Origin of the sequence: Acetivibrio cellulolyticus CD2, assembly GCF_000179595.2 — a bacterium.
GTDB classification, from domain to species: domain Bacteria; phylum Bacillota; class Clostridia; order Acetivibrionales; family Acetivibrionaceae; genus Acetivibrio; species Acetivibrio cellulolyticus.
In genome coordinates this window covers 348861-464203 of record NZ_JH556658.1, presented here as the reverse complement: position 1 = coordinate 464203, position 115343 = coordinate 348861, and the positions used below count along the sequence as shown (strand labels likewise).

General features: G+C 35.0%; 106 protein-coding genes, 2 pseudogenes, 3 riboswitches and 1 other annotated feature (1 of these 112 only partly in view). Of the genes and pseudogenes, 20 read left to right on the top strand and 88 right to left on the bottom strand.

Annotated elements, in window-relative coordinates; all coding sequences use genetic code 11:
* Together ACECE_RS0217910 and ACECE_RS0217905 are read right to left on the bottom strand one after the other, a co-directional pair.
* Positions 1-49, bottom strand: partial view of an LURP-one-related/scramblase family protein gene (locus ACECE_RS0217910; RefSeq protein ID WP_117385876.1) — the 5' portion only. It extends 530 nt beyond the left edge of the window; 49 of the gene's 579 nt are visible here — the first part of the coding sequence; it begins with the start codon at positions 47-49; its stop codon lies off the left edge, out of view.
* A 197-nt stretch (positions 50-246) separates the two neighbouring features.
* Complete coding sequence (locus tag ACECE_RS0217905) at positions 247-1308, bottom strand: peptidylprolyl isomerase (protein ID WP_010249736.1); 1062 nt, start codon at positions 1306-1308, stop codon at positions 247-249.
* A gap of 357 nt (positions 1309-1665) precedes the next feature.
* Here ACECE_RS0217905 and ACECE_RS0217900 point away from each other — a divergent pair, with 357 nt between their 5' ends.
* On the top strand, positions 1666-2541 hold the full coding sequence (locus ACECE_RS0217900; RefSeq protein WP_010249735.1) for a ComEC/Rec2 family competence protein: 876 nt from the start codon (positions 1666-1668) through the stop codon (positions 2539-2541).
* Between the two features lie 81 nt (positions 2542-2622).
* Here ACECE_RS0217900 and ACECE_RS0217895 read toward each other — a convergent pair whose 3' ends face one another.
* From ACECE_RS0217895 to ACECE_RS0217840, 11 genes are all read right to left on the bottom strand, one after another.
* Positions 2623-3288 (bottom strand): DUF4956 domain-containing protein, encoded by a 666-nt coding sequence (locus tag ACECE_RS0217895; RefSeq protein WP_010249734.1) that lies wholly within the window; start codon positions 3286-3288, stop codon positions 2623-2625.
* 23 nt (positions 3289-3311) lie between these two features.
* Positions 3312-3986, bottom strand: a complete 675-nt coding sequence (locus ACECE_RS0217890; protein ID WP_010249733.1) for a polyphosphate polymerase domain-containing protein — start codon at positions 3984-3986, stop codon at positions 3312-3314.
* Entirely contained in the window at positions 3976-5964 is a 1989-nt protein-coding gene (locus ACECE_RS0217885) for a CotH kinase family protein (RefSeq protein ID WP_010249731.1), read from the bottom strand. The genes ACECE_RS0217890 and ACECE_RS0217885 overlap by 11 nt, the downstream gene beginning before the upstream one ends.
* 133 nt (positions 5965-6097) lie before the next feature.
* Positions 6098-8788 carry a translation factor GTPase family protein gene (locus ACECE_RS0217880; protein WP_010249729.1) on the bottom strand — a complete coding sequence of 897 codons (2691 nt, stop codon included), beginning with the start codon at positions 8786-8788 and terminating at the stop codon, positions 6098-6100.
* 397 nt (positions 8789-9185) lie between these two features.
* Positions 9186-9734, bottom strand: a complete 549-nt coding sequence (locus ACECE_RS0217870; protein WP_010249727.1) for an NADH peroxidase — start codon at positions 9732-9734, stop codon at positions 9186-9188.
* 147 nt (positions 9735-9881) lie between these two features.
* A complete protein-coding gene (locus tag ACECE_RS0217865; RefSeq protein ID WP_010249725.1) occupies positions 9882-11852 on the bottom strand; it encodes a T9SS type A sorting domain-containing protein in 1971 nt (656 codons plus the stop codon).
* 59 nt (positions 11853-11911) lie between these two features.
* Complete coding sequence (locus ACECE_RS29575; protein WP_010249724.1) at positions 11912-12574, bottom strand: copper amine oxidase N-terminal domain-containing protein; 663 nt, start codon at positions 12572-12574, stop codon at positions 11912-11914.
* 20 nt (positions 12575-12594) lie between these two features.
* Positions 12595-13389, bottom strand: a complete 795-nt coding sequence (locus ACECE_RS0217855) for a hypothetical protein (protein ID WP_010249723.1) — start codon at positions 13387-13389, stop codon at positions 12595-12597.
* Between the two features lie 165 nt (positions 13390-13554).
* Positions 13555-14217, bottom strand: coding sequence for a YfjL-like protein (locus ACECE_RS0217850; protein ID WP_010249722.1), 663 nt, complete (start codon positions 14215-14217; stop codon positions 13555-13557).
* A gap of 61 nt (positions 14218-14278) precedes the next feature.
* A complete protein-coding gene (locus tag ACECE_RS0217845) occupies positions 14279-14635 on the bottom strand; it encodes a hypothetical protein (protein ID WP_162862577.1) in 357 nt (118 codons plus the stop codon).
* Positions 14636-14769: 134 nt separating this feature from the next.
* Entirely contained in the window at positions 14770-15249 is a 480-nt protein-coding gene (locus ACECE_RS0217840; RefSeq protein ID WP_010249720.1) for a hypothetical protein, read from the bottom strand.
* Between the two features lie 500 nt (positions 15250-15749).
* Here ACECE_RS0217840 and ACECE_RS0217830 point away from each other — a divergent pair.
* A protein-coding gene (locus tag ACECE_RS0217830) for an IS3 family transposase (protein ID WP_085946261.1) occupies positions 15750-16918 on the top strand; the annotation gives its coding sequence in 2 pieces (ribosomal slippage) (positions 15750-16005 and positions 16005-16918; 1170 coding nt in all).
* A 55-nt stretch (positions 16919-16973) separates the two neighbouring features.
* Positions 16974-17153: a hypothetical protein gene (locus ACECE_RS32655; protein WP_162862576.1), complete on the top strand. Its 180-nt coding sequence runs from the start codon at positions 16974-16976 to the stop codon at positions 17151-17153.
* A gap of 75 nt (positions 17154-17228) precedes the next feature.
* On the opposite strand, the gene ACECE_RS0217825 is transcribed toward ACECE_RS32655, so the two are convergent.
* The 35 genes from ACECE_RS0217825 to ACECE_RS0217655 all read right to left on the bottom strand — a co-directional run bounded on the left by ACECE_RS0217825 (position 17229) and on the right by ACECE_RS0217655 (position 54749).
* Positions 17229-17633 carry a hypothetical protein gene (locus ACECE_RS0217825; RefSeq protein ID WP_010249719.1) on the bottom strand — a complete coding sequence of 135 codons (405 nt, stop codon included), beginning with the start codon at positions 17631-17633 and terminating at the stop codon, positions 17229-17231.
* A gap of 301 nt (positions 17634-17934) precedes the next feature.
* Positions 17935-18087 (bottom strand): hypothetical protein, encoded by a 153-nt coding sequence (locus tag ACECE_RS31240; RefSeq protein WP_162862575.1) that lies wholly within the window; start codon positions 18085-18087, stop codon positions 17935-17937.
* 233 nt (positions 18088-18320) lie between these two features.
* The gene (locus tag ACECE_RS0217815; protein ID WP_040428688.1) at positions 18321-19373 is read right to left on the bottom strand and encodes a WG repeat-containing protein; all 1053 of its coding nucleotides are present in this window, start codon (positions 19371-19373) and stop codon (positions 18321-18323) included.
* Between the two features lie 304 nt (positions 19374-19677).
* Positions 19678-20070: a hypothetical protein gene (locus ACECE_RS0217810; RefSeq protein WP_010249717.1), complete on the bottom strand. Its 393-nt coding sequence runs from the start codon at positions 20068-20070 to the stop codon at positions 19678-19680.
* 207 nt (positions 20071-20277) lie between these two features.
* Positions 20278-20721 (bottom strand): hypothetical protein, encoded by a 444-nt coding sequence (locus tag ACECE_RS0217805; protein WP_010249716.1) that lies wholly within the window; start codon positions 20719-20721, stop codon positions 20278-20280.
* Positions 20722-20814: 93 nt separating this feature from the next.
* Positions 20815-20982, bottom strand: a complete 168-nt coding sequence (locus ACECE_RS31235) for a hypothetical protein (protein WP_162862574.1) — start codon at positions 20980-20982, stop codon at positions 20815-20817.
* Between the two features lie 129 nt (positions 20983-21111).
* Positions 21112-22698 carry a DUF7305 domain-containing protein gene (locus tag ACECE_RS0217795; protein ID WP_162862573.1) on the bottom strand — a complete coding sequence of 529 codons (1587 nt, stop codon included), beginning with the start codon at positions 22696-22698 and terminating at the stop codon, positions 21112-21114.
* The gene (locus ACECE_RS0217790) at positions 22598-23314 is read right to left on the bottom strand and encodes a hypothetical protein (RefSeq protein WP_010249712.1); all 717 of its coding nucleotides are present in this window, start codon (positions 23312-23314) and stop codon (positions 22598-22600) included. Before ACECE_RS0217790 ends, ACECE_RS0217795 begins: the two co-directional genes overlap by 101 nt.
* A gap of 17 nt (positions 23315-23331) precedes the next feature.
* Entirely contained in the window at positions 23332-24162 is an 831-nt protein-coding gene (locus ACECE_RS29570; protein WP_010249710.1) for a copper amine oxidase N-terminal domain-containing protein, read from the bottom strand.
* 144 nt (positions 24163-24306) lie between these two features.
* Entirely contained in the window at positions 24307-24573 is a 267-nt protein-coding gene (locus ACECE_RS0217780; protein WP_010249703.1) for a stage V sporulation protein S, read from the bottom strand.
* A 140-nt stretch (positions 24574-24713) separates the two neighbouring features.
* Positions 24714-25493: a TIGR00282 family metallophosphoesterase gene (locus ACECE_RS0217775; RefSeq protein ID WP_010249701.1), complete on the bottom strand. Its 780-nt coding sequence runs from the start codon at positions 25491-25493 to the stop codon at positions 24714-24716.
* Between the two features lie 122 nt (positions 25494-25615).
* Complete coding sequence (gene rny / locus ACECE_RS0217770) at positions 25616-27202, bottom strand: ribonuclease Y (protein WP_010249700.1); 1587 nt, start codon at positions 27200-27202, stop codon at positions 25616-25618.
* Between the two features lie 149 nt (positions 27203-27351).
* On the bottom strand, positions 27352-28032 hold the full coding sequence (locus tag ACECE_RS0217765) for an ATPase (protein ID WP_010249698.1): 681 nt from the start codon (positions 28030-28032) through the stop codon (positions 27352-27354).
* Positions 28033-28035: 3 nt separating this feature from the next.
* A complete protein-coding gene (folD, locus tag ACECE_RS0217760; protein WP_010249696.1) occupies positions 28036-28896 on the bottom strand; it encodes a bifunctional methylenetetrahydrofolate dehydrogenase/methenyltetrahydrofolate cyclohydrolase FolD in 861 nt (286 codons plus the stop codon).
* Between the two features lie 41 nt (positions 28897-28937).
* Positions 28938-31286 carry a YgiQ family radical SAM protein gene (locus tag ACECE_RS28005; protein ID WP_010249694.1) on the bottom strand — a complete coding sequence of 783 codons (2349 nt, stop codon included), beginning with the start codon at positions 31284-31286 and terminating at the stop codon, positions 28938-28940.
* A 561-nt stretch (positions 31287-31847) separates the two neighbouring features.
* Positions 31848-34208 (bottom strand): DNA translocase FtsK, encoded by a 2361-nt coding sequence (locus tag ACECE_RS0217750; RefSeq protein WP_010249692.1) that lies wholly within the window; start codon positions 34206-34208, stop codon positions 31848-31850.
* A gap of 151 nt (positions 34209-34359) precedes the next feature.
* Positions 34360-34578, bottom strand: coding sequence for a YlzJ-like family protein (locus ACECE_RS0217745; protein ID WP_010249690.1), 219 nt, complete (start codon positions 34576-34578; stop codon positions 34360-34362).
* The gene (locus tag ACECE_RS0217740) at positions 34575-35342 is read right to left on the bottom strand and encodes a ClpP family protease (protein WP_010249688.1); all 768 of its coding nucleotides are present in this window, start codon (positions 35340-35342) and stop codon (positions 34575-34577) included. The genes ACECE_RS0217745 and ACECE_RS0217740 overlap by 4 nt, the downstream gene beginning before the upstream one ends.
* Positions 35343-35561: 219 nt before the next feature.
* A complete protein-coding gene (locus ACECE_RS28000) occupies positions 35562-36767 on the bottom strand; it encodes a hypothetical protein (RefSeq protein ID WP_040428683.1) in 1206 nt (401 codons plus the stop codon).
* Positions 36768-36783: 16 nt separating this feature from the next.
* The gene (locus tag ACECE_RS0217730) at positions 36784-39363 is read right to left on the bottom strand and encodes a hypothetical protein (RefSeq protein WP_010249684.1); all 2580 of its coding nucleotides are present in this window, start codon (positions 39361-39363) and stop codon (positions 36784-36786) included.
* Between the two features lie 44 nt (positions 39364-39407).
* Positions 39408-39926 carry a type II secretion system protein gene (locus ACECE_RS0217725; RefSeq protein ID WP_010249682.1) on the bottom strand — a complete coding sequence of 173 codons (519 nt, stop codon included), beginning with the start codon at positions 39924-39926 and terminating at the stop codon, positions 39408-39410.
* 8 nt (positions 39927-39934) lie between these two features.
* Positions 39935-41167, bottom strand: coding sequence for a hypothetical protein (locus ACECE_RS0217720; RefSeq protein ID WP_010249680.1), 1233 nt, complete (start codon positions 41165-41167; stop codon positions 39935-39937).
* Positions 41168-41169: 2 nt separating this feature from the next.
* Entirely contained in the window at positions 41170-41739 is a 570-nt protein-coding gene (locus ACECE_RS0217715) for a PilN domain-containing protein (RefSeq protein ID WP_010249678.1), read from the bottom strand.
* 35 nt (positions 41740-41774) lie between these two features.
* Positions 41775-42332, bottom strand: coding sequence for a PilW family protein (locus ACECE_RS0217710; RefSeq protein WP_010249676.1), 558 nt, complete (start codon positions 42330-42332; stop codon positions 41775-41777).
* Positions 42333-42394: 62 nt separating this feature from the next.
* A complete protein-coding gene (locus ACECE_RS0217705) occupies positions 42395-42874 on the bottom strand; it encodes a type II secretion system protein (RefSeq protein ID WP_010249675.1) in 480 nt (159 codons plus the stop codon).
* A 132-nt stretch (positions 42875-43006) separates the two neighbouring features.
* Entirely contained in the window at positions 43007-44221 is a 1215-nt protein-coding gene (locus ACECE_RS0217700) for a type II secretion system F family protein (RefSeq protein ID WP_010249674.1), read from the bottom strand.
* A gap of 425 nt (positions 44222-44646) precedes the next feature.
* The gene (locus ACECE_RS32650; RefSeq protein ID WP_456049029.1) at positions 44647-44826 is read right to left on the bottom strand and encodes a hypothetical protein; all 180 of its coding nucleotides are present in this window, start codon (positions 44824-44826) and stop codon (positions 44647-44649) included.
* 5 nt (positions 44827-44831) lie between these two features.
* On the bottom strand, positions 44832-45191 hold the full coding sequence (locus ACECE_RS0217690; RefSeq protein WP_010249672.1) for a twitching motility protein: 360 nt from the start codon (positions 45189-45191) through the stop codon (positions 44832-44834).
* Positions 45192-45208: 17 nt separating this feature from the next.
* The gene (locus tag ACECE_RS0217685; protein WP_010249670.1) at positions 45209-47605 is read right to left on the bottom strand and encodes an ATPase, T2SS/T4P/T4SS family; all 2397 of its coding nucleotides are present in this window, start codon (positions 47603-47605) and stop codon (positions 45209-45211) included.
* A gap of 442 nt (positions 47606-48047) precedes the next feature.
* On the bottom strand, positions 48048-48632 hold the full coding sequence (locus tag ACECE_RS0217680) for a dipicolinate synthase subunit B (RefSeq protein ID WP_010249668.1): 585 nt from the start codon (positions 48630-48632) through the stop codon (positions 48048-48050).
* Between the two features lie 3 nt (positions 48633-48635).
* Positions 48636-49508 (bottom strand): dipicolinate synthase subunit DpsA, encoded by an 873-nt coding sequence (gene dpsA / locus ACECE_RS0217675; protein ID WP_010249666.1) that lies wholly within the window; start codon positions 49506-49508, stop codon positions 48636-48638.
* 286 nt (positions 49509-49794) lie between these two features.
* A complete protein-coding gene (locus ACECE_RS0217670; RefSeq protein WP_010249664.1) occupies positions 49795-51048 on the bottom strand; it encodes a M16 family metallopeptidase in 1254 nt (417 codons plus the stop codon).
* Between the two features lie 33 nt (positions 51049-51081).
* Entirely contained in the window at positions 51082-53193 is a 2112-nt protein-coding gene (locus ACECE_RS0217665; protein WP_010249662.1) for a polyribonucleotide nucleotidyltransferase, read from the bottom strand.
* A 293-nt stretch (positions 53194-53486) separates the two neighbouring features.
* Positions 53487-53750 carry a 30S ribosomal protein S15 gene (gene rpsO, locus ACECE_RS0217660; RefSeq protein WP_010249661.1) on the bottom strand — a complete coding sequence of 88 codons (264 nt, stop codon included), beginning with the start codon at positions 53748-53750 and terminating at the stop codon, positions 53487-53489.
* Positions 53751-53918: 168 nt separating this feature from the next.
* Entirely contained in the window at positions 53919-54749 is an 831-nt protein-coding gene (locus tag ACECE_RS0217655; protein WP_010249659.1) for a carbon-nitrogen hydrolase family protein, read from the bottom strand.
* Positions 54750-54923: 174 nt separating this feature from the next.
* Between ACECE_RS0217655 and ACECE_RS27995 the strand changes: the two genes are divergently transcribed.
* From ACECE_RS27995 to ACECE_RS0217640, 3 genes and pseudogenes are all read left to right on the top strand, one after another.
* Positions 54924-55151, top strand: a complete 228-nt coding sequence (locus tag ACECE_RS27995; protein ID WP_010249656.1) for a spore coat associated protein CotJA — start codon at positions 54924-54926, stop codon at positions 55149-55151.
* Between the two features lie 11 nt (positions 55152-55162).
* Positions 55163-55411, top strand: a complete 249-nt coding sequence (locus ACECE_RS0217645; RefSeq protein ID WP_010249654.1) for a spore coat protein CotJB — start codon at positions 55163-55165, stop codon at positions 55409-55411.
* A 44-nt stretch (positions 55412-55455) separates the two neighbouring features.
* Positions 55456-55641, top strand: a pseudogene (locus ACECE_RS0217640) (manganese catalase family protein); the annotation flags it as partial.
* Between the two features lie 28 nt (positions 55642-55669).
* On the opposite strand, the gene ACECE_RS0217635 reads toward ACECE_RS0217640, so the two are convergent.
* The 3 genes from ACECE_RS0217635 to ACECE_RS0217625 all read right to left on the bottom strand — a co-directional run bounded on the left by ACECE_RS0217635 (position 55670) and on the right by ACECE_RS0217625 (position 59904).
* Positions 55670-57271 (bottom strand): recombinase family protein, encoded by a 1602-nt coding sequence (locus ACECE_RS0217635; RefSeq protein WP_010249650.1) that lies wholly within the window; start codon positions 57269-57271, stop codon positions 55670-55672.
* A gap of 75 nt (positions 57272-57346) precedes the next feature.
* Complete coding sequence (locus tag ACECE_RS31230; protein ID WP_010249648.1) at positions 57347-57499, bottom strand: hypothetical protein; 153 nt, start codon at positions 57497-57499, stop codon at positions 57347-57349.
* Positions 57500-57597: 98 nt separating this feature from the next.
* Positions 57598-59904, bottom strand: a complete 2307-nt coding sequence (locus tag ACECE_RS0217625; protein ID WP_010249646.1) for an ATP-dependent DNA helicase — start codon at positions 59902-59904, stop codon at positions 57598-57600.
* A 1004-nt stretch (positions 59905-60908) separates the two neighbouring features.
* On the opposite strand from ACECE_RS0217625, the gene ACECE_RS0217615 reads away from it, so the two are divergent.
* The 3 genes from ACECE_RS0217615 to ACECE_RS0217605 all read left to right on the top strand — a co-directional run bounded on the left by ACECE_RS0217615 (position 60909) and on the right by ACECE_RS0217605 (position 63692).
* A complete protein-coding gene (locus ACECE_RS0217615) occupies positions 60909-62291 on the top strand; it encodes a [Fe-Fe] hydrogenase large subunit C-terminal domain-containing protein (protein WP_010249645.1) in 1383 nt (460 codons plus the stop codon).
* 2 nt (positions 62292-62293) lie between these two features.
* Positions 62294-62659 (top strand): Crp/Fnr family transcriptional regulator, encoded by a 366-nt coding sequence (locus ACECE_RS29565; protein WP_010249644.1) that lies wholly within the window; start codon positions 62294-62296, stop codon positions 62657-62659.
* A gap of 274 nt (positions 62660-62933) precedes the next feature.
* The gene (locus tag ACECE_RS0217605; protein WP_010249643.1) at positions 62934-63692 is read left to right on the top strand and encodes an SDR family NAD(P)-dependent oxidoreductase; all 759 of its coding nucleotides are present in this window, start codon (positions 62934-62936) and stop codon (positions 63690-63692) included.
* Positions 63693-63743: 51 nt separating this feature from the next.
* Here ACECE_RS0217605 and ACECE_RS32185 read toward each other — a convergent pair whose 3' ends face one another.
* Complete coding sequence (locus ACECE_RS32185; RefSeq protein ID WP_010249642.1) at positions 63744-64007, bottom strand: MmcQ/YjbR family DNA-binding protein; 264 nt, start codon at positions 64005-64007, stop codon at positions 63744-63746.
* A 46-nt stretch (positions 64008-64053) separates the two neighbouring features.
* On the opposite strand from ACECE_RS32185, the gene ACECE_RS27985 reads away from it, so the two are divergent.
* Both ACECE_RS27985 and ACECE_RS27980 read left to right on the top strand, forming a co-directional pair.
* Entirely contained in the window at positions 64054-64314 is a 261-nt protein-coding gene (locus tag ACECE_RS27985; protein WP_010249641.1) for a metal-dependent transcriptional regulator, read from the top strand.
* A pseudogene (locus ACECE_RS27980) lies at positions 64311-64529 on the top strand (transposase); the annotation flags it as partial. The gene ACECE_RS27985 and the pseudogene ACECE_RS27980, both read left to right, overlap by 4 nt.
* 200 nt (positions 64530-64729) lie before the next feature.
* Here ACECE_RS27980 and ACECE_RS0217585 read toward each other — a convergent pair.
* From ACECE_RS0217585 to ACECE_RS0217440, 30 genes are all read right to left on the bottom strand, one after another.
* Positions 64730-65359 (bottom strand): precorrin-8X methylmutase, encoded by a 630-nt coding sequence (locus ACECE_RS0217585; RefSeq protein WP_205410201.1) that lies wholly within the window; start codon positions 65357-65359, stop codon positions 64730-64732.
* Positions 65359-65883, bottom strand: a complete 525-nt coding sequence (locus ACECE_RS0217580) for a cob(I)yrinic acid a,c-diamide adenosyltransferase (protein ID WP_010249633.1) — start codon at positions 65881-65883, stop codon at positions 65359-65361. The genes ACECE_RS0217585 and ACECE_RS0217580 overlap by 1 nt, the downstream gene beginning before the upstream one ends.
* Positions 65880-67382: a cobyric acid synthase gene (locus ACECE_RS0217575; RefSeq protein ID WP_010249632.1), complete on the bottom strand. Its 1503-nt coding sequence runs from the start codon at positions 67380-67382 to the stop codon at positions 65880-65882. The genes ACECE_RS0217580 and ACECE_RS0217575 overlap by 4 nt, the downstream gene beginning before the upstream one ends.
* 151 nt (positions 67383-67533) lie before the next feature.
* On the bottom strand, positions 67534-68904 hold the full coding sequence (locus tag ACECE_RS0217570; protein WP_010249631.1) for a cobyrinate a,c-diamide synthase: 1371 nt from the start codon (positions 68902-68904) through the stop codon (positions 67534-67536).
* Positions 68894-70093, bottom strand: a complete 1200-nt coding sequence (locus ACECE_RS0217565; RefSeq protein WP_010249629.1) for a bifunctional cobalt-precorrin-7 (C(5))-methyltransferase/cobalt-precorrin-6B (C(15))-methyltransferase — start codon at positions 70091-70093, stop codon at positions 68894-68896. The genes ACECE_RS0217570 and ACECE_RS0217565 overlap by 11 nt, the downstream gene beginning before the upstream one ends.
* The gene (locus ACECE_RS0217560; protein ID WP_010249627.1) at positions 70090-70452 is read right to left on the bottom strand and encodes a sirohydrochlorin chelatase; all 363 of its coding nucleotides are present in this window, start codon (positions 70450-70452) and stop codon (positions 70090-70092) included. The genes ACECE_RS0217565 and ACECE_RS0217560 overlap by 4 nt, the downstream gene beginning before the upstream one ends.
* Complete coding sequence (gene hemL / locus ACECE_RS0217555; RefSeq protein ID WP_026073897.1) at positions 70453-71748, bottom strand: glutamate-1-semialdehyde 2,1-aminomutase; 1296 nt, start codon at positions 71746-71748, stop codon at positions 70453-70455.
* Positions 71745-72725 carry a porphobilinogen synthase gene (gene hemB, locus ACECE_RS0217550; protein ID WP_010249615.1) on the bottom strand — a complete coding sequence of 327 codons (981 nt, stop codon included), beginning with the start codon at positions 72723-72725 and terminating at the stop codon, positions 71745-71747. Before hemB ends, hemL begins: the two co-directional genes overlap by 4 nt.
* Entirely contained in the window at positions 72691-74220 is a 1530-nt protein-coding gene (gene cobA / locus ACECE_RS0217545; protein WP_010249613.1) for a uroporphyrinogen-III C-methyltransferase, read from the bottom strand. Before cobA ends, hemB begins: the two co-directional genes overlap by 35 nt.
* A complete protein-coding gene (gene hemC, locus ACECE_RS0217540) occupies positions 74217-75098 on the bottom strand; it encodes a hydroxymethylbilane synthase (RefSeq protein ID WP_010249606.1) in 882 nt (293 codons plus the stop codon). The genes cobA and hemC overlap by 4 nt, the downstream gene beginning before the upstream one ends.
* 5 nt (positions 75099-75103) lie before the next feature.
* The gene (gene cobK, locus ACECE_RS0217535; protein ID WP_010249604.1) at positions 75104-76321 is read right to left on the bottom strand and encodes a precorrin-6A reductase; all 1218 of its coding nucleotides are present in this window, start codon (positions 76319-76321) and stop codon (positions 75104-75106) included.
* A 6-nt stretch (positions 76322-76327) separates the two neighbouring features.
* Positions 76328-77062 (bottom strand): precorrin-3B C(17)-methyltransferase, encoded by a 735-nt coding sequence (cobJ, locus tag ACECE_RS0217530; protein ID WP_010249602.1) that lies wholly within the window; start codon positions 77060-77062, stop codon positions 76328-76330.
* Between the two features lie 39 nt (positions 77063-77101).
* Complete coding sequence (gene hemA, locus ACECE_RS0217525; protein WP_010249601.1) at positions 77102-78121, bottom strand: glutamyl-tRNA reductase; 1020 nt, start codon at positions 78119-78121, stop codon at positions 77102-77104.
* A complete protein-coding gene (locus ACECE_RS0217520) occupies positions 78118-79155 on the bottom strand; it encodes a cobalt-precorrin 5A hydrolase (RefSeq protein ID WP_010249600.1) in 1038 nt (345 codons plus the stop codon). Before ACECE_RS0217520 ends, hemA begins: the two co-directional genes overlap by 4 nt.
* Positions 79152-79910 (bottom strand): precorrin-4 C(11)-methyltransferase, encoded by a 759-nt coding sequence (gene cobM, locus ACECE_RS0217515; protein WP_010249599.1) that lies wholly within the window; start codon positions 79908-79910, stop codon positions 79152-79154. Before cobM ends, ACECE_RS0217520 begins: the two co-directional genes overlap by 4 nt.
* A gap of 2 nt (positions 79911-79912) precedes the next feature.
* Positions 79913-80593, bottom strand: a complete 681-nt coding sequence (gene cobI / locus ACECE_RS0217510; protein ID WP_010249598.1) for a precorrin-2 C(20)-methyltransferase — start codon at positions 80591-80593, stop codon at positions 79913-79915.
* Positions 80590-81774, bottom strand: coding sequence for a cobalt-precorrin-5B (C(1))-methyltransferase CbiD (cbiD, locus tag ACECE_RS0217505; protein WP_010249597.1), 1185 nt, complete (start codon positions 81772-81774; stop codon positions 80590-80592). The genes cobI and cbiD overlap by 4 nt, the downstream gene beginning before the upstream one ends.
* A 30-nt stretch (positions 81775-81804) precedes the next feature.
* Positions 81805-82125, bottom strand: coding sequence for an energy-coupling factor ABC transporter substrate-binding protein (locus ACECE_RS0217500; protein WP_010249596.1), 321 nt, complete (start codon positions 82123-82125; stop codon positions 81805-81807).
* Positions 82126-82129: 4 nt separating this feature from the next.
* Positions 82130-82876: an energy-coupling factor ABC transporter permease gene (locus ACECE_RS0217495; RefSeq protein WP_010249595.1), complete on the bottom strand. Its 747-nt coding sequence runs from the start codon at positions 82874-82876 to the stop codon at positions 82130-82132.
* A gap of 22 nt (positions 82877-82898) precedes the next feature.
* Positions 82899-83753: an energy-coupling factor ABC transporter ATP-binding protein gene (locus ACECE_RS0217490; RefSeq protein WP_010249594.1), complete on the bottom strand. Its 855-nt coding sequence runs from the start codon at positions 83751-83753 to the stop codon at positions 82899-82901.
* Between the two features lie 13 nt (positions 83754-83766).
* The gene (gene cbiQ, locus ACECE_RS0217485; protein ID WP_010249584.1) at positions 83767-84669 is read right to left on the bottom strand and encodes a cobalt ECF transporter T component CbiQ; all 903 of its coding nucleotides are present in this window, start codon (positions 84667-84669) and stop codon (positions 83767-83769) included.
* A gap of 113 nt (positions 84670-84782) precedes the next feature.
* Positions 84783-85003: riboswitch (cobalamin riboswitch) on the bottom strand.
* A gap of 169 nt (positions 85004-85172) precedes the next feature.
* Positions 85173-85354, bottom strand: a riboswitch (cobalamin riboswitch).
* Between the two features lie 93 nt (positions 85355-85447).
* Positions 85448-86011 (bottom strand): GTP cyclohydrolase I FolE, encoded by a 564-nt coding sequence (gene folE, locus ACECE_RS0217480; RefSeq protein ID WP_010249582.1) that lies wholly within the window; start codon positions 86009-86011, stop codon positions 85448-85450.
* Between the two features lie 139 nt (positions 86012-86150).
* On the bottom strand, positions 86151-87455 hold the full coding sequence (locus ACECE_RS0217475; RefSeq protein WP_010249580.1) for a DUF512 domain-containing protein: 1305 nt from the start codon (positions 87453-87455) through the stop codon (positions 86151-86153).
* Between the two features lie 370 nt (positions 87456-87825).
* Positions 87826-88797, bottom strand: a complete 972-nt coding sequence (locus ACECE_RS0217470; protein WP_010249578.1) for a methylenetetrahydrofolate reductase — start codon at positions 88795-88797, stop codon at positions 87826-87828.
* Positions 88798-91083: a 5-methyltetrahydropteroyltriglutamate--homocysteine S-methyltransferase gene (gene metE / locus ACECE_RS0217465; RefSeq protein ID WP_010249576.1), complete on the bottom strand. Its 2286-nt coding sequence runs from the start codon at positions 91081-91083 to the stop codon at positions 88798-88800.
* Between the two features lie 108 nt (positions 91084-91191).
* Positions 91192-92100, bottom strand: a complete 909-nt coding sequence (locus tag ACECE_RS0217460; RefSeq protein WP_010249574.1) for a LysR family transcriptional regulator — start codon at positions 92098-92100, stop codon at positions 91192-91194.
* 58 nt (positions 92101-92158) lie between these two features.
* Positions 92159-92713 carry an anaerobic ribonucleoside-triphosphate reductase activating protein gene (gene nrdG, locus ACECE_RS27975; RefSeq protein WP_010249572.1) on the bottom strand — a complete coding sequence of 185 codons (555 nt, stop codon included), beginning with the start codon at positions 92711-92713 and terminating at the stop codon, positions 92159-92161.
* Positions 92714-92838: 125 nt separating this feature from the next.
* On the bottom strand, positions 92839-95151 hold the full coding sequence (locus ACECE_RS0217450; RefSeq protein WP_010249565.1) for an anaerobic ribonucleoside triphosphate reductase: 2313 nt from the start codon (positions 95149-95151) through the stop codon (positions 92839-92841).
* A 153-nt stretch (positions 95152-95304) separates the two neighbouring features.
* Positions 95305-95487: riboswitch (cobalamin riboswitch) on the bottom strand.
* A gap of 85 nt (positions 95488-95572) precedes the next feature.
* Entirely contained in the window at positions 95573-96001 is a 429-nt protein-coding gene (locus ACECE_RS0217445) for a sigma-70 RNA polymerase sigma factor region 4 domain-containing protein (protein ID WP_010249563.1), read from the bottom strand.
* Between the two features lie 322 nt (positions 96002-96323).
* Positions 96324-96899 (bottom strand): hypothetical protein, encoded by a 576-nt coding sequence (locus ACECE_RS0217440; RefSeq protein ID WP_010249561.1) that lies wholly within the window; start codon positions 96897-96899, stop codon positions 96324-96326.
* A gap of 413 nt (positions 96900-97312) precedes the next feature.
* On the opposite strand from ACECE_RS0217440, the gene ACECE_RS0217435 reads away from it, so the two are divergent.
* From ACECE_RS0217435 to argS, 4 genes are all read left to right on the top strand, one after another.
* Positions 97313-97690, top strand: a complete 378-nt coding sequence (locus ACECE_RS0217435) for a helix-turn-helix transcriptional regulator (protein ID WP_010249559.1) — start codon at positions 97313-97315, stop codon at positions 97688-97690.
* On the top strand, positions 97683-98213 hold the full coding sequence (locus tag ACECE_RS0217430; protein ID WP_010249557.1) for an ImmA/IrrE family metallo-endopeptidase: 531 nt from the start codon (positions 97683-97685) through the stop codon (positions 98211-98213). Before ACECE_RS0217435 ends, ACECE_RS0217430 begins: the two co-directional genes overlap by 8 nt.
* 298 nt (positions 98214-98511) lie before the next feature.
* Entirely contained in the window at positions 98512-98928 is a 417-nt protein-coding gene (locus tag ACECE_RS0217420) for a helix-turn-helix domain-containing protein (protein WP_010249549.1), read from the top strand.
* A 211-nt stretch (positions 98929-99139) separates the two neighbouring features.
* Positions 99140-99351, top strand: a binding site (T-box leader).
* A 52-nt stretch (positions 99352-99403) separates the two neighbouring features.
* Entirely contained in the window at positions 99404-101101 is a 1698-nt protein-coding gene (argS, locus tag ACECE_RS0217415; RefSeq protein ID WP_010249547.1) for an arginine--tRNA ligase, read from the top strand.
* Positions 101102-101173: 72 nt separating this feature from the next.
* Here argS and ACECE_RS0217410 read toward each other — a convergent pair whose 3' ends face one another.
* The 3 genes from ACECE_RS0217410 to ACECE_RS0217400 all read right to left on the bottom strand — a co-directional run bounded on the left by ACECE_RS0217410 (position 101174) and on the right by ACECE_RS0217400 (position 106012).
* Positions 101174-102529 carry a reverse transcriptase/maturase family protein gene (locus ACECE_RS0217410; RefSeq protein WP_010249542.1) on the bottom strand — a complete coding sequence of 452 codons (1356 nt, stop codon included), beginning with the start codon at positions 102527-102529 and terminating at the stop codon, positions 101174-101176.
* A gap of 530 nt (positions 102530-103059) precedes the next feature.
* The gene (locus ACECE_RS0217405) at positions 103060-104364 is read right to left on the bottom strand and encodes a hypothetical protein (protein ID WP_010249540.1); all 1305 of its coding nucleotides are present in this window, start codon (positions 104362-104364) and stop codon (positions 103060-103062) included.
* A complete protein-coding gene (locus tag ACECE_RS0217400; protein ID WP_010249538.1) occupies positions 104357-106012 on the bottom strand; it encodes a hypothetical protein in 1656 nt (551 codons plus the stop codon). The genes ACECE_RS0217405 and ACECE_RS0217400 overlap by 8 nt, the downstream gene beginning before the upstream one ends.
* Positions 106013-106590: 578 nt before the next feature.
* Between ACECE_RS0217400 and dndB the strand changes: the two genes are divergently transcribed.
* The 5 genes from dndB to ACECE_RS0217375 are packed head-to-tail and all read left to right on the top strand — an operon-like array spanning position 106591 to position 112839.
* Positions 106591-107667, top strand: coding sequence for a DNA sulfur modification protein DndB (gene dndB, locus ACECE_RS0217395; protein ID WP_010249537.1), 1077 nt, complete (start codon positions 106591-106593; stop codon positions 107665-107667).
* A 13-nt stretch (positions 107668-107680) separates the two neighbouring features.
* A complete protein-coding gene (gene dndC / locus ACECE_RS0217390; protein ID WP_010249535.1) occupies positions 107681-109084 on the top strand; it encodes a DNA phosphorothioation system sulfurtransferase DndC in 1404 nt (467 codons plus the stop codon).
* The gene (gene dndD, locus ACECE_RS0217385) at positions 109071-111263 is read left to right on the top strand and encodes a DNA sulfur modification protein DndD (RefSeq protein ID WP_010249534.1); all 2193 of its coding nucleotides are present in this window, start codon (positions 109071-109073) and stop codon (positions 111261-111263) included. Before dndC ends, dndD begins: the two co-directional genes overlap by 14 nt.
* Positions 111260-111634 (top strand): DndE family protein, encoded by a 375-nt coding sequence (locus ACECE_RS0217380; RefSeq protein WP_010249533.1) that lies wholly within the window; start codon positions 111260-111262, stop codon positions 111632-111634. The genes dndD and ACECE_RS0217380 overlap by 4 nt, the downstream gene beginning before the upstream one ends.
* The gene (locus ACECE_RS0217375; protein WP_010249532.1) at positions 111631-112839 is read left to right on the top strand and encodes a cysteine desulfurase family protein; all 1209 of its coding nucleotides are present in this window, start codon (positions 111631-111633) and stop codon (positions 112837-112839) included. Before ACECE_RS0217380 ends, ACECE_RS0217375 begins: the two co-directional genes overlap by 4 nt.
* 27 nt (positions 112840-112866) lie before the next feature.
* Here the strand turns inward: ACECE_RS0217375 and ACECE_RS0217370 are convergent, their stop codons facing one another.
* The 3 genes from ACECE_RS0217370 to ACECE_RS27970 form a co-directional block, all read right to left on the bottom strand.
* On the bottom strand, positions 112867-113838 hold the full coding sequence (locus tag ACECE_RS0217370) for a restriction endonuclease (RefSeq protein ID WP_010249531.1): 972 nt from the start codon (positions 113836-113838) through the stop codon (positions 112867-112869).
* Between the two features lie 18 nt (positions 113839-113856).
* Complete coding sequence (locus ACECE_RS0217365) at positions 113857-114561, bottom strand: hypothetical protein (RefSeq protein ID WP_010249530.1); 705 nt, start codon at positions 114559-114561, stop codon at positions 113857-113859.
* Between the two features lie 37 nt (positions 114562-114598).
* On the bottom strand, positions 114599-115343 hold a 745-nt coding region (locus ACECE_RS27970; protein ID WP_010249529.1), incomplete at its 5' end, for an ExeA family protein.

Sequence of the window (115343 nt, the reverse complement as noted above, 5' to 3'; positions counted from 1 at the left end):
AAATCTTCCTGCGAACCAAATACGTATTATAACTAAATCTCTCGTCCATATGTTCCCCTTTCATCCCTCATTATTTACTTACATAATTCATAATATATCAACAGCTAATGGAAGTAAATAATGTTTTTATAAAATTCACAAACACGTCCTGCACCCAAAGTTAGGCATTAAAAAACCTGCGAAATCACATTCATGTGACTTCGCAGGCTTTACTCTAATTAAAGCACCAGGTCTTTTTGCAAAAATCTAGAACAAATCCAATGAGTCAATAACCTTCTGATCCTTAACCACTGGGTTTGCTTTCTTCAGTTCATCAAGTTTTTTCTGATATTGTGCATTTTGCAAACTTGACTTAAGCTTATCTTTTTCAGCGTCAAAAGAAGCATCTTCACGTTTTATGAATTTCATAACATGAAATCCATAAGTAGTTTGTACAACACCCATATCTCCTTCTTTTGCATTAAATGCCCAATCTTCAAACTCCTTTACCATTTCTCCCTTAGGGAAAGTATACTCTCCACCCTTGTCTTTTGAACCAGGATCTTCTGAGTATTGTTTTACTAACGCTTCAAAATCTTCTCCTGCTTGTGCCTTTTTAAGAATATCATCTGCAAGTTTCTTCTTTTCGGCAACTTTATCTTCAGGAAGAGGTTCATTGGTTGTACTGTCATTAGTTAGCACAAGTACATGCTTTACTGTTACCTTATTGTATTGTTCCTTATTCTTTTCAAACTCACTTTTTACATCACTGTCATTGATTTCAATTTTGGCTGGTTGGCTGGAAGCATACTTATTATATGCAAGCATATAATCCTGATACATTAACTTATATTGATCAATGGAAACACCATACTTTTCCATCATTACCTTTTCTGCTTCATTTTTATCACCTTTTGCTTCATTTTGAACAAATTGATCTATCATTTTATTTGCATCATCAAAATCTGTTTGTTCCAACTTAACATTATCTTTTTTAGCACTCATTAACAAAACTTTTAGCTCCGTCAGGTTGTTAAGAGTATTGTCTATAACAGTTTGCTTTCTGTCTACATCTCCTTCTTTTGTTTCCCAATACTTTTTCTTTTCATCCTTACTTTTGTCAGCTATGCCTGCTTGGCTTTCCTTCTGGTTTATCTCCATAGTTGCGTAAAATTTAAATTCAGTGGCAGTAATCTTCTCATCACCTACTGTCCCTACAATATCTGTCGAGTTCTTGCCGTTGGATAATTTTACGCTCTTGTTGCATGCACTAAGGCTAAAAACTAATGACGCACTTAATGCAAAGGTAATTACTTTTTTTAAATTCATGATTAACCTCCATATGATTATTTATTTAAAAAACTTTTTTGCATTATTTTATATTTCAAATCAAATAATTGCAAAATTATATCTAAACACCTACAAATTATAATTTTACTCTATATTCGCTTCCAATTCCATAAAAATATTTCAAAAAATGCTGTAATTTTTTGTTTATTTTTTTACAAAGCAATCAGCAGGACTCTTTCTACTCAGAAAACGCAAAAAATGCACGATAATTTTTCATATAGGCAATTTTCAGTTCTATATCAAAGAATGTTAAAAATCTCATAGAAACTTCATATATTAAATGATAAAATAGTCTATTGTAAGTAGTATTAATTAAAGCCAGTGAGGTATATTAACATGTTTGTCAGATTAAAAAAATTGTTTTTAATTGCTTTGGTATCTTGTATAACCTTCACTTCATGCAGTAATCCAAATGAATTATTAGTAGACGGTTTAAAGGTACATTTTATTGATGTCGGGCAAGGAGACAGCATACTTGTACAAACCGGAAGCAAAACTATGCTCATCGATACAGGTTTAAAAGAAAAAGAAGATGAATTTATGGAATACCTAAGTTCTCAGGGTATAAAAAAAATAGATTATCTAATTTTAACACATCAGCATAATGATCATATTGGAAATGCTGCAAAGGTTATAAAAAGCTTCAAAATTGGGATGATTTATATGCCAAGTGTGACAAGCAATGATAAGAAATTTGAAAGCATGGTTAAAGCCATAAATCAAAAAGGACTTAGTATTACTGCGCCTGTTTCGGGTTCATCATTTGATTTTGGCGATGCTAAATGCCTTATTATGGCGCCAAACAGCAAAAAATACGAAGATGAAAATAACTACTCCATTGTATTAAAAATGATCTATAAGAATACTTCGTTTTTGTTTTCAGGTGATGCACAGTTTTTGTCGGAAACTGAAATGATAGGCAAAGGGTATGATTTATCTGCGGATGTTCTAAAGATTGGTCATCACGGGAGTGATACTGCAACCTCAGAAGAATTCTTAAACAAGGTTAACCCAAAATATGCAGCTTTAAGCTGTGAGAAAAATGATAGCAAAGACCATCCAAGTAAAAAAACAATGAAACTGTTGAAGTCAAAAGGTATTCAACTTTACAGAACTGATGAGAGCGGGACTATTGTATGTACATCTGATGGCCAGAATATAAGCTTTGATAAGGAACCTGGGGATTATAAACACGGGAAAAACAAGGAGTAATTGATTTGTTTCGAAAACTCCTCAAAATCAAAGAAACTCCCCAGCAATAGGACAGTTTCTTTGATTTTATATTCATTTAGCTTAACCCATATATTCACCATTATAGCTTACCAAAACTGCATTTGTAACGCCATTAATATTAATTACATCATTAACAAATTTACTATAACCATCCTTTAACAAAACCTCAACCGTAAGCTCCATACCAACTTTTGAAACAGTTTTTCCTTTAATTATAGACTTATCTGTTTTAGCTTCAATAATATTCATTACATCATCCTCAACATCAGAGTTTTCGCAATTAATAACTAATATATAAGGTGTCTTTCTGCTTTTCTTGTTTACAAACACAGTCATAACTATACCCATTAACAAACTTGTTACTACAGCTAAAGGAATCATTCCTGCACCTACAATGATACCTGCTGTTATGGACCAGAACAAAAATACTATGTCAAGCGGGTCTTTAACTGCAGTTCTGAATCTGACAATAGAAAGTGCACCTACCATACCAAGCGAAAGAACAACATTGCTTGAAACTGCTAAGATAACGGCTGATGTTATCATAGACATACCTATCAAGGACAGACCAAAATTAGCAGAAAACATTACACCTGAAAAGGTCTTTTTGTAAACCACAAAAATAAACAACCCTATTAGAAATGCAACCATAACACCTATAATCATATCAAAGCCACTTACCGCTGTTGCATTTTTTAAAAAATTTGAATTTAGAATGCTGCCCATTATTAAAACCTCCAAAATTAATTTTATCCATATACTCTACCGGCTACATACTTAGAAAAAGTTGATATTTGCCGATTTTTAACTTTAACTATATCAGAAATCAAGGCCGGTATATAATTATCATACTTAACCTCTAAAACTACCACTATTTCATTTGCTTTAATCATTGGAACATTTGGATCAAGTATATCAATATTTTTAACGCTTGTTCTTACATCCCGGTCAAGTGTAATCCTTACATTACCAGCAGTATATATAAATGGTTCACGATAGTAATCTATAATGGTTTTTGGCCTTAACTGCTGGGTTTTCATTTTAACATACAGCTCAGAAACAAGCGGCCTGCTTGAATTAAGCATCCATTGTGTGTCACCATTGATTATTTTTCTTACTTCATCTTTGGTAACTCTTTCAGAAAGCTTATTGCAATAACCATTAATCTTACTTTTCTTTTCAAGATTTATTATGTCATAATTGTCATTATAACAGCGGATTCTGAATTTTTCGCGCATATTAACACCGCTGAGTTTTTCCATTAAAGCTTTATCATTATAATTGTCAAAATACAGGCTTCTAATTTTGTACTCCCCAGTTTTATCAACGTGTTTATCATGTGGTACTACTGCTCTCAGTCTCGAACGAATTGTAAGATAGTCAGAGTAGTTAAGAAATATCTTGTATTCGTGTCTAAGTTTCAATTTTCTCCCTCCCTACTCTTTTTTTATATTTTACACGTGAATACTTATTTAAGAATATTGTGATTAATACTATAGCAAGTAGTGACAAAATCAATATTATTTCAGGCATCACAGAAGTAATAACTTTATTTCTTAATCCCTCATTGCTTTTAACAACCTGAACTGCAATAGGTATTATGTTGCCAATATTATCTTTAAGCAATATAAAGTCATCTTTTGTTAATTTCGTGGTATCTATTTTACCATCTGTCATATATTTTTCAGGGACGTATTTTATAAAGGAATTTAAAATTTCTTTAAAGCCATCGCTGGAAAACCCTGTTACTCCGACCATTGATGAAAAGTCTAAGGTCTTTGATATATCTAAATCTTTTGTATCAATAAGACTTTCTGGATTTTCGTTTTGACCGGCTAATGTTGAAGGAATAGTCTTGTTTAACTGTCCTCTTATACTAATAGCCCTTAAATTGCAGAATTTATTAAGCTCTTTTACTCCATCCTCAAATTGTTCAAATGAATAAAAGCCTTTTGAATCATTTTTTACATAGGGTGATATCATTTCAACAGTCGAAGAATATAAATCCTTAAAATGCCCACTTTCAAAGTATTTGGATACAAATTCATCAAAGTATTGATGATATAACTTACTATAAGTTTCATTATTCAATATTTGATAGATCATGGGTCTTTCTTTAAGATCGACTGAAAATACAGGTGTATCAATAGGATAATTAACCATGCTTTTTGCTGCGCTCATTCCATATGTTTTTGTATCTACAATGAGATAATCTTCGAAAGAATCAATAAATGAGTTGGCAGCTTCAAGTGAAAGTGCCCCGAAAGCAAGATTGTAATCCCAAGGTATCATTGACAATTTGCCATTGTTTTCATACAAGAAGTAATTATGTGAAAAAATACTTGTATACGAATCATAGTTGTTAACAAAATTGTGCACCACAAAATATTTAATTACAGAATCAACATTTATGGTATTCTCTAAATCTTCACCACTATTGAGCTTTTTTATTGAATTAATCAGTCTTTTTTTATCAATTTCAGTTGTATCAAATATTGCAGTGTCAAAAATCGTTTTATAGCTTTTGGGGTTGTCATCTATATAGACTAACCCGGATATATCAGTCCTAATGCTGCTGACATCAAGGAAGACACTAGCCATATCACCCATCAAATCTGCTCGCATGTTGTCGTCAAAGTCCTTATATGTCTCACCTGACATAATATTTGAAAGATAGTCAGTTGCAAGCTGACCACTTTCCATTCTATAGCTGCTCATATCTGAAAAATCAAAATTCGAAATTGCAAGGGAATCCGGTTTATAAAGTTTGCCATCATTATTACCATAATTTCTTATAAGAAAAGAATCCTCAACAGCTTCAGCAGCTAGATAAAATCCAAAATCCCGGCCATTTAATTTTATATTGGCAAAGCTTGTTAATGGGGCTGCAACTCCCATATAATTCATCATATCCTGTGTTAAGTAGTCTTTCATATAGGTAGTGTCCATAGTACAGTTGTTAAGCACCATTTTATCAAGACCATCAAAGGTCTGATTTTTATAGTGGTCAAACTCAACCTTAAAGCTGAAATTTTCAGATTTCATTCCGCTTATTTGACTTAAGGAAGAGTTGCCTTTAGGCCTAATTCCAACTTCATCGATCTTAATCCCATCAATTACCATTGCACATGGAATATACTCCTCTACTTCTGCATTAGCAACCATTTTACTCCAAGCTTGATCATCAACCTGAATATCAATAGAATGCACTTTAGAATCATCAAAAAGAGTTTTGGGATATTTTATGCTATTTATTGATAAATAGTCTGATGACTTACTTCCTGTGCCATTTACAGAAATGCTTCTGGAATTTTCAATTATGGAAATTATGAAAAGAGTTAAAATCAACAAAAATGCTGTAGAAATTAAAAAAATACCATTTTTCTTTTTTTTAAGTTTCATTTACATAACCATCACATTATGATATAAAAAATAGTATACAACAGTTATATGTTTTTTTCAACGTACAAAAATGTGGTGATTGTAAGTTCTTGAGGTTGAATCAAAACTTTTATAACACAATTAATACTGTTATTTAATCCTTTATGTGCTTAAGAACATTGTCACTCAATCTGTCTCCCAGATAATTACGAGTATATGGCTGCTTATCCAGATAATCTTTGCGAATCTTATCATTCACCCTGATTATTTCCTCTTTCAAATCATTTGCAGACAATCTGACCGCACCCTGCCCCAAGATAATTAATTGCTCAAGCGCATCTGATGTTGCAACTGTAACATGATGTTCCCTCGCGATTTCATGAGTTACTTTCTCAATATATGCATCTGCTGTTTCTGCTTCTTTTGTATAAACTACATTAATATTATGATACTCAAGTACCGACCCTGTCCCACCTTTTACTTTATACGCATCAAAAACCAAAATTAGAATGCATTGCTTAAAACCTTGATAATTGCAGAGAATATCCATCAGTTTGTTTCTTGCATGCTCCAAATTATCCTTCGCTATTTCATTTAACTCATCCCAGGAAAATATAATATTATAACCGTCTACCAGCAGATATTCTTTCACCGGTTCTTTTTTCTGTGGATCTAACTGCTGTTTTATCTGGACTTTTTCCGTAGTATTCTTTGCCCCATATTCAATTTCACCCCGGGTGTTGCCCAGTCTCCGTTTGATCGGTCCATAAGTACGGACAAATATGGCTTCAAGCTCTTTATCCTCCTGCAAGGTGTTGCCATAATGCGTACGTGACTTCGACTTAACCGCCTCTTTATTTTGTTCTTCAGGTTCTGAGCATCGCCATCCGCTATCTACATGCATATAATTTTGGACCTTGTCCCACTCAACGATAAATCCTGCTCCATTGGCACAAAATACAGAGCTTGTCGGATTATCAATATCTGCCTCACTGTCATAACCAACCGCTTTTATTACTTCGTCTGAATTATGACATTGCTGATATCCCTTAAGTGTGCAGAAAAGCCTTCCTCTGCCTCTGGTATAAGCGTTCACCTCCTTCTGATAACCCTGCATTGCTGAAACCGGCGCAAATCCGATTAATACAGCCATATCTCCTTCCAGTTCAGGAGGAGTGAAATCCCCGCTCATGCGTTGAAGGTCCGACATAGCTCTTCCAACTGATTCTGACGGAATTTCCAGCTTAAAGTTATAATACGGTTCCAAGAGAACACACTTGGCTTTTTTTAGCCCCTGTCTAACTGCTCTGTATGTTGCCTGCCTGAAGTCTCCGCCCTCTGTATGTTTCGGGTGTGCACGCCCGGCAATCAAAGTAATCTTCATATCCGTAATTGATGAGCCTGTTAATACTCCCGTATGGTCCTTTTCCTCCAGATGAGTTAGAATCAGCCGCTGCCAGTTGCGATCCAACAAATCTTCACTACAATTGCTGGTAAAGATAAGTCCACTTCCCGGTTCATTTGGCTCCATCAACAAATGTACTTCAGCATAATGCCGTAATGGCTCAAAATGCCCTACTCCCTCCACTGGTTCCAATATAGATTCCTTATACACGATATTTCCCGAACCAAATTCCACGTTAACACTAAACCGTTCCAAAATCAGGCTCTTCAAAATTTCTATCTGTATCTCACCCATCAGCTGCACATGAATCTCTTTCAACTGTTCAGACCACACTATATGCAGCTGCGGGTCCTCCTCCTCCAACTGGCGTAATTTAGTTAACATATTATGAGCATCGCATTCCGGCGGCAACACAATCCGATAACTAAGTACGGGACGCAAAACCGGCATCCCTGATGCTGCCTCTACTCCCAGCCCTTCCCCAGGATATGTCCTGCTAAGCCCCATAACTGCACAAACCTCACCTGCTTTCACTTCATCAACCGTTTCATACTTTGACCCTGAATAAATCCTTATCTGATCAACTTTTTCTTCCCATAAAGTGTTTTCGTAATTTTGAACCGATCCATTCTCTTTACGGTTTGATAATAGTGTTTTTACTCTCAGGCTTCCTCCGGTAATCTTCATATATGTCAGACGGTTTCCCTGCTCATCTCTTGCTATCTTATAAACCTTCGCACCGAACTTTTCCGAAAATTGCGGGTATCGAGTGTACTGCTCCAAACCATTTAGAAAGGCCTCTACTCCATTAAGCTTTAAAGCAGCGCCAAAATAACAAGGAAATATCTTTCTGTCCCAAATTAACGCTGTTATATCTTTTGTTTCTACTACTCCACTTTCTATGTATTTTTCAAGCAAAACCTCATCGTGAATTGCAAGGTTTTCCATAAATTCATTCCGGTTCTGATCTTCACTAAAATCCACGCATCCATCATTAAGCAGTTTTTTTAATTCGGCCAGTAGTGAACTTCTGTCTGTTCCATTCATATCCATCTTATTTACAAATATAAATGTCGGTATACTGTATTGTACAAGCAGTCTCCATAAGGTTTCTGTATGTCCCTGAACCCCATCACTTCCACTTATAACAAGAATAGCATAATCTAATACCTGTAATGTCCGTTCCATTTCAGCGGAAAAATCTACATGACCTGGAGTATCAAGCAATGATATATTCCTATCTTTAAATGTAAATTCAGCCTGCTTTGAAAAAATGGTAATCCCTCTTGCACGCTCAAGCTCAAAAGTATCAAGATAAGCATTTTTATGATCTACCCTGCCTAGTTTTCTTATACGGCCGGATAGATAAAGCATACTTTCCGCCAAAGTTGTTTTCCCAGCATCTACATGGGCTAAAATACCGATTACCAGCTTCTTCATTACTCGTCTCCTGCATCAAATTTACAGATTGATATTTCAATATCCACGCCATCGGAATGAACCACAAAGATTAGTGGTTTGATAGATATCTGTACTATTAAATCAGTATATAATGATTTATTAATCATTTCAATCTTCTGCTTATCAAATAAACACAATTATGCTTTAATTTATTTCAAAAAATATCTTCTGCTTATTTTCTCCCCAATTGTAGCCAATATTTCTTTGTCCACCATAATTCCATTTAATTCCTCAAGTAAAATTTCTATATATAAAAATTATTAAGGGATGTTGTCATTTCAACATCCCTTAATAAAACTACAATTTAAATTTTGTATTGTGACATTGATCAAATCATTTGATTACCTAATGTCAAAACAGATTTTCTTTTTCATTCTTATTTACCAAAATATCTCTCTAACAATCCCTTGAATGCCTGACCATGCCTTGCTTCATCCTTACACATCTCGTGAACTGTATCGTGAATCGCATCATAATTCAACTGTTTTGCCTTAGTAGCTAAATCTTTCTTACCTTGACATGCACCAAACTCTGCTTCAACCCTCATTTGCAAATTTTTCTTTGTATCATTGGTAAGCTGATCTCCAAGAAGTTCTGCAAATTTTGCTGCATGCTCAGCTTCTTCCCATGCTATTCTCTTATATGCTTCAGCTATTTCCGGATAGCCGTCCCTGTCAGCCTGGCGGCTCATTGCAAGATACATTCCGATTTCAGTACACTCACCATAAAAATTAGCCTTTAATCCTTCAACAACTTCTTTATCAACATCCTTTGCCACACCGATTCTATGCTCATCGGCCCATTGAAGGGATGCATCGGTCTTTTCAACAAATTTAGACTTAGGTGCCTTACACTGTGGACAACTTTCTGGTGGCTCATTTCCTTCATGTACATAACCGCAAACTGAACAAACAAATTTCTTCATAGTATTAATCTCTCCTTATCAAAAATTTATGCAAACCAAGTTATTTTATTGTATAGTCTATAAACAAATAACTGAGACTATCTAAATTACATTATATTTATACCCCAAATAATTAATCCATAACAACTTTTTTAGTCACTTTTTTAATTATTGAATGCTCTTAAAAAAGTTCTTTACTGAATTATAAACAGTATCATTAAAAATCTCATCCCTTGAACCAGCATAAAATGCAACAGGAGTGTTGGATTTTACATTGGAAAAAGCCGTAACATACTGGTTATATCTTTTCTGATAAGCCAATGAATCATCTTTCCCTATAGTGGTATCAAGTTTCGTATCTATTTCCATTTCAGGACCTATCAAAGTTTTTGAAGTCTTAATTCCACCAACAATATCTAATTTCATATCAACAACTGCATTTAATTCGGTTGATGTTTTGACAAAAGGAATATTTTCGGACTTTGGTTTAAAATAGTATGAAGGTTGAATAAATATATAGTCAAATATGTTTGTTCTATTTGCAATATATCCTATGCGAACAAACTGCTCTTTGTTGTAATAACTATCTATAGCCAAACTGTTGCCATAATAGGGTATCCACATAAATTCCTTATTGTACACTTGATGTATCTCATTTGAAAAACTGAGCATTGTCTTTACTACCGGATTATCAAAGTTAATTGTTTTATCAGGTTTAAACCAGGTATAATAATAAGGAATTCCTTCAGATGAGAAGTAAAAACCTCTGATGTTTTCTTCCCAATAGTCAGGGTTAACAAAATCCAATCTTTCTTTAATTCCCTTAATAATCTTTTCCTTTACAGGTTCAATATATTCATAGCTAAGAGCTTGCATTTTGATTTCCGGAATAGCTATTGTCAGTTTTACGCTGGAATCTATTTTTATCAACCTAGAAGCCAAATCAGCAGCTTCACTTGCAAAATAGTCCAAAGAATTTTCACGCATTGCTTTTTGGTAAAACGCTAAATAGTCTAACTTTATTTGATCTAGTTTTCCTGTTGAATCAAGCTTATCCAAAGTCATAGCATTTATTTTTTCAGGAGTAACAATATCGACTAATTTCCCGTCTTTATCATAATATGTGTTATATTGTATCCCATTATCTGTGATAATAAAGTCTTTTGTATTAATAGGATCATCAACAAGTAACTTTTTCAGATCATCATCAGTAAATTTAGATAAATATGGTCCCACATATAAAAGTAAAGCTCTTGGGGCAGTTGTTGAGGTTTGAGAGCTTGATCGGGAATAATTATTAGCACTATTACCTTTGCTAGTAGTAATATAGGCAGCTTTCGCAGCTTCTACAGTAACTCTATATGTATTTAAAGAAAAGGCAGAACCGCAGCCATATACTTTTAGGTAGTAAATTCCAGGTAATAAATTGCTTTTTGAGATATTTTCAGTACCATCCTTATTCGTTGAACTTCCAACTTCTAGACCTGATAAGCTATATAATTTTATATCCAAATCTACACCCTTTGGTGGAGTCATTGATATATTAATATCTGAAAAATTCTTAATGTTAAACTTAAAGTACCGTGCTTTACTAAGCTTGTCCATTTTGCCTATAAAGGATGTGTTTGAATCAATTTCCAATACATTTGCCATTGTTGTATTGTTTTTGTTTGCCTCAGATATTCCTGCATGGCTTGGCGTATTAGTACCATTAATATCAACTGTCCTGGTAGATAGGGTATACGGTAAATTAGAAGCACTTTTATTAAAACTATACACCTTGATAGAATATATTCCAGTGGTAAGCGAATTGATACTTATAATATCATCATTATTTAAAGAAAGGCTGGAGCTTCCGATCTCATTATAATTTTCGTCAAACAGTTTAAGGTCGTAATCGGTATCTTTCGGTGATGTTAGAGTAATTACAGTATCAACAGTACCATTAACATAAAAATTATAAAAATCTACATCTTCACTGTTTGCTATTGTAGAACTCAGTGTAGAATCACCATTTAGAACATAAGCTGAATATGGTGAATCATTCGGTTCATAGTCAAAAACAGGCTCGGCAAATACCATAGAACCTGATAATATGGTTGTTACTATCAAAATCAGACTTAAAATATTTTTTTTCATTATACATTCCCCTCTTATGCATATCAGACTCTACAAATTCTACTTTGAGTCCAAGTATATTAATATATAGCAATAACACCCAATTCTTTATTATATGAATGCCATTCCACAGTTTTTGAAAATGATTCACTAATAAATCTTGCAGGTACTAAAGTCCTTCCATCAATTATTTTTGCTGGAACATCCAGAGTTGTTTTCTTACTATTTATCAAGGCGTCCTTTGAATCTACAACTATTTCAACTACTTTATCGTTGAGCTTAATCCTGATAAGCTTATCCTTTGCTATCCACTCTACTTCTGCGCCTAGATTTTCACCTATTGCGCGAAGAGGTACCAATACTCTGCCATCAATTATAGATGGATAGACATTATCATATTTAGTAAAATCAATTTGCTGGCCGTCGACAAACATCTGAATTCCAGAAATATTGCTTTTTTCAAACAGCGGACAGATTTTATCATAATAATCACTTACTGCAGGCTCCATAAATATTGTAAACAAAGCATTATCCAACGTATCCATTCCATCTGCTGTTATATTGGTGTTACTGTTGATTATTGAATAATCGATTGGATTATCTTCAACTTGAAACTCTTTTAAGAGTTGTGTAATATCAGTGTCCTGTTCTTCAGCAGCGTTGATTGGAAGCATTGGAAGCATTACAAGCACTGTAATGACCAAAATAGTTAATTTTAAAAATCTTTTGCTAATCTTTTGCATTTTACCGGTCTCCTTATAAATTAGTTGGCTAATGGCGTCAACAGTTTCTCAATATCCTTTTTTAGATCAAGAATTTCCTTGTAATGATTAATAATACTCTGTTTTATTTCAATCATACTTTGATATGAGGCATTAGCAGTTTCTAAATCTTTATTGTACATTGCAGAACAAAAACTTTCCCATTCGGTATCTTTAAGGAGTTTTTCTTCCATAATCTTATTGTTCAGCTCGGTTATTTCGTCCTTTATTTTATCAACCTGCTGCTGCGCAGTTTGAATTTTTTTATTAAATTCACTACTTTCAACACTTATGTACTTAATTGACTCACGCATACTTTTAACTGCCCTGTTCAAATTTGCAATTTGGTCGGTACTCATTTCTATTTCTTTGTTTAAATTATCGCTGCCATTTGATTTACTCTCAGTAATATTTAGAGACCTTTTTTCTCTTATTTGGCTTAACAAAAGTTTAATTTCATCAATAATTTTTAAATATGGCGCAGCATACGATTTTGCTTTTTCTCCTATCCGAGCTACCGCATCACTATTTGATTTCTCCTGTTCCTTTATATTTGCACAAACTTGATTTTCTTCTGCAATCAACGTATTCATTGTTTCCTTTTTTGATAAAAGGTCCGGATATGAGGAATTATCAGTTATGCCCAGTATTTCAATAGGCGTAGGAGTTGAGGTTGGTTCTATTATAGGTGTTACAGTTTCAATTGCTGTTGAAGTCTGATCTTCTGCATAAATTAGTTTTGCTGAAAATATCGTAACAATAGCAATAATTAAAAAATAATGTACTTGTTTTTTCATTATAGACTCCTTTTTATGTCATTTAGTATAATTTAAAATTATATTAAATAAGGTAAAATTACACAAGTAATTATTTTTCAATTTTTAGCCAGTGAAATGCAGCAAATATTGTTCTTATATAATAGAAGCTTAAAAATTATACTTACCTTATATAATCCATTTTTATTATTTTGTATTTATTAACCTTTTAATATCATCCACACCAATTATTTTTTCCGCATCTTCCCGAGTAATCCCTATCTCCTTTCGTGTTTTAGCATTATCTCCATAACAAAGATAAATATTATGGTAATATATTTTTTTAGTTTTTAATAATGAAATTATCTCTAACAATTGAGCATAGTCAATTGTTTCATCAATATTGTTATATAGAAAAATATTGATTCTTTCTATTTTTTCTAATGCATCTGTATAATAAGGTATTGTAGGTTTGTTTTCATACTCTGTAAAATATCTCAGCATCGATACATAAATTTCTGTATTATCCGAAATTTTAACATCTTTTCTTATTTCACTAGCTATTTCCTTTTGCCATACACTACTATAATAGCAATCCTTATATTTATACCCAGAGACCTTTGAACATGGCTCAACAATAAATCCTACATTTTCTTCCTCGCAATACACATTTGCATTATACCCGCTTCTCTTGAAATTGTAATAAACATTTTCTACTAACATACCTCTAGAATATTTATCTTTAAGATATTGTGCTATTTCTTTTCTTGCTATTGCTTTTCCCCAAAGTGTTCCTGAATAAATTATAACTACTAGTATTAGCATAACAATTATGACAATACCCATCTTTTTTGTTCTCAATCTTATCAATTATCAACTCCTCATTTTTTAAAAAAGTAGGTTTTAATAACTTATAATTATAATTTATTCTTTACTTTATTTTTTCAAACTCCAATATGCTAAGTACTTTCTCAAATCTATCACACTGATTAATACAATACCTTCCGGGTTTAATTTCCAAATCATTTTTACGCATATAATCGATTAACTTTTTATTTTCAAACCACAAATCAAACCAAATTTGACGCGAATCATTTCTAAATTTTGGATTACTCACTTCTATATATCCAACAAATTCATCCTCATAAATAACTATAGACAAATCCTTACCAATAATACCCATTCTTTCATCAACATAATACATCTTAATAAAGAAAGCACTCATTAAAATAATAAATATAGCTATCAAACAAAAAACTCTTTTTACTATAATTTTCACTTTGCTCACCTACCTACATAAGTAATTACACTGTACTACCATTTCAAAGAGTGATTTGATTTTGCCGCTATGATGCAGGTTTTTATTTGCTAAGTATTAAGCTTACATTTATTTTGAGTCACTTACCTTTCATTTAACACTGTTCACTCAAATTGATGAAGATATATGTACCAATAGTCAATAATCTTGATTAACTCACTAGATTTATTAACTATTGAAACATTCCTTAAATATACAATACTTACTTCACATGAGTCAGTATAGTCATAAACAAAAGAAACCGATCCCTCATTAATATCATTAATTTTAATATATTTAAATTTTTGTTTTTCAAAAAATGATTTAAGATAATTTTTGAAATCATCACTTAATATTGGTGTACTTGCTTTATCATTATATTTAACTATATCTATCTTGCTATCTAAATAGTACAGATTAAAACGGCCTTCCATGTCAGATGTCTCATTTGCAATTAATTCAAAACTACTCCTATTATTATTAAAAATATTTACTAATGAATTTTCTGTTGTCCTTGGCTTTGGCTTATTGTGTAAATAAAAAGCAGTAAATATTGATGAACTAATAACCCCTATAAGCAATATAAATAATATAGTCTTCCTCATTATTTTATTGTCCCCCCTCTACTTTTTCTTTCTTATAGTTCGATTTTTTCCAACATATATTTCCCTCATTTAAATAGTTTCTGAATATTGTTATTACAAATCAATGTACACCATAAAAAACTTCGCCCAATAGCCAAAATATACTTAAATATACGCAGTATTAATTATTTCCAATATTAATTTTACATAAATAACCTCTGTAAGTCTACATATTTTCATTAAATACAACACAATTTAGATAATTAGATAAAATAAAAAATAAATACTAAACATGATATATAATAATTTAAAAGGCACCAAATTCTCAAAACTGTAATTTGTAATTTTGTGAATAAATTAATAGAACAGACTACAGCCTAAAAAAAGAAATTTCCCGGCTCTTTAACGGAAAATTTCGTTTTTGTTTTTACTCAAAATGCTTTTTTGTAAGTGTTTGACCCAAATTCGATTTGCCGGACACAGTTAAGTTAGGGTACAATATAACTGTGGAGGGGATCAAAATGGGAAGTCATGGTAAACGTTACACTGAAGAATTCAAAGCTGACATAATAAGGCTAGTGAGAGAAGAAAAACGCTCTATTACTAGCATCGAAAAGGATTTTGGTGTCAAAGATCAAACGATCAGGAACTGGCTCAAAGAAAGCAAGGACAAGCAAGACCCTGATAAAGTAAGAATAGCAGAATTAGAGGCAGAACTCAAGGAAGCCAAGAAAAAAATTGTAGATCATGAGGTAACAATTGATATATTAAAAAAAGCTACAAGCATCTTCGCCCAGAGCAACCGGAAGTAGTATTTCAAATAATAAAAAAGATAAACAGCAAAAAACGCCCTGTTGAGAAGATGTGTGATACTCTGGATGTTTCAAGAAGTGGATATTATGACTGGAATGGAAGAGAACCAAGTGAAAGAGAAAAGAAAAACGAGCAGATATTGAGAATACTTAAAGATAGCCATGCAAAGGCTCAGGGCATGATTGGCCTTGATAAAATGTGGGATGATGTTAAGGATGCTGGTATAAAATGCAACAGGAATAGGGTTTATAAAATTCAGAAGGCAAACGGACTTTACAGTATAAGAAAAAAGCCATTCAGAGTATGTTTAACAGACTCTAACCATAATATGCCAAAGGCACCTAACTTGTTAAACCAAGATTTCAATGTTTCAAAGCCTTGTGCTGTTTGGGTTACAGATATTACACAGATAGTTACTGGAGAAGGTAAATTATATTTGGCAGCAGTCAAAGACCTATATAATAAAGAAGTTGTTGGATGGGCAGTAGCAGATCACATGAGAACAGAATTATGTTTAGATGCTATAAGAAGTGCAGTAATAAAACACAGGCCCCCAAAAGGCCTTATACATCATTCAGATCAAGGAAGTCAGTATTGTAGCAAGGACTATATAGAGGAATTAGAGAAATATGGAATGATAAGAAGTATGAGTAGAAAAGGCAATTGCTGGGACAATGCCTGTGCAGAAACATTTTTCAGTACAATCAAATCGGAACGCCTGCATCATAAGAATTACAAAACTTTTGAAGAAGCAAGAAGATATATTTTTTGGTATATAGAGAGTTTTTATAATAGAAGCAGAAGGCACGCATCACTTGGAAATTTAACCCCAGTGCAATTCCTTCAAAACTATTATGGGGACAGGAAAGTTTCCTAAAAAGCAAGAAGTAGCGTTTATGCTGGGAAAGCATCTTGACAATAAGTAGAACGGCATGCTAGCTTCTCAAGCCAGGCATCAACCATACTACGAAGCAGTTACTTCTTGTTCAGAATGGGTGGTGCCGGTAGATGCCAACAGCATGCCGTTAGAGGCTTGTTGTCAAGAGGACCGTGGAATAAATGCGGAAATTTCAGATAAAAGTAAACAGCTGAGAAAAACAAAGATATTCTAACTCTGGAGTGTCCGTTTTAACGAGAAAGGGTCACAATTTAGGAGTGAATTACACTACGCCATTTATTCCGCCGCTTTAATATTCCATAAATATAAGTTCATCTTTTTCGCTAACTGAAATAGATGCTTGAAACCTTTTTTTATTAACAACTATTCTCCAACCAAGATTATCTACCTTAAAAAAGCCAAAGAAGCGATGTTTCATAGGTTTATAACTCTCCAACTTAATATATTCCATCTTTTCAAGGTTAAGAATAAGGTCTTCAACACTTTTTGCCGGTTTTCCACCAAATGTCAAATCTAAATCTTCCGTCTCAACAAGATAACAGCAAATTACTTTTTCTAATTCCATTGATATTCTATGATTATAATTATAATCAGATTCTTCTGCTGAAATATCATTGATATATGCTAATGTGCCAAAAACTATAGTTGATATTACTAGGAAAACGAATACTATAATTCTAAATACTTTTTTCATATTTATATCGTATCCTTCCTTACTTTGCTCTTCAGTATTATATTATTTAATGATTCTAGGGTTAATTTTATTTGGTCCAAAAAATATCCTTTATATAATTAACCCCTTCTAATTTGTATTCCTTCGCAAATCCACATCTGCATAGACCTTTTAACACTGATTTCCAGCTTTGATCATACCACTTATAATTATCTCTAATATTATACATCATATCTGAAGTATAGGAAATACTACCATCACAACTATAATTAGCACTTACAAAAGCATTAGTAAAAGTTCTGTATTTTCCTATTGCTAACCACTAATTATCAAACATTGAAGTATTCTTAGGTTTTCTAATTTCTTCAAACAGTGATGATATGGTAGTCTCTTTACTATTAGGAGCTACCAACAACTTTTCAGCAACTTTCATATCATCAATCGCTTCTTCTCGAAATATTCCTGCTTGCCACATTTCTTCATTTATTCCTTTAAAATCAACAGGTTGTGTATCACTTTAGCTAAATCTTCAGCTCTTTTCATACCTTTTTTATCGTTTGCAGCTTTTGCTTTATTCCATTCATCACTTAGTATCAGTTGCGCGATTTGTACAAGAGGATCTCTATTGCTGTCTCCTTCTTTCCAATGTCCTGTAGGATCTTTAAAAACTATAGGATTATTATTGATAATCGAATCAAAAAATCTATTTTATTCTGTTGGCTGCCAAATATATTTGCCATTTTTATCAACATACCCAAACTTCTTACCTAAATACACTTTTGCAAGTCCATTTTTGAATTCTTCCGCCTTATCAAATTTTGCTTTTATTACAATTTCACCTTTTTTGTTAATAAACCCCCACTTTTTACCAATCTTAACAGGTGCCAATCCTTCCTTAAATTCACCACCATAATAGAATTTTGTTTGGATTAAAAGATTTCCATTCTTATCAATATACCCTAGTTTACCATCATTAACAACACCTGCAAGGCCTTCTGAAAAACTTGCCAAAACATCAGAATTAAGCTTTATTTTTAAAGTTCCAGTATTATCAATAAACCCATATTTGTTATTTAATCGAACATAAGCAAGTCCTTCGCTAAAGAAATATGCACTTTCTAAGTCAGGCTTAACTACATATTCACCTTTTTTATTTATAAATCCACACTTACCATTTATTTCAACTTTTGCATATCCTTCATAAAACGGAGCTGCCGAATCATATTTAAAATCTATGACCACTTCACCTTTCTTGTTAATAAAACCTACTTTACCCTTAAAAACAACCATAGCTAACCCCTCTGAAAATCCATATGCAAAGTCATAAATTGGTTCAATTGCAATATCTCCCGATTTATCTATAAACCCATATTCAGCACCAGATCCCGGACCTCCTATGTGAAATACACATAATTCTTCCGAAAACTCTCCTACTCCCTGAAATTCTGTTTCTATAACAATCTTCCCATTAGTATCTATAAAACAATGCTTATTGTTAAAGTACACTGGTGCTAAACCATCACAAAAATTCCCAGCATTTTCAAAAGTGGGATCTATGACTATTTGACCATTACCATTTATATATCCTCTTTTATTTTCTTTTTGAATGATAAAAAAGCTAGTTGTATTTTTTGTTAAATTATCAGTTGTTTCAATATTGCTTAGTTCTGAATCAACTACATTTCTTTTTTCACTTATGTTAGTACAAGATGTAAAAAATATAAATATTAAAAGTAATACTACTATTTTAGATTTTGCCATATTTATTCCTCCACTCCCCATAAGCATCTCCTATTTGTAAAACATGCCCAAATTAGTGTGCTGATACTTCTTTAAATTGTTCAGCATTAAATGTTACTGCCGACGTTGGAACTCTTGAATCATAAGTTTTATACCCAAAAGTTATACCATCTTTTGTATAAAGGGTAGTACTTTCAGTGTAAATCAACAATAATATGCTTGTTATTGATTTATATACTCCTTTTTATTTCAACAGTATAATTTAAAATTATATTAAATAAGGTAAAATTACACAAGTACTTAATTTTCAATTACCAGTTGTTGATTAGTTAGCTACAAATAGTAATATCATAAAGAATAGTAAAATAGCTAATCCTGGCCAAAATATGTACTTCATTATTTCAGATAGCAAAGGAAAACCAACAGGTAATCGGTAGAATATTCCACTAAAACCTAGGCCTATGATACCTACTGCTATAAGTAGCATGTAAATATAAATCACTTTTGTAATCCTTCGATACTTTTTTAAGCTTTTATGTGACATTAATGCCAAAATACAACTTATTATGATAAATAAAGCTCCAATAACCAGCATCATTTTACTTTTTTTTATAATTGCATATGGAACTTCCCAATCCGTTCCCACTTGAGAAATGGAAATAAATTTTAGTAAAAATATATATGCCAAAAACAAAGATACCGAAGCAATTCTACACATTTTATCCCTCCTATTTTGCGAAAACTCCTGAAACTTATTAGTTGTGCAATAAGTATTAAGTCGCTTATCGCTTACATCAAAAACATAAAAAGTGCTTCAAAAAATGACATCATTAGCTTATCACAATGATTGTAACATATCTAGACGTCATCTTTTGAAGCATTTACATGTGTGTTAAATTTGACACTTACTTACGTTATACAATTATCAACTTTCGACAATTTCTATTAAGTTATATTTGTAATGTTCCACACTTACAGCCTCTAAAGGATCTTTACTTTTATTAATCACTACTTTCCATCCCTTATAACCATTTTTCAGTACATTACTTGGTGGACTTTTAATATGATTATCAATTCCAAGTAGGTAAGGTCCACATCTTTTTCCTTCAATATTTATTTCTAATGTTAGTTTAAATAAAAGCTCATTTACATCCAATATAGATTTGGTTCCACCAAATTTTAATTCATAATCCTTACTATCAAAAATATAAGCGGATACACATTTTCTAATATCTTCTGCACTATCACGATCATACGCAATATAATCTGGATCAATACTGTGACAATTAATTAAGAAAAACACTAAACCAATTATTCCCAAAACAGCAACTGTGATAATTTTTTTATTTTTTAATAAGTTGACTTTCATATTATCACTGCTCCTTTATTCAATAATATTATGCAAAATGTTGTAACTATAATTTCCCTGTTTTTCATTAGGCTTCATAACGCTATTCTTCTGCTATTTTTCGGAATGCGTAGTTAGGTCAATAATAGTCATAAACCTCGTAATCGTAAACACCTTCTCTAGTATATATTTTACAGGTCCATATGGCTGTCTCTTCCATCCAAAAATGTTCACTTCATTATCTGGAACATAAAAATAATCCCCTTGTTTCCATAGAAGCACTGTAGAACTCCCATTCAGTGTTGATATTGCTCCATCCCAAGCATCAACTTGCTATATATTGGATTTAATCTTTTGCATTGCACAATAAAAAGGCTGCATACGCAGCCTTTTTAAAAAAATCATTAAACTTTAACGAATATCTATAGACGATAGTACTTCAATTACTACGTTTTCAATACTTCCAGATTTCTCAGTTTCTAATATTTTAGTTATTTCCGTTCCATCTGCATTCTTGATTTTAAATTTAATACTTCCTCCATTGAACAATTTATCTCCCAAACTCATAAACCTAACTCGAGATGGCTTAAATTCCTCATCTTTTATTTTTACTCTAAACTTATCACCATATGGCTGCACATCAATAGTACCACTACTATAAGACTTTTTAATTTTATACCTATCGTCAGAAGTATCATCTACAGTACCTGCATTATCTACCTCAACACCAAATACTGGAGTAGAAGTTGGCGCAACATAATTTACACTTGTTGGGAAATAATCTTCAAATTCTGCTGTAACAATTACATCACTTGCATCTATATAATTTTTTTCACCCAAAATCTCTGTACTAATACTATTCATAGTCGCTTCAAGCTTACCTGGAAATTCTAACTCATTATCCGTTGTCGGGTTGTAATAATTAGTCCCAGATTCTGCTATCTCCTTAATCTTTGCCAAATCCTCTCCAAATCTAAAATCAACAAAATGAGTTTTAATATTAGCTTCAGTGTCCTCATTTATTTTTCCCAAAATTTCTTTAGCATATTCAGTACCCTTTGTTACATTTAAAGCAGGAAGAATATTTACGGCATTACCAGCGACAGTCTTATATTCTCCAGTCTCTCCTAGTCCGGATAACGTACATTTGTTAGGATCAGCACATGATAATACTACAATATATTTATCAGAAGACTTGCTACCCTTATCTTTTAATAAATAATATGCCCTTCGTAGTCCATCACCCAAATTATTGGAATCTTCTTTACTTGCTGTTATTCCACCAATAAGGCCTTTAGCACCGTCTACATCTAACAAATCAAATGTATTTGTGTTTGCATCATTTTGATAAGTAAGTATTCCTATTTTAGCATCTTTCGAGTCAAAAGAATTAACAAACTTACCAATAACGTCCTTTGCAGTTATAAGGTGAGAATTTTCAGTTTCTGTTTCAGTTATGGTCTCATGTGCACTTGTATCTTTATAGGTAATATTAATTCCATTTGTTTTAGTAATAACTTCTTTTCCAACAACACTACCATTTATCGTCATATCTTTTGTTTGTAGATTAACAGTTCCTTTTGGTGCATATATAAGCCCCGAAAACTCTGAACCACCAACAGCAAACTCTACGTTTCCACCTACAGAATAAAGACCTACTCCAGCAATCGTTTTCTTCTCCTTATCTACTAGTCCACCATCATCCCCAGCTGTAGCCGTAACCTCACCTGTATTAAATATAATGTTACCTGTAGCAACAATAAAACCCTCTCCAACAACACCAGAACCACAATTTATTCTTACATTGCCATCGAAGAAAAGAGGAATATCTTTACTAAGCTTTAACTTAGCACCACCAGAAAGAGTCCACATATCTTCCGATGCTTCATATTGGCAACTAAGTCCAGTATAAGAACTGCCAGATGAAATAGGACTGTCTGATGCTACTAATCTTAATGTTCCAATTTTTATAACCTGCTTTTGTTCCCATAGGATCAACTAAAGGTACTTCACAATACGGGTTACCAGTAACATCATCTACTTCAAAAGAAAAACATGTTCCAGTATCCTTTGATTTTTCATCAAAAAATATACTATAATCCTCCATATTAACAGAATCTACACCCTCGTCGATTTTATTCTTGTCTATTTTAGCCGAACCGGATTCAATCACAACATTCTTTACAGCTTCGCATGAACCATTCATGGTAAAATCAGTAGCACCTACTTTTATTCCACTTTCAGAGTGAATATCTCCATTAATAGTCAAACCACCACCTTGCAAATCCATATTCTTATCCGGGTCACCAGAAAACAAAGCATAATCAAAAGATGTTTTTTTCTTTATTTTACTTGACACTTCAGATGATGAATCTACAAGTACAACTATTTCTTTGCTTTTCACTGGACGTTCAAACTCAACACTTTTATTTTGCACATACTTGATGTCACTTTCCTTATGATAGCCAACCTGCAATTTGCCCTCCGTAGACGTAGTAGCACCTCCAAAAGAACGGGTAGCTATTTGTCCTACATCTGTCGATGCTGACACTGATGTACCAACTGCACTTACTAGTAACACTAATGATAATACTACAGACACTCCTTTTTTCATTATATTCCCCTCCCTATTTAGTTTAACAAATCAATTTTGCCAATTTTTATTTTTTCTCTTTCATCAGTAATTGCATTTATATCTAAATAATATGCTGTATAGTATTGCGAATCTGCTTTTGACCGTGCCTCAAAGCTTTTAAATCCATCAGTTTCTGTTCCAACAATTTTTATTGGAGCAGGATATGTATTTCCATCTGTATTTGTTACATCTATTGTTAAGCGTCTTCCATTGTAAGCAACCTTACCATAAACTACAAACTCTTTGTTTGTTGAGTCCAGTTCTACCTTTGTTATAACTATTTTGCTGTCCTTATAAGTAATTACGTCACCAATACCGCAATCTGATTTACCATCACTTCCGCCGACATCTACTGGATCTTCCTCAACTGTCTCCTTGTAATTAATTGTTACAGTCCTTGTTGTGCCGTCCCAAGCAACAGTAGCTCCAAGATTTTCGGAAACAAACCTTAGTGGAACAAAAGTCCTGCTGCCCGTAATCTCAGCTGGAACATCGATGACTACCTTACTGCCATTTACTAAAGTATCTGTCGAGCCGATTTTTAAATAAACTTCTGTACTTTTGTTTTTCGCAGTTACAGATCTTTCATCCGGATTCCAGATTACCTCAGCTCCCAATGCTTCAAGAATTCCTCTGAATGGCACCAGTGTCCTTCCACCCTTTATGTATGGATTGACGTCAAATGAAAGTTTTTCTCCGTTTAGTAGTACAGTGATTTGATTAGTGCTCTGTTGTGCAGCTAAATCTGTCTGCAAATTGGAAGGCAAAAAACCGGTACATAACAAACCTAGTACCAATACCATTAAAATAGTAATTTTTCTCTTCATACTACTCCCCCTTTTATACTTAAATTCTATCATATTGGCAAATATTATGCAATAAATGAGCTTGTACAAATTTGATTTTTATATACATAATTTCCCCTATATAATACAATAAGGACCTTACTCTAAAGTAAGGTCCTCAAAAATTTATGTTCTTCTCGGTTCAACAATCAGCTTTATAGCTGTCTTTTCCTCTCCGTCAATCACGACCTCGGTGAAAGCTGGAATACAAATCAATTCAATACCTGACGGGGCAACAAAACCTCTTGCAATAGCTACCGCTTTTACCGCTTGGTTTAATGCTCCAGCACCAATTGCCTGAATCTCAACCGCACCTTTTTCCTTGATAAAGCTTGCTAATGCTCCTGCAATAGAGTTTGGACTTGATTTTGCTGAAACTTTTAAAATGTCCATAGATCTTCTTCCCCCTCTTTTTCCTAATACTAAGGAATAGCTGAAATATTGCTTCGAATTTTTGCATTTATTAGTATATTCTACATGTGGGTATAGAAATCCTCTTTTTTAGCTTAGCATAGCATTTAATCATCATACTGCTAATCCACTGCTGTATTTATTCTTTCAATCTTAGTCGTCCTACCTGTCTTTTCATCTATTTCTAGATATACAGCATTAAATTGTACAGGACCTTGTGCAATTTCAAACTTATTCGGCATGTGGGTTAAAAACTTGTTTATTACTATATCCCTGTTCACTCCGATAATACCTTCTGAAGGTCCGGTCATTCCTACATCTGAAATAAATGCAGTGCCACAAGGTAAAATCCTTTCATCCGCTGTCTGCACATGAGTATGAGTACCCAAAACACAGCTTACCCTTCCATCAATATGCCATGCTAATGCACACTTCTCGCTTGTTGCCTCTGCGTGTATATCCACAACAATAACTTTGACCTGCGCTTTCAGTTCTACGATTTCTCTTTCTGCAGCTTTAAACGGGCAATCTATACTGTCCATATAGACACGCCCCATGAGGTTTAAAACACCGATTTTACCCTTGTCATTTGAAATAACGGCTGAGCCTTTTCCTGGAAGCTCTTCAGGGTAGTTTGCAGGCCTTACAATACATTTATCAGAATCAATGAAATTGGTTATTTCCCTTTTAGACCACGTATGGTTTCCCAGTGTAATTGCATCAACCCCGGATTTATAGAGTTCTTGCGCTACCACATATGTAATACCGCTTCCACCAGCTGCATTTTCTCCATTTACGATACAAAAATCAATCTGCCTTTCCCTTTTTAATCTTTGTATCATCTCTTTTGCTGCTTTTCTTCCTGGGTTTCCTACAATATCACCAATAAACAATATGTTCAAAACAGTATATCCTCCATTTCTATTAAAAAACTTAATGAAGTTTTTTAGTAAGAATAAAAAACCCCATATAAGCATAAAAAGCGTGTATTCACGCTTTTTATACCAATTATATCAAAATATAATTATTTTGCATACTCAATAAATCTTGTTTCACGAATTACATTTACTTTAATCTGCCCTGGATAATCCAGTTCATTTTCAATCTTCTTAACTATATCCCTTGCAACTAAAGCAATTTCCGCATCTGGTACTTCATCAGCTTTAACCATAATACGTACTTCCCTACCTGCTTGAATTGCAAAGCACTTTTCAACTCCCGAGAACGAATTCGCAATCTCTTCCAACTTCTCCAACCTCTTAATATAAGATTCCAAAGATTCTCTTCTTGCTCCCGGTCTTGCAGCTGATATTGAATCCGCTGCCTGGATCAATACTGCTACTATACTTGTAGCTTCTATATCACCGTGATGTGAAGCTATTGCACTAATAACTTCATTACTTTCCTTGTACTTCTTAGCAAGATCAGCTCCAATTGTTACATGTGAACCTTCAACTTCATGGTCCACAGCCTTACCTATATCATGTAACAAGCCTGCTCTCTTTGCCAGAGTAACATCAACTCCCAGTTCTGCTGCCATCATTCCTGCTAAGTGAGCAACTTCAATGGAGTGATTGAGGACGTTTTGTCCATAGCTGGTTCTATACCTTAATTTACCCAGCAATCTTACAATTTCAGGATGCAATCCATGCACTCCTGTTTCAAATGTGGCGTTATCGCCTTCCTGACGAATGGTGTTTTCAACTTCTTTCTTAGCTTTCTCCACCATTTCCTCAATCCTTGCCGGATGGATTCTTCCGTCAAGTATCAGTTTCTCAAGGGTTATTCTGGCAACTTCTCTTCTTATCGGATCGAAGCCTGACAATATAACGGCTTCTGGTGTATCATCGATAATTAAGTCAATTCCTGTCAACGTCTCAAGAGTTCTGATATTTCTTCCTTCACGTCCGATAATTCTACCCTTCATTTCATCATTAGGAAGTGGAACTACCGAAACTGTTACTTCTGATACATGGTCAGCTGCACACTTTTGTATTGCAAGTGCAACAATATTCTTTGCCTTAGTATCAGCTTCTTCCTTCGCCTTCTGCTCAATTTCCTTAATGAGCATTGCCATTTCATGTTTTACTTCATTCTCTACATTCTTTAAGAGGACTTCCTTCGCGTCATCAACTGATAATCCAGAAATTCTTTCCAGTTCCTCAGTTTGCTGCCTTTGAAGTTCAATAGTCTTGTCCTGTAGCTCTTGGATTTCTTTGGTCTTCTTGTTCAATACTTCTTCTTTCTGTTCTAGTGTTTCAACCTTCTTGTCCAGAGTTTCTTCCTTCTGTACCAATCTTCTTTCCTGTCTTTGAATCTCATTTCTTCTGTCTTTAATTTCCCTATCAAGCTCTACCCTACTTTTGTGGATTTCCTCTTTTGCCTCTAGCAGCACTTCTCTTTTTTTGCCCTCAGCGTTCTTCTGTGCCTCACTAACAATCTTCTTCGCTTCCTGCTCTGCACTGCCAATTTCAGCTTCAGCTTTCCTTTTTCTTTCTTCAAATCCTTTTTGGAAACCCTTTCGGGAACTTATTACATAAGCAGTAATTGTACTAATTACTGCAATTGCTAACCCAATTACCAGACCTATTCCAAATTTAATGGCACACACCTCCTCGTATTCAGTTTTCAATGGTCAAATTGCAAAAAACATAAATTGTAGGCACTTTAGTACTTTATAATTTTAATCTTTTTTAATTTTTATGTCAAGATTGAATCTTAACACATCACTAATTAACTACTTAAGAATATTTCATTAATCTAATTAATACCCGACTGACTGACAATACTAACACCATCATGCATCTCAATTCTGTACCACTTATCTGCCATTTCACTCAAATGCCTGTTATGAGTTACCATTATTACCTGCCTGTTAAACATATGAGTCACCTGCTTTAAGAATTCTGCAACCTGGTTTATATAATCGTCGCTTACATGCTTTGCAGGCTCGTCCAAGATAATAGGCCCTTTGTTGTCAAGATTACTACACTCTAACATCGCAATTCTAATTGCAAGAGATATTATATCAATTACTCCTCCACCCCTTGCATCCTGCGGCTTTGTTTTTATTTCCATATCACCGTATTTGCTTAAAACATAGAACTCAGCTTCAGGTCTTCCTCTCACTTCACTGATCTCAATCCTGAACTCAAGGCTGGAATCAAATATGTACTGGAGGCAATTTGTAACCAATGCTTCTATATGTGCTCTTGACTGTTCTCTGGCAAATTCTGATACCTTTTGGAGCAGCACCTTTACCTTTTCAAGAATATCAATGTTGTCAACCGCCTTTTGAAGCAATTTCTCCAAACTTGATTTCTGTTCTACAAGCTGCTCTTTCTTGCCTTTTTGGTTGTAAAAATGTATTCTTGCCTCTTCATGTTTGCTTTTTATTTTGCGAAGCTTTTCATGATATGTCTGAATACTGTTTTCTTCCACAAATTATCCCTTTCTCTCAGCTTGAGCAATAGCCGCTCTAACAGTGTTCTTCATAAGCATTGCAATTGTCATAGGACCTACACCGCCCGGAACAGGAGTTATTGCTGATGCAACCTGACTTGCAGACTCGTACTCAACATCTCCGACGAGTTTTTTGTTTTCAAGGCGGTTTATTCCGACATCAATAACAACGGCGCCTGGCTTGATACTGTTTCCCTTAATCATCTCAGGCCTTCCGACAGCTGCTACAAGTATATCGGCTCTCTTAATTACTTCCTCAATGTTTTTTGTTTTTGAATGGCAAATAGTCACTGTACCATGCTCAGCGAGCAATAGCATAGACTGAGGCTTTCCTACGATATTGCTTCTTCCGACTATAACACATTCCTTTCCTGCAATTTCTATACCGGATTCCTTTATAAGCTCCATTACACCTGCAGGAGTACACGGAAGAAACTGAGGGTTACCAGTCATAAGCCTACCTACATTCTCAGGATGAAACGCATCAACATCCTTTGAACTGCTAATAGCAAGAATAATCTTCTCTTCATTTATATGCTTTGGCAAAGGGAGCTGAACAAGTATTCCGTTTACCTTATCGTCATTATTCAATTTTTGTATAAGGTCTAACAACTCCGCTTCCTTAACATTTTCATCCAGAGCATATTCAAAGGATTCTATTCCTATCTCTTCACATGCTTTTTTCTTTGAATTCACATACACCCTTGAAGCCGGGTCATTACCAACAATTACAACTGCCAGTCCTGGATGTATATTCTGCTTTTTAATATCATCAACAGTCTGCTTTAACTCCCCTTTTATCTTTGTTGCCAATTCTTTTCCATTTAATACTCTAGCACTCATTTTATATCTACCTTTCTATCGTTTTTTCAACGATTAACATTTTATTTTATTATACTTTTCTTGTCAATTTTATTTGTTTTTTTGCCATTACCTTTTTTGTTTCCACTTCTTTTATCCTTTTTATTTGCAGTGTTTTTGATATTTGCATTTCTATTGTCATTTTTACTTTCTACACTTTTCTTTGAACTTTCTATGCTTTTCTTTGAACTTTCAATTTTTCTATTTGCATTTTTATTCATACTTGTGTTTGATTTCTTATCTATACCCTTGTTTGCAATTTTATTCTTCCTATCAAATGCACCGGCATTAACTTTATTTGTTTCAGTTTTATTTGCTTTTCCCCTGCCTTTTTCATTATTACTTTCTTTCCAATTATTTTTTTCTACTCTCCTGCCTTCTCCTTCATATCTATCTATTTTATTTGAATTTATCCTCTTCTTGTCCATCCTGTTATTTGCAGCATCTTTCTTTTTAGGAGTAGCTTTCTTTCCTTTCTCCCTTTCATTATCACCTCTGTGCTTAATTTCCGTTTCCTTTGAAAATCCATATTTATCTTTTCTCTTAGGCATTATAAGATACTTACTTCCAAAGCCAATAAGATCCTCTCTGTTTGCTGTTGTAAGCGCCTCATATACAAGGTTATAATTCTCTTTTTTCCTATATTGTAATAGAGCCCTCTGCATGGCCTTTTCCTTTGGTGACTTGGGTACATATACCTTTTTCATCGTTCTTGGATCAATTTCCGTATAAAACATACATGTTGACAAAGTACCCGGTGTAGGATAAAAATCCTGAACCTGCTGCGGTGTATAATTCATTTCCTTCAGATACAGTGCAAGCTCAATTGCTGCATTAAGGTCACTTCCCGGATGGCTTGATATAAGATATGGGACAAGATATTGCTCCTTATTTATCTTTTTGTTTATATCATAGAATTTCTTTACAAACCTGTCATATACCTTTCTTTGCGGCTTACCCATCTTTTCTAAAACCCTGTCAACTACGTGCTCAGGTGCAACTTTCAGTTGTCCACTTACATGATGCTTACATAGTTCAATGAAGAAATCGTCATTTTTATCCAGCATAAGATAGTCGTATCTTATCCCTGAACGAATAAATACTTTCTTAACTTCCGGAATCTCCCTGAGTTTTCTTAATAGTGCCAGGTACTCGCTATGGTCCACAATGAGGTTCTTGCATGGTTCTGGATAAAGGCACTGCCTTTCTTTGCATACTCCTTTTGTACTCTGCTTTTTACAAGCTTTATTCCTGAAGTTTGCAGTAGGTCCTCCGACATCGTGTATATATCCTTTAAATCCTGGTTGCCAGATGATCTTTTTTGCCTCATTTATAATTGAACTTTGGCTTCTTTTTTGAATAATTCTTCCCTGATGGAAATTGAGAGCACAAAAAGAGCAACCTCCATAACATCCTCTATGACTGGTTATGCTGAATTCAACTTCACTTATTGCAGGAACGCCCCCCTCACTTTCATATATTGGATGGTAAGTTCTCTCATAAGGCAGTGAATACACTCTGTCCATTTCCTTTTCATCCATAGGCATAATTGGAGGGTTTTGCACAAGATACCTGTCACCATGTTTCTGAATCATAGTGTGCCCTGTATATGGGTCCTGCTCATTATATTGGATAATAAATGCTTCAGCATATTTCTTTTTATTATCCACTACCTCTTCAAAAGATGGAAGAATAGCCAAACCGTTTTCACTGGCCTTGGAAGCACCGTCCACAAAATCCTTTATATTCTCAGGAAGGTTGTCCAATCCCGCAAGATATGCAGTGCCCCTTACATCCTTAATTTCACTTACAGGTACACCTTCTTTAAGCCTTTTTGCAATTTCCAGTATAGGCTTTTCCCCCATACCGTAGATTAAAAGATCAGCCTTTGAATCTACCAATATTGACCGTCTTACTTTATCATCCCAATAATCATAATGCGCAAATCGCCTTAAGCTAGCTTCAATTCCTCCAATTATAATTGGAATATCCTTAAAAAGCTCCCTTACTTTATTTGTATAGACAATAACAGCCCTATCCGGTCTTTTATGCCCTTTACCTCCAGGTGAGTACAGGTCATCGCTTCTGGTTTTCTTGCTTGCTGTATAGTGATTTACCATGGAATCTATTACCCCTGACGATATAAGCACCCCTAGTTTAGGACGTCCTAACGTCATAAAGTCATTACTTTTTTTCCAATCAGGCTGGGCAACAATCCCAACTTTATACCCTTCACTTTCCAAAATCCTGGTTATAATTGCATGTCCAAAACTTGGATGATCTACATAAGCATCTCCGCTTATATACAAAAAGTCCAACTCATCCCAGCCTCTATCCTTCATATCCTGCTTTGTTATCGGTAAAAAACTCATTAATTCGCACCCAATTTCTCTAAGTATATTTAATACTATATATTATACACAGATATTCCAATAATAAATAATTTGAAATGTATGTACTTGTATATTATAATATAGCTTGTTACATTATTAAAGCAAAGCTTTATATGTTTAGCTACAGCACTTTTTTAATAACAAGATACTGAAGCTATTTCAATTTAAAAAAAATAATTAAAGCTTATCTGCACTCAGCATACCCATATTGTTTTCTTGGAATTATATATGCAGAAAATAAAATTATAATCAAGCTATAACACAATTGACCATATCATTATCTTTAACCCCATAATTACTTCAATTACTATCAAGATATTCAAGAAAGAATTACTAGCCTTAAGAAAAAATAAAGTAAACTTATATTATTATATCTATGTGTGTAAATAACTATTATATTATGATTATAAGACATAAGTTAAACAGACCTTGGAAAACTCATTTATTATTGAGTTTCCAAGGTCCATTCAATTTAAAATAAGCATTAAAATTTTTTCCGTCATAGCCCAAATCTATATAAGTCGATTTCCATAAAATTCATTATGAGCCAGCATCACTTCTCATATTTAACTCATGCCACTGCTGCTTTGAAATCAAAACCTGTCTTGGCTTGCTACCTTCAAATCCGCCAACAATACCTCTTGCCTCCATCTGATCTACAATTCTTGCAGCCCTTGCATAACCGACTTTAAACTTTCTTTGTATCAGTGATACTGAAGCCTGCCCTGCCTCAACAACCAATTCCACAGCCTGTGGAAGCAACTCATCATTATCACCTGGATCTTCTTCCTGTATTTCCTTTTCACTGTTTATTTCTTCAATTATATTTTCATTATACTCAGCCGCACCTTGCGCTTTGATATATTCCACAACACTTTCAACTTCCTTGTCGGATACAAACGTACCTTTAACCCTTATTGGTTTGGGCTCTCCAACAGGATAGAACAGCATATCACCTTTACCTAGCAACTTTTCTGCTCCTGCCATATCAAGAATAGTCCTCGAATCTATCTGAGAAGATACTGCAAACGCTATTCTAGAAGGAATATTTGCCTTAATTACACCTGTTATAACATCTACTGAAGGCCTTTGAGTTGCTATTACAAGGTGCATACCTGCTGCCCTTGCCATCTGTGCAAGCCTGCATATGGCGTCTTCTACATCATTTGGAGCAACCATCATTAAGTCAGCAAGCTCATCAATTATAATCACTATCTGAGGCAACGGCTCTTCACCGGCATCTGGCTTCACAATTGCATTGTAACCTTTAATGTCCCTGACGCCTTTTTCAGCAAAAAGCTTGTACCTGTTCACCATCTCCTGAACTGCCCAATTCAAAGCTCCTGCTGCTTTCTTTGGATCTGTCACTACAGGTATTAAAAGGTGCGGTATTCCATTATATATTCCAAGTTCTACAACCTTAGGGTCTACCATAAGGAGCTTTACTTCACTTGGAGAGGCCTTATATAAAAGGCTTACGATTATACTGTTTATACATACACTTTTTCCTGATCCTGTAGCTCCGGCAACCAATAAATGAGGCATCTTACCAATATCAGCCACCATATTTTGTCCCGATATATCCTTACCAAGAGCAAAAGTCAATCTGGATGAGTTTTCCGCAAACTCTTTTGACTCAATTACTTCTTTTAAGAAAACCGCTTCAACTTCCTTGTTTGGCACTTCAATTCCAATTGCAGCCTTACCTGGAATAGGCGCCTCAATCCTAACCCCTGATGCCGCCAGATTCAAAGAGATGTCATCAGACAAGTTAACAATTTTACTAACCTTCACACCTGGACTTGGTTGAAGTTCATATCGCGTAACTGCTGGTCCTCTGCTTACATTAATTACCTTCGCCTCGACACCAAAGCTATTTAATGTCTCCTCAAGCTTTTTTGCACCTTTTAGCGCAGCATTCCTAAAGTCTGTGGAATTGCCAATATTTCCTTTATTATCTTCCAGAAGAGAGGCCGCAGGATATTTATAGTTTATGTTGGTTTTAGGCTTATGAGCAATTTCCTTATCTACAGAATCTTTAATTTTTTCCATCTCTGCAACATGGTTTCCCTTTTTCTTAAGATCCTTTACTATAAAGTCCACATTCTCATCTTCGTGCTTGAAATCATTAATTTCCAAATTGTGATCTTCACATTTTTGTTCTTTTATTTCACTAGCGCTTTTTTTGGATTTAAAGTCAAGCACCTTACTTTTTTCAAGCTTTTTGCCATTCATTACGATGTCTGGTTCAAATTCAACACCATCTTCATCCTGGCGTTTATCTGATTCAGGCAACTTTATACTTTCCTTCACTCTGCTAAAAGCTCCAAATAACGTATTCTTTAGTCTGATTGCCAAACTGGCAACTGATATATTTGTCAATAATATTATATCTATAACTGCTATGGTACTGATTATTATAATTGTACCCAAATTCTTAAAAAGCAACAGAAATGGAATACTTACTATCCCACCAAGAATACCTCCACCTTTTAAAACAGTCCCATCACTATAAAACTTTACCAAATAATTCATCGTACTCATATTTATATAATCGAGTTCTTTATAGCACCCTGTCTGTATCAACGCTGCTATTAAAAGCAACAGCACAGAAAGGTACATTAACTTGGAATTTATAAATTCGTCGTTTTTCTTAAAAATTACCAATACTCCATACACGATTAAAATAGGTGGTATAATTAGTCCAACTGGTCCTGTAAAACCTAAAACAAAACTTTTAACCATATTACCAAAAATACCTATTGAACCATTAAAATAAATGCCTAATAAAATAAGAATGCCAAACGCAAGCATTAAAATACCTATAATTTCATGATTATATTTTAATATTGCATTTTGTTTTTTCTTATATTTCTTCTTTTGTATTTTCTTTATTTTCACCTTGACACCCCCAGATAAATGTGTGAAAGAATCATACACAACTTAGCATAACACATTTTTGAGGTTTTATCTACATCCATTTCATGTCGCAACAGCACCCACAAGGCAAATGGTAAGTACTATAAATCAAAAATTTCGTCTATGTTACCTCTCATTTTATAAGACCTTCAATTATTTCTCCCGGCATCAATTTAGGATTCAAGTATGCTTTAGGAGATGTGCTTATAACCCTGTTCACTCTATAAGAATTATTAGATAATTGGGATACAACTACTTTTTCCCCTTCATATTCAATCTCTAAAAAATTATTATCACTACTATCCGTATTGCCAAAAACAACCTCTAAAGGCATAATTGAATATAAAATCACTGTAACCCCTCCTTACTGTCTATGTAGGAATTGGGATTTTCCTTCTTTTTTAGTTCTATCAGTTCATATAGCTTTTTTAACGCTTCATATAAACCTCCAGTACCATCTATAAGCCCCTGAGTTACCGCTTCTTCACCAAATAAAATTGTTCCCACATCATTTGCCAACTCTCCTGTTTTCAACATAAGACTTCTGAAAGTTTCCTTTGATATATTGCTATTCTTTGCCACAAATTGTACAACTCTTTCCTGCATCTTATCAAAGTACTCGAAGGTCTGAGGCACACCAATTACCATTCCGTTTAACCTTATAGGATGAATTGTCATTGTAGCAGATGGTGCAATAAAGGAGTATTTAGTCGATACTGCCATCGGAACTCCAATACTATGTCCGCCTCCTAAAACAAGTGATACTGTGGGTTTTGACATACTTGCTATCATTTCCGCTATTGCAAGCCCGGCTTCAACATCACCTCCAACAGTATTCAAAATAAGCAGAAGTCCGTCTATCTCCTTACTCTCTTCAATAGCAACCAATTGAGGTATTACGTGCTCGTATTTAGTTGTCTTATTCTGTGGTGGAAGTACAATATGCCCTTCAATCTGCCCTATAACAGTCAAACAATGTATATTCCCCTTCTCATTTGAAACCGAAGTCTTTCCCAGTTCTTTTATCTCTTGTATTTCTTCTTTCTTTTCCTTTTCCTCTATGTGCTCTTCGATAATTGAAGCCTTGTCGAATGTTACCTTGTTATCTCCGTTCAAAACATCACATCCCTTATTGAAAGTCTCTCTATTAGTATTCATTGTAAAAATAAAATTATTACATTAAAGAAAAAAAGATGTTTTGATGAATAAAAAAATACTATCAGCCACTTTGAAATGCACCTCAACGCTAGAGCTACAAATAAGACTGATAGTTATTGGGTAATAAAAATAAAAAACCCCGCTGATTTGCAGGGTTTTTATTAGTTGTTTTTTAGATTATTTCTTATAGAACTCGTTAATTTTGATGCTATCTATATAGAGGTTGTCGTTAACATTTTTTAACGTAACAAAATAATCATAATAATAAACTTCTTCCGCTCCAACCATTCCATTTGACTTTAACAAAGAAGCATCAAATGAAACAAAGTATCTTTTGTTCTTTGAAGAGTATCCCGGATGTTCTTGTACTTTTATATTGTTAAGCTTATTTATCTTCTCCATGTTAACCTGCAAAGGAAAAGCACTGTAATTAATCTTGACTTTATAATCCTGTGGATTTAAAAGCAAAGCATCCTTTTCATTAACCTTCATAGCACCTATTGTATTAAGAAAATCAGTAAATTGTGTATTTCCTGCTTCCCATTTTGATTTTAACAATATCATTCTTTCTTTATCAAGCTTTGTCAAATTATTAAAGAAACCTTCAATCACTGCTTTTTCACTATCAAAAACCTTTTTATCAGCTTCAATATTAAGATCAAGATATGCTTTCCTTGTCATAAATTCATTATTCATCTTAAACAGCCTGTTTTTGAGTCCTGGCTTGTAATTAGCTTCTTTAGCTGTAACTATTTTATATTGACCATTTTCTTGCGCAACTTCAACATCATACTTGACTTCAATTTTTATATTTTCGAATAAATCGCCAGTAGCAGCTTTACCTGCTATCTTATCATATAACCTAGTAACTGGATTTTGTACATAATACTGATCAAATAAACTATTTTCCAAAGCTTTTGCCTTTAACCCCAACTGAACAAAGTACAAAAAGTTTTCACCAGTCTTACCAATAAAACCAGAATTAATAACAGCCTTATTGTCTTTGTCCTTCAAAATTTCATACCCGACAATAGACAAGCCATTAATTTCAACGACTCTTGGTAAATGTATACCAATTTCAGGATTTCCATTACCTTCATCGATAGTTCTCTTCGCAATAAACGGTTTCAAAGTTTCTGGAATATTACCCGTGACAACATTTTGCGCATAACTATCAAAAGGCACACTATATACAGACTCGTAATACTTATTCAAAATTTCAAGTACCTTCTTATCCTCTTCAACACTTGTATCCGGAGTCTCCACCTTCTTTGGCTGTTCCGGAGGCTTTTCATCCTTCTTAAACAACATTGAACATCCTGTACTTGAAACTGTCACTGTAAGCATTGTAATGATTGCAAATAACTTTAGTTTTTTATTCATTAGATCCACCCCATAATTAGAATATGTCATATAAATTAATTCCCAAGCCTAGAAACTTATTTAAAAGGTTTATCCTCGCTGCTTTATTTAAGTAATTTAACTTATCTTCAGTGGTTGATACCCCCGTCGGTATTAAGAAACTCCCTGCAGGTGAACTAGTAGCAGTTGTTATAACATTCATTAACCCACTTTCACTATAATCAGTTCTACCTCCAGAAAAGCCAAGGAAAAAGTCAACATAAGGCGCATCACCAGTTGCAGCAGGATCAGCGATTACTTTAACAGCAGCATAATCCCCCTTATCTAAGTTAGCTCTTTCAATATCATTATTAATTTCTTTCGCTTTAGGGTAAAAAGTACCTCCTGTCGAATAATACCCGTCACCAGCTGCAATTATTGATCCGTATACACTAGCGCCTTCCTTTAAAATTACCTTTCCAGCAGTAACAATAATCCCATTAAAAGTATTATTAATTACCAAATTAACATCTGGCTTTTCATTTGCAATTATATAGTAGTCGGAGCCTCCATTTGTTACTCTAGCTGCACTTTTTGCATAAATTCTAATATCACTAGTAGGATCAATTATCGCTTTTTGATCATGGAATAACTCATCAATATCGTGATCACCAGTTACTGCACTAGAATTAGAAATATATAACATATGATCCTTAGCTACTCCTGTAACTTCACCATACTTCGTCTCAATAGCTTTGAGAGTGTCATTAAACTCTGTATTCTCAGCTGTAGCCCAAACATCACCACTAACTGGATATTTTCTAGATGTGTACCTATTAACCTTGTCAAGCAAATCATTATGAATATTACCACACAAACCTATTCCATGAGTCGGGTCACCATCTCCAAATAGTTCATCTCTCACACCAAGCATCGTATCTGTAGCATCAAATTTACCATCCAGAACATCACCGTCCCAATATTTTCCTCCATACTGTAATTTATTAGTTGCATCAAAAATATTATCCAATTTGTATGAACCTAAAGCCAACGTACCTTTAAGTACATAGAAATCGTTTCTATATGTACTAGTACTTTCATCTTCATATGGAGTAAATCCTGATCCTAATGGACACATATATATTTTATTATTAGCAACGGTTTCATATCTTGACCACCCTCTTATCTTACTAGGGGGAGTAAGGTTGTAAGTTCCTACAGTAGTATTTCTTTCGGTATCTATATAGCCAATCCAATCGTTAATCTTTGCAGGGTCGTATGGACTAACCATATCCCAAACCTGAAACTGATTCAAATAACCAATTAGGGTACTTCCTGGTGAATTAAATGCATTCCTTAAACTCATATGATATTTCGTAGCATCAGTCCAACCATCAGAATAAACTCTATAGTATGGCAATTCATTTTGAGGACTAGTGTCAAATGCAATAGAAGCATCCTCTATTAATCCTGCAACTGTACCGTCATCATTAGTTTTAAAAGTCGATCCACCCAAAATTACATCACCATTTATTGTTACCCTTGATCTGAAGGATCCTTGAGTATATGACAAATTTCTCGCAAGACTGTGAACTATTGCACTGTTTACTATTGCACTTGAATTATCATGATATGAGGTACTACCGCCAGTTGACAATCCGAACAAACTACCATTTATTGCTATAACAGAATCATCTCCGTTAATTTCCACATCATCAAAAGTATATGCATTCCTTAATGCGATAATCTTGTCATTATTTCCGAAATCCTGTAAACATTCAGCGATAGCATCTTTATATATTCGTATTTCACTATTGTCAGCATCAGTAGAAAAATATGGACCTGTCCTTATAAAGCTTCTGCTATAAGCATTGCCGTAAATATTCAGTTTACCATTATCTATTGCATAAATTCCACCAAAATATTCCTGATTTGGAATTCCTACTTTTTTAGGGTAAGAACCAAAATTAAAAACATCACCCTTAACTACAGTAGTTTTATTTAAATCGTTACCATCTATAAAAACGTCACCAATTGCCCATATAGCAGATTCTAATTGAGGCCTGAACGGACCAGCAACGCTAAAAGCTTTACGAGCATATACCTCTTTATTACCAGCATTGTAAGACGTATTAGGCGTAGAAAAAGTAGAATTGGCCTTTATACCTATATATATATCCAGCATTTTTGTGCTTGTATTCCATTCTGACCTTATATATTCAGGGTCACCTACCAATGACACCTTTGCTGAAGTGCTTGCAGGCAAACCACTTACTGAGGCAGTAACTCCTGCAATATCTATAAGCTGTGGTACCAATTTACCTGAATTTTTTACTATTTTAATAATAAAATCTGAATAATCCGCCTTGCTAGCATCATCATTAACATTAAGAGTACCAGGATAACTCCATCCAATTTTAGGCTTATTACATATTTCTTTTTCTATAACAGAAAACCAATTTTCTATAGCGGATTCACCTGCATAATATGCAAAGTCTACATTTTTATGACGTTTTGTTAAGGCAATACTATGCACAACAGTCTCCATAAGCAATGTACATAATATAACCAGTACAGTTACAATAATTACTACTGTAACTAGCGTAATGCCTTTTTTATTTTTCAGTACCCTATTCACAAATACGCCCCCCAAAAATCAGTATAGATAAAAGGTTTACTATATCAAATAACCTTACCTATGTCGACAGCAATCTTTAGTTTATTTACAACGTTCCCACTATCATATTCATTAATTATAATTAGGAAATTGTATACTCCCTCATATAACGGATTACGAAAATTATTATAATCAAAAGTGATACTGTACTTGTATTTCAAACTTTTAACTCCATTTTCCATTATCGGTAAATCAGAAACTGTATCTTTTTTTGTAGCATCATTTTTAGCTTTACGAATAATATCTGTAAAAGTATCAGTTAAAGTAAGTGGATCCCCATCTAGCTCAATATTTAAGCCACCAATATCTGTTATCACAGCATCATTTTTAAATCCATCACTTACAATTTGGGTAACAGTTCTGGTTATTGAATTTATTTCATTCTGCTTATCTATTTTTCTGGCATATATTTGAGTGTTCATAAACGCCATCATAATAGGCACAGACAAAAGCCCTAAAATGGCAAGGGCAATCATAACCTCAACTAATGACATACCTTTTCTATTTCTAATTAGTCTTTTCATAAAATCACCTATATGATATATACTTTTTCAGATTCGCTTTGATTCGAAATTGTATTACCATTTCTATCAGTAATTTTTAAACGGCTGACCTTATCCTCAAAATTAAGGTCAATGTTCTTACTTGAATTATTAATAATCTGAATATCAGCTCCAAGCTTCTGATTTTCTTTAATTTCTAAAGGAAAATAAGCACTAACATACATACTGATTCTTTCATTTTCTGTTTTTCCATTAATACTATATGTCTTACCAATACTATCTACAACAGAAACATCATAAGCATTACCACTAAAAGTTATCTTAACACTTGGCCTCTCATTACTTCTTATCATTATTGGTGCTCGAGCTCCATTACCCCTAACAGTAAAATTCTGTCCTGCATAAAGGAAACTGATAAGTTTTATTTCAATATCACTACGTTTTGCAACATTCTGCTGTATTGTGCTTCCTGATGCAGAACTTGTGTTTGTAGTAACATTATTTGTACCAACTGTATTTGCACTAACTGTACTTGAACCAGCTGCGGTAGAAGTTCCTCCAGTTGTTGGAACAAAAATCACACCATCACCATAGTCGAATCTATCAAACCTCTTACGACTATACTCATAAACCTTATCTAAATTACTCAAATTGAGAGAATACATATTGATTTTCATATTTATTGTGTATGTAAGTTCTTTACTTTGTTGATTTGGAACAGTCTGTGTATTCTGTGGAGGAGCAACATTACCAGCAACATTAGAAGGAGTATTAGGTGTCAATTTAAAAACAGTTAATTTTACCTTTCTAGAACCGCCCTCAATATAATTAATTAGATTCATGGCATCAGTGTAATTCATAATTGTATCAGTTTCAATGGCAAATTCATAATACTTACTTTTGGTAGCATCAGATGAATTTTCAATCGGCTTGCCAATGTTTATTTTGCTAAAGTTACTCTTAAAAAGTTTTGCCAATTTATCAATATACTCAATATTATCAGCTAAATTAGCCTCACTCATCAAATACTCTTCAAGCCTTTTATTCTGTACATTTTTCATTTCCAAATTTCTCTGGAGATTTGGAAGATTTTTAAGGTCATCTTCTAAAGCCTGTCTTTCCTTTTCAGCAGTCTCAATTTTCGCATTAACATCTTTAACTTGTGCCATAGCATCAACCAATACAAAATTATAGTACACTAATCCATATAAAATTAAGCCAATAAGTGTTAGAATAAGAATATCTCTAATTTTTTTAGACATACTTATTTACCTTCCTTTCCATCTACACCTACGTTGCCAACAACCAATTTCAAGGTAAATGTATTAGTTTGGTCTACAGTAATATCCTCTGCTATCTTAACAAAATCCAATCTCTGAACTTTTGACACAAGCTCTGCTATAGCTAAACTATCATCTGAGTTTCCAGAAATGTTTAACGTAGTGCCCTCATATTCAATTCTATTAATTTTACAACCTTTAGGTACTACACTATTAACTGTAGTAAGAATTTCATTTATAGAGTATACTTTCTTATCAATAGTATCCATTATATCGCTTTTAGTTTTAAGAACACCACTTACTTTAGTTATATCTGAATTAACCTTCTTAACTACATCATATTTTGGATCTTCTATTGCTTTTTGTACGTTACTAAGACTAACTTCTAATGACTTTATATATAACTTGGGTGCTACCAACGTAGCCCCTACAAATGCCAAAATTAAAATCAGAATTATTATTACCTTCGCTGAAATACCTGACGACGCAGGTTTACTAGGTGCGTAAGATGTAGTTGATTTAATATCTTCCGGCAGTAAATTTATATCCTTCATACTAATCCCCCTTGAAACTATTTATTATGGATACTCTATTTTATTTCTTTATATCTAACAGAAAACTCTGTGATAATATTCTCATTCACATTTCTACCTTTATATTTCGTTTTATTTAAATTTTCCGGTTTAATAGTAAGTATTATTTTTGTTGGTCCTGGAATCGTATCAACAGCAAAGGAACATTTGGTCAAATCCAATTTACCTACTACACCTTCATAACTACCACCACCAACACTTAGCTTCAACCCATCATAGCTTACACCGCTAACAGGATCAGTAAAAGTGCCAAACGACCATTTCCTTGCCGGATTCGTAGTCGGATCACGAAACTCAAACGTAATTTCGTCTATTTTTTTAGTTGAAACACTATTCATTTTCAAAGTAATAGTTTTTGCCTCTTCAATATCTTTCCTTATAAGACTTGTCACTTCCATAACTGAATACTGTTGATTCATATATTTTGTAGTTGTAGAGTAATCCTCTATCCCCGAAACAAATATAACAAAAATAAGCGGTGAAACCAACCCTACAATTGCTAATGAAATCAATAATTCAATTAATGAAAATCCCTTTTTATTTTTTATTAGCATTGTCAATCACCATAAACTTTCTCTGGCCGGCTTTTGACCGGCCAGAATTATAAGTACTTAAATTAGTTAATTTTTATTGTTGGATCACCACCAGTTTTTGGTGCAGGCACAACTGTAGCATTCATTTTAGATGGATATACTTCTATATGGTATCCGTTATTTTCATTCCATTGAGTCTTAAAATCTACTGAAGATGGTGCTGATCCATTCTTAGCATTCAAATAAGCCTTATATGTTTCAGTAGCAACTGTCTGGTCTTGTTGAAGTGCTCTTACAACAGTTGCCCAACTAGTAGAACCAGAAGTGATTCCAGTTGATCCATCTTTAAGGTACGTTAAATTAGCATCGCCAGTATCAACTATGTAAGCAACAAGTGCTTTCTGGATATTACCAGCCTGAGCAATGTCTGCTTTCTTTCTGCTGTTAGCAACAACACCTGAGAACATGCTGAATGCGATTACAGCCAAGACACCCATAATAGCTATAACTATCAAAAGCTCGATAAGTGAAAAACCTTTTTTGTTTCTTAACATTTTTTTCATACTTAACCCTCCTATAATTTGTCTTTTTTTATTATACTGCTTACTCACCATATCCTATTCCATAAAAGCTACAATTTGAAATCCCCCCCCCAAACCTTTTTTGGAATAAGACACTATCGTAAGCAAAATTCACTAGAAATCAGCATTCTGGTAAATACTCAACATAGGAACAAGTACAGCAAGTACAACAAAGGCAACAACAAAGGCTAAAACGATTGTTATAAGCGGTTCTATCAAAGCCATCAACTGCTGAATGGAAGTCTCAACCTCAGTATCATAAAAATCAGCAGCTTTTTCAAGCGTAAAATCCAGGCTTCCTGATTCTTCACCAATCCTTATCATTGACATAAGAAGAGGTGGAAAATATTTTACATTAAGTAATGGCTGAGTAAGTCCTTTACCTTTTTTTATTTCATCTATTACAGTATCAAATTTTTTAATGATAACTGCGTTACCAATTATTTTCTGAACAACTTCCATAGACTGAATCAGTAATACACCACTTGACATAAGAGTTCCAAGAGTCCTTGCAAGTCTAGATGTTGTAATATTTTTTGTAACACCCTTCACAATAGGTAGCGTAATTGCCAAATTTCCAAAGAACATTTTACCTGTTTCTGATTTTTTAAAAGCTTTCAAACCTGCTCCAAAACCAATAGCTCCAATTAAAATCGCCCACCAAAAATTCACAAAAAAGTTGCTTACCGCAATAAGTATCTTGGTGTATATTGGCAATGGTGTATTAAAATCTTTAAGTATTCCAACAAAAGACGGTACAACAAAAATCATTAATACAACTATTACCGCAACTGCTATAACTCCAACTATAATCGGGTATGTAAGAGCGCTCCTTATCTTGGCATTGATAGCATTTTGATTTTCGAACTGCTTGGCAAGCCTTTCAAACACTATATCAAGCTGACCACTAACCTCACCGGCTTCAACCATGCATATCATAATTTCAGGAAATATATCTTCATGCTTTCTCATTGAATTTGATAACGAAATACCTTTTTGAATATTCTCATAAATATCATTGAGACACTCTCTCAAGGTCTGGTTTGTGGTCTGCTGCTTTAATACATCCATACAAGATGCAATTGGCACACCTGCCTGAAGCACAATAGCAAACTGTCTGTTAAATATAGCTAAATCTTTTGTAGTAACCTTCTTCTTAAACAAACTAATAGTGCTGATGTCTGTAAAAGCATTTTTCTCCACTATCTCGATAGGAGTATAACCCTTATCCTCAAGAAGCCTTTTCAGCTCTTCTACGCTATCAATTTTAGTTTCACCTGAATACAATTTACCTGCTTCAGTTTTAACCTTGTAGCTGTATAACGGCATTTTTCCAACCCCCAAATAATCAACTGCATTAATTTATATCATTTTGTAACTAAACGAACAACATTAACATAGAACAAGCAAAACAAACATAAAACCTAGTTTTATTAGAAAGTATGCTGTGAAGAATTATTAAAAATTCAACTTAAACTTCGAAATGAAACATAATTTACAGATAAAATATGCAATATAGATTTTTGAAATCTTGGAAAGAAATTATTAAGGACGATATGTACATAAAACATAGATACAAGGACTACTAATGTTAGATAAGACATACTCAACCCAACCTCCCAAATAATATACACTCCAAGTAAAAATAAATAATATCTCTATAATATTCTTTTAATATATAAAACCTAATCCAAATTCTATCTTTATATTAATTATATTTTACAACATATCCAAAAAAATTACTAGTACTTTTTTTACATTGATATTATTTTTCTCAAATTATCCATATCAACCGAGTACTGGCAAGCACTTTCATAGTCAATAAGCTCCTGCTTATAAAGATCCGCAAGGCATGTATCCATGGTGTACATTCCGAATTGTGATCCGGTCTGTATACATGTATTAATCTGATGTGTACGGCTTTCACGAATCAAATTTGCTATAGAAGGTCATAAACAAGTCCCGGGAGACCTAAATCCTCAATTTTTGGTACATCCTGAGGGATCGTTCTAAAAGCTATAGCACATGTGCCCCTTTGTTTGAACACATTTACCCTAAAACGCGCTATACCTGCAATAGCATATGAAGAGTCCACCTCTCCAGTATCAAGGAAATACTCATACAACCTGCTATTCAGACATTGTTTCGCCAATTCTACACAATCATGTGGGGTTAGAATTGGTTCATCAAGGTTTATCAAGTCTCCATGCAACCTGATAACTGGTGGTACACCTGCGCAAACATGAAGGTCTGAAGCTCCACTGTTTACTGCCTTAGTAAGAATCGCATTTAGATCCATATGTTACATCCTCTCATTTAATCTTTTGAAAACGCTATTTTTAGCATTTCATCAATCGTTGTAACACCGTTTTTAACAAGTCTCGCACTATTCATACGCAAAGTTTTCATGCCATTTTTAATTGCTACATCCTTTATTACATCGGAATTTTCATTTTTTGCAATCATTTCCCTGATTTCTCTGTTTACTTCCATTATTTCATAAACAGCTATTCTGCCTTTATACCCCATATTATTACACTCTGGGCATCCATTTGCCTTATATATCGTAACCTCTTCGCCCTCTTCAATATCTAAAATATCCCGGTCCTGCTCAGTGAGCTCTAATAGTTCTTTGCATTTCGGGCATAATCTACGTACAAGTCTTTGAGCTATAATTCCAACTACAGCCGAAGACATCAAAAACGGTTCTATCCCCATATCAATCATTCTTGTAATTGAGCTTGCAGCATCATTTGTATGAATTGTACTAAATACAAGGTGACCAGTGATAGCTGATCTAGTTGCTATTTCAGCTGTCTCACCATCACGAATTTCTCCTACCATTATTATATCAGGGTCCTGCCTTAAGAAAGACCTCAATGCTGCAGCAAAAGTCATTCCTGCCTTAACATTAACCTGAACCTGATTTATTCCTCTTATAGTGTTTTCCACAGGATCCTCAACCGTAAGGATATTTACGTCAGGAGTACAAAGCTCTTTTAAAGCCGTATACAAAGTAGTTGATTTACCACTTCCAGTAGGTCCTGTAACAAGGATAATGCCATGTGGATTTGATATAATGCTATCAAACTTTTCCATATCATCTTCAAAGAATCCCAGTTGCTGCTTAGTAACATTGAAACCATCTTTATCTGCTATTCTCATTACAATCTTTTCGCCGAACATGGTTGGTAGTATGGATACACGGAGGTCATAGTTCTTTCCGTCTATATTAAGAGAAATTCTACCATCCTGTGGAATTCTTTTCTCTGCTATATTCAGACCACTTATTATTTTCACCCTCGCAGACATGGAAGGCATAATCTTCTTATCATATCTCGCAATCTCAACAAGCTGTCCGTCTATTCTATAACGCACCAATACACCGTCTTCCTGAGGTTCGATGTGAATATCACTTGCTCTGCTCGCAACAGCCTTTTGAAATATTATGTTAACCATTTTAACAATCGGAGCATTTTCAAGATCTGATATATCTACAGTTTCTTCTTCCGCTTCAGCTTCTTTAATTTCTACTGCAATTTTTTCATTAACTTTCTTCAAATCTTCATCTAATTCTGCAATTTTTTTCTCACCTGTAGAACCAGATTTATTACTATGAGATTTGTCATAATAAACATTAAGATACTTATTAATCAACTCTTCTTCAGCAAGGCACGGAATAATTTCAAGTCCAGTGGTAAGTCTCAGGTCATCTATTGAAAAAATATTCATAGGGTCACTCATAGCAACTTTAAGAGATGTATCTGTCTTATTAAACGGAATCAATTTGTGCATTCTTGCTATATTTTGAGTAACCAGTTTTATTGCTTCGTCATCAAATTCAATAGAGTCAAGATCAATAAACTGGACGCCCATTTGTTTTTCCAAAAATTCATAAAGTGATTTCGTATTAATAAATCCTTCTTTTACAAGAATTTTACCAATAAGTTCACCATTTTTAGATTGAATTGCCAATGCCCTATCTAGCTGTTCCTGTGCAATAACTCCTGATCTGACAAGCAAGTTTCCAATCTTATCTTTAAAAAGACCATTCTCGTTAAAACTATTTCCGCTACCAAAATTATTGGATTGTATATTATTTGAGATAGTATTTAAATCTAAATCCGGTAATTCAACATCCTGCTTTATTGTATTATAAGTACCTCTGTCAAGCAACATTTCTTCTTTTTCTTTAATCGGATCAGGCCTTTGTATTTCCGGCATTTTAACTTCTTGTATTGGTGCCTGAGCTTTAACCTCTTTAGGCTTTTGTTCTTCACCATAAAACTTTACAATAAGTCTGTCGATTTCATTACCATCGGCAAGAACAGGCCTTATTTCAAGTCCGGTTGCAAGACGTATATCATCAATAGAAAATATATCTGTGGGATCTTTCATGGCAACTGTCAATACACTATTTTCTTTTTCTATAGGTATTACTTTATATCTATGTGCAATATTTTTCGTTATAAGACTAGGAATGCTCGAATCTTTGATTTCTTGACTTGACAAATCTACAAAAGAGATGCCCATTTTTGTGGCATTTGCCATCATGACGTCCTTTTTGGTTACAAGTCCAAGCTCAACAAGAACGTCCTCAATACTTCCTTTGCTTTCACGCTGGATGTCCCATGCTCTCTTTAGATCTGTAATTTTTAAAGCGCCCATTTCTAAAAGTATTTCATCAATTCCTCTAGTATCTATTCCTACCATTTTGAACCCCCAAATAACATTTAGTTATATATTACTTAACGCGATTACACTGTAATTGACACTACAAAGAATTCTTTCAAATCTTTTAATAGATATTCTATACTAAAGTTTATTCTTTGTGAAGTATAAATTATTCTTTAAATATATACATAATAAACTTTTTTATAAAACTCATATTCATATGTATTTCTTTATAACCAACCTCTTATCTTGTACATGCTAATACCTATTTTAGCACGTTTTATTAGTATACTCAAGCACCTAATTAACCATTTATGATTATTTTATGAACTTTTCATTAATTTTTTATTAATTTTTATATTATATTTCACCATTAACCTGAATTTTGGTAGATTTCAAATTTTTAACTCATACTATTTCATTTAATAGCCCAAATAAAAAAAGTGACAAAGTCACTTTTTTTATTTAAGATGTTTTTCGTTTAGTATTTTATAAGTAACGGTTGGATCTGTTTGCCATTTAATGCAGCTTCTATTGTGGGAATTATTAAAGTTGTATCTGCCACAACGGAATTCGGCTTACTATCCGGTCCGTCCTGTCCAAAAGGAACCATGTATACATTCTTCATATTGAGCAATAAACCGATATTTTTTGCGTTTACACCTAGGCCATCATTGGTTGAAATTGCAATTACCAGAGGCTTCTGATTTCTCATATGTGCCTTTGAAGCCATAGTTACCGCAGTATCTGTTATACCGTTTGCAATTTTAGCAGCGGTATTTCCAGTACAGGGTGCAACAACAATTAAATCTACCAATGACCTTGGTCCAAATGGTTCTGCGTCAATAATTGAATCAATAATTTTCTCTCCTGTAATACCTTCCAATTTTAATCTTAAGTCTTTTGCAGTGCCGAATCTGGTGTCAAATTTATCTACTGATCCTGAAATTATAGGAATAACTTTTGCCCCAGTACTAACAAGTTTTTCAATCTCGGGAACCACTTTACTGATTGTGCAGAAAGAACCCGTAAGTGCAAATCCGATTTTAATTCCATCCAACTGCATTTTCTATACCCCCAACTCATTAATTATATTGTAGACAGTATCTTTAATAAACTCCGCTGCTGTAACTGGAGCCACTTTTCCCGGCAATGATAGCGCCCAAATTGTTTTAACTCCCTGCTCTTTAGCTTTTTCGAAATCCACTCCTCCAGGTTTGGATGCAAGATCAATTATAAGGCTGTCTTTTTTTACTTTTCTGAGCATATTTCCGTCAAGAACTACAGATGGTATTGTGTTAAATATGACGTCCATACCAGCTAAGTTGTTTTCCATTTCCGTTATGTGAACAGGCTTATAACCATAGCCTCTAATCCATGCTAAATCAGAACATTTTCTAGCCTCTACATAAACATTGCAGCCTAAACCAAAAAGCATTTTTGCAAGAATCTTACCTATTCTTCCAAACCCAAGAATCATTGCATTGCAATTGTGAAGTGTAATTGGCATTTCCTCCATAGCAATCTGAATAGCCCCTTCTGCTGTAGGTATCGCATTCAATACCGCCATTTCTTCCCTTTCCAGCAAATCAACTGAATAGACATTATACACTGATGCTGCATGAAGGATCTTTTCACTTATTCTTCCAGCAATAAACAACTGATTCTTTGTCATTGTTTTGAATACATCCTTTATGTAAATTTTATCTGGATAAAATGGTGCATTGATATTTTCATTATCATTTGAACAAGGCAACGGTCCTATAACTACATCTGATTCTTTTATTGCAAGTTCCAAGCTTAGGCTTTCTTCCATTCCCAACTCAAAACTCGCACTCTTAAATCCGTATATGTCAACCTTGTTGCCCTCTGCTGCAATTAGGTTTGCAAGTTTTACGCTTCTTAAATCGCCACCCAAAACCGTGAACCTTTTGTTTGTCATTTTAGCAGATCCTCCCTTCATCTTGAAAACACGGAACAAAACAGACCTTCGCACATACGCTTTTACTATATGTAACAATTTATGGCGACTAATACATCTTATGTTTTTTGTAAATCTAAAGTGCTTGTACAAAATGTTAACCAAATAAAAAAAGAGCTTTACAGTTTAAGGCTGCAAAGCTCTTTTTTCGTGATGTAAATACGCTTCTATTTTTACATATGGCTTATTTGATATCAATTAGCCATAATGTAAAAAACACAAGTAATACATTTACATTTTTTAATTATTAAATATATTTTCCAAGATCAATATCGCTTTTTATGTTACCCACAGCTGCAAGACTAATTTTTTCAATCTGGAAAACTCTCTTGATAACTTCATTGACCTTTTCGTTATTAACAGCATCAATCTTATTCAAGACTTCTTCCGGCGAATTTATTATCCCAAGCATTAATTCAGATTTTCCCAGACTGTTCATTCTGCTGCTAGTACTTTCTAGTCCAAGGATGTAGCTTCCTTTAAGTTGCTCTTTAGATTTTGCCAGTTCATCCTCTGAAATTCCATACTTTTCAAGAATCCTGATGTCGTTCATAACAAGTCTTAAAAAAGTATCCTGATGTCGAGGATTCATACCCGCATAAATAGTATAAAGTCCTGCGTTTTTGTACGAAGAAGGATATGAATAAATAGAGTAAACCAGCCCCATTTCTTCACGAATCTTTTGAAACAATCTGGAACTCATGCCGCCTCCAAAGACATTATTGACTGCAAGCAGCGGGTACAAATCGTCGTTACCATGCTCAATGCCTTCAAAGCCCAAACATATATGCATTTGTTCAGTATCTTTTTCCTTAATTTTTTTGCTTGCCTTAAAACTGACTTTTCCAAATTGATTTTCAAGAGTTTTATCTGTATGCCAGCTTCCAAAATTTCTTTTTATACTTTCAACCAGGGAATTTTCATCATAATTGCCAGCAACAGCTATTACTGTATTACTAGGCAAATAGTGACCGCTAATATAATCAATAATAGTATCCCTGTTTATTTTATGAAGACAATCATGCGTACCAAGGATTGGCATCCCTAAGGCATCACCATCCCATACTGTTTCAGGTAAATAGTCATGTACAAGATCTTCAGGCGAATCCTCATACATGCCTATCTCTTCAATAACAACTTTTCTTTCAACATCAATATCCTTTTTGGAAAACGTTGAATTAAAAAACATGTCGGTTAATAGGTCCAGAGCAATATCTATATGCGTATCCAAAGTCTTTGTGTAGTAGCAGGTACATTCCTTTCCTGTAAAAGCGTTTATTTGACCGCCTATACTATCAATACTTTCTGCTATTTCTTTTGCACTTCTTTTATTCGTGCCTTTAAAAAGCATATGTTCTATAAAGTGAGATACTCCGTTTATTTCTATTGTCTCATTCCTAGAACCTGTACCTACCCAAACTCCTACAGATACCGACCTTACATACGGTATCTTCTCACAAATAATTCTAACGCCATTGTCCAACGTTATACGTTTTAGCATAAACCCTCCGATTAACAATTAGAGTTTTTTAAACTACTGTTCATTACCCTCCTGCGAATCGTCCATTGCATCTTTTCTTGAAAGGTTTATTCTACCCTGCTTGTCAACATCAAGAACCTTCACAAGAATCTCATCCCCGATGTTTACTACATCTTCAACTTTTTCCACTCTCTTTTTGTCAAGCTTGGAAATATGGACAAGTCCTTCCTTACCCGGCAAAAACTCAACAAACGCTCCAAATGTAGTTACACGCATTACTTTACCCATATATATCTGGCCAGGTTCTACATCCTTTGCAATACCTTCAATCATCATCAATGCCCTTTGCGCTGCCTGCGAATTTGAACTCGAAATAAATACTTTTCCGTCATCTTCTATATCAATCTTTACACCTGTGTCTGCAATTATTTTATTGATCATCTTACCGCCAGGTCCTATAACATCTCTTATTTTATCAGGGTTAATAGCAGTAGTAATAATCTTAGGCGCATATTTCGACATTTCTTTTCTTGGCGCAGGAATTGCTTTTAAAATTACATCATCTATAATTTGCAGACGACCTTTTCTGGTCAATTCAAATGCCTGCTCTACTATCTCTTCTGTAAGTCCATCAACCTTTATATCTACTTGAATTGCAGTAATTCCGTCTTTTGTACCAGCTACTTTAAAGTCCATATCCCCAAAGAAGTCCTCTATTCCCTGTATATCCATGAAAGTAACAAATCTACCAGGTTCATCTTCATCAACAACCAAACCGGCAGAAATACCCGCAACTGGCTTTTTGATAGGTACACCTGCATCCATAAGAGCTAGTGTGCTACCACATACACTTCCCTGAGAAGTTGATCCGTTTGACATTAATACCTCAGAAACAAGTCTCATTGTATAAGGAAACTCTTCCTGTGATGGAATAACCGGTTCAAGTGCCCTTTCGGCCAATGCACCATGCCCGATTTCTCTTCTTCCGGGACCTCTTGAAGTCTTGGCTTCTCCTACACTGTAGCCAGGGAAATTATAATGATGCATATATCTTTTTGTTTCTTCAAGTTCGATTCCGTCCAGCACCTGAACATCTCCCAAAGCCCCAAGAGTAACTATTGTAAGAACTTGTGTCTGTCCCCTCTGGAAAAGTCCTGAACCATGAACCCTAGGCAAAAGGCCAACATCCGCGGAAAGAGGTCTTATTTCATCCAACCTTCTTCCATCTACCCTTTTCCCTTCCTTCATAATATATTCTCTGACAACCTTCTTCTCCAGCTTGTACAATGCCTCATCAATGATAGATTCCATTTCTGGGAAGGTTTCTGCAAGATGCGCTTTTGTATCTTCAGTAAGCTTTGCAATATTCTCATCTCTAACCTGCTTGTCCACAGCGAGAACAGCTTCTCTCATTCTTGCATACCCAAATTCTTTGACTGCCATAAAGATTTCGGCTGGTACCTCAGCAGATTTATACTCGAATTTGGGCTTTCCAATTTCTTTTACAACACTATCTATAAAATCGCATATCTTCCTGATCTCCTGATGTCCTTGCCTGATTGCATCAAGCATTACATCATCAGGTACTTCATTTGCACCAGCTTCAATCATGACTATTTTTTCTCTTGTAGCCGCAAGAGTAACGTACATCTGACTCTTTTCACGTTGTTTTGCATCAGGATTTATTACTACTTTACCATCAACAAGTCCTAATATTACACCACCTACAGGACCGTTAAACGGAATATCTGAAATTGACAATGCCATTGAAGCTCCCAAAAGAGCAGCAACTTCAGGCGAATTGTCCTGATCTACAGACATAACAGTGTTTACCAGTGCAACATCATTTCTAAGATCTTTTGGAAATAGTGGTCTTAATGGTCTATCAATTACTCTCGAAGTAAGTATTGCCTTCTCGGAAGGTTTACCCTCCCTTTTAATAAAACCACCTGGAATCTTTCCTACAGAATACAATCTTTCTTCATAGTCCACGCTTAAAGGAAAGAAATCTATCCCTTCCCTTGGCTTTGCTGAAGCAGTTGCATTTGATAGAACTACAGTATCGCCATATCTTACCATTACTGAACCATTAGACAATTGAGCCAATTTTCCAGTTTCAATCACTAAAGTGCGTCCAGCTAATTCCATACTAAAACTATTTTGCATCAGTTTATCCTCCTCTTGTCTTAACCACAGACTGTAGGACGTAGATTCTACAGCAAATTGATATACTCTACTGGAATTTGCCGTACAATCTACCTTCTACATGCCTGTAGTACTTGTATTTTATATTAAACACTTCAAAAGTAAATTTTTCATTTATTATTCCACATAAAAAACTATTGTATTTATGAATTATACAAAAATATATAATACAGTATATACCGCTGTTTATAAAAATAAAGGTAACTAATTACCTTTACAATATTAAAAGAATGAGCGGAATACTCCGCTCATCATTATTTCCTGATATTCAATTTCTCGATTATCACACGATATCTAGCGATATCAATCTTCTGAAGGTAGTTTAACAATCCCCTTCTCTGACCAACCATCATTAAAAGACCTCTTCTTGAGTGATGGTCTTTCTTGTGAACTTTTAAATGATCTGTTAAATGATTGATTCTTTCTGTAAGAATTGCAATCTGAACTTCAGGTGAACCTGTGTCACCTTCATGAAGCTTGTGAGTATTGATTATTTCCTGTTTTAACTCTTTTTGCATGTAAAAAATCCTCCTTAAATTTTATCGCCATTAGCCAAGTAGAAGGACGGAGTAACCTTGAACCGAGCAAATGGTTTACTTTACCTAAAACATTTTAACATACGAATTATGAACTGTAAAGAATGAATTTTATATATACCAACTAATATTTAGCTTATTCTTTAAACATTATTTTTCGTAAACTTCATATATATCCTCTCTTCTGTGCTTTAATAAAGGAAGTTCATTTCTTACTTTAGTAAGCTTCGAAAGATCTATATTTGAATACAAGATATCTTCTTCTCCTCCCAAGCGTACCAGAACTTCCGCAAACGGATCCACTACCATTGAATTCCCATAGGCAACATAATTAGCATTTTCATTTCTGGCAGGTGATACTGCTGCAATAAAAACCTGATTATCTACAGCTCTTGCCCTCATTAAAAGTTCCCAATGAAGGGGCCCCGTTGTCATATTAAAGGCAGCTGGAATCACTATCATTTGAGCTCCCTTTAGAGCCATAAGCCTGAACAATTCCGGGAATCTTACATCATAGCATATGGCAATGCCGATTTTACAACATCCTATATCAACAACTGTAATATCATTTCCCGGAGCGAGCATATCCGACTCTCTAAACTCAATCTTACCTGGTATATTAACATCAAACAGGTGTACCTTTCTATGTCTTCCTATAGTATTCCCATTATCATCTATAGCAAAACAGGTATTATATAGTTTTTCTTCTGCAAGTTCCGGTATCGAACCGGCAATTATGTGAACCTTAAACTCTCTTGCCGCTTTTGATATGGATTCTATTGTCTTTCCATTTACCAGGTTCTCTGCATAAGCACGGAATTTACTGTTATCATATGGGCAGTTAAACATCTCTGGCAATATTACTACATCAGCATTATTCTTCGCAGATGTTTCAATCATTTTGATTGCCTTTTCAATGTTAATATCCTTGTCGTCAATTACCTTCATCTGACATAAAGACACCTTTATTGTTGAATCCATTTTCTGCTCCTTCAAAGTAATATTTTAACTATTCCTATATCATTATTATACTTCACCATCTTTATCATTTGCACTATAAATAATTGTATTTAAAAAAGTGCGGGCTTTAAGAACATTTCAACTTATATTCGAATATTATGTTAATAAAAATAACAATTTGGAAGGAGTTTCAAGATGCTATATCCAAATTCAAACGCCGGAATGATGAGCAATAAGAGTAACAATGCGCCTTGCACTATGCCCGCAACAATGCCGACTGTACCTTTGCTTGCTCATGCTTACGTTCCGTTTCAAAACCTTGTAAGTATTTATCCACCAATGAAGGGATTAGCCGCAGGTACTATTTTCCCCGAACTTGACAGACCATATGGTGTAGACCCTGAATATACTGTTGATGCTTAGGAGGTGTCATAATGGATCAAAATCGTGAAAACTTACTAAAAGAGGTTATGGCTGCTGATTTTACTGTTACCGATCTGCTTCTATACCTCGATACACACCCATGTGATCAAAATGCCATAGCAATATATAACAATTCTGTTCAAAGATCTCTTATGTTAAGGCACGAATACGAAAGATTGTACGGTCCTATAATTGCTCAATTAACCCCCAGCAGATATCCGTGGCAGTGGATTGAAAGCCCTTGGCCATGGGAAAAATGACAGTTTAATTCATTTAATAAAGTCTAATTTCAGGAGGTCATAAAATGTGGGTTTATGAAAAGAAGTTGGAGTACCCCGTAAAAATTAAGGCACCCAATCCTAAAATGGCAAAATACGTTATCACTCAATATGGTGGACCAGATGGCGAGTTGGCTGCATCTTTAAGGTATTTAAGTCAAAGATTCAGCATGCCAACGAATGAAGCAAAAGCAATTCTTAACGATATAGGTGTATCGTTATCAAAATGGCATACTATTTTCACTCAATAAACTCACAATCAATCCTATAGTTCCCGTTTTTTCCGGAACTACTAAACCTTAGTTTCACAGGAGTAGGTATACATGTTAAATATATTTCAAGTATGTTTTCCTTAAACATATATATTTTGTTAACCATCTTTTTATATACTTCTTCAATATCTGTTCTATCCATTTCATTCATTATTGATTTTATTCGATCAACATATATTTGCAAATTGTCTGCCTGTTTGCCATTTAGTAAATTGACCTGCTCAATATTTTTAATCTCTGCCTTAATTGCATCAATTTCAGCATCATATTTTTTATTCATTAACACCACATCATCTTTTGAAATAATTCCATCTATCATTGAATCAATAACTTTTTGTTTTTTACTATTAAGCACAGTCAATTTATTTTTCAAAGGCTCTGTACTTCTAATTTTTTGAGGCTTGTTTAACTTTTTAATCTCCTGCAATAATTCTGCAATTATCTGTTCTTTATTTGTATTTATTGATTGCAGAACAAAATTAACAATCATACCCAAAACAATGTGATTTATACTCCCATTATTGCACCCTATTTGTATACCTTGGGTATCATTTTTTAAACTACCATGATTTGCAGCCTCAATGCATCTCCATGCTTTATATTTCTGACCATTTTTAAGTTTTTTTGTTCTGCTTACAAATCTGCTTTTGCATTCACCGCATATTATCTTGCCTGAACACCAATATCTATTGCTATATTTACTTTTTTGTTCAATTGAAGTAGTTCTTTTATTCAGTTCTTCTTGTGCAGCATTCCAAGTATCTCTGTCAATAATTGCTTCATGATGATCTTTAATATAAACAATTTCTTCTTCACCTTTATTATATTTCTTCTTATGGTCTAAGAAATCCGGAGTATAGGTCTTTTTTTGAGCTAAGTCGCCAACATACTTTTCATTCCTCAACATTTTTAGGATCATAGCATTTGACCACCTGATATTTTTTCTTTTTGTAGCTATTCCTTGCTCATATAGTTCTTTAGCAATTGTATGTGTTCCTTTACCCTCAGTAAAATACTTATGAAAAATCAACTTAACAATTTCTGCTTCCTCAGGGTTAACAGTCAACACACCCTTCTCTAAATAATATCCAAATACTTCTCTACCAAATACTACACCCTGCTCCATTCTTCTCTTCTGCCCCCACTTTACACGCTCAGATGTCCTTCTACTCTCATCTTGTGCTAAAGCAGACATTATTGTGAGTCTTAATTCCCCATCAGTATCAAGTGTATTTATATTATCTATTGTAAAGAAAACACCAATACCCATTTTCTTTAATTTACGGGTATATTCAAGACTATCCTTAGTATTTCTTGCAAATCTAGCAATTTCTTTAGTCAGAACTAAATCAAATTTTCTATCCTTAGCATCTTCAATCATCCTTTTAAAGTCTTCTCGTTTTTCAACAGATGTTCCGCTTATGCCTTCATCAGCATAAATGTCAATGAAGTCCCAGTTCTCATTTGCTTTTATATATTCTTCAAAATACCTTTTTTGACTCTCAAATGAGTTCTGCTGGTCTTCTTTATCTGTAGAAACTCGACAATACGCAACTACCCTTGTCTTCATATGTACATCCACCTTTAATTAAAATTACACAATCAACTACACTATATTATAAAAAAGTATGATGTGCAAGTAAATTTAGTTTTCTAGTGAATTTATTACTTGCTTTAGTTGCTCATTAGTGAGAAGTTTTTCTTTATGTAACTGATATAAAATGCCCTTTTTTAACTGACGTTTGAAATTATCCTTCTCTTCTTCAGTTAACTCAATTTTATTATTTGATATTATCATAATATAACCCCTTTTAAATCACCTTACAAAACATCATATGAAAAGTTTTAGTTCTAGTTGATTAACCCTAGCTACAGATTATAAATCTAAGGCAAAGTTCATTGGCCACCCCAATTAATGCCATCGTCTTTGAAATAACACTCTTCCTTCACTTTTCCAATGAAATCTCTTACATCATCAATTGAATCTGTTACTTCAAAATGGCTCAAAGCTTTCAGTACCCGCTTCCTATACTTGCCGTTTTTACTAACCCTAAAATCCAGAACGGCTATAATCCCGGTATCTGTTTCACATCGAATCAATCTTCCCATTCCCTGCTTCAATTTGATTATCATTTCTGGAAACACTATAGTATCAATAAATTCTTCCATGGTATCAAATTGTTCTTTTTTGTATTCTACAATGGGTGAAGGTATAGGAAATGGTAAATTCACAATAATCAGAGAAGATAAAATATCACCAGGACAATCCACTCCTTCCCAAAAAGAGCCTGTAGCAAAAAGAACACCGTTTCCGCTATTTTTAAAAGCGTCTACAATGTTCTTTTGACTTTTGTCCATTTTTAAAAGAGGATATTTGATTCTACTTCTTGCTAACTCATAAACCTTTGATAACAAAGTATACGATGTAAATAAAATAACGGTATGGCCACAAGTCGCATCAACAAGGTTTATAATCTCCTCTGCAACAGCTTTAATGTATTCTTCACATTGTTTGTCTGGAAATGGCACCTTTTGACTTATATATAGCAAAGCATTTTTATTGTAATCAAATGGTGATAGATAGCTTATTTCACTTGTTTTACTTGATGTTATCAAATCTATCCCTGTATTGCGTTTAAAATAGTCAAATCCTATATCATCAGACAATGTTCCTGAGGTCACAATTTTAGGAATTCCATTTCTCCATAACACTTGATATAATTGATACTCCAAATCAATAGGAATACAACAAACTGCTACAAGACTTTCACTTCCAGGATTCTCAAGCCAATATAAGACATCATTGGTTTTTAATATATTTTCAATCTGTTGCTCTATTTCTAAAACCATCATTCCTAATTCTCTACTTTTAGAAATATCAGTGGAGCAATAATCTTTAATATTGCTGATTTGTAAAAGCATTTCAACAAGGATTTCTTTTTCACAAAGGTCAATTGTAACTGCTATTTGAGATATATCATCATCTATAATCTCTCTATTTTTAGAGATTAGGTGCCTAAAAAATCTTGTCCTCAATACACATAACCTTTCCAGTTTGAGTTTTGCTGAGTTCAGATATGCTTTTTTACCTTTCAGAATACTCCTGATCATATTAGTCATTAATGTTATATCTTCACTTTGAAAGCTTTTCCCAAGGATCTGCGTTGCTGCATCTGTTAATTTATGAGCTTCATCTATAATTTCAATTGAATGTTCTGGAATCAGTGTTTGTCTTCCTTTTGCTCTTTTGACTGCATCAGCAAGATAATAATTGTGGTTGCATACCTGAAAATCATGAAAAGGTTGTTTTACATATTCCATGTATTTTATGTACTCACATTCCTTGAATGCAGGGCATCTTTTTTCACAATTCTTTGGCACATTAATTTTCTGCACAATATGATTTTTTAATCCTTTGTATTCATCTAAATCAATTGAATTTCCAAGATTGAACGAGTTAAGTTTTTCTAACAACTCTCTATCAGCAGTCTTTTTACTGCTTCTTAAGTATTCCACTAACCGTTCGTACCTCATTTTACAAAAGTAATGTTCTTTACCTTTTCTTAGCACTGCACTTAACGGACACTTTATGACTCTGTTTTTGTATAAGATTTCTGATAAAGTTGGAATATAATTATTAATAATGGCATTCTGCAAATCGATACTGGATGTAGAGATTACACATGGAATGGATTCTTCAATTTCCATACCTTTTCTACTCTGCCTTTCATACAATGCATAGACCACAGCTGCTACAATATATGCATAAGTCTTTCCCGTTCCAACTTCTGCTTCACATATTGAAATACAGTTGTTTTTAATTCCAGTATACATATTTAAAGAAAGCTCAATTTGTTCCTCCCTTATTTTAAAGCCACTTTCCGGCATTAATTTCTTAAAAATATATTCAATCATGGTATTAGGGTTTTCGGGAAGTGTTACTTGATAATCAGATGTTGAAGTAAATCTATTAATTAATATATCTTTATACTCGTCTGTATACGCCTTTTTGCTTTTTAGTAATGGAATTATACAATCCTTATCCCTGCATATGACGAAATAACTGTTAATACTTTTATTCTCTTTCACTACAATTATATAATTTTTATCAAAAGTAAATAGGTATCTGTAAGTCTTTTTATCTCTGTGCCTTTCAAAATATGATAGCATAAATGCTTCTTCACTTGTATCTATTTTAAACATCCTTATTCTCTCCTTAGATTTCTAACACTTGACAGCACATTGCTGTGATGGACTATAATCGAATTTAAATTCTTTATAAGTCCACCACAGTATCTGCTGTCAAATATAAAATTTAACAATAGAAATTTTGTATCATATTTGTTCTCAACATCCCTGATAACCAAGGGGATATATCAGGTTGCTATTGGAAATAGCATCATATAAGCTGACATGGTTATAAGTTCTCAAACCAAATGAGCGTTATCCTGTCATTCATTACAGGCTGCCTAATGCGGTGAAGCGTTCAAGGCAGAAGTATCATTATTTATCCCTTTGCCTTTCATCGCAATTAGTCTTTCCAAAGACTATTTTAAGCCGGATGAATTCGCTCACTCTTTAAAAGGTCACAGCGCTCCGCTTTTTGTTGCTTCCCCTTCTGGTGGCAAAGGTAGTTTTCCTGATATACTGTATTTTAAGTTTTCAAAGTACAAAATAAGGGCAAAAAAATCCCCCTCACTTTTAAGCCGAAAAAGCGAGGGGGGTGTACGAAATAATTTTTGTTTTTTTAATTTATTTTTATTCCTTTTGGATATAACCTGGGAACAACAGAAGATAACTATGATAGTAAATCAATACTTACAGAACTTATAACATTTTTACTAATAGCTAATTGACAATTTATTACTATATAAAATAATGAAAATTTGCTATAATCATCATTAAAACGGAACCTACCTAATGGGACTAGTGGTCTACAAAGACTAAATTTCTTGGTGTGCGAACCACAAGCAGAAGAAGTAGATTTGCAAAGCAAATGAAGCTTTACAAACTACTAGACTCAAATAGCAAAATACACAAATGATAGTCCCTAATTATTTTCACTTTTTAGTTAAATTTTTGTGTTTACTTATTTCGTTGAAATCATATTAAAATAGTTGCCAAACCCATGTTCAATATGTTATTTTTAAATCTGTTGGGCAATCTATAAATGTCAAATCACATTACATAAGACGGGGTGATATTTTATGGCCAACCGCTTTGCCGGTTTTCAGGAAAAAAGAATGAAAATTTTCGGTGAGATCGTAGAAATGTATTGGAACGACCGCCTTAATACTGCCGACGATCTTAATAAGCTTGCTGATGATATCAGGGTCAAATATAACTTTACGGATCAGGATCTGCCTTTTATAAAGGATCATATCCGAATTGCGATGGGGCTGGATCCGAAGGGCGGCAGAGAGTTCTCAGACGAGCTTGATATCGTAAAGAAATCCGAAGCAGTTGGTGAAACGATTATCGCGAAAATAGACGGTGCCTGCAAATACTGCGAAGACCCCGACTGCAGCGGCCATTGCAAATATGAGGCCCAGATCTACAGAAGGAATGAAGGCCCCGTCATTGAGAACAATAAATGCCTGAGCTGCGGCGGATGTGTAGTCAGTTGTGATTTCGGAGCACTGGCCGACAAGATCGAGTTCATCCCGCTGATCGACCTGCTGAAGAGCAAAAGCAGAAAGGTTTTTGCCGTAGTTGCACCTGCCATAGCTGGACAGTTCGGCGAAGATGTAACTTTGGGGCAGCTAAGATCAGCCTTCAGGGTAATGGGCTTTGAAGACATGATCGAAGTCGCCATGTTTGCAGATATTCTATCTATACGCGAGGCGTTCGAGTTCAGCAGCCTCGTCAAAACAGAAAAAGATTTCTTCCTGACCAGCTGCTGCTGCCCGGTGTGGTTCAATCTGACCAGGAAAGGCTACCCAGAAATGTATAGGCATATGTCCCCATCAGTCTCCCCCATGATCGCATCGGGCAGGTTCCTAAAGGAATTGTACAAGGACGCCGCAGTCGTCTTTTTCGCTCCATGCATAGCAAAAAAAGCTGAGATCAACGAACCTGAACTGCACGGAGCCATTGATTTCGTAATTAATTTCAGAGAGCTTGCTGAGATCTTTAACGCTCTCGAAATACATCCGAAAGATCTTCCCGGCGACGAAAAGGATCAGGCGTCCCTAGGTGGGAGGCTTTATGCAAAAACAGGAGGTGTGAGCTTTTCAGTAAAAACTGTCGTCAACAGGCTTGAACCAAGCAGGGTCATCAAGCTCAAATCGAAGCGCGTCGACGGCGTTAAAAACTGTAAGGAGCTCTTGGACAGGCTAAATGCGGGAGAAGAAATAGACGCGAATTTCATAGAAGGCATGGGTTGCTCGGGAGGCTGTGTCGGTGGCCCGAAGACAAACATAGATGCAGACAGGGCAACAAGGATAGTTAACGAAACTGGGGAGGATTCATATATCCTGACACCTTTTGATAATATGAACGTAATGATAGTACTCAGACAATCGGGTATCCATTCTATCGAAGAGATCGTTCAAAACAGGCATGTTTCTGAGCTGCTGAAACGGGAATAGTCTTGCTGAATAAACAGCCATCGTCTACAGATATTCTCGAATTATGCGAAAAAGGCCATAATTTCCAGAGGAATTTAATCAAAAGCCTGTCTGAAAGAATTATTTATCTGAACAGAAAAGTCAAAATGCTTTCTCATCGCACAATCCGCCAAAGGCTGTCGTGTTATCTGCTGGATGAAAGCCAAAAGCAAAAAAGCCTGGATTTGAAATGCAGGCATACAAGGTCTGATATTGCTGATCTTATTGGAAGTACACGTCCTTCTATATCAAGGGAATTATCGAATATGCAAAGGCAAGGAATTATTAAGTTAACCCCGAAAGGTATAACTGTTTTAGACAAACACGCGTTGGAAACTACCAATAAATAAAAAAGGCACTATACGTTCAACAGATTTCGGCGGATTCCTTAGTCTCATTTTAATTGTAAAAGTAACACACTATTTTCCAATATTCTTTTTACATTTATTGCATAATCATTATATTTCACCCCATAAAAAATCACATGGAATTCCATGATATAAATCCTAACTAAATGGGTATTAATAATTAGTATTCATTGAACGAATAGTATTAGCTTAAGGCAAATGCTATTATTTGTTTGATAAATTAATAATAATCGTTTGTGTTTTTAGGAGGGATACTATGTTTTCGCTAAAAAATCGCGTAGTTGTAGTGACAGGGGCTTCTTCAGGTTTAGGTCTTCAGATGGTGCATGGTTTTGCGGGGCAGGGTGCCGATTTGGTTCTCATGGCTAGAAGAATTGAAAGACTGGAGGCAATAGCTGCTGATTTCATGTCTAAAGGAGTCAGGTGCCTGCCCATACAATGTGATGTTACCAAAACGGAAGATGTAAACAAAGCAGCTGAAGCTGCAATTAAAGAGTATGGAAAAGTAGATATTCTGGTCAATAACGCAGGAGCCGCAAGAAACGCAGGCATACTGGATATGACCGATGATGACTGGAACTTCACCATCGATGCAGATTTAACCAGTGTATTCAAAGTAACAAGAGCATTCTCAAAAAATATGGTTGAAAACAAATATGGCCGAATTATTAATATCGCTTCCATATATGGACAGGTTGGTAATACTGTCATGGATACGGTCGCATATCATTCATCCAAAGGTGGCGTTATTAACTTTACTAGAGCTGTCGCAGCTGAATTAGCCAAATATAATATTACCTGCAATGCTATTAGCCCCGGATACTTTGAAACAGAATTGACTATTGATACATTAAAAACCGAAGCATTTACCAATTTCATGAAATCATCTGTCCCGCTTGGGCGTTATGGCAATGAAGGCGAATTAAACCCTGCCGCTATTTTCCTTGCAAGTGATGAAGCTTCCTATATTACCGGTCAGAATATAAAAGTTGATGGCGGATATACATCGGTTTAATATTAATCAAAAGGTCTGATTCCGGGCATGGGTTCAGACCTTAATTTATACCTAGATCCATATTCCTTCTTTTGCATTTACTGATTGATCCTTGGCCGAAAAAAGAGTCAATCTTCGGTTTGCCTTAATAAACCATGCCGCTGCCTGAGTCTGAATGAGGAAAGCTGAAGAGACCATTAATACTGCATTAGGACCACCTTGAAGCACAAATATTTTGTCTTTAATCATATACCTTGTTGCATCCCATTCGGGTTTGTATTCTTTTACAACGCCCTTCTTAGAAAGACAATATTCTTCAAGCCATGTGTATTTCATCCCTCTGCCTCCAAATAAAAACTATACATACTCCGTGAGTGTAGTAATGAAGCAATTCCGCGAAAATGGGTTTATTGAAATGGATGATAACGGTTTTATTACGTTGACTGATAAAGGTAGCAAAATCGCGGAACGTATGTATGAACGACATATTATTATTGCTAATTTTTTGATGGTACTAGGTGTTGATGAAGCGACTGCCTATCAAGATTCATGCAAGATAGAACATGACATTAGTGATATAAGCTTTGAATGTATGAAGAAGCACTATTTAGAAAACAAGAAAAAATCTGAAGCTAGCAAATGATGCAGATAACGAATGATTCAAAACCTTCCGTAGGACTTTCAGCATTGGTCCAAGAGTACAACATCCAGTCTGCTGAAGATGTTCAAGAAACATTAAAAAATCTGCTAGGGGGTAATATCCAAAGCATTTTAGAGGCTGAGGTGGATCAACATCTTGGTTACAAACCGTACGAGCGTACCGATAGCACCAATTCAAGGAATAGCACAAAACCTAAAAAAGAGCTGCCCTATGTAGCATCCTCTTCAGGTTCGTCCCAAAGTTAATAGATAAACTTTTTTATGAATTACAAAAACCTTCGTGACTTTAATTACTGTAGATTAATATATCATAATCTCGGCATTTAGTTAATTGACTTTTCTAGCATGTTTCAATGACTGCTAAAGCTATAGCAGCATAATAGAATTCAAAAACTTTCTTAATTTTCACGTGGAAACGCCATATATAAAAGAGCATTTACAATAGCAGCAGCTACGTTGCTTCCTCCTTTTCGACCTCTTGCAACAATATATGGCACACCGCTTTTCATAATAAGCTCTTTTGAATCAACAACATTTACAAAGCCTACCGGAACACCAATAATCAAAGCAGGCTTTATTTTATTATTCCTTACCAGTTCATCCAGTTTAATAAGAGCAGTTGGTGCATTGCCTACAGCAAAAATAAGCGGCTTTCCCAATTCTGCTGCCTTTTCCATAGATGCACATGCACGAGTTGAGTTTTGCTCTATCGCCCTCTTTGCAACATCTTCATCCGCCATAAAGCAATATACCCTTCCACCGGCTTTAGCAAGAGCCGCCTTGTTTATTCCTGACAATGCCATGTTTGTGTCTGTCACAATATCCGTACCACTTTTAATGGCTTCAAGCGCCGTATTAATAACATTTTCTGAAAAGCAAAGATTATGTAAGTAATCAAAATCTGCAGTAGTATGAATTACTCTCTTAACAATAGGTAAAACATTCTCATCCAGCTCAATCTTGCCCATTTCCTCAGTTATTATTTCAAAGCTTTTCTTTTCAATTTCATTAGGTTTATAGTTATTCATCAACATTCAATCCCCTCTCTTGCTTTAATGCCTCTATCAAACGGATGCTTTACTTTTTTGATTTCGGAAACATAATCCGCCAAGCTGAGAAGTTCCTTATCAGGGTTTCTGCCTGTGAAAACTACTTCAGCCAAGAGCGGTTTAGTTTTCAGGTAATCCAATACAACTTCTCTATCAATAAGGTTTTTTTCAATTGCTCCTATAATCTCATCAAATATTACAAGCGTTTTTTTATCTTCTTCTATATAAGAAATTGCTTTTTCAAAGATTCTGTTGTTTTCTCTTTTCAGTTCTGTTTTCTCCTCCTCACTTAAATTCCATGTAAATTTGCCCGGCTTTTCACCCCTTAAAACCACTACCCTTTCCATTTTGTTTAAAACATTCAACTCGCTTGTAATCCGTGACTTTAAAAACTGAGCCAGAATTACCGTATAACCGCTGCCACTAGCACGCAATGCAAGACCTAACGCTGCAGTTGTTTTGCCTTTACCGTCACCGCAATAAATATGAATAAGCCCTCTCATAAACTAATACCATCTCCAATGATTTTATAAATATACTCCATATCAAGTGATTTCCGAAGCTCGGTTGCTAATTTGTTGTATTCATTTTGTTTATGTGCTTTTATATCAACTGTGGAAGTTTCATTGTATTTTAGTCCCTTCTTGTTGTATAAAGCTTTTATCATCGGGATTAAAACCTCTTCACTGTCAAAAATACCGTGAACATAGCTTCCATAGACGTTTCCCTGGCATATTCCGTCTGTTTTTTCCCGTCCGTCAAAGCTTTTTAACTTTGATAAAAAGCCCTCTGTCTTTGTTATTCCCATATGTATTTCATAACCTTCAAAGCTTATGCTGTTAAGTGCAGCAAAGATACCACCTGAGTTTAAAAAAGTACCAGTGACCCTTGTTCTGGTCTTTTCTCTTTCGAATATTGTATCAGCATCAATAAGGCCTAAACCCTTAATCTCGCCTCCACCCTCAACATTATGAGGATCTTTCAGAGTTTTGCAAAGCATTTGAAAGCCTCCACATATTCCAAACACCGGATCTCCCTTACTCGCATATTTCAATATCTCTGCTTCAAGTCCACTTTCTCTAAGCCATTTCAAGTCTTCAATGGTGTTCTTTGTACCTGGCAATATAAGTAAATCAGGATTTCTAAACTCTTTTACATCCGAAATATACCTAACTTTAATCCCAAGTGCTATATCAAAAGCGTTAAAGTCTGTAAAATTCGATATTTTAGGTAACCTTATAACACCTATATCAACATCAGATACAATGCCATTGTTGTGAAAAACATCGGAAAAGCTATCTTCATCGTCTATTTTCAGATTCAAATAAGGAACAACACCAATTGTCGGAACAGGAATAAGAGCTTCAAGCATTTTAAGCCCCGGTTCGAGTATCTTGACATCTCCCCTGAACTTATTGATTATATTTCCTTTGATGTACTTTCTTTCGGTCTCATCCTGCAGCATATAGGTTCCGTAAAGGGATGCAAAAACTCCGCCCCTGTCAATATCACCTACAATTAAAACAGGTGCATTTGCCATCTTTGCCATACCCATATTGACAATGTCATTTTCTTTTAAGTTTATTTCTGCCGGACTACCTGCCCCCTCAATCACAATAATATCATTCTCATTTACAAGCGAGCTATAGCTTTTCATTATTTCCGGAATATATTTTGTTTTGTTTTTATAATAATCCATAGCATTCAAATTTCCAATAACCTCGCCATTTACGATAACCTGTGCACCTTTGTCGCTTGTAGGCTTCAACAAAATAGGATTCATCCTTATATCAGGCTTTTTATACGCCGCCTCAGCCTGCACAACCTGTGCTCTCCCCATTTCTAGTCCATCCTCGGTGATAAAAGAATTTAGTGCCATATTCTGCGATTTGAATGGTGCCACCTTAAGTCCATCCTGTGCTAAAATGCGGCATAGCCCGGCAGTTATAAGACTTTTCCCCGCATTTGAGGTTGTTCCCTGTATCATTATTGCTTTAGCCATTTTTCATCATCTCTCTTAATGCCCCCAATAGCTTTTCATTATCTTCCCGGCACTTGGCTGCTATTCTGCAATATGTATTGTCAAGTCCCCTGAAATTGTCACATTACCATATTAGGCTGTCATTGCAAATATTTTTGTAAAGGCTTTAGAATCATTTTACCCTCATACCTATTCCTTTATTTTTTCTGTATTCCTCACATTTTCTGATAAATCGTTTTGCCATATTGATATTCCCCCAGAAATGGATATGGGGATAAAGAGCAAAAATATTGTCTTTACAGTACCCTGCTTCCCATGTTTTCCCGCTTGCTTTTTCTGCTGTCAGGCATCCTAATTTTCCATCGCTTTTAGAGTAATGGAATTCGTGAGCACATACTCTTTCCTGATAATCCATCAGTAATGTGTCCTCTTTCGCAGTTAAAATAATATAACCAAAGTTTTGCAGCTTTTTAGTCATTTCACAATTCATATCAATAATTCCTGTCATAGAATGGGTGTTGATTTCTCTTCCTAAATACATATAACCGCCGCACTCTGCATAAATCGGAATGTTGTTCTTCCATGCAGCTTTTATGTCATTTAATATTCCAATGTTCCTGTTCAGTTTTTCAAGATACAGTTCCGGATATCCCCCACCTAGAATCAAGCCGTCAACATCTTCAGGCAGACACGGATCTTTAAGGGGCGAAAAGTCAATCAGCTTTGCACCCATTTTCATAAGCAGCTCTAAGCTATCCTCGTAGTAAAAGCAAAAGGCCTTGTCTCTGGCAACTGCAATATTTACGTTTGTAGTTTTTTCAATTTCTATTTCTTCATAGTCAAAAGAAGCCGTATTATTTGCTATGTCTGCTAACAAATCAATGTTAATGGTTTCTTCAGCTATTTGGGCAAGCAATTCAATTTTCCCCTGCAATGAATCAATTTCCTTTGCAGTAACAAGCCCTAAATGACGACTCTCAATAACCGCATCAGGTTCATACGGCATATAGCCGATTACCTTAATGTCAAGGCTGCTTTCAATCATTTCTTTATATATTTGAAACATATGCTTGGAGACATTATTGAGAATTACAGCTGTTATGTTATTTTTATAAAAGTCCAGATACCCCTTGATCATTGCAGCAACAGATATGGCAGCACCCTTGCAATTAACCACCAGAACAACAGGAATACCAAATTTGTTTGAAATGTCCCAGGATGAGTTATCACAGGTATTCGCACCTACTCCATCATAAAAACCCATTACTCCTTCAATGACTGAAATGTCAGTATTTTTGCTGTTTTGGGCAAAAAGATATTTTGAGGGCTTTTCACCACATAAAAACAAATCTATATTTCTCGATTTTGTACCAATAATCTCACTATGAAACATAGGATCGATATAATCAGGCCCGCACTTAAAAGAAGCCACTTTCAATCCTCTTTTTATTAAAGCTTTTAAAACAGCACATGTAACGGTTGTTTTTCCACACCCACTGTTTGTTCCTGCAATCATTATCCTGTTGATTTTATTATTTTTCATTTGCAGTACCTCTGATAATATAAACGGGATTATTGGCCATCATAAGATTATATTCTCCAATAGTTTTGTTTCTTGCACTATTTAAACAGACAACCTCCGCATGAAAATCAATTTCCTTGAGCACAGCCATAGCCATGCCAAGTGTCTCAATTGTTATTGCTGTAATTACTAATTTTATCTCCGAATTTATTTGATACAGGTATTTAATGATACAATTGAGGTTTCCACTACTTCCACCGATAAAGGCTTTATCAGGAATCGGAAGCTTTTGCATTTCCTCACTCGCTTCCCCAAAAACTGGTATAACATTTAACGCACCAAGAGCACTCCTGTTTTTTTCAAGCAACTCAAATGCAGACTGCTCTTTCTCTATTGCAAAAACAAGCCCATCATAAGCTTTTCGTCCCATTTCTACAGCAACAGAACCACTTCCCGCACCAATATCAAACAAAATGTCACACGGGTTTATTTCAAGCATATTTATACTGACCCACCTAACCTCTTGTTTAGTCATAGGCGTTTCATTTCTCATAAACTCCCTGTCAAAAAGAGCATTTTCCTTACTTTTATAATTTTCATTTTCAAAGAGCAATACGGTTAAACTGCTAAAAACCATTTCCGACAGTTCTTCAACAGTACCTATTATGATCCTTTCCTGAACCATTGAGAGCATTTCTCCTGCTGCAACCCTTATTCCTGATAGCCCTTTTTTGACCAAATCCTTAAGCACATACGAAGCATTATTCTCTCCTCCGGTCAGCACAAATGTATATCTGTTATAAGCAATACTACCAGGCAGGTTTGCGTTTCTACCGTGCAAACTTACTACCTTGACGTTTTCATAGTCTATTTTTAATTTGGCACAAAAGTATTGTAAACTACTGACTCCACATATCAGATGAACAGAGTATTTACCGTCCAATTTTTCAGAAAGAGTTTTTGCCATACTGAAAAAGCCCACATCACCTGAAACCAGTATTCCTATTTTTGCCTTAGAAGAATGATTAATCCTATCTTCAATATCTACAATGGAGCATTTTATAATATTATCCCTAAGACTGTGGAATAGTTCACCAATTCTGCCAAAAGAATAAATCTCATCACAGGAGGCAATTAATTCTAACGCCTCTTGTGTAAGTTCTTTAATATCTCCAGGTCCGCTTCCTATTATAAATACTTCCTTTTTCATATTGCTTCTCTTATTCTGTCTGCTAGTATTTCTGCCAGTCTTTTATCAGCACCCAGAGTTTTTCCCATGGTTATTCTTACATTACTGTTCTCTTTAAGATAATCGTCAATTTCCTTTGGAATGTCCTCTCTAATATGAACACCATCAAATAGGAAATATGGTATAACTACAATATCCGATATTCCCTTTTCTCTTAAATTATCCAGTCCGGCTTTCAAATCCAAACTTGAGAATTGCAAATACGCCGTTTCAATAACATCTTCGCAGTAGATTCCCTTGAGATTCCCAACTACCTCCTGTAAAGTATTCTCCGTTGACTTTTCTCTGCTTCCATGTGCCAGTATCAATATACCTCTCATTTAAAAATCCTCTCCTTCTTTTATTAAACTTAATGATTTTCTTGCAGCTGCAAGTGTTTTCTCAATATCTTCCTTTGAGTGTGCGGCACTCACAAACATTGCCTCAAATTGTGCAGGTGCCAGATTAATTCCATTCTCCAACATAAGTTTAAAGAATTTTGCAAATAGCTTTGTATTGCTCGTTTTTGCTGTCTTGAAATCAACCACAGCCTCTTTAGTGAAAAATACACATACCAGAGAAGCAACCCTGTTTACACAGATTGGAATTTCAAGCTGTTCTGCTATCTCATTAAAGCCTTTCTCAAGCATTATCGCAAGCTTTTCTATTTTCTCATATATTTCCTGCTGCTCTTTAAGTATTGTCAATTGTGCAATTCCGGCAGCCATAGCAATTGGATTTCCTGAAAGCGTCCCAGCCTGATACATGCCACCCAAGGGGGCTACAAGCTCCATAATTTCCCTTCTCGCTCCATAAGCACCTACAGGCATTCCCCCTCCGATGATTTTGCCAAAGGTTACAATATCAGCTTTTACATTGAAATATTCTTGTGCCCCACTTAAGGATAGCCTGAAGCCTGTTATAACTTCGTCAAAAATCAAAAGTGCACCATTTTTGTCGCAAACCGCCTTAAGCTCTGCAAGAAATCCTTTCCGCGGACAGACAACACCCATATTGGCCGCAACCGGTTCAATAATAACTGCTGCAACCTCTCCTTTGTTTTGTTCAAACAGCCTGTTTACACTTTCTATGTCATTATAATCTGCAATCAGTGCATTCCTGGCAAATTCCTCCGTTACACCAAGACTGTCAGGATGTGATAGGGTAAGTGCTCCTGAACCTGCTTTTACAAGCATGCTGTCACTATGTCCATGGTAGCAGCCTTCAAACTTTATAATTTTCCCTCTTCCGGTAAATGCTCTTGCCAGCCTTATAGCACTCATCACTGCTTCTGTTCCGCTGTTTACCATCCTGACCATATCAATGCCCGGAACAATTGAAGTAATAAGTTCTGCCATAATCACTTCATTTTCTGTGGGTGCTCCAAAGCTAAGTCCGTTTCCGGCGGCTTCCATAACACTTTTAGCTATCTCAGGATGGTTGTGTCCTAATATCATAGGCCCCCATGAGCAAACATAATCAATATATTCCCTGCCTTCAACATCGTAAATCTTAGACCCCTCAGCCCTTTTAATAAAGACAGGCTCACCGCCTACTGCCTTAAATGACCTTACAGGGCTATTCACCCCTCCAGGCATAACCTTCAAAGCCCTTTTATACAAATTGCTGTTCATCATCCAATATCTCCTTTTTCAATTGCTTTTGACAATTCCTTCGCATAATAGGAAATAAGCATGTCCGCCCCTGCACGAAAAACACCAGCTGCACTTTCACACATAGCTGCATATTCATCAATGTATCCCTTTTGTGCAGCACTTTTAATCATAGCGTATTCTCCGCTGACGCTGTAAGCACATATGGGGCTTTGGGTATTATCCCTAAGCTCCCTCACAATGTCAAGATAAGACATTGCAGGCTTTACCATCAATATATCCGCACCCTCCTCAATATCCAGCAAAGCTTCCCTAAGTGCCTCACGCCTGTTGTGATAGTCCATTTGATAAGTTTTTCTGTCCCCAAAGGAAGGAGCTGACTTTGCAACATCCCTGAAAGGGCCGTAAAAGGCTGATGAGTACTTGACAGCGTAAGACATGATGGGAGTCTCATAAAAGCCATTATCATCAAGAATTTTCCTTATAGCTTTAACCCTTTTGTCCATCATATCTGAGGGAGCAACCATATCTGCTCCTGCTTTAACATGGGAAAGTGCTATTTTTGCAATATAAGGAAGACTTACATCATTAACAACTCGATCGTTCTCAACAATTCCGCAATGGCCATTTGAAGTATACTCACACATGCATACATCAGTAATGACCGTAACACCAGGATACATTGCTTTTATATGCCTGACAGCCTGCTGAACCACACCATTTTCACAGTATGCACCGCTTCCTATGTCATCCTTCTCTTTGGGTATACCAAACAGCAGGACTGTTTTTATATTACAGGCAAGGGCCTGCTCAATTCCTTCCTGTACAGTGTCAGGACTGTAATAGGAATGTCCTTCAAGTGTAACTATTGGCTCTTTTATGCTGCTTCCTTCCTTTATAAACAAAGGAAGGATCAGTGATTTTGATGAGATTCTAGTCTCCCTTACCATATTACGAATATTCAAATCACTTCTCAGCCTTCGTGGTCTTATTGTGCTCATCCTGAACCTCCTTCAGCTTTTTAAGCATACTTTCTATTGTTGCTTCGCAAGAAATATAATGCTTTATCCCATACTTTTTTGCAGCTTTTGCAGTTTGTTTTCCAATACAAATACCAGTAATATTATTTAAATCAAAATTGTCTCCCGACTTTACAAATCCTTCAACCGTTGAAGCACTTGTAAATGTGGCATATATATCCGGATTATCGCGAATCAACGCTTCAATCCGCTGACTTCCCGGATTGGCATATATTGTTTTATAAATTGGAACATCTTCATATTGTCTGCCATTTGTGTCAAGAATGTCTATTATTTCAGTGTTTCCATCCTGAGCACGTGCAAGAAGAATTTTTTCGTGAGCTCCGGTTATTTTACACAAACCTTCAGCCAGATGTGTTCCGTCATAAATTTCAGGGACGAAATCAGCTATAATTCCATAATCAGAAAGCGTTAGAGCAGTCTGACTTCCAATTGCGGCGATCTTTAAACCGGATAGTACTCTAAAGTCCTTTTTCAGCTGTCTTAAATAATCAAAGAATAGGCTTACACCGTTTTTGCTTGTAAAAACAAGCCAGTCAAATGACTCAATATGGTTTAGTACTCGCTCAAGCCGGCTGTTTTTCTTAATTTCACATATCTCTATACAAGGGTAGTCAATAACGTCTGCACCAAGCTCCTTAAGTTTTGAGCTTAATGTACCACCTGATATCTTTGGTCTGGTTACAATTACTTTCTTACCTGAGAGGGGCCTGTTTGAAAACCAGTCCAAGCTTTCGTTCAAAAGGCATACCCCTCCTATAACAACAACAGAAGGTGACTTGATTTTCTCTTCTTCAGCCTTCTCAAACAGGTTTTCAACTGTTCCTACAATTTTCCTCTGGTAAGCTCTTGTTCCATTTTCAATAATAGCAGCCGGCATGTTTTTATTCATACCTGCACCCATTAATCCATCAAGGATCTGTTTCAAGGAAGAAACGCTCATCATAAATACCAATGTTCCATCTAAAGCTACAAGAGCCTTGAAGTTTATATCCAGTTCGGTGTTATTCTTCTTGTGACCGGTGATAATATGTACGCTACTGCAAAAATCCCTGTGTGTAACAGGTATTCCGGCATATGCAGGTACTGAGATTGCTGATGTAATTCCCGGCACCACTTCAAAAGGAATATTGTTTTCTATAAGCATCTCAAGTTCTTCACCACCCCGTCCGAATAAAAATGGATCTCCTCCTTTAAGCCTGACAGTCAGCTTTCCTTTTAAAGCTTCATCAAGCAGCATTTGATTAATTTTTTCTTGAGGAACCGAATGGTTACTGCTTTCTTTGCCCACATCAATTTTTTTTGCATCAAAAGGCACAAGCTCAAGAATTTCTTCCGAAACCAAGCGGTCATATAGAACAACTTCGGCTCTTTGTATATACTCCATGCCCCGTAACGTCAAAAGGCCTATATCCCCGGGTCCGGTACCAACTAAAGCCACAAATCCCTTTTTCATATCATGGTCACACCCCTTTCCTTTAGTCTGTTTGCAAGCTCCTCACCAAGCACAGCTGCCTGAGCAGGAGTACCATGCTGTGATCCTCGTACCGCTATTTTGTTTTCTTTATCTACATAAAGTCCGTTCAATACCAAAATATCCTTGTCAAGATAAGCATAAGCAGCAACCGGAGATGAGCACCCGCCATTCAAAGCAGTTATAAAAGCTCTTTCTGCTTCTGATATGACTTGTGAGGCATAGCTGTGAAAACATCTCAAATAACTGGTGTCTTCGCCTTTTCTCGCCTGCACTGCAATTATTCCCTGGCATGCCGCAGGCATTATTTCATCAACTGTGAAATACCTGCTGATTCGTTCTTCAAGTCCAAGACGTTTTATTCCCGCAGCAGCCAGTACAATAGCACTATACTCACCATCATCAAGCTTCTTAAGCCTGGTTATAACATTGCCTCTTAGAGGTTTAATGTTTTCAAATCCAAGCTCCTTTAGCTGCATAGTTCTTCTCTCACTCGAGCAACCAACAGGTTTATCACTAAAGGTCTGTCCTTTAGGGAGAATCAATACATCCCGTTCATCTTCCCTCGTAGATAAAGCCACCACCGGAAGGTCTTCGTCAATTTGCATGGGCATATCCTTATAACTGTGAACGGTTATATCAACCTCTCCATTTATCAGTGCCTCATCCAACTCTTTTACAAACAAGCCCTTACCACCTATTTTATCAAGAGTTACATCAAGAATTTTATCACCAGTGGTTTTCATTGTGATTAATTCTGTTTTTATGTTGCTGTCATAGCTTTTAATAGCATCCATGACCATTTGTGACTGAATGATAGCAAGCTTACTGTCCCTGCTTCCTACCCGTATAGTTTTCATAGCCCCTACCTCCCTTTGCTCAAATAAGCTCTAATTCTCGAAGCTTTTTCTTTTACAGCAGTGTGATTATTACCTTCCTTTGAAATCAACCCGCCTATAACTTCCTCATCTTCAAATATTGAAGGAAAATAGAAATCACATTGTTCTTTTTGATCGGCTATATTTACAAAAGCACCTCTTAGGCGGGCATCTGAAAAAATCTTTTCATTTATTTCTCTGCTGTTTGTCGCTGCAATAACCATAAAGGCATCCTTTATATCGTCTGACTCATAGTTTCTTTCAACCATTTCCAGCTTATTCTCATTATGCAAAGCATGGAGCCTTTCACTGCTTTGGGGAGCAACCACAGTAATACGGGCATCAAAACGGGTCAAAACTTCAATTCTCCTTGTTGCTACCCTTCCCCCTCCCACAACAACAACTTTTTTGTTTTTTAAATTAAAAAACATGGGAAAATGAGAAAGAAGCTTTTTGACTAATCTCAATTCCTTTTCAAAAAAGCTTTGAGCCTCTTCAAGGGTAATGCCCTCTTCTCTATAAGGTCTGCCGATTAAAACTACCTTTATACCCAACTGCTTTGCTGCAGAAAGCTTTTCCATAAAGCCTCCGCTTTTTCCGGTCTCCTTTGTCACAAGGAATTTTGCATCAATTTGCTCCATTGTTGCCTTGTTCATATTTTCGCTAAAAGGGCCCTGCATACATATAATGTTTGTTGCACGAAAGCCCAAACTGCAGCAAGCGTTGATAGCTTCTACAGTAGGCAGTACCCTCAAAAAAACTCTCTGCCTATAGCTATCTATAGTTGTATATGGTATAAGCTCCTTACTCCCTGTTGTTACCAAAATATTGCCTGAAGTTTCATTCAAATATCTGCAAGCATCACTGATATCGCCACACTCTATAACATTTTCATATTCAAGTGAAGGCCTTACTACCCTTAGCATTTTTTTTGCCTGAAATAAAACCGCTTGCTTTATGTTTTCGGAAATAACTCTTGCATAAGGATGTGTCGCATCCACAACAAAATCATAATCTCTAATCAGTTCGGAAATTTCCTCAAGTGAAAGTCTGCCTTCCCTTACTGTTAAGAAAGGCATGTCAGGCATGACCAAAGAGCCGTATTCAGTGGCAACAACTGCCGTAACCGCAACGCCTCTTTCGGCTAAAAATTCACATAATTTTCTTCCTTCGTTTGTTCCAGCAAAAACAACAATTCTTTCCATAAAACACTACCTGCCTTCCAGACTGTAGCCCCTTGGAGTTACCAGCTTTCCGTTTATTACTTTCGTTGAAGAGTTTCCTATAATAATAGTAGTGAACATATCTACACTCTCATCCCTCAGTTCCCCAAGGGTCAGAATTTTGTAGGTTTGCCCCTCACGTCCAATATTTTTCACATAACCACACATAGTATCCTCACTGATATTTTTCATAATTATTTCACAAGCCTTTTTTAAAAAATCAACCCTTTTTTTACTGGATGGGTTGTATAAAGCTATTACAAAACCAGCCTTAGATGACAGGTCAAGCCTCTTTTCTATATCTTCCCATGGCGTTAGGAGGTTACTCAATGAAATAACGGCGAAATCATGTGTAAGCGGAGCTCCCAGCACTGCAGCAGCGGAGCTTGCCGCAGTAATCCCGGCTATTACCTTTATTTCTTCATCTATTCCAAGCTGTTGACATACCTCAAACATCAGAGCTGCCATTCCGTAAATCCCAGCATCACCGCTTGATACAAGTGCAACATTTTTTTTGCCTTTGGCAGCATATGCCGCCATCCTGCACCTATCCACTTCCTGCATCATAGGTGTTTCAAGAATTTCTTTGTCCTTTACCAAATCCCTTATTATTTCTATATATACGTTATATCCGGCAATGACTTCGCTATTTTTTAATGCTTCCAGTGCCATGGGAGTTATCTGTTCATGCTCTCCCGGTCCCAAACCAATAATATATATCATGCTATTTTTCTCCTTGTCCGCTTAATAACCTTTCGTGATTTAGTTGCGGTAACAATCTGATAAAAATTTCTCTCTATGGAAAATCCATTTTTTGAACTTTTCCATATGATCTTCAATCAGCACCCTCATAGCTGCTATTTCTTTTGTATTATCCTTTAGTGCAATTTCACCAAGAGTATCAATATTGCAGTAGATTATGCCTTCAATATTCTTAACTTCCGGGTCAATATCTCTTGGCACAGCCAAATCAATAATATACCTTGGTCTAGGTGAGCAGCTTCTGATCATGTCATAAGTGATTGTCTGGTGTGGGCTGGATGTCGCACTTATTAAAATGTCAATTTGGGAAAGAAGCCGACATCTTTCATCATAATTTATGGTTTTGCATCCCGAGGGAATAATTATATTTTGAATTTTATGATACTGTCTAAGTGTTAAAAAGACCTCACATTTCTTCATCAGCAATTCTTCGCATACTTTCCTTCCCACTATTCCATTTCCAATTACCAAGGCTCTACTTTTCCTATTATTTGAAAGGTAATCACTTAAAAATTGTACTGTCTGACTTGCAACTGAAGGAGAAACAGTACTTAACACAAGACTCGTCTTAACCTTCTTTGCACAAGTTACTGCACACCTGAATAGGGTGTTTAAGATTGCATCGCTTGCCATCACTTCGTTTGCAATACAAATAGCACCCTTTACCTGAGTAATGATCTGGTCTTCTCCAAAAATCATTGAGTGTATGCCGCAGGCCAGCTCGAAAAGATAAACCACTGCGGCTTCTCCATTCTTTATGTAAAAATACTTTTTAATTTCATCTTCATTGAGCTCTGCTGCATCACAGAATATTCCAACCGGATCGATATTCTCACATTGGTCATATGAAAAATAAACTTCGGTACGGTTACAAGTTGATACCATTGCTACCCCGGAAACACTGCTTTTTTCTTTCATCCTTGTAAGCAGCTTTCTTATTTCGCCCGGCACAAAGCCTACTTTCTCTCTGATTTCAACACTGGCACAGTGGTAATCTATCCCCGCCATGATTATATTCAAAAGCTACACCTCCAGCTTTTAACTGCAACCGCAATTGTAATACCTCTCTCAACTGTTTTCCTGAGGACAAACTCTCCGGCATCACTTGCAAGATACGCCGCTCTCTCACATACATTATCTACTCCGGTAACGCTTCGTACAAATTCTGACGCAGTAAAATCTCCCTTTACCTTAGAAAGCTCCTCACTATTATATACTTTAAGCTCATAGCGGTATTTTTCACATAAATAGGTAATAGCATTTTCTTCTTTCTTTATGTCGATTGTTGCAACACTTTTTACTAAACATGGTAAAATACTCAGTTTGGACAATGTTTCTAAAAAAACTTCTTCCAAAATGCCCTTTTCAGTTCCTTTTCGGCAACCTATCCCCACAATGAACTGTCTAGGTCTCATAAATAATGTGTTTTGAAAAGGAAGAGTATTCCGCTTGCTGCCTGTGGAGTTATAAATATAAATTCCTGCATCGGCATTCTCATTTGTTAAAAAAATGGGCAACCCTCCGTCTACAGGAAAGTCGCAGTAAAATCCCATTTTCTGACCATTTAATATAGCTGATGATATATGCTTAATGTTTTCAATATTATCAATATGAAGATCATGTTTTTTAGCCCATATATCCACAGAAAACACATTATTAATATCAGTTGCAGTTGTGATTACAGCCTTCCCCTCTAATAATTCTGCAAGGTCTATCGCCAACTCATTTGCACCCCCCAGATGTCCTGATAAAATAGGTATAACATGTTCTCCTAATTCATCTACTACTATAACTGCTGGGTCTTGAGCCTTTGATATTATAAATGGTGCTATAGCTCTAACAGCTATACCTATAGCTCCAACAAAAACAATTGCACTGCTTGTTTCAAATGCTTTTTTTGTAAAGTCATAAAGATTGTTTTCAAGAAGGTTCAAATCATGGCAATTGCACTTTGAGAAGCCTGTTGTCTGATGACCTTTTTCTCTCAAGCAGTTAGTTAACTTCAAGCAAATATTTGCTCCTTTTTTTGTAAAAGCAACCAAGGTTATTTTCATTCCTGCTTCGCCTTCCTGAATTCATGAGTAAAACTGCTGTCATACAGTTTCGAGCGACCATATTCACAGGATAGAAAATCTCCAACCAGTATCAGTGCCGTTTTAGATATGTTATTCTCCATAGCACTTTTATGAAGATTTTCAACCGTTGTGCGTATTATTTTCTGGTCGGGCCAGGTTGCCTTGTAAACAATGGCGGCTGGCGTTTCAGCTTTATAACCACCCTCAACAAGCTTTTTACTTAACGGTTCAATCATGGATGAGGTTAAAAACAACACCATGGATGCTTTATGAGAAGCAAGCTTGACAATATCCTCGTCCGGTGGCACAGGTGTTCTGCCTTCCATCCTTGAAAGTACCACCGTCTGGCTTATATCCGGCAAAGTATATTCGGCATTTAATACTGATGCAGCTCCGCAAAATGAGCTAACACCAGGGACTACACAATACTCAATATTATTTTTATCCAACAGATCCATCTGCTCTCTGATTGCTCCGTAAATACTTGGATCACCTGTGTGTAGCCTTACAACTATCTTATCCTGGGCATCAAATTTAACAATAACTTCTACAACCTCTTCCAACGTCATGGAAGCACTGTTATAAATCTTGCAGCCAGTTTTTGTATAAGAAAGCAACTCAGGGTTTACCAGGGAACCTGCATATATAACAACATCCGCCTTCTTTAAAAGCTCGCATCCCCTCACAGTAATCAAATCAACAGCCCCAGGCCCTGCACCAATAAAATAAACCATGTTTAATCTCCTTTAACTACAATTATCGAAAAATAACTGCTATTCTCATTCAAGTTCTCAAGATCATCATAAATTTTCTCGTTTTCCATATAGCAGCATTCCACCATTTTGGCATTGCTGAGCAGATTATGTTTTTTTAACTTATCCTTAATATTTAAAATGCTTTTCCCGCTTTTCATAAGCACCTTGTTTCCATCTAAAGCAAGAAGCTTGTCCACACCCTCATAAGAAGCAGGAATAATGTGAAGTGCCTCCTTTCCGTCACACAGTGAAATTCCCAGCTTTGCAGCTGCTGCACAAAAGGACGGGATTCCATTTATAATTCTTGCTTGATAACCTTTCTCAATCACCAGCCTGTGTACGTAGATATATGTCGAATAGATTGTAGGGTCACCCAATGTAATAAAAGCCAGATTCAAACCTTTATCCAGTTGGGCACAAATCAATTCAGCACTGTTTCTATGACTCTCCTGTAAACTTGCTGCATCTCTTGTCATCGGCATACTGCAATACATTAGCTTCTTGCCTTCAATGTATTCACTCACAATATTTAAAGCAGTTTTTTCCCCTCCTGTGTCAGGGACCACAATCATATCAGCATTCTTTAAAGTCTCTACCGCCAGTATTGTGAGTAATTTTTTATCTCCCGGCCCAACTCCTACTCCATAAAGTATTCCTTTCAAAGCTTTGTCTCCTTTAACTCATTAATCAATATTGCCGCATTATCCGTCTGCATAAGTACACCAATCTCATTAGAAAATACAACTACCTCTATTTGCATTTTGTTCATGACACGATAATTTAAATGAAATATAATCTTTTTTAATATGCTTTCATATACTTTTTGAGACAAACTCTGAAGCGTTAAAATATCATGTATCTCATTAGTTGTCTTTGCATTCATAACTTTTTCAACGGTTTCCCTATTTGCACCCATCAAAGCACAGTGAGCTGCAAATATTTCATTGCGGCAGTCAGCAATTTTTGAATGGGTATTCATGACCCCTGCTGCAATTTTAACAAGCTTGCCTATGTGCCCAACCAACAGAAGCTTTTCAAATCCCAGATAAAGTGCATGATCTAAGGCCTCGCCTATATAATTGGAGCATTTGACAGCACTGTTTATATCAATTCCCAAATGTTCTCTGGCAAAATCAAGTCCATAATTGCCCGGTGCAACAAACGACACCTTTTGCCCGTTTTGCTTCTTTATTCCCAATTCAAGTTTGATTGTTTCAATCAAGGAGCTTTCGCTCATGGGCTCTACAATACCCGTAGTTCCCAAAATTGAAATTCCGCCCATAATTCCAAGTCTTTCGTTAAAGGTTTTCTTTGCTATTTCCTGTCCTTGTGGTACAAATATTTCTACTTCAAAACCACCTTCATATCCATACAGTTGAGCAACTTCTAAAAGAGCCGTTGCTATCATTTTTTTAGGCCCGGGGTTGATGGCTGCTTCACCTACTTTGCATGGTAAGCCTGCCCCAGTTACTTTACCGACACCAACCCCTCCATCAATAATTATGTTGCTTTGGGTTTTTCTTACTTTTGCATATATTTTAATCCCATCAGTTATGTCAGGGTCATCTCCAGCATCCTTTATAACACAACAACTTGCGGCTTTGTCATTGATTACAATATCTCCAATTTCCAGGTCAAGCTCTCCCCCATTCGGAAGTAGCAATTTGACTTGTTTGACTTCACGCTTTTCCAGCAACATAATAGCACTAGCCTTTGCAGCCGCAGCAGCACAACTTCCGGTAGTATATCCCAACCGTAGTTTTTTCCCTGACTTAACCATATATTCTCTTTGTTTTTCGCTGTCAACACTTTTGTCTTTTATATCCTTTTGTGATATGCTCATACTCTCTCCCAACAAAGCAGCATAAAATCTTTATCTTGCTGTATTCTCATCTTCCTTCTTTTTTCTTTCTACAAATCTTCCCATCAAGAAAGCGATTATACCAACGCCAATTCCTGTTTGGACACAGAAGAAGAAGCTTTCCATTTCGCTCGGCAGCTCTCCTCCGATCCATGTTTCCATAAGAGGCGTAAACCAAGGCTTATATTCACCACCTGTAATCTGGTTGACCATATCGCTGCCTGCGGAGTCAGATCCGCCAAACTGTGCACCCTTTAAGGTGAATAACGGCACCAGTGCAATCAATATTACAATGACTAATAAAATAATAACTGTGCTTCTCTTATTTTTCATTTTCTCACGCCTCCTTTGCAAATCCAATATCTGTTAACTCTGACTTTGCGTACGTTTCAAGACCCATTATGATAAGAACAGTCAAAATGCCTTCAACGATAGCAAGAGGCAACTGTGTCGGTGCAAAAACCGTCAGGAATTTAACCACTGAAGCAGCGACGCCACCCTGAGCTGACGGATAGGCGAGTGCCAGCTGAACGCTGGTGACACAGTAGGTGAATAGATCACCGATAAACGCTGCGAGGAAAACCCCAACAAATTTGTTGACCTTCAGTGCTTTGCACAGCTTGTAGATACCGAGCGAAACAAGCGGACCCGCTATGCCCATGGAAAACGTATTGGCACCAAGGCTTGTGAGACCTCCATGTGCGAGTAGGATAGCCTGAAAGATCAGCACAATAAGCCCTAAGATACTGGTAGCACTTGCACCGAATAAGATTGCACCTAACCCCGTTCCTGTCATATGTGAACAGCTTCCCGTTACAGATGGAATCTTTAGAGACGAAATAACAAAAACAAATGCTCCGGCCATGGCAAGAATCGTAATTGATTTACGATGTTCTGTTAAGGTTTTCTTAATGGAAAACCAACCCGCTACCAAAAACGGGATAGATAAAACACCCCACATAATACAGAACTTTGGAGGTAAGTAGCCCTCCATGATGTGCATTGCACTACCGGTTGGTATGATCCCAAAAATAATTGCAATGGCAACAGAAATAGTAATCATAATCTTTTTATTATTTTTCATATAATCCTCCTTGTTTGTAATTTTAGCTCAAATCATCTGAAATCAAATAGTTATTGTCCAATACATCTTTTAATTCCTGCGTTTTTTTTGGATATGCCTGCGTGTCTGGTAGAATCTTTTTTCTCACAAGCATATCATAGACATCCAGCATGACTGGCTTTTTCAAATTTGCCTGTTTTAAAATCTCCGAATTACAAAATATCTCAAGCGGCGTTCCGTCGGCAATGATTTTCCCGCTACAGAAAACAAGAACGCGTTCAGCCCACCTATAAGTGAAATCCACATCATGGGTGGAAATCATTACGGTCTTATCCTCACCCCCCAACTTTTGCAAAACTTCCTCCAGCATCATGGCGTTCATGGGGTCCAGTGATGATGTCGGTTCGTCAAAAATCATCACCTCTGGTTCCATCGCCACAATATCGGCAATACTTACACGTTTCTTTTCCCCTCCGCTCAAATAGTGCGGCGGTCGATCCTCGAACCCCGAGAGGTTCATATAGGCCAGTGCTTTGTTTACCTGATTTATCACTACCTCCTTCGGAAGCTTTAAATTCATCGGACCGAAGCTCACTTCCGCCCGGACCGTTGAAGCAATAATCTGGTTGTCCGCATCTTGAAAGACTATTCCGACGTTTTTACGCAGCTCGTTCAAATTCTTTTTGCTGACGGGAATCCCCCTAAAAATGATGTTTCCGTGCGTTGGGGCATAGACACCGTTAATATTCAGGAAAAATGTAGATTTTCCTGAACCATTAGCCCCGATGACGGCAATTTTCTCACCTTCGTATATTTCAACGCTGACACCTTCCAGTGCGGCCTTTCCATTCCCATATACATAGTGGAGATTCTCCACTTTTAAAACTGTATTCTTCATAAAAGTCCTCCGTTTATCTTGTCAGGTACCACAGCAGAAGCAAATACATTATATATACCGTCGCCAAAATAATCAGCTTGATTTCCGCTTTTTTATCTTCCTCAAGGAACCTCAACTCTCCATCATAGCATCTGGCCTCCATCGCGTCATAATAAGCATCTGCCTTTTTCAACGATAAGACGAGCATATTGCTCGCGCCGTTGCCAAACGTATAACAAGAGGTTCTAAAATCACGATATCCCAAACGGGATTCTGCTGCGTTTTTCATCCTGGCGAATACATCCAGCAAAATAAAAATATACCGGTATATCATATTCATCAGATCAATAAAATCATTTGGCAAACGTGTTTTCCTCATTACAGAAATAATTTCAGAGGATGGGGTTGTCAAAATCATCAACTGCAGAGCACTAATTGCCGCAATGATCTTAAGCATCAGAAAAACACCGCCCTTAAGCATTGCCTTCGTGGTATATAGATAACCCAATCCGAAATACAAGCGGTATTCACCCACAGGCTGACCAGAAAAATCAACAACAATGGCCAGAATGCTGAGCAGAATAAATGCCAGTGGTACAGTCAGTATTGACAAATAATCATGGAACCCAAGTCCACCAACCTTAATGACCAGATAGGCCATTGAAAAAATCACAACAATTGAAACATAAACATTGTTCAGTAGTATGCACAAAATAATTGTCAATATTGATAGAATGACCTTTAATGTGGCATTCCATTGTCTGATTTTAGAGGAATAAGCGAAATAATCAATGGAAATCAACGCTCCGTGTTTATGTCTGATACCGTGCCGGTGTTCATGTGCACTGCCGACATGCCTGTGCCTGTCCCGATGCTTCACCTCATATATAATTACGGGCAGAAGTATCATAGTACATAAGACAATCCATTTTTCCACCTCTCGAATTCCCCCCTTCCTCAAGTCATTTGGATAAAATATAAAAACGGCCATAACAATTATATATTGTTACAGCCGTATTTCTGTAAAAATTCAGTCCCTCCACCGATCAGTGGGTAAGTCAAATTCAAGCAGGTCTTCTGACTTACACTTATAGGAATATTTCTCCTGCAGCATATGCTCTGCCTTCCCAGTTTCCCAGTGACCGACTTTCATCGACGAGCATACGCTTAAGTGCTTACAGCGGCGGTTCCGTTCGGGATTTGCACCCGATTCCCCTATCCTTTCTCCAAGGCCATACGCCTAGGAGAACACTTAAAATAGTATTTGATTTTTAGCAATATTCATGTTAACATTTTTACTCTTCATTCTGATTAATTCTTAACAAATAATTATGTTCTTATACAAATTAAAAAACCTCTCAACTTAAATAGTCAAGAGGTCATGTATATACAAATAATTCAGTGTAAGCATACACAGCACCCCCTATCGCTCGTAGAGTAATTGGTGTAACAAAACAGGCAGGTCTTCTGGCTCAAGCATCATCATTCTCCAAACCTTCCCAGTTTCCCAGTGGCATAAATGGAGAACTCCACTTTTACAGCGGCGTGACCGCGCGGGCTTTACCCGACTTTCCTTTTCACCTATTTAGAACTGTATAGGCACCTGTTTTATATATTTAGTTTTCAACCAACTTATATAATATACTAGAGGCTCAGTTTTATCAATATATTTTTAAGCTTTATCTTACATTAGAGAACTTTGATTCACAAAGATATTACTTTCCATTTATAAGTGCCATTAACTCTGATCTGGTTCTTGCATCAGTTTTTATATTTCCTCTTAGAGCTGATGTAATAGTTTTAGATCCTGGCTTCTTTATCCCCCTCATTGTCATACATAGATGTTCTGCTTCAACTACAACAGCAACTCCCAGTGGAGTAAGCGTATCCATAAGAATATCAGCAACTTCTCTTGTAATCCTTTCCTGAAGTTGCGGTTTTTTTGCAACAATATCTACAATTCTTGCAAGCTTGCTAATTCCTATGACCTTACCATTCCTAGGTATATAAGCCACATGGGCAACCCCTACAAAAGGTAAAAGATGATGTTCACAAACAGAATATAATGGTATATCTCTTATCATTACCATTTCTTCATGGTTATCCTCATGAAATATTTTTACCAGTTGTTTAGGGTCATTATAAAGCCCTGCAAAAATTTCTGTATACATATTTGCAACACGTTCCGGTGTTTCTACAAGTCCTTCTCTGTCCGGGTTTTCTCCAATAGCAATAAGAATTTCTGTAATAGCTTTTTTCACACGTTCTTTATCTATCATAATTTTTCACTCCATTTTTAGCAAATAAATATCGGTTTTAGATTTCAATGCAACTCCATCACCGACACCTTTATAATTTAATTTAATTTATTTTATTATTAAACGCATAGTATATTAGGAGTAATTCCCTGTCTCCTGATTAAATATGATCATTAATAAGCTCTATTAAATCTTCACCTGTACAATCACATATTAATATCTTTTTCCCAAAATGCTTTTCGAGGTCATCGGTAGTAACGTCATCCAGCATTATATTTTCTCCGGCTTTAAACATATTCCTTGGCATTATTATATAATCTAAAACACTATCAACTTGAATTTGTTTCATAATATCCTGTCCAGTCAGCAAACCAGCTACAGTAATTGTTTCACCAAAAAAATAATTTATAATTTTATGAACCCTGATCTTAACCTTGTCATTTCTTTCTTCAATGGCTTTTGCAGCCCACAGTATTTCATTATATGCTGAAACACCTGTAATCAAAGTAAACGAACCTTTACCTTCCAGTTTAAGAGATTTTAGACTTTTACTGATACTGTCTCTAAAAAATCTGATCATACCTATCCCGTCTTCTATCTGTTCAAATTCTCCATAGAATTGAGTATCCGGAATTTCAGTTCCTGACATCACATAAAATTCATCAGCCAGCCTAATGAATGGAGTTCCAATCTCCTTTATAGCTTTTTGCTGAAATTCGCTAACGTTATCAATTTCATCTTTAGCACTTTTAGCATTATATAAGGTTATTTCATTTAAATTTTTTCTATGTCTGGTAACCCCGACCGGCACTGCTGCGACATTTTCAACAGAAGGATACAGCTTATATAAGTCATTGACTGTTTTAATCAATTCTTCTCCATTATTGTAGCCGGGGCACAATACAATTTGACAGTTCATCATAATGCCTGCAGCCGCCAATTTTTGAAGTCTTGTATATACATCTCCCGCAAATCTGTTTTTTAGCATCTTTATTCTAAGGTCAGGATTGGTTGTATGCACTGAAATATTTATAGGACAGATTCTATACCTGATAATCCTGTCAATATCCTCGTCAGTCATATTCGTTAAGGTCACAAAATTCCCTTGAAGAAAAGATAATCTTGAATCATCATCCTTAAAATACAGGCTTTTACGCATTCCCTTCGGAAGCTGGTCAATAAAACAGAAAAGGCAATTATTACGACAACTCCGAGCCTCGTCCATAATCTCTTTTTCAAATTCTATTCCCAGATCCTCTTCATATTCTTTTTCAACTTCAAGAGTCCAAAGCTCACCATTTTTCTTTTCTATCTCAACTTCCAGATAGTCATCTGCCAAAAGAAACTTATAATCTATTATATCTCTGATTTCCGTACCGTTTATGCTAACTAATATATCTCCGGTTTCTATCTCCAATTCTTCGGCAATACTTCCACTTATAATCCTTGCTATTTTGTTACTCATTTTTTCATTCCTTCTACAACATATAATTATTCTATATTTTACTTTACCTAATAAGTATTGACAACAGTTTGGAGTACACATTATGCAGGAACCAAAATAGCCCAAATCCTCGTATCCAGACTCGCTATTTAAAAATAAAAGCCATAAATATAGCCGCTCCTTACGGCACCATTTCATGGCTTGTTCTTACAAATTAATCAAGGTTTGAAGCCTACTTAAGTTGTCTTTCCGTTGTTTAGGACTGCTGAAAACATGACTTCACCTATAATTTCACTTAAAGCCTTATTTGACCCAAACAGGCCTAGGTTGCATAGGCGAGCAGTCAAGCGTTAGCGAAACGAACAACCATGTGGAAAAATCCGAAGTAATTTCAGCCCTTCCTTAATAATGTGCCGATAATTTTTGTTACAATATCAATTCTTTTAAACGGAGTCATAATATAATAACCATCCACAAAAGGTTCAATCTCTTTTGCAAATTGAACAGATATCCTGACAGCAAGCTCACTGGCCTCTTCTTTGGAAATATCCCTGTAGCTTTCAATAATTTCCTCAGATATGCTTATTCCAGATATTTCATTATTCATAAAGCACGCATTCTTGTAACTTACAATAGGAATAATTCCTCCTAAAATTCTGCACTTTAATTCTTTTCTAGCCAAAATAAGATTATCAACAGCCTGTTTGGTCAAAACAGGCTGTGTCAAAAACATTGAAACTCCGCTTTCAATTTTCTTTTTTGCATAATCCAGTTGATGCTTAAAATTTCTTGCATTTACATTTAAAGCTGCACATATATTAAAGGGAGTAGAGAAGGTTGTTTCATTCAAATTAGTTATGTAGTTTGCTAACACTGCTGAATTGAAGCTGAACATTGCCTTTACTTCATCACGTTGTGCAGTCGGAATAGGATCGCCCGTTACCACTAGCACATTGTTCACTCCTTCAATATTTAATCCTAAAAGCAGTGCTTTTGTAGCGTTTATATTCCTATCACGGCAGGTCATATGAGGTATAACCGTAATATCAAACTCCCTTTTCAGCTTACAGGCAAGCAAGCTACTGTCAACTCTAGCACTTGCAACAGGGCAGTCTGCTATAGTTATCGTATCCACTCCGTGTTCTTTCAGCTTTATGGCACTTTTCACAAAAAAGTCAATATCCGTATCCATCGGCGGGTCTAATTCCACTGCAATTATTTTTTTACCCATGCTGATCTTTTTTAATAGCGGATTTTCAGCAACAGATTCTTTTATTTGAGCTTCAACAGTCTTCTCATGATAAACAATATCCTCATGCGGCAAATCTTCTTGAATCTTTCCTTTCGTTATATCTATGTACACTTACTTATTCCCCAATTTTTCTCTTACGGCTTTTGCAGCAGACACAAGATTTTTCAGGCTTGCTATAGTTTCATCAACACCCCTAGTTTTCAAACCACAATCAGGATTTACCCATAGTTTATCAGACTTTAATTTTTCAAGCATGGCATTTATGGCACTAATTATTTCTTCAACCTCCGGAACTCTTGGAGAGTGTATATCATAAACACCAGGTCCCACTGCTGTAATAAAATTATTCTTATTTAACGCATCAATAATTGTAAGGTTCGAGCGGGACGCCTCAAAAGAAATAACATCAGCATCCATGGCATCAATGTCTTTAACAATTTCTACAAATTCACTATAGCACATATGTGTATGGATTTGTGTGGTTGCTTTAACACCACTATGGACAAGACGGAATGCCGGAATTGCCCAGTCTAAATACTCACTGTGCCAGTCTGCTCTCCTTATCGGAAGCTTCTCCTTCAGTGCAGCCTCATCAATTTGAATTATGTTAATGCCATTTGACTCAAGGTCAGAAACCTCTTCTTTTATTGCCAGTGCAATTTGAAAGGCCATTTCTTTTAACGAAATATCCTCACGCGGGAAGGACCAGTTCAGAATGGTTACAGGACCTGTGAGCATCCCCTTGACAGGCTTTTTTGTCAAGCTTTGTGCAAACTTTAAGTATTCAACTGTTATCGGCTCACTCCTTGAAACATCTCCCCAAATTATCGGAGGCTTTACACATCGAGTGCCATATGACTGAACCCAGGCATTACGGGTAAATAAATAGCCATTTAAATGCTCTCCAAAATATTCTACCATGTCATTGCGTTCAAATTCGCCATGTACCAAAACATCAATACCGATTTCCTCTTGAAGGGCTATGCATTCTTCTATTTTTCTCTTTACATTCTCTTCATACTGAGCTTGTGTAATCTCACCTTTTTTTAGCTTTGCTCTATTGGCTTTTACCTCTGCGGTCTGAGGAAATGAGCCTATTGTAGTAGTTGGCAGCAATGGCAGTTTAAAGAAGTCCTTGTGAAGCTTTGCTCTTTCATTGAAAACAGGCTGCCTTGTGAAATCCTTTTCGGTCAAGGCGGTCATTTTTCCCTTGACTTCTTCATTCGTGCTGTTTGCTTTACTTGTAAATAGGGCAAGATTATTGCAGTAATTTTCATTTGAAAGATAGTTTTCGTCTCCGAACAATGCTTTTAATTCTGTGAGTTCTGTCAGCTTTTCCTCTGCAAATGCAAAACGTGCCTTATAGCTTTCCGATAATTCCTTTTCGTTTTTTAATGTATATGGTACATGCAATAAAGAGCAGGAAGTATTAATCACTATATTTTTCTTTTCTACATATTGTGAAAGGTCATTTAACGTCTTCAGGGATTTTAAGTAGCTATTTTTCCATATGTTTTTGCCATTTACAATACCTGCAAATAAAACTGTATCCTTTGAAAATCCATTATCCCTGACCAAATCGAGAGAATTGCTGCCTTCTACAAAATCCAGTCCGATACCATCAAATGGCAAAGAGATGATTTCACGGTAACAATCCCTGACATCCCCGAAGTATGTTTGAATTAACACCTTAAGGTCATGCTTATGCTTTAATAATTCAGTATAGATAGCTGTAAATGTCTCTACATCTGCTACATTTAAATCAGTGACTAAAATTGGCTCATCGATTTGAATCCATTCTGCACCTAATTCATTCAGCCTTGTGATAATTTCACAGTAAGCCGTAACTGTATCTGCTACAAAATCCTTAAGCTTTTTCTTTCCTTTGTAATCTGCCAATTTAAGAAAGGTAAAGGGCCCAATAATTACAGGCTTTGTTTTAATACCAGCATCAAGGGCCTCACTGTAATATGCAAAAATGTCCTCCCCATTGAGCTTGATTTGAGTATCATCATCAATTGCAGGAACAATATAGTGATAATTTGTGTTAAACCACTTTTTCATTGGAAGTGCCTTTACGTCGCCCTTTTCTCCTTGATACCCTCTGGCCATTGCAAAATATGTATTCAGGCTGTCAAGCTCCAGTGCTTTGTAGCTTTCTGGAATTGCATTTAATGAAGCCGCCATATCCAGCATTCCATCATAAAAAGAAAAGTCATTGGAGGGGATAAAATCAAGTCCACTGTCAGCTAATGCAGCCCATTGCTCACGCCTTATTTTCCAAGCATCTTCCTTAAGCTTTTCTAAGAACACAGCTCCTTTAAAATAACCCTCTATACTAAATTTCAGCTCACGCTGTTTGCCTATTCGCGGATAACCAATAATTGAACTTCTCATTTCATCATATCCTTTCATAATTATTAAAAACAATTATATCAAAGGATATATCCTATAGAGTAACTCCAAAATACTATAGCCCATTATAGGAAAAATCTATAGCAAACGTCAGTAAATACCTTGAATCGCTTTGTAAAGTGCCTCAATGTATTTTGTGGCAAGCTGGCTTAATGCCACGTTACTGTGTGAAATCCAGCCTATTGTAATACGATCGTCAATATCTAAAGGTACAGCAATGATATCCGTTCCGTTCAAGTCTGAGCTTATAACTCCAGTTGAAATAGTATAGCCGTTTAATCCGATCAGCAAGTTGAAAAGTGTCGCCCTATCACTCACCCTTATGCTTTTCTTATGGGAAAGTGTGCTTAAAATCTCTTCTGAGAAATAGAAGGAATTATATTCACCTTGTTCAAAGGACAAATACGGGTATTCTTCCAAATCCCCAAGTGTAACTTTTTTGCGGCTAGAAAGCGGATTACTTGTGCTTATAAAAACATGTGGTTTTGCAATAAACAGCTCTGTAAATTTTAGTTTGTTTTCTTTAAACAGTTTATTTAAAACCTTTGAATTGAAATCATTGATGTATAAAATCCCTATTTCACTTCGGAGGTTTTTAACATCCTCAATAATTTCATATGTTTTTGTCTCCCTTAGATTGAATTCATACTCATCAATACTGTATTCTTTAATCAAGTCTACAAACGCATTTACCGCAAAGGCATAATGTTGAGTCGATACAGAAAAGTGCTGAGGTGATGGCTTTGCGTTAAAGTATCTCTTTTCTAGCAATTCTGTCTGTTCAATAACCTGTCTTGCATAGCCTAAGAACTCAACTCCATCAGCAGTAACACTTATCCCTCTGTTGGTACGTTCAAAAACAACAATGTTCAGTTCCTCTTCAAGCTCTCTGATTGCATTGGAGAGACTGGGCTGAGTAATAAATAGTTTTTTTGCGGCAATGTTTATCGAACCCCATTTAGCAATTTCTATTGCATATTTCAACTGCTGTAACGTCATTTATGTACACCTCATTTGTACAATTTAGGCTTTACTCTAATAATAAACACCTATTTTTTTAATACTCCGGCTGCAATTGCACAATAGGTGCTGCTTCACAAACATTTCCAGAGTAGTACATTGCATCAGTCAAATCAATTGATTGCTTAACATCAATTATCCTTTGATTGTATGATCCTCTATGTTTTAACTCCAGACTCTTTTTGTCTATATCAAATCTGCCATCCACAAGAATATCTGTATTAGTAAGGAGTTTCCTCCAGCCCTCTACTGACTCCATATTTTTCAGTATATACTCAAATGTATATCCTGTATAAGTCATAACACTATACCCTTGCTCTTTAGCCCTTATTGCCAGCTCTCCGAAACCTTCTGCCTGTTCGAACGGATCACCTCCACTTAGGGTGATACCATCAATAAGAGGATTTTGCTTCATTTGCTGTATCAAATCTTCAATTTCTACAAGAATGCCCCCATTAAAAGAATGAGTTTCGGGATTATGACAACCAGGGCAGTTGTGTTTACAACCTTGTGCAAACACAACATACCTTATTCCTGGTCCATCAACAATGGATTCCTTTACTATTCCGGCAATTCTGATTTTTCCAACCATATTTTCTCCTCGCTTACTAAGGAATAACGAAAAACATTTTATATTGATATCACCAGAATATCAAATTTTTTCGTTATTCAGAGTAGTAACTTATTTCTTAGCTATTGTTATGATAATTCATTTTGTCAAGAATGCTTTACACGGTCCCTTACCTCGGCTTTTTTCGCATCATTAAAGCGTTCTAAGGTTCCTACAAGGTAACCGGTAATCCTTCTTATCCTCTCAAATTTTTCGTCGCCTTCTACCCTTCCACATGATGGGCATTCATCACCGATAATTCCTGTGTATCCGCAAAGTGGGTCACGGTCTACAGGGTGATTGATTGCACCAAAACCAATACCTGACTCTTTCATACAACGAACCACCTTCTCAAACGCCTCTAAGTTTTGTAACGGATCTCCATCCATCTCAACGTATGTAATGTGACCTGCATTTGTAAGCTCATGGTACGGTGCTTCAAGACGTATTTTATCAAACATACCAATTTCATAATACACAGGTATGTGAAAACTGTTTGTATAATACTCCTTGTCAGTAATACCTTCAATTTCTCCGAAAATTTCCTTGTCCATTTTAATAAAACGACCTGAAAGGCCTTCTGCCGGAGTTGCAAGAAGCGTAAAATTCATCATATATTTCTGACTTGCTTCATCCATACGTTTTCTCATATGCGTTATTATCTCAAGCCCAAGTGACTGGGCCTCTTTTGATTCTCCATGATGCTTGCCGCATAGAGCTTTAAGGCACTCCGCAAGCCCAATAAAGCCCATTGACAAGGTGCCGTGTTTTAGAACCTCTCTTACTTCATCTTCTGGCCCTAGCTGGTCTGAGTCTATCCATATCCCCTGTCCCATAAGAAACGGGAAGTTCTTAACCTTTTTTTGTGCCTGTATTTCAAATCTTTCGAGAAGCTGGTTAATTACAAGGTCAATTTTGCTATCAAGTTCCATAAGGAAATCACTTTTACTTCCTTTAGCCTTTAGTGCTATTCTTGGCAGATTAATTGTAGTAAAACTTAAATTGCCTCTCCCATTTATAATTTCCCTTGAAGGATCATATACATTTCCCATAACACGTGTACGGCAACCCATATAGGCTATCTCTGTTTCTGGATGCCCAGGTTTGTAATATTTCAGGTTGAAAGGTGCGTCAATAAAGGAGAAATTGGGAAAAAGCCTTTTAGCACTGACCCTACATGCTAATTTAAATAAATCGTAGTTAGGCTCGCCTGGATTGTAATTTATGCCTTCTTTGACCTTAAATATGTGAATAGGAAAAATAGGTGTCTCTCCATTTCCAAGTCCTGCTTCTGTTGCCAACAGCAGATTTTTAATCACCAGCCTACCTTCGGGGGATGTATCCATACCATAGTTAATTGAGCTGAAGGGTATCTGTGCTCCTGCCCTGCTGTGCATGGTATTGAGGTTATGCACAAAAGCCTCCATCGCTTGGTATGTACTCCTGTCAGTCTCTATTTCGGCACTCTCGACAGCAAAGGAATGTGCCTTTTTAATTATATCCTCATCTTTGACCAGCTCGGCCAGCAATTCAGCTTCATACTCACTATATTTCTCAAGATTGCTTATCGAAGGAACCATACCATGCCTTTCCTTGATAGTTTCACATATGGTTCTCACCTTTTTAGCAGCATCATCAATGTTTGCAAGAAGTCTAAGTGCTTTCGCAAGGTTTTGCCTGTAAAGCTTAATGTATGTTTTTGATACTCCAGGGGCCATATTGTAATCAAAATTCGGTATGCTTTGGCCTCCATGCTGGTCATTCTGGTTTGACTGTATTGCTATGCAGGCAAGGGCAGAATAACTCTGAATGTCGTTTGGCTCCCTCAAATACCCATGCCCAGTACAAAATCCATTTTGAAACAGCTTATCTATATCAATCTGGCAGCAGGTTGTGGTCAACGTCAAAAAGTCCATGTCATGAATATGTATATCTCCCTCTTTATGTGCCAAAGAATGCTCGGGCTTGAGCACATACATTTCATAAAACTGCTTTGCACCCTCAGAACCGTACTTAAGCATCGTTCCCATGGCAGTATCTCCGTCTATGTTTGCATTTTCACGCTTCATATCATTATCTTTTGCTTCCTTGAAGGTTAAGTCCTCATAAATCTTCATAAGGCGGGTATTCATTTCGCGGACACGAGTCCTATCTGCCCTATATAGGATAAACGCCTTTGCAGTACGGACGTGGCCAGTATCTATCAGAACTTTCTCAACTGAATCCTGGATTTCCTCCACAGAAGGAACCTTTTTATCCATTTCCTTTTCAATAGAATCAACAACTTTTTCTGCTAGCGAGAGTGCAGATTCATAATCATGTCCTCCTGTGGCACTTGCAGCTTTGAATATAGCATTGGCAATCTTCTCAATATTAAATGGCACTTCTCTTCCATCGCGTTTTTTTATTTTTGTTATCATATATACCCATCCTTCTTTCTAATCTACGTTTAATGTTTTTGCCTCTTTCATTTTCTTCGAAAGAGCTGAATATTAAAGCCTCCAGACAAAGTGTCAAGAGGCTATCGATACATAATTTATTTTTAGCTTCTTACCCCCCTATCGTCCGTAGAGTTGCAGTGCATAATACAGGCAGGTCTTCTGACTCTGGTTCATAGAATTTCCACTCCTTCCCGGATAACTCCAGTGGACTCTGTGAAAATTCTCCCCATTACAGCGGCGGGACCGTACAGGATTTTCACCTGTTTCTCTTTTAAGCCGTACTTTATGTACAGCACCAGTATCACTTCAATATTTTGTTGTTTAAATATTATCATATACAATATATTGTGTCAATTTGCAATTTAAAATATCTAATTCCTCATTATTCTATCTGTGGTAATTATTTAGTGCCCATATATTTTCTAAGCTTCTTTAAAATACTTTCTTTTCTACTATTTATCGTCATCACCGGAATACCGATCTCTCTTGAAAATTGGCGTTGACTTTTGCCCATATAAAATAAGTTGATTATTAACCCTATTTCCTCCTTATTAAGAAGCTCCAGGCTTTTTCTCAGTTTTTCTATCATTACCTTTGTAACTACAGAATCACATACATTTTCTCTAGTGCTGTCTTTAAGCAGCTCTTCTCCTAAAACATCTTCATAAACATTATCAAACTGCGAATATAAGAACTTTCCGTGTGCTAAATCCCGTTCTTCTAAATATCGCTCTCTCCTTTGCATTTTGTAGTACTCTTTATAGATTTCCTCCGACACTTCTTCTACAATTTGGCCTACTCTTAAATAAAACTTCTTTTCATTATCCATCTTAAAACCTCCAAAATTTTGTCTCGATAGCTGATAAACAAAACTTGGAAATCACGGATAATGGTTGTTGTATGGCTCCCATCTTTTCATATTGCCGACTCCTGATTTCAGGCATAAAAAAAGACCGGAAGTGAAATCAATCGCATCCAGCCTCATTTGCCACATATTTACTTTGAATTAATGCATAAAAAAATCCCCAAACCCTTATAGAATTTGAGGATAGTTGATACTGTTCAATTTATAACACAATCCACCAGCATAGCCAGTATATCAGCTTGTATATTTGAAATCAGTAGGAATAGGCTCGGGGCATAGTTGGGATTTAGTCGGGGTTTGAGGATTGATAGAAAAAGCTTGGAATACCTTCAACTTCTTGACCATCAATTATTCCTTTCATTGCTGGAATGGTATAGCCCCATAAACAAATTGCAAAAAGGTCAATAGCTTCTCTTTTTTTATCATAATAAGTGCTCCGCTCCATATGTAATAGTTCCAACATTTCTTGCTCCGAATACTTAATAACAGTCATGTACTGTTTAACCAGTATTTCATGATACAGTTTGCCATTATCAGGATACTGAAATATTTTACTCATTGCAGAATCTATTATTGATATCAGCCAATGTGTTTCAAAAAAAGAGTATACCTTTTGATTAAACTTATCCCTTTCAATTTCAGGTGCAAAATTTTCAAGATACTCCAATGCCTGTTCTAAATTTTTGCTATAGTAGCATGCAGCATTTTCAGATACTTGATTAAACCGATTTTGAGTAGACCAAACAACAGGACGATATATTTCTAAAAGTAATTTTGTTTTATGTAAAACTGTCGACCGGTCAATATTTAAGTCGCTGTAAAAAAGTGTACATTGCCTCATTACTTTACTTTCTTTTCGCATAGTTTACCTCCATGAATTTACCTATTAACATTTGTTTTATTAAAATGATTTATTTTCTTCTTTTAAATCTTCAACATTTTAATTTAAGCTCCAAACCACTTTTGAATATACTTTAAGAAGTTCTTTGGCATTACGATACGCTTTGCCATCTAGTTTTCAAGCTGATATGTTCCACATACTTCAGCTATCATATTATTCACTTCAAACATTTACCCACCTCATATTTCACAATCTCTAAATAAACACTAAAGTTATTCGCTGACAGAACATGTGTTCTTTTATTATTTTACCGCACTTATTGTGCGAATGTATATAGTACTATAGTCCTATGCTGGATTAACTGCACCAAAAGTGCTCTATTTTATTGAAAAATATATTGGATGTGTTATAATGGTAAACAAGGAGAGATGAAAATGAAGAATAGGATAAGAGAGCTCCGTAAAGAGTTGGGGTTTACTCAAGAAGAATTAGGTAAAATGATTGGTTTATCCGAACGTTCAGTCGGTTCCTACGAAACTAGTGACAGAGATCCCGATACTGACACCTTGAATAAATTAGCTCAAATTTTTGATTGTACAATAGATTATATGCTAATGCGTTCTAATACCCGTAAAACAGAGGAAAAAAAAGAAATGGCAGAAGCAGAAGAAATGTACCGGGTAGACCCTGACTTTCTTATAGAAATGTGCAGAGCAAAGGTTTTGCCAGATGAAGTCAGAAAAAGGCTCAGGGAATATGCAGCCTTTGAAATGGAAAGGTTTTTGAAGGAGAAAGATAGTAAGAATGATTGATTCAAATCGTTTTAATTTTATTAAGAATAAAGCATGGGAAACACGCAAACACCTGAAAATAAGGATCTCTTATATTAATGCAGAAGAAGTTTTAAAGAACAGCTATAAAGACAAATGTATTATCCGATATATGGATTTTGGTCCTAGTGCTGATGCAGATATTGTCTCTTACCTGCATGACAAATTTGATATTACTGTCATTATTATTAATTCCCGTAGAAATACTCCCCTGTTAAAGAAAAGGCTGAATTTTTCATTAGCTCATGAAATTGGGCATATTGAACTTGGCCATTTTGAGCTACTAAAAGATAAATCCATTAATAAAGCCACTCTTGAGGATGAAGCAGATGAATTTGCGTCCCATTTCCTTGTTCCTCTTTCAAGGCTGCATAATTGTAAAAGAAGCACTAACCAGCAGCTATCGGATATATTTCTTGTATCAGAAGAAGTCATAGCAATTCAAAAATCAAAAATTGGCATTATTTCTACTCGAAGAAAACCAAAATACCATAAATTTTATTAAGATTTATAATTGCCATTATTGGCAAACAAACCATGTTTATTTGGTAAATTTCTTGATAAAAGAGCTTGGAATACCTTCAGTATATAAGTCGTTGTAAAAAACCTCATTACTTTCTTTTCGCATAGTTTACCTCCATGAATTTACTTATTGACATTTATTTTAATAAAATGATACATTTAATGCGAACGTTGTTGCATATGATATAATTTGTATTATGCAGATACTATTGTTAGCTTGTCAATACAATAGCACGAACACTGTTGCGTTATAAGTTTTATATAATGAAGGAGTAAATTGTATGTTATTTGGTGACAAAATTAAGGAGTTAAGAACTATTGCTGGAATGAGCCAACAAGAATTAGCTAATAATGCCGGACTTTCCTTACGTTCTATTCAAAACTATGAAAGCAATAAACGTTATCCAAAAGATGTTTCTATCCTAAATAGACTCTGTAAGGTACTAAATACAACAATTGAAGAACTTATGACCGAAAAAGCTAATTTCATTCAGGAAGCATCAGAAAAATACGGTTCTAGTAGAAAAAAAGATGCAAAAAAACTGGTTGAAGAAGTTGGCGGTCTTTTTGCCTGTACTGAATTAAATGAGGACGATAAGGAAAAAGTTTTTAGAGCAATAACAGAATTGTATTGGAGGGCCAAGGATAATAACAAGAAGTTTGTTCCTAAGAAATATATTGAAGACACAACTGAATAATCAATCACTAACCAAATTTTTTCCATGGTGATAAAATGAAATTAGATGATCTTATAAATAAAAAGAAGGCTGCTGTACTTTCTACAATGATAGATTTACGATTAATTTGGTTTATACAGTTCTTTATTGTTGCTGTGTATTTCGAATAAGCTGCAAAATTTATATTGATTATTATCGAAGTTTGCAATATAATATTTAAAATTATCAATATTGTAATTCGATGATCTGGAGAGTAATAGTTTTTATTGTTTAAGCGAGTCAGGGTCTGGTGTAAGCCTGATAACAAGAAAATTATGAAGAGAGCCAGGGAGAATTTCCTTGAAATAATAGTATGGGAAACGTATATCTGCGATAAAGATATGAGTGGGTGTCTATTAGTATATACACCAATCAGAGTGGTACCACGGCAACTCCGTCTCTATTTGAGATAGGAGTTTTTTATTTTAACTTTTAGCGTATAAGGAGTGGAAGGATTATGAAAACAATAAAAGAAGAAGTTATAAACGCTATTTTAAATCATGTGAATTTAGATAAAAATGAAATAGAAAGATTGATTGAAATACCTCCCAATGATGATATGGGCGACTATTCCTTTCCATGCTTTCAGCTCTCCAAAACGCTAAGAAAAGCACCCCATATAATTGCCGGAGAGTTGGCAGATAAAATAACTAAGCCTGAGTGTATAGAAAAAATCTGTGTCATTGGTGGATATCTTAACTTTTATGCAGAGAAGGTTAATTTCACTACTATTGTCCTTAAGAAGATTCAAGAGCAGGGAGAAAACTTTGGTAGTTCTGATGTTGGTAAAGGAAAAAACATAGTCCTCGATTATTGTGCAACAAATATTGCAAAACCTTTTCATATAGGCCATTTACCTACAACTGTTATAGGAAATTCACTTTATAAAATCTTCAAATTCCTAGGATATAATTGTGTTGGAATTAACCATTTAGGAGATTGGGGAACACAATTCGGAAAATTGATTGTTGCTTATAAAAAATGGGGTAACAACGCTGAAATTGAGAAAAATCCTATTAAAGAGCTTGTTAAGATTTACGTTAAATTTCACAAAGAAGCAAAAATAGATAAGAGCTTGGATGATGAAGGAAGGGCTGCATTTAAAGCTATAGAAGATGGAAAAGATGAATACGTAAAGCTATGGAAGTGGTTTAGGGATATCAGTATTTCTGAGTTTAAAAGAATACTTGGTGTCTTGAAAATAGACTTTGATTCATGGAATGGAGAGAGCTTTTTTAATGATAAGATGGAGCCCGTTATTAATGAACTAAAAGAGAAAGGCTTGCTTCAGGAAAGCCAAGGAGCACATATTGTTGACTTATCTGAATTTAATATGCCACCTTGCATTATTTTGCGAAGCGATGGTGCTACTTTGTATGCAACTCGTGACTTGGCAGCAATATTTTATCGAAAGGAAACATATGATTTCCATAAAATTTTATATTGTGTTGCTACACAGCAGAATTTACATTTCCAGCAGCTTTTTAAGGTTATAGAAAAAATGGGATATCCATGGGCTGAAAACCTTGTTCATGTTGCTAATGGAATGATAAGTCTTGAAAGTAGCTCTATGGGTACACGACAAGGGACGGCTGTATTTTTGGATGATGTTTTGAGCGAAGCCGTGTCAAAAGCACTGGCAATTATAGAAGAAAAAAACCCTGAACTTGAAGGCAAAGAGGAAGTTTCCAGAATGGTTGGGATCGGAGCTATAAAATTCAGTGCACTGAAGAACAAAAGAATAAAGGACTCAGTCTTTGCTTGGGAAAAGGTATTAAACTTTGAGGGAGAGACTTCTTGTTACATTCAGTATACTTACGCTAGGATCTGTAGTGTTATAAAAAAGGTAGAAAACTCAGAAGATTTGGGTATAAACTACAGCCTTTTAGCAGAAGGAGATTCATATGATGTTGTAAAACTTTTAGCAAAATTTCCTGACATTGTAGAAAGTGCTTCAAATGAATATGAACCTTCGATTATTTCAAAGTACCTTATTGATCTTGTTCAAAGCTATAACAAATTTTATCATTTCAACCCCATTTTAAGCAGTGAAGATGAATTAAAGTATTCCAGGATAGCTCTTTGCAAAGCTGTAAAAATTGTTGTAAAAAACGGAATGTCCTTATTAGGAATAGAATGCCCTGAAAGAATGTAGGCAATTGCAAAATATCTGGTAGCTGCCAACATGACATAATGTTGATGAGCTACCAGACATTTATACATCAATTTAGCCATTTTGTTTTAATTTATCCAACTGTCTTCGAATTTTTAACAAATGATTTTTAGTGGATCTATTAATAGGTTCTTCAGGTCCCCAAATTTTTTCAGCTCTTTGCACATATGTAATAAAGTTTCCTCTATTCTTTTGTTGTCCATTTTCTTTTATTATCCGAGCGCCTTTACTAGAATATTTATAATAAACATTTTCGCAACTAATCCGGTTCCCATTTTTTGTTATTCCATTATTTTTTACTATTGTTTTTAGCTTTCTATACATTCGATAGTAATATTTTGTAATCGTTTTATCTCTTATCGTAACTTCTTTACCGTCAAATGTAAACCCTAGATAATTAATTCTATTTTGTCTATTCTGAATATCTGGCATTACTAAAGTATTGCAACTAATTAAACAAGTATCCGTATAGCAGAAAACTTGAGTCTTATCTGGTTGTAATATAAGGTAAGGTATTGATTTTATAGTTGTGTTTATATATTGAAATTGATCCTTAAATACGTCTTCTGTTATCTTAGGTAATACAATAATAAAATCATCGCTATATCGCATGTATAGTCCATTATATTTTTTTACATAATCATTGAGGATTTTATCGCATTTAAGCATATAAATATTTGATAATACCGCACTAATTGCTGAGCCTTGCGGAATTCCATAATTATTTTTATTAGGTTTGGGATTGTTTTGATCTATCTTTTTTAATCTTTTGAATTCCTTTAAAGTAAAAACAACATGTTTTTCATTTAGTTCTTTTATTCCTTTTTCATTAACAGCTAGTCCATAATAATTTAGGATGTCAATCAATTCCCATTTTGAGTACTTCGTTATATTTTTAAATACAGCATAATAATCATCTGGCAACAATTTGACTTGTAATAAATCACATAGCATATCTTTGAGGTACTTATGATCTAACTGATCAAAAAAGTTTGTAAAATCGCCTACGATAATATAACATTTTCCTATTTCTCGGATTTTATCTACAGCACTTTTTGCAAAGTGAATATTATTCTTTCCTAAATTATCTCTGTAAGCTAAAGAAACATCATTTAGCCCATCTTGAAAAACTCTATCATTATATTTTTGATTTAGTAAAAATCCATAATAAGAATAAATGTATCTATCAATATGTGCAGAGTAATTAAGCTCTCTTTCTTTCTTCTTTATTTTACCATTACTATACTTATTAAATACTTTTGTATAATGAATAAATGGATAGAACCCATGATGACTTATATTATCCGGCTCACTAATATAAGTCAAAATCTTTTTTAAAGATACTCTTTTATCAAAATGTGCATATCTCTTTGCTTTTTGGTTTTTTTGCACCCATTCTTGAAGAGTCATTTTCACCTCAATATAGCGTAATACCTATCAGTGCGAGGGATAGCATCTCCTTGCTGATAGGTATAACCCAACTTGGTATTAATTTGTTACTAACCATGAGAAGTAAGTACATAAGTACTTTTGTGTTTGAACCAGCTATCCTTTATACGTTCAATATATATCTATAGTATAATAGAATATAAGGAAAGGAGTTTAATAGAAACAATTATGTGGATAATCGTAATTATCAAACTGGTTTCAGCTCTGAAAGAATTAGTAAATAATTACCTTCAGGAGTTGACAACAATCCTCGTCCCCTATGTCATAACATAAGGCAATTTTATTATATCACTATAACGAATAATTGTCAAAAAACAGAATAATTAGTTATAAACACTACCGTTTGAATTATTAAGTCACGATTCCAGGTTTAGTGTCAAATAGATTGTATATGTATATGCAAAACCATTTTATAGCCCATCAGAGCTCTGGTTTATTTCTTTGTTATAATCTATGGGTATGACTTCTCTGCACTTACTCTATTTTTAATTTTATTCATCTTGAAGCAATTTTATTTCTTTTATAATATCATTAATAGGATTAACTTTCTCTGCTTTATCTCTTAAGAGCAAAAGATAGTCCTCGATTATTTCCTTTGATTCCGGATCAGCTATCGTTGGCAGTAACTCATTTAGGTCATTGATATATTTCTTTAGATTCTGATATTTAAACCATTCTTCAATATGGCGATCTATATCCTGATTAAATTTAATTCGTTGTTGGTTTTTCGCTTCTATTCTTTGTTTTTCTTTTAAGTTCTCTGCTTCAATCTCGTAAAGCCGCTTCTCTTCCTTCCTTCTTTTTTCATATTCCCGCTGTGAAATATATCTAGCAATCGACGCTTCATTTGCAATTTTGAACAAAGATATGAATATTTCACCCAGTTGCTTTTCAAGCAGTTCTTTTGAAGAATCTTGAAAGCATAGCCTTTTGTAGCATTTTTCTCTAGACTGATTGTTAAGCTGCTCAACAAAATCAATTTTCAGCAACCCACTATACATCTTTTCATACATTGGTTTGAATTCTGTATATATACTACTTTCCTTATAATCCAGCAATTTAGATCTTTGCTTAATCATGATTTCACTCATTTCAAAAGAAAATTCATGATTAAAAACCATGAATATGGCATTGTCCTTATTACCATGATTAATAATTATCTTTCCACCTAGTTCACTAACCAAATTGATCAAAGTATCTATTATTCTCAGTGCCCGGTTGATTTGTTTTTCTGAGACTGATATCGGCAAAACAGCTATATTTTCGCGATATGGCGTTTTATGCTGGATAGACCAAAAGAAATCGGTGTATCTAAAAATATCATGGAATTTATGTTCTTCATCTCTTGCTTTTCTATATTGATTTTCTTTTTGATATTCAATTATTAATTTGTTATAATTATCAATTTGTTTAGGAACTTGAATTTTTTCACACCATTGAATAAACCTTTCTTTTGATTCCAGAGTCAGAAGCTCCATTCCATCCAAAACCTCAAGCTTGCTGTCTGGTATGTTTGAAATATCTTTAATTTCGATAATATGTTTTTTATCCTCTATATTTATAGATTGCTTAATTATTTTTATAGGTGGCAATTTAGGCTTCGGAACCGATTCTTTACCTGCTTGGAGTTTTGCCCAATGCCCCACAGGCGGTAAAGGTATTTCAAGCTTAATGCACCTTTTTCGCAATCCATTATCAGATAAGCCATAACGCTTTGCAACTGTCGTCATTGGCTCATTCCATACCTCATTGTATAGTTTTTCCCTTTCATTAAGAAAATCATCTTCATTATACATACTTTTGCTCCTCTACGCAAAATGAGAATCCACCCCTGAGAAGGACATCAACAAGCTCTTCAAGATCCTCTCTGCTGACTATACTTTCCGGAACAAAATAACGGCATATATTATCATTGAAAAGTGCAGAGATACCTCCAAGAAAATCCGAATACTTATGGTAACCATATGTATTTAAGTATACATCGTCTTCTTTTCTTATTTCGCTAAAAATGCTATAAACATCATGAATGTTAGACAAGTGAATTCCTAATATGCAATTTCTTATTTCACTTAACTTGTCCAATTTCTCTTCTAATTCATGCCCATAGCATTTCTTTTTAAAAAGCGAAGGAATATCAATTACAAGTTTCATATGATATTTTCTCTCTTTGACTGTCTTTCTTATATTTAATATATCTTCAACTGTCTGCATCAAGTATTTGGGTTTTGAATAGTGCCTCTCAGGAGCATTGATCATAACGATTTTCAAATCAGTATATTTTTTCATGGCTTTTTCTAATATATTATATTTTTGAAAAAAATCTTCTTCCCCATAATTGTTTGATACTATCGGCGGAAAAATCTCTATAACAGCAGGAGGTCGGTATTTTGAAAAAGCTTCATGCAAATTAATTATTACGTTCGATAATTCCTTCTCATCCTTCCATATAATATCATTGTCCTTATTATATGATAGCCGGAGAATATATGATGTTCCTGGATCATTATTAATGAAACCATTATATGTTTCGATAAATGATTTACTGCACTGAACATCTGGCGGGTAAGCAATATCTTTTACTTTAACAGGAAACAGAGCATTAATGTTTTTTACTATTTTGACTCTTCCAGTTGAAACACAAAGATTAACATACTCAGACCAGTAATCCGAATCTTCTACATTATCAAATATCCAATTGTACATCATGAGCATTTCCAGTTCACCTTTTTTCCCTTCGATAAAAGGACGGTTACAATTCTCTTGGTACACTTCATCAATTGAAAAGGGATTATTGTTGTATCTGTGATTATATCTATTAATGCGATAATGCGTTTCAGATTTGCTATCATATTTTCTTTCAATATACCGTTCATTATATTTCCACATATAGTCTTCTACAAATCGAACTACGTTTACTTTATATTCTATATATATACTCTTAACCCAGCCTATTAACAAATCATCAAGGTATATATAGCTTGAGAAGGAAGGCTTTTCAGTTTCATTATCTTTAATCTCTTGCACTAGTAATACCAAATCATCTTTATAATTTTCTACACCTGTTCCTTTTACTTTTGGGCTATTACAAAATGAATTAACTGCGTTTTCATAGTCTTCTTCGCAGTAAAATAACTCATAATATCTCAAATCAGATATGTACTTTTTTAATGTCCGATCTATACGACTTTTATATTCTTTATAATACCGAAGTATAAAATCTTTACTTTTAGGATATGAGTTTCCAATTTCTTCACTTATTTTCAAAAGAGTTTGTTCGACTTTAATATTTTCATAATCATAAGCTTCAGGATTAAGGTAGTTATTAAAGTAATCCATAACATACTTAATTACAGTAGTCATATTTTCAGCATGGTTCTGGAAATTAAATTCATCAATCTTGTCCTTTTTCTTCATTTGTAAAATATACTGTTCAACAGTAAGCATACTTCTACCTCCTCACTTGATAGTAAAGAAATACAGTTTATCTATGTTAACTTGCAAGTACTTTATAGTTTATCATTTTTATTCATTCCGAACCTATCCAACACTTAAAATAATTCAATACATGAGTATACATTACACCAATTATTCTATCGTTTATATTAGGATGCACATATTAATTTTCAAGTAAAATGACTACTTTTGATACTATAAATATATTTACTTTGGCTGAAAATAACTTTTGTTCACCAACTCCCACATTATTAATTTTAGTAGTACAATTCATCTTCGTTTGCTTTTAACTTACTCAAAAAACAATATGTAACCTCTTAATCAAGGCTATTTCAGAATCCTACCAGTATTTTACCATATCACTTTACAAATTTAAACCACTTTATTCCTGTACCCCTAAACCTTATCAAACGTCAAATGACCTGTATTTCTTTTTTAAATTCAGTTATGTCATAAAAAGATATTACGTCAATAATAGCCTAATAAAACTTTCAAATTATGTATTGACTCAATACCATAGTTTAAATATACTTAAGTAGAAATAAATTTTACGTACGTAGAGGAATATCATGACTTCAAAATTCACTTTTTCATTCCCTGCAATTAAAGGGATACAAGCAAAAAAAGAATATTATGTAGCAATGTGCCCTTTACGAGTTATTTCTAAAATATTTCAGACTTCTGAAATTGATTTACCTCCTGAATATAGGGCTCAAAGAACATTAAATACAACAAGAATTCCCGAAATCACTGATTACATTATTGATAATCCGGAAGACTATGTTTTCTCTTCCCTCACTGCATCAGTTGATGGAGAAATGTCTTTTGAATCATATATGGATATGGATTTGGGTAAACTTGATATTTCCATGGACGCTAAATTCCTTATAAATGACGGTCAACATCGAAGAGCAGCAATAGAAGAAGCTCTTAAATTAAATCCTGAACTTGAAAAGGAAACAATATCGGTTGTATTTTTTAAGGATAAAGGCCTAGTAAGAAGTCAGCAAATGTTTGCGGACTTAAATAAGCATGCTAAAAACACTACAAAATCAATTGGTATTTTATACGACAGTAGAGACCAACTATCATTGTTGGTTAAAAAGGTATTGGATGAAATCCCATTATTAAAGCAATTTACAGATAAAGAAGCCGATAATTTATCAAAGTTTTCACCTAAGCTTTTCACTTTAACAAACATTTATAGTTCTATAAGCTGTATTATAAGTAAAAAACGTGGAGATATTTTAAGTAAAAATGATGAGAAGTTTGTTTTAGAGTATTGGAATTTACTGTGCAACACCATTTATGAATGGAATCAGGTAAAGTCTAAAAAGCTTAGTGCTTATGAATGCAGAAAGAACTTTATAAATGCTCATGGTGTAGTTTTAATTGCTTTAGGACATTTGGGAAATTACTTTTATCAAAATGGAATCAAAGATTATTCTGATAAAATCAGCTGTCTTAATAAAATTGACTGGAGTAGATCAAATGTTAAAGATTGGACAGGCCGAGTAATAACATCAAATGGCAAAATAAATAAAAATACAACAGCTATAAAACTTACATATAACAAGATAAAAGAGTTATTAGGTTATGAATTGAATTCTGAAGAAAAAACACTGGAAGACACATTAATTTATTAGGTGGATAAAACAAATGAGTAATAGTTATTTTGAAGAAAATTCAATAAATGATATTTTGGATGAAATCGAATCTGTGTATCTTCATGATCTAAAGCCTTGGGTAATCGGCTTTAGTGGAGGCAAAGATTCAACAACCGTTTGTCAATTGGTATTTCAAATGATGCAAAGACTTCCTAGAGAAAAAAGGGTTAAACCCATTTATATTGTTTCATCTGACACAATGGTTGAAAATCCTATAGTGATAGACTATTTAAAGAAAATGTCAGATATGATTAAACAAAGCTCAAGAGACCAGGACTTACCTATTTATGCAGAAATGGTACACCCAAAATTGGAAGATACATTCTGGTCACTGGTAATAGGACTTGGTTACCCTACCCCTGAACCACCAGGATTTAGATGGTGTACAGATAGATTAAAAATTAATCCATCAAATAGATTTATAAAAGAAAAAGTTGAATCCGATGGCGGAGTTGTAGTTCTTTTAGGTGTTAGAAAAGCCGAAAGTATTGCTAGGGCCAGAAGAATTGAAGGAAGAAAAATTGTTGGTAAACTTTTAAACAAGCACGAAGTTATTGAAGATGCTTATGTATATAATCCTATAACTGAATTAACAACTGAAGATGTATGGAATGTTTTATTAAACACTAATAACGGTATTTCTCCATGGGGTTCAGATAATAATTACTTACTATCATTGTACAAAAATGAAGACGGCGGAGAATGTCCATTTACTATCACTGATACAAAAAAAGACAAAGACATGCCTACGTGTGGTAATACAAGGTTTGGGTGTTGGGTTTGTACTATGGTTAAGGTAGATAAATCTCTAAAAGGATTTATTGAAAGTGGTGAAGATTGGCTTATACCATTACGTGAATTTAGGACTTGGTTACTTAGTGTAAGAAATGACCCAACCATGAGAGATACAAAACGTAGAGATGGTAATGTTTATGAAAAAGGTGATGGAAGTAGAGGATTTGGTCCATTTACACTTTATGGTCGAAGAATAATTCTAAAAAAGCTTCTTGAAACAGAAAACATAGTTGAAAGAGAAGCAGGTATAAAGCTAATAACTCTTGATGAACTAAAAAAAATAGATGAATTATGGGATAATGAAGGTGACCTTTCAAGAAGAATGCTTGTAGATACATATAAAGAAGTTAAAGGAATTGAACTCGATTGGGATAAATATAAAAAGCCTATATATGATGACGATGTTATTGAAGAATTAAAACAATATTGTCAGGAATATAACGTTGAGTTTGAATTAATGAGTAAACTGATTATATCAGTTAACAATAATAAGTTCATTACAAGGAAACCTGTTTTAAAAGAAAGCTTTGAAAAGATATTGAAAGAAAATTGGCTCCATTATAACAACGTAAAAGAAGGAATTAAAGATGATAATAAATAGAATTGGTCTTTGTAATTTTGGATCCTTTGACGGAGAAGTATTATTTGATATATCGATCAATGATACAAATAAAAATGTCATACTGGTTGGTGGAAAAAATGGTGCTGGGAAAACCACCTTATTTACTGCCATTAAAATTGGTTTATATGGTCCCTTGGCATTAGGTTATGACACAACTAGTTCCAGCTATTATAGAAGAGTTAAGAGACTAATAAACAAAAATTCATTAAGCAAAAAAAATGTAAATACATACGTTACACTTGAATTCATTTTAGAAGAAGAAAGAGAATTGTCCTCCTATAAATTGATAAGAAAATGGAAATATGAAGATCAAAAACTTGTTGAATCATTCAGCGTTACAAGAAACGGAATTAATCTATCTGAAGAAGACCATGATAGATTTGAAAACTTCTTAAAAACGTTAATACCACCACAGCTTTTTGATCTATTCTTCTTTGATGGTGAAAAAATCAGTGACTTCTTTCTAGATGGTAATTCTTCTAAGAATTTACGTGATGCACTTCTATTGCTTTGTGGTTATGATACATTCGATATAATGCATAGCAACTTTAAAAGAATCCACAGCAAAGGAAGTTCCGTACATTTAGATGAGGATGAAAAAAATGTATCAACCTTATCCGAAGAATTTGAAAAGAATAAAACATTGCTTGATACCGAAAAAGAAAAACTTATATCTATAGAAAATGAAATTAAGAACCTTAATGAAAAACTTGCTCAACTGGAAAAGGAGTTTAGAAAAGCCGGGGGATTATTAGCTCAAGAAGTGGCGAAGTACAGAAACGATATTTCCAAGGAAGAAAAATTTAGAGAAGAGAAAAATGAATGGTTGAAGGATTATGCAAATAATCAATTGCCGTTTCTTTTGGTAAAAGACCTTGTTCAAGACGTTAAATCTCAGATAATAAAGGAAAATAAGTACCAAAAATACATTGCTATAAAGGATTCCCTAAATGAAGACTTTTTAAAGCAAGTTATTAACGATGAAATAGCTAATTCAAAAATTAGAATAGTTGATGAACACAATAATAATACAACCAACTCTTTCTCTTCGGTACTTGCGAAACATATAGATGATAAAATAAAACCTGATTTTGATTTAACCCAATTTAAGCCTATTCATTATTTATCTCATGATGATGAAAACGATACACTAACCTTAATCAAAGATTTAGAAGAAATTAATTCTGAACAGGTTAAAAATTGTAAAGCAGAAATAAAGAAATCTATCGCTAAAGCTCAAAATCTAAGAAAGAAACTTGAAGCTTGCGAAAAAAATGATGAAATGATATTAAATTTCACAAAGGAAATAGATATTACTAAAGCTCAATTAAATGATGCTTTTGTTGAAAAAGGAAAAACAGAAATACAAATAGACAATCTATATAAAAATGTATCAGAACTTGAATCAAAACTAAAAAAAGCACGCGAGATTCTTGCAAGTTCGAGAAAGGAAAAATCAATTATTGCTTTATGTGATAATGCAAGTAAGCTTTTAGCAAATTATATTCCGGTATTGGTTAATAAAAAGCTAGATATTGTTAAAGAAAATTTCATGTTCATGTTTAAACAGCTAATTGCTAAAAAAGACTATATTCATAGCATTGATATAGACAGTAATTTTAATGTTACACTGTATAGAAGAAATATCCAGTCAGTAAGCACTTTAGAAACAATGCTAACTAAAATTGGAATGGAAGCTTTTGAAGGTCAAATGGGTACTCAATGTGTTGATACATTATTGAAAGCATTAAATATCAGTAAAAAGTCCGAATTAGAAAAGGTTCTATCAAACCTGCCTGCTGATCAAATGTTTGAACTGCCAGTTAAAGTTGATATAAAAGGCTTTTCAAAAGGAGAACAGCAAATATATATAATGTCTTTGTACTGGGCATTGATAAAAATGTCAAATAATAAAATCCCATTTGTCATTGATACTCCGTACGCTAGAATTGACAGCATTCATAGAGAGAGAATAACTACATCTTTCTTCCCTACTTTGAGCAGTCAGGTGATGATTCTTTCAACAGATGAAGAAATAAATAATGAATACTATGCCTTAATTAAACCATATGTTTCAAAAGAATTTTTGATTACATATTCAGATGCAGAATATTGCACAAATGTTGAAGAGAAATACTTTTTTGAGGTGGTATCATGATATTTAGATTAAAAACATCAAAAAGAACAATGGAAATTTACGAGGACTTAGCTAAAAGAGTTAATTTGCAACCTTTTGCTCTTGCTAAGCTATCAATAGCTTTATCTTTGAAAGGTGATGTAGAAAGCTTGAAATTTGATACAGATACCAATGGGTTAGACTTAAATAAACAAACTATAACAGGTAAATATGATGTTATGTTTAAATGCCTAATTGAGATGCACTGTGGCGATCATTTAAAAGATGAAGACTACTTCCCAAAATATGTTAAAGCTCATATAGATAGAGGTGCACAAATGCTATATAATGAGTTTAGGTTCTCAAAAGATTTCATTTCTTATCTTGCAGGTTTGGAAGGTGAAGCGATATGATATATCTTGACAACAGTGCAACTACCCCCATTGATCCTGAAGTAAAAGATGCTATGCTGCCTTACTTAACTGAGGAATATGGTAACCCATCCAGTAAGTATTATATCTTAGCTGAAAACGCTAGAAAAGCCGTTGAAGAAAGTCGTGAAAAGATTGCACGGCTTATAAACGCTGATCCTGATGAAATTATTTTTACAAGCTGTGCTTCTGAAAGTAACAACATGATAATTAAAGGTGTTGCAGACTATAAAAAATATGTCGAGAATAAAGGAAATCATATTATAACTTCAGTTACAGAGCATAAATCAGTACTACGGCCATGTAAATTTTTAGCTGGATATGAAGATGCTTTGACAAATAAGGAACGAAATAGGTTGAAGCCCGGGAAGAAAGTTGAGCGTAAAATAGATAGAGGTTATGAGGTTAGTTTTCTTCCTGTAAATGGATATGGACAGGTTGAAGCTGATGTTTTGGAAAATGCAATTAAAAGTACAACTACCTTAGTGTCTTTAATTTGGGGCAATAATGAAATTGGAACTCTAAACCCTATTATTGATTTAGCTGCTTTGTGTAAATCAAAAGGAGTACTGTTTCATTCTGATGCAACTCAGATATTGGGGAAAGTTAAGATAGATGTAAAGGACGTACCTGTTGATTTTCTATCATTTTCCGCACATAAACTATATGGTCCAAAAGGGATTGGGGCTTGCTATATCAGGAAAGGTAATTATGGATTGAAGCCTGCTATGACTGCTTTAATTCATGGAGGTAGCCAAGAAGACGGTTATAGAGCTGGTACTCATTGCGTTCATAATATTGTTGGATTTGGTAAGGCAGCTGAAATCGCTCTGAGGGATATGGATAGCTATTTGCCAAAAATAATGGAGTTGGAAAAGCAGTTCAAAGATGCTTTAAAAAACGCAAATCCAAATGTAGAGTTTAATGGGCACACGGAGCAAAAAATCCCTGGAGTGATTAGTGTCACTATTCCAGGAGTTAATAATGAGTTGCTTATTAAAAAGATAAAGGATTCTGTTGCAATTTCAACAGGGTCAGCTTGTTCCGCTGATGAACCTTCTTATGTGCTTGCTGCTATTGATAGAGGAAATACCACTAGGAATACTGTTAGGATATCACTTACAAAAAATACTACAAACAATATTCTTGCTGAATTTATCAAGATATTAGAAACAGAATTTGCATAGCATGTAAATTCTGTTTCTAATATCCTGTTACATAGACAACCACTCTAAAAATTTATCTTTATTGAATATATTATTAGAATTTAGTCCTATCCCCTTTAACAACAATAGAATCGAAACCTCATAACCACTAAACAAAACAATTCCTGTTCTTTCTGCTGTTTTTATAGCTCCAGGTTCAAAATGCGATGTAGTTATAAATGTCCCAACTACAGGTTCTGCAAGTTTCCCATTTGTACCCAGGCTTGTAGAATTACTCCTCTCAAGATAGTAGCTTCCTAATAACTCTCGAATTTCACTTGGTGAGATTAAATTATCGCTTTTATATCGTTTAGCTTGTCCAATAATTTTTACTCTAAACTTTTTCCCATTTTGATGAAAATCAACCAACTGTTCTGCTATTTCTGAGTAGATAAATAATTCAGAATTATATTCAAACATGTCTGCATAGCCCCAAAAGTCAATGCCGTCATCTCCTGAACGTTTAGTTACATTACTTTCATTAACACCAACTAACAAAAGAAACTTTTTACAGAATTTCTCAAATTCGTATGGTTCAAGATTATACAATAGTGTATTTATTGTATCTAAATGTCTTGAAACATTTCTTAATTTTGTTTTAAGTGCATCATCGTTTACATCTGGAATGCTAAATCCCTTAATATAAACTTCTCTAGATAGTGGGTATTCTATCAATTCAAAAGATGGAATAATTCTTTTTGATATTTGTTTTTGAATAATATCTTTAAGTCCATTAAAGAATTTGTCAAATAGTAATTTGCCTATCGCATCCTCTTCAACTTCACTATTTGTGGGAGATTGCAACATAATTTTCTTATCAATTATACATTCTTCCCCAACAAGTTCATATGATTGAATCTCACTAAATCCCTTACTTATCAGATAATTTTGTATATACTCTTTTAATCTTATTGGTCTTAAATCACATGAAATATTGCTTCCCATATCTACAATTAGCTTTTTTAAATCTTCGTTTCTCAATTAGATTCCTCCTAACCACTAAGCTAAGTCAGGGTTTACACGTTGAACATCATCTCGAAGACTTTTTAGTTCATTAATTATTTTATCAATAAGTTGTATTTCAGCTAATGTAAAATTCAGCAACTTCTTTCTAGGAATCTGATTAAGAGTTTCTAAAAAATTTTGTGCTTCATTATTCCAATCTGATACATCCTGATTTCTTTTTAACAAGTGAAGTGCTGTCTCTGTATCAAGTTCATCATTAACAACTTTTGAAAAATATAAGTTGTCCTTTCCTGAAACTTCATATTCCTTTAATGCAGCAAAATTCCTCATATCCCCAGGGTTGGTAATTCCATTTTTGCGACGCAATTCTGATTCAATATTTTTTTCACCACATAGAATCATTTTATAAATTTCATGGAGATTTATAATATTATCAAACTTAAAAGTTTGTTCTCGCCAACCTAACCACTCTTTAAGAACTGTCTTTTTTATCATCTCTTCAAAAAGAGTGAAAAACTTAGGATTTGCATACTGACCATACTCTTCATCGTTTTTCATTTGCTCGAGTGCTTTAAATGCTCTGTAATAACGAGTAACATTTATAGGTGTCATTCCAAATTTATCACCAATAATAGAAAATGAAATATTTTTTCTATCATGCAAATTTGCGATAACTGTCGCTGCTCGGTCTGTTTGACCGCTCTTTGCCCAAATTTTGTGTCCGTATATTTTGCTCATTAACCCTGTCCGATACTTCACCGAACAGGGTAATTAATTACCAATTGAATTCATCTTCAATTATGAGCCTTACTACATGATCATCTATCAACTTTGTTTGCCTTTGTGCTGCGTGCATCAGGCAGGCTATACATACTTTATTGATTTTCCTTGCTACTCCATGAGAATAGTCATAAATTTCGCCAATAGCCTTCTCGGTAAATATATCCCTGGTTTCTCCTGCATATTCAAGATGCTTTTTGATGTATTCTCCGGTTTGTTGCCGATCGTAAGGGGTAAGGTGATAACGTATATCTATCCTTTGGCATATTGCCTCATATATCTGTTTTTTCAGAACATCTCTAAGTTCACTCTGTCCCGCTAGAATTAAACTCATTGGATTGTATGAATCCATCTTAAAGTTTAAGAGAAACCGTACTTCCTCTAGCATTTCTCTTGATAAAAGATGTGCTTCGTCTGATATTATCACTGGTATCCTCTTTTGTGTTTCTATGAGGTTCGATAGCTCACGGGTTAACTGACGTTTTGCATCTCCTCTGTAAAATTTTGCTTCGCAACCTAGTTGGTTTAATACCTCCCAGTAGAAATTTCTTGGTGTTAAAGATGAATCACTTATGTACATTACCTTGTAACGATTGATATCAAGGCTATCTACTAACTTTCTTAGCGCTGTTGTTTTTCCTGTTCCAACATCACCGGTTATAACTGCAAACAACCTATTTCTTGCTGCATACTGCAATCTTTCACATAATTCTTCTATACTCGGAGTACTGTACAGTTCT

Coding starts and splice junctions, on each gene's coding strand:
- ACECE_RS31230 (WP_010249648.1), bottom strand. CDS start 57,499: ATGATAATATCAAATAATAAAATTGAGTTAACTGAAGAAGAGAAGGAT.
- ACECE_RS28000 (WP_040428683.1), bottom strand. CDS start 36,767: ATGAATAAAAAACTAAAGTTATTTGCAATCATTACAATGCTTACAGTG.
- ACECE_RS0217490 (WP_010249594.1), bottom strand. CDS start 83,753: ATGAAGAATACAGTTTTAAAAGTGGAGAATCTCCACTATGTATATGGG.
- ACECE_RS0217410 (WP_010249542.1), bottom strand. CDS start 102,529: ATGACTCTTCAAGAATGGGTGCAAAAAAACCAAAAAGCAAAGAGATAT.
- ACECE_RS0217420 (WP_010249549.1), top strand. CDS start 98,512: ATGTTATTTGGTGACAAAATTAAGGAGTTAAGAACTATTGCTGGAATG.
- ACECE_RS0217440 (WP_010249561.1), bottom strand. CDS start 96,899: ATGCGAAAAGAAAGTAAAGTAATGAGGCAATGTACACTTTTTTACAGC.
- cobM (WP_010249599.1), bottom strand. CDS start 79,910: ATGGTTTATTTTATTGGTGCAGGGCCTGGGGCTGTTGATTTGATTACT.
- ACECE_RS0217605 (WP_010249643.1), top strand. CDS start 62,934: ATGTTTTCGCTAAAAAATCGCGTAGTTGTAGTGACAGGGGCTTCTTCA.
- ACECE_RS0217435 (WP_010249559.1), top strand. CDS start 97,313: ATGAAGAATAGGATAAGAGAGCTCCGTAAAGAGTTGGGGTTTACTCAA.
- ACECE_RS0217475 (WP_010249580.1), bottom strand. CDS start 87,455: ATGAGTAACAAAATAGCAAGGATTATAAGTGGAAGTATTGCCGAAGAA.
- ACECE_RS0217460 (WP_010249574.1), bottom strand. CDS start 92,100: ATGACGTTACAGCAGTTGAAATATGCAATAGAAATTGCTAAATGGGGT.
- rpsO (WP_010249661.1), bottom strand. CDS start 53,750: ATGCAAAAAGAGTTAAAACAGGAAATAATCAATACTCACAAGCTTCAT.
- dndC (WP_010249535.1), top strand. CDS start 107,681: ATGAGTAATAGTTATTTTGAAGAAAATTCAATAAATGATATTTTGGAT.
- ACECE_RS0217720 (WP_010249680.1), bottom strand. CDS start 41,167: ATGTCTAAAAAAATTAGAGATATTCTTATTCTAACACTTATTGGCTTA.
- ACECE_RS0217495 (WP_010249595.1), bottom strand. CDS start 82,876: ATGAAAAATAATAAAAAGATTATGATTACTATTTCTGTTGCCATTGCA.
- ACECE_RS27985 (WP_010249641.1), top strand. CDS start 64,054: ATGAAGCAATTCCGCGAAAATGGGTTTATTGAAATGGATGATAACGGT.
- argS (WP_010249547.1), top strand. CDS start 99,404: ATGAAAACAATAAAAGAAGAAGTTATAAACGCTATTTTAAATCATGTG.
- ACECE_RS0217520 (WP_010249600.1), bottom strand. CDS start 79,155: ATGAAAATAACCTTGGTTGCTTTTACAAAAAAAGGAGCAAATATTTGC.
- ACECE_RS0217865 (WP_010249725.1), bottom strand. CDS start 11,852: ATGAAAAAAAATATTTTAAGTCTGATTTTGATAGTAACAACCATATTA.
- ACECE_RS28005 (WP_010249694.1), bottom strand. CDS start 31,286: ATGAGTTTTTTACCGATAACAAAGCAGGATATGAAGGATAGAGGCTGG.
- ACECE_RS0217560 (WP_010249627.1), bottom strand. CDS start 70,452: ATGAGAGGTATATTGATACTGGCACATGGAAGCAGAGAAAAGTCAACG.
- ACECE_RS0217585 (WP_205410201.1), bottom strand. CDS start 65,359: ATGAATAACTATAAACCTAATGAAATTGAAAAGAAAAGCTTTGAAATA.
- nrdG (WP_010249572.1), bottom strand. CDS start 92,713: ATGGTTGGAAAAATCAGAATTGCCGGAATAGTAAAGGAATCCATTGTT.
- hemL (WP_026073897.1), bottom strand. CDS start 71,748: ATGATGAACAGCAATTTGTATAAAAGGGCTTTGAAGGTTATGCCTGGA.
- ACECE_RS0217375 (WP_010249532.1), top strand. CDS start 111,631: ATGATATATCTTGACAACAGTGCAACTACCCCCATTGATCCTGAAGTA.
- ACECE_RS0217715 (WP_010249678.1), bottom strand. CDS start 41,739: ATGAAGGATATAAATTTACTGCCGGAAGATATTAAATCAACTACATCT.
- ACECE_RS0217855 (WP_010249723.1), bottom strand. CDS start 13,389: ATGAAAAAACAAGTACATTATTTTTTAATTATTGCTATTGTTACGATA.
- ACECE_RS0217380 (WP_010249533.1), top strand. CDS start 111,260: ATGATATTTAGATTAAAAACATCAAAAAGAACAATGGAAATTTACGAG.
- ACECE_RS0217840 (WP_010249720.1), bottom strand. CDS start 15,249: ATGAGGAAGACTATATTATTTATATTGCTTATAGGGGTTATTAGTTCA.
- hemC (WP_010249606.1), bottom strand. CDS start 75,098: ATGAAAACTATACGGGTAGGAAGCAGGGACAGTAAGCTTGCTATCATT.
- ACECE_RS0217615 (WP_010249645.1), top strand. CDS start 60,909: ATGGCCAACCGCTTTGCCGGTTTTCAGGAAAAAAGAATGAAAATTTTC.
- ACECE_RS0217500 (WP_010249596.1), bottom strand. CDS start 82,125: ATGAAAAATAAGAGAAGCACAGTTATTATTTTATTAGTCATTGTAATA.
- ACECE_RS0217825 (WP_010249719.1), bottom strand. CDS start 17,633: ATGAAAAAAGTATTTAGAATTATAGTATTCGTTTTCCTAGTAATATCA.
- ACECE_RS0217400 (WP_010249538.1), bottom strand. CDS start 106,012: ATGCTTACTGTTGAACAGTATATTTTACAAATGAAGAAAAAGGACAAG.
- ACECE_RS0217445 (WP_010249563.1), bottom strand. CDS start 96,001: ATGGATAATGAAAAGAAGTTTTATTTAAGAGTAGGCCAAATTGTAGAA.
- ACECE_RS0217685 (WP_010249670.1), bottom strand. CDS start 47,605: ATGGTAGGAATAGATACTAGAGGAATTGATGAAATACTTTTAGAAATG.
- ACECE_RS0217450 (WP_010249565.1), bottom strand. CDS start 95,151: ATGATAACAAAAATAAAAAAACGCGATGGAAGAGAAGTGCCATTTAAT.
- ACECE_RS0217665 (WP_010249662.1), bottom strand. CDS start 53,193: ATGCAAAATAGTTTTAGTATGGAATTAGCTGGACGCACTTTAGTGATT.
- ACECE_RS0217670 (WP_010249664.1), bottom strand. CDS start 51,048: ATGCTAAAACGTATAACGTTGGACAATGGCGTTAGAATTATTTGTGAG.
- ACECE_RS0217790 (WP_010249712.1), bottom strand. CDS start 23,314: ATGAAAAAAGGAGTGTCTGTAGTATTATCATTAGTGTTACTAGTAAGT.
- ACECE_RS0217905 (WP_010249736.1), bottom strand. CDS start 1,308: ATGAATTTAAAAAAAGTAATTACCTTTGCATTAAGTGCGTCATTAGTT.
- ACECE_RS0217575 (WP_010249632.1), bottom strand. CDS start 67,382: ATGGCTAAAGCAATAATGATACAGGGAACAACCTCAAATGCGGGGAAA.
- ACECE_RS0217880 (WP_010249729.1), bottom strand. CDS start 8,788: ATGAAGAAGCTGGTAATCGGTATTTTAGCCCATGTAGATGCTGGGAAA.
- cobA (WP_010249613.1), bottom strand. CDS start 74,220: ATGAAAAAGGGATTTGTGGCTTTAGTTGGTACCGGACCCGGGGATATA.
- ACECE_RS0217780 (WP_010249703.1), bottom strand. CDS start 24,573: ATGGACATTTTAAAAGTTTCAGCAAAATCAAGTCCAAACTCTATTGCA.
- ACECE_RS29575 (WP_010249724.1), bottom strand. CDS start 12,574: ATGCAAAAGATTAGCAAAAGATTTTTAAAATTAACTATTTTGGTCATT.
- cobK (WP_010249604.1), bottom strand. CDS start 76,321: ATGGAAAGAATTGTTGTTTTTGCTGGAACAAACGAAGGAAGAAAATTA.
- dndB (WP_010249537.1), top strand. CDS start 106,591: ATGACTTCAAAATTCACTTTTTCATTCCCTGCAATTAAAGGGATACAA.
- ACECE_RS0217900 (WP_010249735.1), top strand. CDS start 1,666: ATGTTTGTCAGATTAAAAAAATTGTTTTTAATTGCTTTGGTATCTTGT.
- hemB (WP_010249615.1), bottom strand. CDS start 72,725: ATGAGCACAATAAGACCACGAAGGCTGAGAAGTGATTTGAATATTCGT.
- dndD (WP_010249534.1), top strand. CDS start 109,071: ATGATAATAAATAGAATTGGTCTTTGTAATTTTGGATCCTTTGACGGA.
- ACECE_RS0217405 (WP_010249540.1), bottom strand. CDS start 104,364: ATGTATAATGAAGATGATTTTCTTAATGAAAGGGAAAAACTATACAAT.
- ACECE_RS0217645 (WP_010249654.1), top strand. CDS start 55,163: ATGGATCAAAATCGTGAAAACTTACTAAAAGAGGTTATGGCTGCTGAT.
- folD (WP_010249696.1), bottom strand. CDS start 28,896: ATGAGTGCTAGAGTATTAAATGGAAAAGAATTGGCAACAAAGATAAAA.
- ACECE_RS0217700 (WP_010249674.1), bottom strand. CDS start 44,221: ATGCCGTTATACAGCTACAAGGTTAAAACTGAAGCAGGTAAATTGTAT.
- ACECE_RS0217625 (WP_010249646.1), bottom strand. CDS start 59,904: ATGTTTAAAATAGATACAAGTGAAGAAGCATTTATGCTATCATATTTT.
- dpsA (WP_010249666.1), bottom strand. CDS start 49,508: ATGACAAACAAAAGGTTCACGGTTTTGGGTGGCGATTTAAGAAGCGTA.
- ACECE_RS0217895 (WP_010249734.1), bottom strand. CDS start 3,288: ATGGGCAGCATTCTAAATTCAAATTTTTTAAAAAATGCAACAGCGGTA.
- ACECE_RS0217805 (WP_010249716.1), bottom strand. CDS start 20,721: ATGAAAGTCAACTTATTAAAAAATAAAAAAATTATCACAGTTGCTGTT.
- cbiD (WP_010249597.1), bottom strand. CDS start 81,774: ATGAGCATATCACAAAAGGATATAAAAGACAAAAGTGTTGACAGCGAA.
- ACECE_RS32185 (WP_010249642.1), bottom strand. CDS start 64,007: ATGAAATACACATGGCTTGAAGAATATTGTCTTTCTAAGAAGGGCGTT.
- ACECE_RS0217810 (WP_010249717.1), bottom strand. CDS start 20,070: ATGTGTAGAATTGCTTCGGTATCTTTGTTTTTGGCATATATATTTTTA.
- ACECE_RS0217710 (WP_010249676.1), bottom strand. CDS start 42,332: ATGCTAATAAAAAATAAAAAGGGATTTTCATTAATTGAATTATTGATT.
- cobJ (WP_010249602.1), bottom strand. CDS start 77,062: ATGATATATATTATTGGTTTGGGACCGGGAGAGCATGAACAGATAACT.
- ACECE_RS0217580 (WP_010249633.1), bottom strand. CDS start 65,883: ATGAGAGGGCTTATTCATATTTATTGCGGTGACGGTAAAGGCAAAACA.
- ACECE_RS0217725 (WP_010249682.1), bottom strand. CDS start 39,926: ATGAAAAGACTAATTAGAAATAGAAAAGGTATGTCATTAGTTGAGGTT.
- ACECE_RS0217635 (WP_010249650.1), bottom strand. CDS start 57,271: ATGAAGACAAGGGTAGTTGCGTATTGTCGAGTTTCTACAGATAAAGAA.
- ACECE_RS32655 (WP_162862576.1), top strand. CDS start 16,974: ATGCTAGCTTCTCAAGCCAGGCATCAACCATACTACGAAGCAGTTACT.
- ACECE_RS29570 (WP_010249710.1), bottom strand. CDS start 24,162: ATGAAGAGAAAAATTACTATTTTAATGGTATTGGTACTAGGTTTGTTA.
- ACECE_RS0217680 (WP_010249668.1), bottom strand. CDS start 48,632: ATGCAGTTGGATGGAATTAAAATCGGATTTGCACTTACGGGTTCTTTC.
- ACECE_RS0217705 (WP_010249675.1), bottom strand. CDS start 42,874: ATGAAAAAAATGTTAAGAAACAAAAAAGGTTTTTCACTTATCGAGCTT.
- ACECE_RS0217655 (WP_010249659.1), bottom strand. CDS start 54,749: ATGGATTCAACAATAAAGGTGTCTTTATGTCAGATGAAGGTAATTGAC.
- ACECE_RS0217690 (WP_010249672.1), bottom strand. CDS start 45,191: ATGGATCTAAATGCGATTCTTACTAAGGCAGTAAACAGTGGAGCTTCA.
- ACECE_RS31240 (WP_162862575.1), bottom strand. CDS start 18,087: ATGTGGCAAGCAGGAATATTTCGAGAAGAAGCGATTGATGATATGAAA.
- ACECE_RS0217570 (WP_010249631.1), bottom strand. CDS start 68,904: ATGAAAAATAATAAAATCAACAGGATAATGATTGCAGGAACAAACAGT.
- ACECE_RS0217430 (WP_010249557.1), top strand. CDS start 97,683: ATGATTGATTCAAATCGTTTTAATTTTATTAAGAATAAAGCATGGGAA.
- ACECE_RS27995 (WP_010249656.1), top strand. CDS start 54,924: ATGCTATATCCAAATTCAAACGCCGGAATGATGAGCAATAAGAGTAAC.
- ACECE_RS0217365 (WP_010249530.1), bottom strand. CDS start 114,561: ATGAGCAAAATATACGGACACAAAATTTGGGCAAAGAGCGGTCAAACA.
- ACECE_RS0217565 (WP_010249629.1), bottom strand. CDS start 70,093: ATGAAAAAGGAAGTATTTATAATAGGAAGCGGACCTGGAGATATTAAA.
- ACECE_RS0217870 (WP_010249727.1), bottom strand. CDS start 9,734: ATGAAGAAATTTGTTTGTTCAGTTTGCGGTTATGTACATGAAGGAAAT.
- metE (WP_010249576.1), bottom strand. CDS start 91,083: ATGAGAAGTTCAATTATTGGTTATCCGCGAATAGGCAAACAGCGTGAG.
- folE (WP_010249582.1), bottom strand. CDS start 86,011: ATGATAGATAAAGAACGTGTGAAAAAAGCTATTACAGAAATTCTTATT.
- ACECE_RS0217815 (WP_040428688.1), bottom strand. CDS start 19,373: ATGGCAAAATCTAAAATAGTAGTATTACTTTTAATATTTATATTTTTT.
- ACECE_RS0217885 (WP_010249731.1), bottom strand. CDS start 5,964: ATGAAACTTAAAAAAAAGAAAAATGGTATTTTTTTAATTTCTACAGCA.